Origin of the sequence: Streptomyces sp. NPDC000134 (assembly GCF_042899225.1) — a bacterium.
Taxonomy (GTDB): domain Bacteria; phylum Actinomycetota; class Actinomycetes; order Streptomycetales; family Streptomycetaceae; genus Streptomyces.
This window is the reverse complement of the sequence record NZ_JBIAZN010000009.1, coordinates 171185-281242: the sequence shown is the minus strand read 5'-3', so window position 1 is coordinate 281242 and position 110058 is coordinate 171185. Positions and strand designations below refer to the sequence as shown.

At 74.0% G+C, this 110058-nt stretch carries 110 protein-coding genes and 1 pseudogene (1 of these 111 running past the window's edge); 58 read left to right on the top strand and 53 right to left on the bottom strand.

Translation table 11 applies throughout. The annotated features are described in order from the left end of the window. Nucleotides 1-8: 8 nt before the first annotated feature. On the top strand, nucleotides 9-407 hold the full coding sequence (locus ACFY32_RS16250) for a response regulator transcription factor (RefSeq protein WP_390674504.1): 399 nt from the start codon (nucleotides 9-11) through the stop codon (nucleotides 405-407). Nucleotides 408-463: 56 nt separating this feature from the next. On the opposite strand, the gene ACFY32_RS16245 is transcribed toward ACFY32_RS16250, so the two are convergent. The 5 genes from ACFY32_RS16245 to ACFY32_RS16225 all read right to left on the bottom strand — a co-directional run bounded on the left by ACFY32_RS16245 (nucleotide 464) and on the right by ACFY32_RS16225 (nucleotide 6120). After that, nucleotides 464-1693, bottom strand: coding sequence for a beta-ketoacyl-[acyl-carrier-protein] synthase family protein (locus ACFY32_RS16245; RefSeq protein ID WP_390674503.1), 1230 nt, complete (start codon nucleotides 1691-1693; stop codon nucleotides 464-466). Beyond that, nucleotides 1690-1929: an acyl carrier protein gene (locus tag ACFY32_RS16240; protein WP_359199083.1), complete on the bottom strand. Its 240-nt coding sequence runs from the start codon at nucleotides 1927-1929 to the stop codon at nucleotides 1690-1692. Before ACFY32_RS16240 ends, ACFY32_RS16245 begins: the two co-directional genes overlap by 4 nt. After that, nucleotides 1922-3013: a beta-ketoacyl-ACP synthase III gene (locus ACFY32_RS16235; protein WP_390674502.1), complete on the bottom strand. Its 1092-nt coding sequence runs from the start codon at nucleotides 3011-3013 to the stop codon at nucleotides 1922-1924. Before ACFY32_RS16235 ends, ACFY32_RS16240 begins: the two co-directional genes overlap by 8 nt. 75 nt (nucleotides 3014-3088) lie before the next feature. After that, complete coding sequence (locus ACFY32_RS16230; RefSeq protein WP_390674501.1) at nucleotides 3089-4120, bottom strand: 3-oxoacyl-ACP synthase III family protein; 1032 nt, start codon at nucleotides 4118-4120, stop codon at nucleotides 3089-3091. Nucleotides 4121-4164: 44 nt separating this feature from the next. Beyond that, nucleotides 4165-6120: an acyl-CoA dehydrogenase gene (locus ACFY32_RS16225; protein ID WP_390674500.1), complete on the bottom strand. Its 1956-nt coding sequence runs from the start codon at nucleotides 6118-6120 to the stop codon at nucleotides 4165-4167. Between the two features lie 242 nt (nucleotides 6121-6362). On the opposite strand from ACFY32_RS16225, the gene ACFY32_RS16220 reads away from it, so the two are divergent. The 16 genes and pseudogenes from ACFY32_RS16220 to ACFY32_RS16145 all read left to right on the top strand — a co-directional run bounded on the left by ACFY32_RS16220 (nucleotide 6363) and on the right by ACFY32_RS16145 (nucleotide 23196). Beyond that, complete coding sequence (locus tag ACFY32_RS16220; RefSeq protein ID WP_390674499.1) at nucleotides 6363-7211, top strand: AfsA-related hotdog domain-containing protein; 849 nt, start codon at nucleotides 6363-6365, stop codon at nucleotides 7209-7211. Then, complete coding sequence (locus ACFY32_RS16215; protein ID WP_390674498.1) at nucleotides 7154-8026, top strand: SDR family NAD(P)-dependent oxidoreductase; 873 nt, start codon at nucleotides 7154-7156, stop codon at nucleotides 8024-8026. The genes ACFY32_RS16220 and ACFY32_RS16215 overlap by 58 nt, the downstream gene beginning before the upstream one ends. A gap of 220 nt (nucleotides 8027-8246) precedes the next feature. Further along, nucleotides 8247-9635, top strand: a complete 1389-nt coding sequence (locus ACFY32_RS16210; protein WP_359199100.1) for a SpoIIE family protein phosphatase — start codon at nucleotides 8247-8249, stop codon at nucleotides 9633-9635. Next, on the top strand, nucleotides 9632-10000 hold the full coding sequence (locus ACFY32_RS16205) for an STAS domain-containing protein (protein ID WP_359199103.1): 369 nt from the start codon (nucleotides 9632-9634) through the stop codon (nucleotides 9998-10000). Before ACFY32_RS16210 ends, ACFY32_RS16205 begins: the two co-directional genes overlap by 4 nt. 256 nt (nucleotides 10001-10256) lie before the next feature. Further along, nucleotides 10257-10444: pseudogene (locus ACFY32_RS16200) on the top strand (IS701 family transposase); the annotation flags it as partial. A gap of 312 nt (nucleotides 10445-10756) precedes the next feature. Continuing rightward, nucleotides 10757-10903 (top strand): hypothetical protein, encoded by a 147-nt coding sequence (locus tag ACFY32_RS16195; RefSeq protein ID WP_359199105.1) that lies wholly within the window; start codon nucleotides 10757-10759, stop codon nucleotides 10901-10903. A gap of 79 nt (nucleotides 10904-10982) precedes the next feature. After that, complete coding sequence (locus tag ACFY32_RS16190) at nucleotides 10983-11399, top strand: Dabb family protein (RefSeq protein ID WP_390674497.1); 417 nt, start codon at nucleotides 10983-10985, stop codon at nucleotides 11397-11399. Between the two features lie 266 nt (nucleotides 11400-11665). Continuing rightward, nucleotides 11666-13339, top strand: coding sequence for an FAD-dependent oxidoreductase (locus ACFY32_RS16185; protein ID WP_390674496.1), 1674 nt, complete (start codon nucleotides 11666-11668; stop codon nucleotides 13337-13339). 11 nt (nucleotides 13340-13350) lie between these two features. After that, nucleotides 13351-14799, top strand: coding sequence for an ATP-binding protein (locus tag ACFY32_RS16180; RefSeq protein ID WP_390674526.1), 1449 nt, complete (start codon nucleotides 13351-13353; stop codon nucleotides 14797-14799). After that, nucleotides 14796-15149, top strand: coding sequence for a UBP-type zinc finger domain-containing protein (locus ACFY32_RS16175; RefSeq protein WP_359199114.1), 354 nt, complete (start codon nucleotides 14796-14798; stop codon nucleotides 15147-15149). The genes ACFY32_RS16180 and ACFY32_RS16175 overlap by 4 nt, the downstream gene beginning before the upstream one ends. 50 nt (nucleotides 15150-15199) lie before the next feature. Beyond that, nucleotides 15200-18148, top strand: a complete 2949-nt coding sequence (locus ACFY32_RS16170; RefSeq protein ID WP_390674495.1) for an AAA family ATPase — start codon at nucleotides 15200-15202, stop codon at nucleotides 18146-18148. A gap of 199 nt (nucleotides 18149-18347) precedes the next feature. Next, entirely contained in the window at nucleotides 18348-19799 is a 1452-nt protein-coding gene (locus ACFY32_RS16165; protein ID WP_390674494.1) for a CAP domain-containing protein, read from the top strand. 54 nt (nucleotides 19800-19853) lie between these two features. Continuing rightward, the gene (locus ACFY32_RS16160) at nucleotides 19854-20531 is read left to right on the top strand and encodes an AIM24 family protein (RefSeq protein WP_359199123.1); all 678 of its coding nucleotides are present in this window, start codon (nucleotides 19854-19856) and stop codon (nucleotides 20529-20531) included. Nucleotides 20532-20543: 12 nt separating this feature from the next. Further along, nucleotides 20544-21503 (top strand): threonine/serine dehydratase, encoded by a 960-nt coding sequence (locus ACFY32_RS16155; protein ID WP_390674493.1) that lies wholly within the window; start codon nucleotides 20544-20546, stop codon nucleotides 21501-21503. Nucleotides 21504-21675: 172 nt separating this feature from the next. After that, nucleotides 21676-22653, top strand: coding sequence for an LLM class F420-dependent oxidoreductase (locus ACFY32_RS16150; RefSeq protein ID WP_359199129.1), 978 nt, complete (start codon nucleotides 21676-21678; stop codon nucleotides 22651-22653). Between the two features lie 114 nt (nucleotides 22654-22767). Beyond that, nucleotides 22768-23196 (top strand): SsgA family sporulation/cell division regulator, encoded by a 429-nt coding sequence (locus ACFY32_RS16145; protein ID WP_359199132.1) that lies wholly within the window; start codon nucleotides 22768-22770, stop codon nucleotides 23194-23196. A 7-nt stretch (nucleotides 23197-23203) separates the two neighbouring features. On the opposite strand, the gene ACFY32_RS16140 is transcribed toward ACFY32_RS16145, so the two are convergent. After that, on the bottom strand, nucleotides 23204-23629 hold the full coding sequence (locus tag ACFY32_RS16140) for a DUF6328 family protein (protein ID WP_359199384.1): 426 nt from the start codon (nucleotides 23627-23629) through the stop codon (nucleotides 23204-23206). Nucleotides 23630-23862: 233 nt separating this feature from the next. On the opposite strand from ACFY32_RS16140, the gene ACFY32_RS16135 reads away from it, so the two are divergent. Further along, a complete protein-coding gene (locus ACFY32_RS16135; RefSeq protein WP_390674492.1) occupies nucleotides 23863-24204 on the top strand; it encodes a hypothetical protein in 342 nt (113 codons plus the stop codon). A 15-nt stretch (nucleotides 24205-24219) separates the two neighbouring features. Here ACFY32_RS16135 and ACFY32_RS16130 read toward each other — a convergent pair whose 3' ends face one another. Together ACFY32_RS16130 and ACFY32_RS16125 are read right to left on the bottom strand one after the other, a co-directional pair. Continuing rightward, a complete protein-coding gene (locus ACFY32_RS16130) occupies nucleotides 24220-25203 on the bottom strand; it encodes an aldo/keto reductase (RefSeq protein WP_390674491.1) in 984 nt (327 codons plus the stop codon). Nucleotides 25204-25231: 28 nt separating this feature from the next. After that, nucleotides 25232-26443: an FAD-dependent monooxygenase gene (locus ACFY32_RS16125; protein ID WP_390674490.1), complete on the bottom strand. Its 1212-nt coding sequence runs from the start codon at nucleotides 26441-26443 to the stop codon at nucleotides 25232-25234. A 148-nt stretch (nucleotides 26444-26591) separates the two neighbouring features. Here ACFY32_RS16125 and ACFY32_RS16120 point away from each other — a divergent pair, with 148 nt between their 5' ends. Beyond that, on the top strand, nucleotides 26592-27041 hold the full coding sequence (locus tag ACFY32_RS16120) for an SRPBCC family protein (protein WP_359199143.1): 450 nt from the start codon (nucleotides 26592-26594) through the stop codon (nucleotides 27039-27041). A 34-nt stretch (nucleotides 27042-27075) separates the two neighbouring features. Here ACFY32_RS16120 and ACFY32_RS16115 read toward each other — a convergent pair whose 3' ends face one another. The 3 genes from ACFY32_RS16115 to ACFY32_RS16105 form a co-directional block, all read right to left on the bottom strand. Beyond that, on the bottom strand, nucleotides 27076-27774 hold the full coding sequence (locus tag ACFY32_RS16115; protein WP_390674489.1) for a ribonuclease H: 699 nt from the start codon (nucleotides 27772-27774) through the stop codon (nucleotides 27076-27078). 31 nt (nucleotides 27775-27805) lie between these two features. After that, nucleotides 27806-28603, bottom strand: coding sequence for a VOC family protein (locus ACFY32_RS16110; RefSeq protein WP_390674488.1), 798 nt, complete (start codon nucleotides 28601-28603; stop codon nucleotides 27806-27808). A gap of 154 nt (nucleotides 28604-28757) precedes the next feature. Beyond that, on the bottom strand, nucleotides 28758-29240 hold the full coding sequence (locus tag ACFY32_RS16105; protein WP_359199151.1) for a VOC family protein: 483 nt from the start codon (nucleotides 29238-29240) through the stop codon (nucleotides 28758-28760). A 199-nt stretch (nucleotides 29241-29439) separates the two neighbouring features. Here ACFY32_RS16105 and ACFY32_RS16100 point away from each other — a divergent pair, with 199 nt between their 5' ends. After that, the gene (locus tag ACFY32_RS16100) at nucleotides 29440-30093 is read left to right on the top strand and encodes an ATP-dependent Clp protease proteolytic subunit (RefSeq protein ID WP_390674487.1); all 654 of its coding nucleotides are present in this window, start codon (nucleotides 29440-29442) and stop codon (nucleotides 30091-30093) included. Between the two features lie 2 nt (nucleotides 30094-30095). Next, nucleotides 30096-30698, top strand: coding sequence for an ATP-dependent Clp protease proteolytic subunit (locus ACFY32_RS16095; protein WP_359199156.1), 603 nt, complete (start codon nucleotides 30096-30098; stop codon nucleotides 30696-30698). 49 nt (nucleotides 30699-30747) lie between these two features. Here the strand turns inward: ACFY32_RS16095 and ACFY32_RS16090 are convergent, their stop codons facing one another. After that, nucleotides 30748-31158 (bottom strand): helix-turn-helix transcriptional regulator, encoded by a 411-nt coding sequence (locus ACFY32_RS16090; protein ID WP_359199159.1) that lies wholly within the window; start codon nucleotides 31156-31158, stop codon nucleotides 30748-30750. Nucleotides 31159-31422: 264 nt separating this feature from the next. Between ACFY32_RS16090 and ACFY32_RS16085 the strand changes: the two genes are divergently transcribed. Next, the gene (locus ACFY32_RS16085) at nucleotides 31423-32310 is read left to right on the top strand and encodes an RNA polymerase sigma factor SigF (RefSeq protein WP_359199387.1); all 888 of its coding nucleotides are present in this window, start codon (nucleotides 31423-31425) and stop codon (nucleotides 32308-32310) included. 102 nt (nucleotides 32311-32412) lie between these two features. On the opposite strand, the gene ACFY32_RS16080 is transcribed toward ACFY32_RS16085, so the two are convergent. Further along, complete coding sequence (locus ACFY32_RS16080) at nucleotides 32413-32868, bottom strand: ATP-binding protein (RefSeq protein ID WP_390674486.1); 456 nt, start codon at nucleotides 32866-32868, stop codon at nucleotides 32413-32415. 178 nt (nucleotides 32869-33046) lie between these two features. On the opposite strand from ACFY32_RS16080, the gene ACFY32_RS16075 reads away from it, so the two are divergent. Genes ACFY32_RS16075 through ACFY32_RS16065 form a run of 3 tightly spaced genes read left to right on the top strand, consistent with a single transcriptional unit; the run spans nucleotide 33047 to nucleotide 35349 of the window. Then, the gene (locus ACFY32_RS16075; RefSeq protein WP_359199164.1) at nucleotides 33047-33613 is read left to right on the top strand and encodes a PRC-barrel domain-containing protein; all 567 of its coding nucleotides are present in this window, start codon (nucleotides 33047-33049) and stop codon (nucleotides 33611-33613) included. Further along, the gene (locus ACFY32_RS16070) at nucleotides 33613-34029 is read left to right on the top strand and encodes a PRC-barrel domain-containing protein (RefSeq protein ID WP_390674525.1); all 417 of its coding nucleotides are present in this window, start codon (nucleotides 33613-33615) and stop codon (nucleotides 34027-34029) included. Before ACFY32_RS16075 ends, ACFY32_RS16070 begins: the two co-directional genes overlap by 1 nt. A 60-nt stretch (nucleotides 34030-34089) precedes the next feature. After that, nucleotides 34090-35349, top strand: coding sequence for a streptophobe family protein (locus tag ACFY32_RS16065; protein WP_390674485.1), 1260 nt, complete (start codon nucleotides 34090-34092; stop codon nucleotides 35347-35349). A 20-nt stretch (nucleotides 35350-35369) separates the two neighbouring features. Here the strand turns inward: ACFY32_RS16065 and ACFY32_RS16060 are convergent, their stop codons facing one another. Together ACFY32_RS16060 and mgrA are read right to left on the bottom strand one after the other, a co-directional pair. Next, nucleotides 35370-35780, bottom strand: a complete 411-nt coding sequence (locus tag ACFY32_RS16060) for a hypothetical protein (RefSeq protein WP_359199170.1) — start codon at nucleotides 35778-35780, stop codon at nucleotides 35370-35372. A gap of 250 nt (nucleotides 35781-36030) precedes the next feature. After that, nucleotides 36031-37023, bottom strand: coding sequence for an L-glyceraldehyde 3-phosphate reductase (mgrA, locus tag ACFY32_RS16055; RefSeq protein WP_390674484.1), 993 nt, complete (start codon nucleotides 37021-37023; stop codon nucleotides 36031-36033). Between the two features lie 111 nt (nucleotides 37024-37134). Here mgrA and ACFY32_RS16050 point away from each other — a divergent pair, with 111 nt between their 5' ends. Both ACFY32_RS16050 and ACFY32_RS16045 read left to right on the top strand, forming a co-directional pair. Continuing rightward, the gene (locus ACFY32_RS16050) at nucleotides 37135-38019 is read left to right on the top strand and encodes a LysR family transcriptional regulator (RefSeq protein ID WP_359199175.1); all 885 of its coding nucleotides are present in this window, start codon (nucleotides 37135-37137) and stop codon (nucleotides 38017-38019) included. 25 nt (nucleotides 38020-38044) lie between these two features. Next, nucleotides 38045-38560 (top strand): DUF664 domain-containing protein, encoded by a 516-nt coding sequence (locus ACFY32_RS16045; RefSeq protein WP_359199178.1) that lies wholly within the window; start codon nucleotides 38045-38047, stop codon nucleotides 38558-38560. On the opposite strand, the gene ACFY32_RS16040 is transcribed toward ACFY32_RS16045, so the two are convergent. The 7 genes from ACFY32_RS16040 to ACFY32_RS16010 all read right to left on the bottom strand — a co-directional run bounded on the left by ACFY32_RS16040 (nucleotide 38542) and on the right by ACFY32_RS16010 (nucleotide 43735). Further along, complete coding sequence (locus ACFY32_RS16040; protein ID WP_390674483.1) at nucleotides 38542-39615, bottom strand: adenosine deaminase; 1074 nt, start codon at nucleotides 39613-39615, stop codon at nucleotides 38542-38544. The two genes, ACFY32_RS16045 and ACFY32_RS16040, sit on opposite strands and share 19 nt — an antisense overlap. Next, nucleotides 39612-40025, bottom strand: a complete 414-nt coding sequence (locus ACFY32_RS16035; protein ID WP_390674482.1) for a VOC family protein — start codon at nucleotides 40023-40025, stop codon at nucleotides 39612-39614. Before ACFY32_RS16035 ends, ACFY32_RS16040 begins: the two co-directional genes overlap by 4 nt. Nucleotides 40026-40133: 108 nt before the next feature. Continuing rightward, entirely contained in the window at nucleotides 40134-41021 is an 888-nt protein-coding gene (locus ACFY32_RS16030) for a glycoside hydrolase family 19 protein (protein WP_390674481.1), read from the bottom strand. Nucleotides 41022-41198: 177 nt separating this feature from the next. Beyond that, nucleotides 41199-42356, bottom strand: coding sequence for an LLM class flavin-dependent oxidoreductase (locus ACFY32_RS16025; RefSeq protein ID WP_359199188.1), 1158 nt, complete (start codon nucleotides 42354-42356; stop codon nucleotides 41199-41201). A 3-nt stretch (nucleotides 42357-42359) separates the two neighbouring features. Then, complete coding sequence (gene ssuE / locus ACFY32_RS16020) at nucleotides 42360-42917, bottom strand: NADPH-dependent FMN reductase (RefSeq protein ID WP_359199190.1); 558 nt, start codon at nucleotides 42915-42917, stop codon at nucleotides 42360-42362. 242 nt (nucleotides 42918-43159) lie between these two features. Then, nucleotides 43160-43243, bottom strand: coding sequence for a putative leader peptide (locus tag ACFY32_RS16015; RefSeq protein WP_359199393.1), 84 nt, complete (start codon nucleotides 43241-43243; stop codon nucleotides 43160-43162). A 195-nt stretch (nucleotides 43244-43438) separates the two neighbouring features. After that, on the bottom strand, nucleotides 43439-43735 hold the full coding sequence (locus ACFY32_RS16010; protein ID WP_359199414.1) for a hypothetical protein: 297 nt from the start codon (nucleotides 43733-43735) through the stop codon (nucleotides 43439-43441). 33 nt (nucleotides 43736-43768) lie between these two features. Between ACFY32_RS16010 and ACFY32_RS16005 the strand changes: the two genes are divergently transcribed. The 4 genes from ACFY32_RS16005 to ACFY32_RS15990 all read left to right on the top strand — a co-directional run bounded on the left by ACFY32_RS16005 (nucleotide 43769) and on the right by ACFY32_RS15990 (nucleotide 46880). Beyond that, entirely contained in the window at nucleotides 43769-45274 is a 1506-nt protein-coding gene (locus ACFY32_RS16005) for an SDR family oxidoreductase (RefSeq protein ID WP_359199193.1), read from the top strand. Nucleotides 45275-45373: 99 nt separating this feature from the next. Beyond that, nucleotides 45374-45814: an SPW repeat protein gene (locus ACFY32_RS16000; RefSeq protein WP_359199196.1), complete on the top strand. Its 441-nt coding sequence runs from the start codon at nucleotides 45374-45376 to the stop codon at nucleotides 45812-45814. Between the two features lie 164 nt (nucleotides 45815-45978). After that, nucleotides 45979-46242 (top strand): GlsB/YeaQ/YmgE family stress response membrane protein, encoded by a 264-nt coding sequence (locus ACFY32_RS15995; protein WP_359199199.1) that lies wholly within the window; start codon nucleotides 45979-45981, stop codon nucleotides 46240-46242. Between the two features lie 146 nt (nucleotides 46243-46388). After that, nucleotides 46389-46880, top strand: a complete 492-nt coding sequence (locus ACFY32_RS15990; RefSeq protein WP_359199202.1) for a nucleoside deaminase — start codon at nucleotides 46389-46391, stop codon at nucleotides 46878-46880. Nucleotides 46881-47014: 134 nt separating this feature from the next. Here the strand turns inward: ACFY32_RS15990 and ACFY32_RS15985 are convergent, their stop codons facing one another. Then, entirely contained in the window at nucleotides 47015-47479 is a 465-nt protein-coding gene (locus ACFY32_RS15985) for a hypothetical protein (protein WP_390674480.1), read from the bottom strand. A 277-nt stretch (nucleotides 47480-47756) separates the two neighbouring features. Here ACFY32_RS15985 and ACFY32_RS15980 point away from each other — a divergent pair, with 277 nt between their 5' ends. Next, on the top strand, nucleotides 47757-49346 hold the full coding sequence (locus ACFY32_RS15980; RefSeq protein ID WP_359199208.1) for an alpha/beta hydrolase: 1590 nt from the start codon (nucleotides 47757-47759) through the stop codon (nucleotides 49344-49346). 5 nt (nucleotides 49347-49351) lie between these two features. Here the strand turns inward: ACFY32_RS15980 and asnB are convergent, their stop codons facing one another. Beyond that, a complete protein-coding gene (gene asnB, locus ACFY32_RS15975) occupies nucleotides 49352-51193 on the bottom strand; it encodes an asparagine synthase (glutamine-hydrolyzing) (RefSeq protein ID WP_359199211.1) in 1842 nt (613 codons plus the stop codon). Between the two features lie 321 nt (nucleotides 51194-51514). Between asnB and ACFY32_RS15970 the strand changes: the two genes are divergently transcribed. The 3 genes from ACFY32_RS15970 (at nucleotide 51515) to ACFY32_RS15960 (ending at nucleotide 55330) form a co-directional block, all read left to right on the top strand. Continuing rightward, nucleotides 51515-52609, top strand: a complete 1095-nt coding sequence (locus ACFY32_RS15970) for a chemotaxis protein (RefSeq protein ID WP_359199214.1) — start codon at nucleotides 51515-51517, stop codon at nucleotides 52607-52609. Between the two features lie 118 nt (nucleotides 52610-52727). Further along, a complete protein-coding gene (locus ACFY32_RS15965; RefSeq protein ID WP_359199217.1) occupies nucleotides 52728-53750 on the top strand; it encodes a Gfo/Idh/MocA family oxidoreductase in 1023 nt (340 codons plus the stop codon). A 248-nt stretch (nucleotides 53751-53998) separates the two neighbouring features. Next, nucleotides 53999-55330 carry a PAS domain-containing protein gene (locus ACFY32_RS15960; RefSeq protein WP_390674479.1) on the top strand — a complete coding sequence of 444 codons (1332 nt, stop codon included), beginning with the start codon at nucleotides 53999-54001 and terminating at the stop codon, nucleotides 55328-55330. A gap of 17 nt (nucleotides 55331-55347) precedes the next feature. On the opposite strand, the gene ACFY32_RS15955 is transcribed toward ACFY32_RS15960, so the two are convergent. After that, nucleotides 55348-56844 carry a hypothetical protein gene (locus ACFY32_RS15955; RefSeq protein ID WP_359199223.1) on the bottom strand — a complete coding sequence of 499 codons (1497 nt, stop codon included), beginning with the start codon at nucleotides 56842-56844 and terminating at the stop codon, nucleotides 55348-55350. Nucleotides 56845-57102: 258 nt separating this feature from the next. Between ACFY32_RS15955 and ACFY32_RS15950 the strand changes: the two genes are divergently transcribed. Beyond that, on the top strand, nucleotides 57103-58242 hold the full coding sequence (locus ACFY32_RS15950) for an aminoglycoside phosphotransferase family protein (protein WP_359199226.1): 1140 nt from the start codon (nucleotides 57103-57105) through the stop codon (nucleotides 58240-58242). A 207-nt stretch (nucleotides 58243-58449) separates the two neighbouring features. After that, entirely contained in the window at nucleotides 58450-60450 is a 2001-nt protein-coding gene (locus tag ACFY32_RS15945; RefSeq protein WP_390674478.1) for an N-acetylmuramoyl-L-alanine amidase, read from the top strand. A gap of 10 nt (nucleotides 60451-60460) precedes the next feature. Here ACFY32_RS15945 and ACFY32_RS15940 read toward each other — a convergent pair whose 3' ends face one another. From ACFY32_RS15940 to ACFY32_RS15925, 4 genes are all read right to left on the bottom strand, one after another. Continuing rightward, complete coding sequence (locus ACFY32_RS15940) at nucleotides 60461-60958, bottom strand: hypothetical protein (RefSeq protein ID WP_359199229.1); 498 nt, start codon at nucleotides 60956-60958, stop codon at nucleotides 60461-60463. Nucleotides 60959-61008: 50 nt separating this feature from the next. Next, complete coding sequence (locus ACFY32_RS15935) at nucleotides 61009-61914, bottom strand: universal stress protein (protein ID WP_390674477.1); 906 nt, start codon at nucleotides 61912-61914, stop codon at nucleotides 61009-61011. Nucleotides 61915-62062: 148 nt separating this feature from the next. Next, entirely contained in the window at nucleotides 62063-62305 is a 243-nt protein-coding gene (locus ACFY32_RS15930) for a DUF397 domain-containing protein (RefSeq protein WP_390674476.1), read from the bottom strand. 84 nt (nucleotides 62306-62389) lie between these two features. Further along, nucleotides 62390-63889: an acyl-CoA synthetase gene (locus ACFY32_RS15925; protein ID WP_390674475.1), complete on the bottom strand. Its 1500-nt coding sequence runs from the start codon at nucleotides 63887-63889 to the stop codon at nucleotides 62390-62392. A 233-nt stretch (nucleotides 63890-64122) separates the two neighbouring features. On the opposite strand from ACFY32_RS15925, the gene ACFY32_RS15920 reads away from it, so the two are divergent. Next, a complete protein-coding gene (locus tag ACFY32_RS15920; RefSeq protein ID WP_390674474.1) occupies nucleotides 64123-65904 on the top strand; it encodes a serine hydrolase in 1782 nt (593 codons plus the stop codon). A gap of 12 nt (nucleotides 65905-65916) precedes the next feature. Here ACFY32_RS15920 and ACFY32_RS15915 read toward each other — a convergent pair whose 3' ends face one another. The 4 genes from ACFY32_RS15915 to ACFY32_RS15900 all read right to left on the bottom strand — a co-directional run bounded on the left by ACFY32_RS15915 (nucleotide 65917) and on the right by ACFY32_RS15900 (nucleotide 69138). Continuing rightward, nucleotides 65917-66108: a DUF2795 domain-containing protein gene (locus ACFY32_RS15915; RefSeq protein WP_359199244.1), complete on the bottom strand. Its 192-nt coding sequence runs from the start codon at nucleotides 66106-66108 to the stop codon at nucleotides 65917-65919. A gap of 73 nt (nucleotides 66109-66181) precedes the next feature. Further along, nucleotides 66182-67795: an NAD(P)/FAD-dependent oxidoreductase gene (locus tag ACFY32_RS15910; protein ID WP_359199247.1), complete on the bottom strand. Its 1614-nt coding sequence runs from the start codon at nucleotides 67793-67795 to the stop codon at nucleotides 66182-66184. 40 nt (nucleotides 67796-67835) lie between these two features. Continuing rightward, nucleotides 67836-68732 carry an oxygenase MpaB family protein gene (locus ACFY32_RS15905; RefSeq protein WP_359199250.1) on the bottom strand — a complete coding sequence of 299 codons (897 nt, stop codon included), beginning with the start codon at nucleotides 68730-68732 and terminating at the stop codon, nucleotides 67836-67838. Nucleotides 68733-68763: 31 nt separating this feature from the next. Beyond that, the gene (locus ACFY32_RS15900) at nucleotides 68764-69138 is read right to left on the bottom strand and encodes a ferredoxin (RefSeq protein ID WP_359199253.1); all 375 of its coding nucleotides are present in this window, start codon (nucleotides 69136-69138) and stop codon (nucleotides 68764-68766) included. Nucleotides 69139-69406: 268 nt separating this feature from the next. On the opposite strand from ACFY32_RS15900, the gene ACFY32_RS15895 reads away from it, so the two are divergent. Continuing rightward, nucleotides 69407-69766: a DUF6479 family protein gene (locus ACFY32_RS15895; RefSeq protein ID WP_359199256.1), complete on the top strand. Its 360-nt coding sequence runs from the start codon at nucleotides 69407-69409 to the stop codon at nucleotides 69764-69766. Nucleotides 69767-69981: 215 nt separating this feature from the next. Beyond that, a complete protein-coding gene (locus tag ACFY32_RS15890; RefSeq protein ID WP_359199259.1) occupies nucleotides 69982-71547 on the top strand; it encodes an MFS transporter in 1566 nt (521 codons plus the stop codon). Here ACFY32_RS15890 and ACFY32_RS15885 read toward each other — a convergent pair. From ACFY32_RS15885 to ACFY32_RS15860, 6 genes are all read right to left on the bottom strand, one after another. Beyond that, nucleotides 71534-72703 carry a zinc-dependent alcohol dehydrogenase gene (locus ACFY32_RS15885; protein WP_390674473.1) on the bottom strand — a complete coding sequence of 390 codons (1170 nt, stop codon included), beginning with the start codon at nucleotides 72701-72703 and terminating at the stop codon, nucleotides 71534-71536. The two genes, ACFY32_RS15890 and ACFY32_RS15885, sit on opposite strands and share 14 nt — an antisense overlap. Beyond that, entirely contained in the window at nucleotides 72700-73161 is a 462-nt protein-coding gene (locus tag ACFY32_RS15880; protein WP_359199264.1) for a hypothetical protein, read from the bottom strand. Before ACFY32_RS15880 ends, ACFY32_RS15885 begins: the two co-directional genes overlap by 4 nt. Before the next feature lie 136 nt (nucleotides 73162-73297). After that, nucleotides 73298-73888 (bottom strand): hemerythrin domain-containing protein, encoded by a 591-nt coding sequence (locus ACFY32_RS15875; RefSeq protein ID WP_359199267.1) that lies wholly within the window; start codon nucleotides 73886-73888, stop codon nucleotides 73298-73300. 11 nt (nucleotides 73889-73899) lie between these two features. Next, a complete protein-coding gene (locus ACFY32_RS15870; RefSeq protein WP_359199270.1) occupies nucleotides 73900-75099 on the bottom strand; it encodes a hypothetical protein in 1200 nt (399 codons plus the stop codon). 192 nt (nucleotides 75100-75291) lie between these two features. After that, nucleotides 75292-76443, bottom strand: a complete 1152-nt coding sequence (locus ACFY32_RS15865) for a DUF3500 domain-containing protein (protein WP_390674472.1) — start codon at nucleotides 76441-76443, stop codon at nucleotides 75292-75294. Between the two features lie 189 nt (nucleotides 76444-76632). Further along, entirely contained in the window at nucleotides 76633-78648 is a 2016-nt protein-coding gene (locus ACFY32_RS15860; RefSeq protein WP_390674471.1) for an NPCBM/NEW2 domain-containing protein, read from the bottom strand. Nucleotides 78649-78848: 200 nt separating this feature from the next. Here ACFY32_RS15860 and dhaK point away from each other — a divergent pair, with 200 nt between their 5' ends. Genes dhaK through ACFY32_RS15845 form a run of 3 tightly spaced genes read left to right on the top strand, consistent with a single transcriptional unit; the run spans nucleotide 78849 to nucleotide 80899 of the window. Continuing rightward, on the top strand, nucleotides 78849-79841 hold the full coding sequence (gene dhaK / locus ACFY32_RS15855) for a dihydroxyacetone kinase subunit DhaK (RefSeq protein WP_359199277.1): 993 nt from the start codon (nucleotides 78849-78851) through the stop codon (nucleotides 79839-79841). A gap of 55 nt (nucleotides 79842-79896) precedes the next feature. Then, on the top strand, nucleotides 79897-80496 hold the full coding sequence (gene dhaL / locus ACFY32_RS15850; protein WP_359199280.1) for a dihydroxyacetone kinase subunit DhaL: 600 nt from the start codon (nucleotides 79897-79899) through the stop codon (nucleotides 80494-80496). Then, a complete protein-coding gene (locus ACFY32_RS15845; RefSeq protein WP_359199283.1) occupies nucleotides 80489-80899 on the top strand; it encodes a PTS fructose transporter subunit IIA in 411 nt (136 codons plus the stop codon). The genes dhaL and ACFY32_RS15845 overlap by 8 nt, the downstream gene beginning before the upstream one ends. Nucleotides 80900-80926: 27 nt before the next feature. Here ACFY32_RS15845 and ACFY32_RS15840 read toward each other — a convergent pair whose 3' ends face one another. Next, nucleotides 80927-81565, bottom strand: coding sequence for a TetR family transcriptional regulator (locus ACFY32_RS15840; RefSeq protein WP_359199285.1), 639 nt, complete (start codon nucleotides 81563-81565; stop codon nucleotides 80927-80929). 148 nt (nucleotides 81566-81713) lie between these two features. Between ACFY32_RS15840 and ACFY32_RS15835 the strand changes: the two genes are divergently transcribed. Then, the gene (locus ACFY32_RS15835) at nucleotides 81714-82466 is read left to right on the top strand and encodes an SDR family NAD(P)-dependent oxidoreductase (RefSeq protein WP_390674470.1); all 753 of its coding nucleotides are present in this window, start codon (nucleotides 81714-81716) and stop codon (nucleotides 82464-82466) included. A 152-nt stretch (nucleotides 82467-82618) separates the two neighbouring features. Here ACFY32_RS15835 and ACFY32_RS15830 read toward each other — a convergent pair whose 3' ends face one another. Then, on the bottom strand, nucleotides 82619-83368 hold the full coding sequence (locus ACFY32_RS15830) for a glycoside hydrolase family 75 protein (RefSeq protein WP_359199399.1): 750 nt from the start codon (nucleotides 83366-83368) through the stop codon (nucleotides 82619-82621). 356 nt (nucleotides 83369-83724) lie between these two features. Between ACFY32_RS15830 and ACFY32_RS15825 the strand changes: the two genes are divergently transcribed. Together ACFY32_RS15825 and ACFY32_RS15820 are read left to right on the top strand one after the other, a co-directional pair. Beyond that, the gene (locus ACFY32_RS15825) at nucleotides 83725-84708 is read left to right on the top strand and encodes a fibronectin type III domain-containing protein (RefSeq protein WP_390674469.1); all 984 of its coding nucleotides are present in this window, start codon (nucleotides 83725-83727) and stop codon (nucleotides 84706-84708) included. A gap of 157 nt (nucleotides 84709-84865) precedes the next feature. Next, nucleotides 84866-85411: a hypothetical protein gene (locus ACFY32_RS15820; RefSeq protein ID WP_359199290.1), complete on the top strand. Its 546-nt coding sequence runs from the start codon at nucleotides 84866-84868 to the stop codon at nucleotides 85409-85411. 46 nt (nucleotides 85412-85457) lie between these two features. Here the strand turns inward: ACFY32_RS15820 and ACFY32_RS15815 are convergent, their stop codons facing one another. The 4 genes from ACFY32_RS15815 to ACFY32_RS15800 all read right to left on the bottom strand — a co-directional run bounded on the left by ACFY32_RS15815 (nucleotide 85458) and on the right by ACFY32_RS15800 (nucleotide 89555). After that, nucleotides 85458-86030, bottom strand: a complete 573-nt coding sequence (locus ACFY32_RS15815; protein WP_359199293.1) for a PadR family transcriptional regulator — start codon at nucleotides 86028-86030, stop codon at nucleotides 85458-85460. 28 nt (nucleotides 86031-86058) lie between these two features. Beyond that, a complete protein-coding gene (locus ACFY32_RS15810) occupies nucleotides 86059-88074 on the bottom strand; it encodes an NADPH-dependent 2,4-dienoyl-CoA reductase (protein ID WP_359199296.1) in 2016 nt (671 codons plus the stop codon). Between the two features lie 119 nt (nucleotides 88075-88193). Next, a complete protein-coding gene (locus tag ACFY32_RS15805) occupies nucleotides 88194-88565 on the bottom strand; it encodes a hypothetical protein (protein WP_359199299.1) in 372 nt (123 codons plus the stop codon). Between the two features lie 102 nt (nucleotides 88566-88667). Continuing rightward, nucleotides 88668-89555, bottom strand: coding sequence for a hypothetical protein (locus ACFY32_RS15800; RefSeq protein ID WP_390674468.1), 888 nt, complete (start codon nucleotides 89553-89555; stop codon nucleotides 88668-88670). Between the two features lie 253 nt (nucleotides 89556-89808). On the opposite strand from ACFY32_RS15800, the gene ACFY32_RS15795 reads away from it, so the two are divergent. Beyond that, nucleotides 89809-91890, top strand: coding sequence for a SpoIIE family protein phosphatase (locus ACFY32_RS15795; protein ID WP_390674467.1), 2082 nt, complete (start codon nucleotides 89809-89811; stop codon nucleotides 91888-91890). A 1-nt stretch (nucleotide 91891) separates the two neighbouring features. Here ACFY32_RS15795 and ACFY32_RS15790 read toward each other — a convergent pair whose 3' ends face one another. Further along, nucleotides 91892-92716 carry a putative protein N(5)-glutamine methyltransferase gene (locus ACFY32_RS15790; protein WP_359199307.1) on the bottom strand — a complete coding sequence of 275 codons (825 nt, stop codon included), beginning with the start codon at nucleotides 92714-92716 and terminating at the stop codon, nucleotides 91892-91894. Between the two features lie 169 nt (nucleotides 92717-92885). Then, a complete protein-coding gene (locus ACFY32_RS15785) occupies nucleotides 92886-93974 on the bottom strand; it encodes a hypothetical protein (RefSeq protein ID WP_390674466.1) in 1089 nt (362 codons plus the stop codon). A gap of 167 nt (nucleotides 93975-94141) precedes the next feature. Here ACFY32_RS15785 and ACFY32_RS15780 point away from each other — a divergent pair, with 167 nt between their 5' ends. From ACFY32_RS15780 to ACFY32_RS15760, 5 genes are all read left to right on the top strand, one after another. Further along, nucleotides 94142-94546, top strand: coding sequence for a MarR family winged helix-turn-helix transcriptional regulator (locus ACFY32_RS15780; protein ID WP_359199405.1), 405 nt, complete (start codon nucleotides 94142-94144; stop codon nucleotides 94544-94546). 57 nt (nucleotides 94547-94603) lie between these two features. Continuing rightward, nucleotides 94604-95209 carry a sulfite oxidase-like oxidoreductase gene (locus ACFY32_RS15775; RefSeq protein WP_359199313.1) on the top strand — a complete coding sequence of 202 codons (606 nt, stop codon included), beginning with the start codon at nucleotides 94604-94606 and terminating at the stop codon, nucleotides 95207-95209. Between the two features lie 31 nt (nucleotides 95210-95240). Beyond that, nucleotides 95241-95960, top strand: coding sequence for a ferredoxin reductase (locus ACFY32_RS15770; protein ID WP_359199408.1), 720 nt, complete (start codon nucleotides 95241-95243; stop codon nucleotides 95958-95960). 196 nt (nucleotides 95961-96156) lie between these two features. Then, nucleotides 96157-96741 carry a hypothetical protein gene (locus tag ACFY32_RS15765; RefSeq protein ID WP_359199316.1) on the top strand — a complete coding sequence of 195 codons (585 nt, stop codon included), beginning with the start codon at nucleotides 96157-96159 and terminating at the stop codon, nucleotides 96739-96741. A gap of 178 nt (nucleotides 96742-96919) precedes the next feature. Further along, complete coding sequence (locus ACFY32_RS15760; protein ID WP_359199319.1) at nucleotides 96920-97888, top strand: acetylxylan esterase; 969 nt, start codon at nucleotides 96920-96922, stop codon at nucleotides 97886-97888. A gap of 4 nt (nucleotides 97889-97892) precedes the next feature. Here ACFY32_RS15760 and ACFY32_RS15755 read toward each other — a convergent pair whose 3' ends face one another. Then, a complete protein-coding gene (locus ACFY32_RS15755) occupies nucleotides 97893-98612 on the bottom strand; it encodes a class I SAM-dependent methyltransferase (protein ID WP_390674465.1) in 720 nt (239 codons plus the stop codon). 375 nt (nucleotides 98613-98987) lie between these two features. On the opposite strand from ACFY32_RS15755, the gene rho reads away from it, so the two are divergent. Together rho and ACFY32_RS15745 are read left to right on the top strand one after the other, a co-directional pair. Further along, nucleotides 98988-100127 (top strand): transcription termination factor Rho, encoded by a 1140-nt coding sequence (gene rho, locus ACFY32_RS15750; RefSeq protein WP_390674464.1) that lies wholly within the window; start codon nucleotides 98988-98990, stop codon nucleotides 100125-100127. Nucleotides 100128-100210: 83 nt separating this feature from the next. After that, entirely contained in the window at nucleotides 100211-101410 is a 1200-nt protein-coding gene (locus ACFY32_RS15745; protein WP_390674463.1) for a D-alanyl-D-alanine carboxypeptidase family protein, read from the top strand. 316 nt (nucleotides 101411-101726) lie between these two features. Here the strand turns inward: ACFY32_RS15745 and ACFY32_RS15740 are convergent, their stop codons facing one another. Together ACFY32_RS15740 and ACFY32_RS15735 are read right to left on the bottom strand one after the other, a co-directional pair. Further along, nucleotides 101727-102749 carry an asparaginase gene (locus ACFY32_RS15740; RefSeq protein ID WP_390674524.1) on the bottom strand — a complete coding sequence of 341 codons (1023 nt, stop codon included), beginning with the start codon at nucleotides 102747-102749 and terminating at the stop codon, nucleotides 101727-101729. 32 nt (nucleotides 102750-102781) lie between these two features. After that, entirely contained in the window at nucleotides 102782-103543 is a 762-nt protein-coding gene (locus ACFY32_RS15735; protein ID WP_359199334.1) for a FadR/GntR family transcriptional regulator, read from the bottom strand. Nucleotides 103544-103701: 158 nt separating this feature from the next. Here ACFY32_RS15735 and ACFY32_RS15730 point away from each other — a divergent pair, with 158 nt between their 5' ends. Further along, nucleotides 103702-104745, top strand: coding sequence for a fatty acid desaturase family protein (locus tag ACFY32_RS15730; protein ID WP_390674462.1), 1044 nt, complete (start codon nucleotides 103702-103704; stop codon nucleotides 104743-104745). A 55-nt stretch (nucleotides 104746-104800) separates the two neighbouring features. On the opposite strand, the gene crcB (ACFY32_RS15725) is transcribed toward ACFY32_RS15730, so the two are convergent. Both crcB (ACFY32_RS15725) and crcB (ACFY32_RS15720) read right to left on the bottom strand, forming a co-directional pair. Continuing rightward, nucleotides 104801-105169 carry a fluoride efflux transporter CrcB gene (crcB, locus tag ACFY32_RS15725; protein ID WP_390674461.1) on the bottom strand — a complete coding sequence of 123 codons (369 nt, stop codon included), beginning with the start codon at nucleotides 105167-105169 and terminating at the stop codon, nucleotides 104801-104803. Further along, entirely contained in the window at nucleotides 105166-105636 is a 471-nt protein-coding gene (gene crcB, locus ACFY32_RS15720; protein WP_359199343.1) for a fluoride efflux transporter CrcB, read from the bottom strand. Before crcB (ACFY32_RS15720) ends, crcB (ACFY32_RS15725) begins: the two co-directional genes overlap by 4 nt. Nucleotides 105637-105881: 245 nt before the next feature. On the opposite strand from crcB (ACFY32_RS15720), the gene ACFY32_RS15715 reads away from it, so the two are divergent. Then, nucleotides 105882-106274: a MarR family transcriptional regulator gene (locus tag ACFY32_RS15715; RefSeq protein WP_359199346.1), complete on the top strand. Its 393-nt coding sequence runs from the start codon at nucleotides 105882-105884 to the stop codon at nucleotides 106272-106274. Between the two features lie 17 nt (nucleotides 106275-106291). Here the strand turns inward: ACFY32_RS15715 and ACFY32_RS15710 are convergent, their stop codons facing one another. Next, on the bottom strand, nucleotides 106292-106693 hold the full coding sequence (locus tag ACFY32_RS15710) for an SseB family protein (RefSeq protein ID WP_359199349.1): 402 nt from the start codon (nucleotides 106691-106693) through the stop codon (nucleotides 106292-106294). Between the two features lie 350 nt (nucleotides 106694-107043). On the opposite strand from ACFY32_RS15710, the gene ACFY32_RS15705 reads away from it, so the two are divergent. Together ACFY32_RS15705 and ACFY32_RS15700 are read left to right on the top strand one after the other, a co-directional pair. Then, the gene (locus ACFY32_RS15705) at nucleotides 107044-108804 is read left to right on the top strand and encodes a beta-galactosidase family protein (protein ID WP_359199352.1); all 1761 of its coding nucleotides are present in this window, start codon (nucleotides 107044-107046) and stop codon (nucleotides 108802-108804) included. 361 nt (nucleotides 108805-109165) lie between these two features. Next, nucleotides 109166-110058, top strand: partial view of a LacI family DNA-binding transcriptional regulator gene (locus tag ACFY32_RS15700; protein ID WP_359199354.1) — the 5' portion only. Its footprint extends 166 nt past the window's final position; only the first 893 of its 1059 coding nucleotides appear in the window; its start codon is at nucleotides 109166-109168; the stop codon falls past the right edge of the window.

The following is a 110058-nucleotide window of genomic DNA, read 5'->3' as shown; positions in this document are numbered from 1 at the left end:
CTGCCGATATGGATGTGAGGCCGGAGCGTGACGCCGGGAGCCAGAACAACGAGGTCCTCCTGATCCTGGCCTCCTTCGAGGACGAGCTCAAGGAGATACGGAAGAGCCTTGCCCAGTTGTGCCGTCGCCTTGAAGGGAGTCCGGGACTCGCCCTTCAGGTGTCGGACGGGAGACTCACACCGCAAGAGACGCGGGTCGCCCGCTTGCTGGCGGAGGGGCACTCCAACCGGGTCATCGCCAGGCGGCTGTCACTCTCCGAGAACACCATCAAGGCCCATCTGCGATCGATCTATCGCAAACTGAGCGTCGACACCCGTGTCAACGCGGCAGTGGCTGTCGTCCTGCGGCTCTCCGGCTCGGGCACCGCGCCGACATGGACCACGGGCCAGGACGATGCGGGGTGCTGAGGCGTGATCGGGCGTTCGCAGCCGTGACGGCCGCTTGAGTGACCTGCCAGAACGCTTCACGCCTGCCGCAGGACGAGCGCGGTGTTGTGCCCGCCGAATCCAAGTGACGTGCTGACCGCGACACGCAGAGCCACGTTCCGGGCGCTTCGGCGGACGATGTCGTTGGCGATGCCCGGCTGGATGGTCCGCAGATTCGCCGTCGGCGGGATCATCTGGTGACTCAGGGAGAGGGCGGTGATCGCGGCTTCGACGGCGCCCGCGGCTCCCATCAGATGGCCGGTCACGCCCTTGGTGGACGTCACGGCGCTGCGAGGGCCCAGAACGCGCCCCAGCGCCTGAGCTTCGGTGATGTCGTTCAGGGGGGTGCTGGTCCCGTGGGCATTGACATGGTCGACCTCTTCGGGCCGGATGCCGGCATCGGTCAGCGCGCTGCGCAGGGCGCGGACGACGCCCGCCCCGGAGGGGTCGGGCCTCACCAGGTGATGCGCGTCCGCAGAGGCGCCGTGGCCCACCAGCATGGCATGCGCCCTGGCCCCGCGACGGCGGGCGTCTTCCTGCCGTTCCAGGATGAGCACCCCGGCCCCTTCCCCGAGTACGAAGCCGTCCCGGTCGACATCGAAGGGCCGCGAGGCCGACCGGGGGTCGTCCGTGCGGCGGGACAGGGCTCCCAGTCGGTGGAACGCGACGGCGCAGAGCGGGGTGATCATGGCATCCGAGCCTCCGGCGATCGCGATGTCGCAGGTGCCTGCCCGGAGCAGGTCCGTGGCCACCGCGATCGCGGTGGCGCCCGAGGAACAGGCCGTACCGGTGTGGACGACGGGGCCGTGGACGTTCAGGTCGATCGCGAGACAACCGGCTGCCATATTGGGCAGGAACAGGGGGAGCGTGAGCGGCGAGACGCGGCCCGGACCATGCGCGAGCAGGCGGGCGTGCTGCTGCTCCAGGGCCGTGATCCCGCCTGCGGCACTGCCGAGCACCACCGCGATACGGCCGCTGCCCCAGGACCCGGGGTCGAGTCCGGCGTCGGCGACCGCCTCCCGAGCGGCCGCGAGAGCGAATTGGCTGTACCGGTCGAGGCGGCGCGCGGTGACGCCGGACAAGTGGAGGGTCGGCTCGAAGCCGGTGACGCGGCATGAGATGTCGACGGGCAGTCCGGCGAGGGCGGGGTCGTGGTCGGCGGTCGGCTCGCCCGCGCACACCTTCTGCCAGGTGGCGTCGCGGCCGATCCCGGCCGGGGTGACCAGTCCGATGCCGGTCACCGCCAACGTGGCGCGGGCCGCGCTCATGAGTCGGCCCGGTGCCCGGCCATGAGTTCGGTGACACCCGCGACGGTGAGATCGTGCCCGTTGACGCTGTCGTCGAGGGCGACTCCCCAACGCTCTTCGAGAGCGACGAGCAGCTCCGCTACGGCGAGGGAATCGAGTCCGAGTTCGGTGAGGGTGGCGTCGGGGCGAATGGTTTCGGTGTCCGCCCCGAACTCGCTGCTGAGCAGAGATACGAGGTGATCGTAGACGTCACTCATGGTGATCTCCTTGGGGTGGCCGGCGTTCGGGCAGCAGGTAGGTGGTGGCGGCGGCGGGCCAGGTCATGGCGGCGGAGGCCCAGGTGAGACCGCCACCGAAGGCGGTGAGCAGAGTGCGCGCACCGGGCTCCACCACATGTCGGGCGGCCGCGTCGGCCATCGCGAGGGGGATGGAGGCGGCGGCGGTGTTGCCGACGTGCCGCAGGTTGCCATGGCACCGCTCCGGTGGCACGCGCAGGCGCTGGGCGACAGCGTCGAGGATGCGCTGGTTCGCCTGGTGTCCTATGAACGCCTCCACGGCCGGGAGGGGCCACTCGGCGAGCGCGAGGACGGTTCGCGCGGAGGAGGTCATCCGCAGCACCGCCTGTTTGTAGACCTCGGGTCCCCGCATGCGGAAGAAACGGTCCGCCGGCGGCGGTTCCCCGCGGTGGGGGCTGCGCGAACCGCCGTCGGCGATCGCGATGAGGTCACTGCGGGCACCGTCACTGCCGAGGTCGAACCGGAGGAACGCGCCGGGATCGGCGGCGCTGCCCCGTTCCAGGCATACGGCGCCCGCCCCGTCGCCGAAGATGACGGCGGTGTTGCGATCACGCGGGTCGATGATGGTGGAGTAGGTCTCCGCACCGATGACCAGGGCGCTGTCGAAGGCACCGGAGGTCAGCAGCGCCGAGGCGACATTCGCCGCGTAGAGGAAGCCCGAGCAGACCGCGGAGATGTCGAACGCGGGTGTGCCGGTGAGGCCCAGGCGAGTGGCGACCTCCGGCCCGGTGGCCGGGCAGAGCCGGTCGGGGGTGGTGGTCGCCACCAGGACGATACCGGTCTGCGTGCGGCTCGCCGAATGCAGCGCGGCACGTCCGGCGGCGACGGCGAGGTCGGCGGTGCTCACACCAGGTCCCGCGCGGTGGCGGGTGCGGATACCGGTGCGCGTGCGTATCCACTCGTCGGAGGTGTCCAGGCCCTCGCGGACGAGTTGGCCATTGGTGATCTTCGTCGGTGGCAAGCAGCCACCCAGGCCGGTGATCACCGCTGCGGTGCTTGCCGGGCCGGGCGGCTCGGCCCGGCAGGGTGGTGCGGGCAGTGTCATGGGGTCGGTCCTTCGTACTCGGGCCCTGCCCCGCAAACGCCGAGGGCAGAGCGAACCACTCACGCTGCGGTGCGGTCAGGCACCTGGCGGGATTCCCGGCAGGTCGGCGGGCGCTGCCCAGGTGAGGACGGTGCTGCCCCAGGTGAGACCGGCACCGAAAGCGAGAGCGAGAATCCGCGTCCCTGGTGCGAAAGGGCCCCTTTCGGTCGCGTGGACCAGCGCGAACGGCATGGAGGCGGCCCCGATGTTTCCCACGTCACGGCCGGCGACCACGAGCTGACCGGGCGGTATCCGGCATCGCTGAGCCACTTCCCGTAGCAGCGCGGGATTGGGCTGGTGCGCCACCACCAGGTCGATGTCGGACAAGGTGAGGTCGGCGTCCTCGAGCGCCATGCTGATGAGCCGGGGAATCACATCGCCGACGAAGGACGCCAGTTGACGTCCCTGCATTCGGATGCGGTGGTCCTTGCCCGCCACAGTCTGCTCAGTCGCCGGGATGCGGCTGCCTCCCGCCGGAATCAGCACCTGGTCGGCACGGGTGCCATCGGACCCCAGCCTGATCCGGCCGAACCCGCCGTCGCGGACCGGGCCGAGCACGGTCGCGGCAGCGCCGTCGCCGAACAGAACGGCGGTCGCCCGGTCGGACGGATCGATGAACGGGGAGTATGCCTCGACCCCGACCACGGCCGCGTACCGGACACCCGTCTCGGCGCGCAGCCAGTCCACGGCCACGCGGGCCGCGAACAGCCAGCCCGAGCACGCGGCCGACACATCGAAAGCCACCGCCTGGACCGCGCCGAGCAGGGCCTGGACCCGGCAGGCCGTGGATGGTCCGAGTTCATCGGGGGTGGATGTGGCCAGCACGATCAGGTCCAGGTCCGCCACGTCCAGGCCCGCCTGCGCCACGGCGGCCCGGATCGCCTCGGCTGCCAGGTCCGAAGAGGCCTGTCCCGGGAGGACCCGGTGTCGTCGCCTCACTCCGGTGCGCTCCTCGATCCACCGGGCACTGGTACCCGCGGACGCGGCGATCTCCTCGTTCGTGACGACGACCGGTGGAAGATGAGCGCCGGTGCCCAGGACACCGATGGGAACGGGCTGCGTTGCCACAGGGGTGATCTCCTTACGCATTCAGGGGACGACCGGCCCGCGTTTCAGAACGCGATGGTGAAACAGATGTGCCCCGCTGGCTCCTGGGGCTGCTCGCAGTCGGGGCAGGGCGGGAGCATGTCGCCGGTCCCCCCGCGGAGGCCGGGCCCGCTGAGGGCTTCCACATAGCCAGGTGCCGACATCGGAGCCCCGAGGATGGTCTGCGGAATGGCAAAGGCCTCGACCAGAGCCGGCAGTGCGGGGAGGATCAGGTCATACAGTTCGTTGAGCCGGCCGGCAAGGTGGTCCAGGTCGGCCGGCGTCAGCCAGCGCCGTGCCACGTACCAGCCAGCGTGCTCCCGGACGGAACGCAGCGCGTAGAGCGCGCAGAGCGGTGTGACAGCCGCGCGGGCTCGCTCATCGGACAGGTCACTGATCGCGTTCGCGAAAGCCTCCAGGGTCAGGCGGTGGGTATGCGCCGACGTCAGTTCGAGGCCCGCTGGAATACGGTCGTTCCAGAACGCGAAGTACTCAGGCGCACCGGGTGCGGGACCCCTGGCCAGTTCGCCGTGCAGAGCTTGTTGCAAGGCGTTCTCCCTGGCCCTGGCCAGCGACGCCCAGCCCCGCACGTCGAGCAGATCCGCCGGCGGGCACGTCGGCACGACGCCGGAGATCACCGGTCGGCAATCCACGGACGCCAGCGCCCGCGCCGCGTCGACGGCGATGAGACCGCTGTCGCCGCCTCCGGCGTTGAACAGACGCGCCAGAGCGGAGTACGAGGTGAGACGATTGGCTATGAGCTGCGCATGGGCGCCGCCCACTCGCACACAGTCGTCGATGGCCCCGGCGCCCTCCCAGCAGACGGATGCCTTGATGAGGGAAAGCCTGCGGTCGACCGCGACCCAAGGGGAAGCGGACACCTCCGCCGGGGGCGCGGGCGGCACAGCTCGGACATCTTCTCCACCGGGCAGTTCCCGGTCTCGGGCGGCGACGGTCTCGTTCGCCAGGACGGTAACCGCGTAGGCTGTCGCGAGGGCCTCCAGCAGCGCCTGCTGCTGATTGCGGTACTCCAGTACCAGAGCACCCGGGGCAAGCCGCCCTGACGTCCGCCGCTGCCCCGCGTACGTCAGGGAAACGGCCACAGCGGCCCGGGTGGCGGCGGCCACCATGGTGGCCGCCGAGCTCCACGCCCCGGGCGCGGTGTGCATCGACCGCACCAGCCGTTCCTGGCTGTCGCCCAGCGGGTCCACCAGTTCGCCGTCGGGCGCCAGCGACAAGTCCTCGGTCAGAACACTGGCGAACGGCAGTACCACCTGGTCGAACGCCACCAGTGAGTAGTCCAGCGGCGCACCCAGCACCTCAGGCAGCGCCGTCACGCGGACCCCGGGCTTGAGGCCCTCTCTGTCACGGAGCGGCACCAGGAATGGGAAGACTCCGTGATCTCTGCCCTCCGTGAGAACGCGTGCGTACACCACACCCGTTTTGGCGACGCCCGCCGCCGACACGGCCGCCATGAACTTCTGTGCGGAATCGTCGGGGGTGTTCAATCGGAAACAACGCTGCGACCGGTCCCAGACCGCCTCGGTGCGCAGCGCAGCATGACTGCTGCCGTGCCCCACCTCGGTGATCAGGATCAGGCCGACAGTCTCCAGACGGTCGAGCCGGCCCAACTCCTCCTCCACGAAGCTGCGGCCGGACCTGCGCAGCGGTGCGACCGCCCCGACAGCCATGCAATAGTGCACAAACATCGGGACCGCCAGCGCGGGGTCGGCCATCGCGGCCCACGCCTCGGCGGCGAACAGCCGCTGCGGCTGCGACAGCAGCGCACTGCCGGGTCCCAGTACGGCACCGGCCGAGCGCAGGTCCGCGTACACCTTGCGGTGCCGGACCGGACCGGTCGCGCGGCCGGCCTGGGTGTTCCGCTCCGCGAGCGAGGCGAATAACCGCGTCAACTCGTCGTGGAGCCCGGCGTCGTACCCGCCGAAGACGAAATCACGCAACGCGGAAACGTCTGAGGACACGTCATAGTCCCTTGTTCTGAGTCAAGTTGCCGGATTCGACCCAGTGTCTGCCGGGACTTTCGTGAGTGCCACCCGCCCATGGGGGTTAACCCGAGGAGGTGATGGCGCGCTCGTCCCCAGGAGGCGACCATGGAGGTCCCGTGACGGTGATGAGCACCGCACGGCAGCAGACGGCGCACCAGCCTGCGCGCGTCCTCGTGCTCCCGTCCGGCATCTGCTTCGCATGACACTAGGACAGGTCCATGGGTGAACACACATCAGATGCGGCACGTGATCCGGCACTTCCGCCGGTGCTGTGGGTCGTCGGGCCGGACTTCGCCGCCTCGCGCTCGCATGCGACGACCGTGACCGTCGAGCGACTGCTCAGCGGTCGGACCACTGCGGCGCGGGTACGGCCCGGCTTCGGCATCTCACCCCAGCAGTGGCAGGACCTCGCCACCTCGATCGCGCACTCGCCCCGCGCCGCCCTGCTCCACCTGGAGGGAGCACCGGAAGCGGGTGTCGACGCCGCCCGTGTGCTCAAACACGATCCCCGCAACGTACTCATCACCGACCCGCTGCGCGCAGACGGCCGAGATCATCAGACGTCAACCGGCACCATGGCCTTCGACGCCGGGCTTGCTGTTCCCGACGGCACCGAAATGATCCTGGACCACACCATCGGGCAACGTCACGTCCCGGGCATGCTGATCATCGAGGCGATGATTCAACTGGTCACCGCAGCCGTCCCGCGGTGCTTGCCCGCCGACGGGGCTGACGACTGGATCGGCGTCATGCACGGCTGCAGCTTCTCCTTCAGCCACTTCACCTTCCCCATCACCGCTCGTCTGCACGCCGCACTGCGGGTCACCGGCGGCGCCTCGACGCACCGCGTACCGATGACGGCCGAGGTGACGCTGTGCCAGGCCCACCGGGAGACGGCTGTCGGGCTCTTTGCGCTCAACGCGTTCTCCTCCGCCCGGATCTCCGAGATCGAGCGCTCGCAGGAAGCCGGAGCTCTTGACCGCGCGGCCGGCGTCGAGGGCGCCACCCCATGTCCGGGCCCGGCCCGGCAGCCAACCACAGCATCGGAACGGACGGCATCACCATGACGAACAGCTTCGACCTCACGGGCAGGGTCGCCCTGGTGACAGGAGCATCGCGTGGCATCGGACGGGCCGTGGCGCTCGGTCTCACCGCTGCAGGCGCCCGCACCGCCATCACCGCGCGGAGCGGCAGGGACCTTGCCGCACTCGCGCGGGAGATCACAGCGCTGGGCACACAGGCGCTGGTACTCGAGGCCGACATCACCTCCCCGGGCACACCGGAGCGGATCGTCGCCGAAACGGTCGCCTGGGGGGGCGGTCTCGACATCGTGGTCAACAACGCTGGAGCCATCGGCGCGGCCGGCCCCTTCCTCGCACTCACACAGGAGGACTGGCAGGAGACAGTCGATCTCAACTTTCATGCCACCGCGGCCGTCTGCAGGGCAGCGGGACCCGTCCTGTCCGCCCAGGGCAAGGGATCGGTCATCAACATGGCCTCCGTCGCCGGGATCAACGGTGTCCCGATGATTTCCCACTACGCCGTGTCCAAGGCAGCCATGATCTCCCTCACCCGGACCCTCGCCACCGAATGGGCCACCGATGGTGTACGGGTGAACGCCCTCGCGCCGGGTTGGATCACCACCGACCTCACCGAACCGTTCACGGTGGTGGAAGGACTCGCCGACACCCTCACCCACAGCGTGCCCGCCCGCCGCTGGGGCACTGTGGAGGACGTGACGGGCCCGGCGGTCTTCCTGGCCTGCGACGCCTCCCAGTTCATCACCGGTCAGGTGCTCGTCGTCGACGGCGGACTGTCCGCGTACGAAGGCGGCCCCGGCCTCGTCGACCTCGTTCCGGTCGGCCGGATCAGCCTGCGCTGAGAGGCATTGCACCGCCCCATGGGGAGCTTTCCGTGTCTCCGGCTTCGTCGGGTCGGGCGCGTTGAGGCACTTCGGTACAGTGCCTGGGTGCCGACTGTCTGGTAGGCACCTCCCGGGGGGGATGAACGAGACGAGGGTTATGCCGGAGCAAGCGAGTCCGCCTGCGATAACACCGAAGGAACCTCTGGCCGCGTCGGCCGAGGCGGCACGGCTGGCGGCGGTGCGCCGTTACGACATTCTCGACACCCCTCCGGACGGCGCCTACGACCGAGTCGCAGCGCTGGCGGCACGCCTGTTCGAGGTGCCGGTGGCAACGGTGACGATCGTGGACGAGGACCGGATCTGGTTCAAGGCCACACACGGCCTGGAAGGCGTCACCGAGATCGGCCGCGATCCGGGGCTGTGCGCCTCGGCGGTCCTGACCGATGACACCACGATCATCCCCGACACCCTGCTGGACCCGGTCGCCTGTTCCAACCCGCTGGTCGCCGGCCCGATGGGGGTGCGGTTCTACGCGGCCGCTCCGATCATCACCGCCGACGGGTACCGGCTGGGCACGGTCAACGTCCTCGACACCCGCCCCCGCGAGATCAGCGAGGAGGATTCGGCCACGCTCGCGGACCTGGCGGCGGTGGTGCGCGACCAGCTTGAGCTGCGGCTGTCCGCGTTGCACGTGGTGCGCGCCGAGCAGGAGCGCCGCAAGGTCGAGCAGGACAAGCGCCAGGCGGAGGAAGAGGCGCGGCAGCGCGCGGAGCGGGACAAGGCGGCCATCGCCGCGTTCGCCTCCACCCTGCAGCGCACTCTGGTGCCTCCCGCGCTGCCTGCGGTACCCGGGCTGGAGCTGGCCTGCCACTACAAGACCGCCTCCCCGCAGGAGGTGGGCGGCGACTTCTACGACGTCTTCCCCGTCGGTGGTGACCGGTGGGCGTTCTTCCTGGGCGATGTGTGCGGCAAGGGCGCCGAAGCTGCCTCGGTCACCTCACTGATCCGCTACACGCTGCGGGCCGCGGCTCTCGTCGACGCGGACCCGACGGCCGCGCTGAATGCCCTGAACACGGCGCTGCTGCTGGACGCGGCGGTGGGGACGCGCTTCTGCACCGCCATCTTCGGTCTGCTCGATCCCGCCCCGGACGGCGGTTTCACGGTCACGCTGGCCACCGGCGGCCATCCGCCCGCCTACCACCTGAGCCCCGCCGAGGAAGGCGGTGTACGAGTGGAGGCGGCCCGCGCCAAGGGCGGCATGCTGGTCGGCGCGATCGCCGAAGCCGCCTTCGCCTCACGCACCCTGCACCTGGCACCCGGCGAGGGACTGCTGCTCTACACCGACGGCCTGACCGAGGCACGCACCGCCGATGGCCACATGCTCGCCGACACGGGCCTGCTCGACTTCCTGGCCCACCGGCCGACGCCGGTCAGGGCCGGTTCCCTGATCGACGACACCGTCGCGCTCCTGGACACCCTCCCCGACACCGAACGCGACGACGTGGCACTGCTGGCCCTGTCGGTCCCCACGCTCGATGCCGCTCCCGCAGGTATCACCACCACCGCTCACAGCGCCGCCGCCCCGACCGCCGACGTCTCCGTCGGGCAGGAGAACCGACGCCCATGACCGACGCATTCCACATCGATGTCCCGCACACCGACGGCGCCCTCGCCGTGATCGCACTGTCCGGGGAATTCGACATCACCACCGTACCCGCCGTGCGGGCCCGCGCCCTGGAACTCATCGCGGCCGGACACCCGGACCTGGTCGCCGACCTGGCGGGCGTCACCTTCTGCGACTCCTCAGGGCTGGGTGCCCTCGTCGGCATCTGGCGCTGCGCCAAGGACGCCGACGGCTCGCTGACCCTGGCGGCCATCCCCGACCGGCTGAACCGCCTGCTCAGCGTCACCGGGATGGACACCTTCCTGCCCACCTTCCCCAGCGCCCACGCCGCGCTTGCCGCACGCCCGAGCAACCGCACCACCACCTGAAACCCCGCACTCGCCAGGGCGGCGCCACCATCTGGCTGGCACTGCACGGCCCGGCCTTCCCTCCCGCGGGGCACGGAGACGTGGCCAAGCGCGCGTCGCGACCAACGTACCGGTCGCGACGCGCGCTCATCCGCTCCGCCGGGCGCTGCACGTCGGGCCGCGGCGTACAGCACACCTGATGCCGCCTTTCCCCGCCGGGTTCGTACTGCGACGGTGCTTGTGGTGGCTGGTGGCCAGCTCGGTCGTTGGTGCGGCCGTGGGTGGGGACCTTGCTGATGTCAGGTTGTGGGCGGGCGAACTGGAAGCGCTGCGTGGGCCGTTCGTGCACCGCTTCAGCAGGTCGGAGCCGCGGGAGTCCGCATCGGCTCATAGGCGGGGCCCGATCGCTCCGCCGCAACGGAAGAACGGCTGGACGCTGGCGGAGGAGCCGACCACGCGGGCCCTCTTTCGAAAGTCCTGGCGTCGATGTCGGGGTCGGGTCAGGACCGGAGCCCGCATCCTGATCATGGGCGGCGACGGCAGCACCTTCCCGGTCGCCGGCCACCTCGTCGCCTCCGTCGGCCTTGCCCCAGCGACCCGGAGCTCAGGCAGCAACTGGTAGACCCCCGGCAGGACATGGCCCGCGGACCACAACTTCAGCCGCTTCGCCGTCGTGAGGAGCCCCAGCGCCTGGCGTGATCAGGGGTGCTTGACAAGCATAAGTGCGAGTGGTCTATTACTCACATGATGACTTAGTCAACCGCACCGTTCACGGCGGTGGTGGAACACTGCTCCGCCCTCGTCCACGACAGCTTCAACGACGGTGCGGCCGCGGCCCGTGTCCAGCTCGGCGGCGCCGTTCGCTGGGCCGCTCTCGCGCCGCTGGCCGCCTCGGACGTAGTGCTGTTCCTGCCGTGTCACTGAGCAGCGGACGGCACCAATCGCGGTGGCCGATTTTTCGATCTGAAGAGTGAGTGATTAACCACAGAGAAGGGAAAGACCGATGATTCACCACGGCATCCGCTTCACCGTCAAGCCAGGCGTCGCCCCCGAGCAGCTCAAGGAGGCCCTGGAGAGCTTGCGCAACCAGGGCCGGGTCATCCCGTCCGTGGAGTCTTTCGTCGTCGGCCGTGACTTCGGCGGCGAGTACGAGTGGGGAGCCACCTACGCCATCAAGGACATCGACGGCTACTGGGACTACCTCATCCACCCCGCCCACCTCCACACCGACCGGATCGGGCTGCCGCTCGTCGACAAGTTCGCCTCGTTCGACATCACCGACGACGCCGACCCGGAGATCGGCACGAAGATCGCCGACCTGCACCAGCGCCGCTACGACGAGATCCCCGACGTGGCCGACCTCGTCTCCGACCTCCCGGAGTACCTCGGCAGCGCCGCCCCCGGCCCGCACGGCGCCTGACCGCCACCCACCCCGACCACCGGAAGGAGCCCGCACTCCGCGGGCGCCTTCCCCCGGCACCGATCAGTGCACGGGTGCGGGGCACCTCATCCGGTGCCCGGGAGAGGCAGTCCAGCGCCACGTCGTAGGCAGCCTGCTTCGAACGGCACGCCGTCGCGGCTGACGATGCCGCGCTTCGACGGGGCCGGCCTCCCGCGAGACCGGGCGCGCGCGGCCGTCGATCAGCTCGTACGGCCTGCCCATCTCTACGCCGTTAGGGTCGTCGTATGGCGCCTTCCAGAGCTAGCGTAGATGTAATCATGACCGTGGACGACGACCCCGGGGTGTCCCGGGCCGTCGCCCGCGACCTGCGACGGCGCTACGGCGCCGCGTACCGGATCGTGCGCGCGGAATCCGGCGAGTCCGCGCTCCAGGCGCTGCGCGAACTGAAGCTGCGCGGCGACCAAGTGGCGGTGATCCTCGCCGACTACCGGATGCCCCGGATGAACGGCATCGAGTTCCTCGAACAGGCCATGGACGTCTACCCGGGCGCCCGCCGGGTGCTGCTGACCGCGTACGCGGACACCGACGCGGCCATCGACGCGATCAATGTGGTCGACCTCGACCACTACCTGCTCAAGCCGTGGGACCCGCCGGAGGAGAAGCTCTACCCGGTCCTGGACGACCTGCTGGCGGCGTGGCGGGCCGGCGACCACAGGCCGGTGCCCAGCACCAAGGTGGTCGGGCACCGCTTCTCGGCGCGCTCCTCGTGGGTACGGGAGTTCCTCGCCCGCAACCAGGTGCCCTACCGCTGGTACTCGTCCGACGAACCGGAGGGCGGGCGGCTGCTGGCCGCCGCCGGGCAGGACGGGCAACGGCTGCCGGTGGTGATCACCGCCGACGGGACGCCGCTGGTCGAGCCCGAGGCCCCCGACCTGGCAGCGCACGTCGGCCTGGCGACGACCCCGGCGGCCGACTTCTACGACCTGGTGGTGATCGGCGGCGGCCCGGCCGGGCTGGGCGCGGCCGTGTACGGGGCGTCGGAGGGGCTGCGGACGGTCCTGGTGGAGCGGTCGGCGACCGGCGGGCAGGCCGGGCAGAGCAGCCGGATCGAGAACTACCTCGGCTTCCCCGACGGCGTGTCCGGCGCCCAGCTCACCGACCGGGCCCGGCGGCAGGCGGCGAAGTTCGGCGCCGAGATCCTCACCGCGCGGGAGGTGACCGGCCTGGAGGTCAACGGGGCGGCGCGCACGGTCCGTTTCTCCGACGGTTCGGCGATCGCCGCGCACAGCGTGCTGCTGGCGACCGGCGTGTCCTACCGGCAGCTCGACGCGCCCGGCTGCGGGGACCTCACCGGCTGCGGCGTGTTCTACGGCTCCGCGCTCACCGAGGCGGCGTCCTGCCAGGGCCACGACGTGTACATCGTGGGCGGCGCCAACTCCGCCGGACAGGCGGCGATGTACCTGGCGCGGGGCGCGAAGACGGTGACGCTGCTGGTACGCGGAGCGTCGCTGGCCGCGTCGATGTCGCACTACCTGATCCAGCAGATCGAGGACACCCCCAACATCGTGGTGCGCTGCGGCACCGTCGTGGAGGCCGCGCACGGCGACGGCCGCCTGGAGCAGCTCACCCTGCGCGACATCGGGAGCGGGCACAGCGAACTGGTCGACGCCCAGTGGCTGTTCGTGTTCATCGGCGCGGCCCCGCTGACCGACTGGCTGGACGGCACGGTGGCGCGGGACGAGCGCGGGTTCATCCTGGCCGGGCCCGACCTGACGACCGACGGGCGGCCGCCGGCGGGCTGGGACCTCGACCGGCCGCCGTACCACCTGGAGACCAGCGTCCCGGGCGTGTTCGTGGCGGGCGACGCCCGCGCGGAGTCCGCCAAGCGGGTCGCGTCCGCCGTAGGAGAGGGTGCCATGGCCGTCATGCTCGTCCACCGGTATCTGGAGCAGTCGTGAGCGGCCGTCCGATGCCGTGCAGCCCCGGCGAGATCGGGGCGCTGTTCCTGTTCGAGAAGCTCAGCACGGAGCAGTTGGGACGGCTGTGCGCCGAGGGGCGGGTGGAGCTGTTCGAGCCCGGCCCGGTCTACACCGAGGGCGAGCCCGCCACCTGCTTCTACGTGATGCTGGACGGCACGGTCGTGCTCTCCCGCCGGGTCGGCGGGGACGACGTCGAGGTCAACCGCACCTCGCAGCGCGGGGTGTACGCGGGGGCGATGCAGGCGTACCTCGGGGAGCGGGTGCCGCAGCGGTACAACAACTCGATGCGGGTGACCGAGCCGACGCGGTTCTTCGTACTGCCCGCGGACACCTTCGCCGGCATCATGCAGGAGTGGTTCCCGATGGCGGTGCACCTGCTGGAGGGGCTGTTCTTCGGGTCGAAGAACACCCAGCGGGCCGTCGGGCAGCGGGAGCGGCTGCTGGCCCTCGGCTCGCTCAGCGCCGGGCTGACGCACGAGCTGAACAACCCGGCCGCCGCCGCCGTCCGGGCCACCGCGAGCCTGCGGGAGCGGGTGGCGAAGATGCGGCACAAGCTCGCCGTGATCGCCGAGGGGCCGTTCTCCCGGGACGCGCTGGCCGGGCTGATCGAGATACAGGAGCGCACGGCCGAACGGGTCGCCAAGGCGCCCTCGCTCAGCCCGCTCCAGGCCGCCGACCGCGAGGACGCGCTCGCCGACTGGCTGGCGGACCACGGCATCGAGCAGGGCTGGCAGCTCGCCCCGACCTTCGTGCAGGCGGGCCTGGACACCGAGTGGCTGGACCAGGTCGCGGCGGCGGTGGACGAGGAGATCCTGCCCGGCGCGGTCGGCTGGCTCAACTACACGGTCGAGACCGAGCTGCTGATGGACGAGATCGCCGACTCCACCGCCCGCGTCTCGCACCTGGTGAACGCCGCCAAGCAGTACTCCCAGCTCGACCGCGCGCCCTACCGGCTCGCCGACGTCCACGAACTCCTCGACAGCACCCTGCTGATGCTGTCCGGGAAGATCGGCCCCCGGATCAAGGTCGTCAAGGAGTACGACCGCACGCTCCCGGGCGTCCCGGCGTACCCGGCGGAGCTGAACCAGGTGTGGACCAACCTGATCGACAACGCGGTCGCGGCGGTGAACGCGGCCGGCGGGGAGGGGACGCTGACCGTGCGGACCGCCCGGGACCACGACCGGCTGCTGGTGGAGTTCCGCGACACCGGCACCGGGGTGCCGCCGGAGATCCGGGACCGTATCTTCGACCCGTTCTTCACCACCAAGCCGGTGGGCGAGGGCACCGGGCTCGGCTTGGACATCTCCTGGCGGATCGTGGTCCACAAGCACCACGGCACGCTCCGGGTGGAATCCGAGCCCGGCGACACCCGCTTCCAGGTCCTGCTGCCGCTCACCGCGGCGGCCCCCGACACCGAACCGACCGAGGAGTCCGCATGACCGACGACACCGGAATCGACCCCGCCGTCCCGCCGAGCGGCGCGGGCTGCGCCGAGTGCGAGGCGGGCGGCGGCTGGTGGTTCCATCTGCGGCGCTGCGCGGCCTGCGGGCACGTGGGCTGCTGCGACAGCTCGCCCGGCCGGCACGCCACCGGGCACTACCGGGCCACCGGGCACCCCGTGGTGCAGAGTTACGAACCCGGCGAGGACTGGTTCTGGGACTACGCGACGGACACGCTCCGCGAGTCGGGCCCCGGCCTGGCCCCGCCCGCCAGCCACCCCGCGGACCAGCCGGCGCCCGGACCGGCCGGGCGGGTACCGGCGGACTGGGCGCGCTCGCTGCACCGCTGACGGGCCGTTGTCCCCGGGGGACTGTCGGTGCCCCGTGCCAGGATGGGGGCGTGTCGCAGACCTCGTTCGCCGCTCCGCTCGTCGGCCGGGAAGCCGAACTCGCCCGGCTCACCGGCGTGCTCGCCCCCGCCCGCGCCGGGGCGGCCCGCGCCGTGCTGATCGCCGGGGACGCCGGGGTCGGCAAGACCCGGCTGCTGGACGAGGCCGCGGCCCGCGCCGCCGGGGCGGGCCGGACGGTGCTGACCGGGCACTGCGTCGACCTCGGCGACGTGGGCCTGCCGTACCTGCCGTTCACCGAGATCCTCGGCGTGCTCGCCGCGGACGAGCGGTTCGCTCCCCTCCTCGCCGCCCATCCGGCGGCCGACAGGCTGCTGGGCGCCGGGCCGGACGCGGCCCGGGACCCCGACGGCCGGCTGCGGCTGTTCGAGGGCGTCGCCAGGCTGCTCACCGAGCTGGCCGGGGCCGCGCCGCTGCTGCTGGTCCTGGAGGACCTGCACTGGGCCGACCAGTCCTCCCGGGACCTGCTGCGCTTCCTGCTCGGCCGGGGCGTGCTCCAGCGCTCCGGGGACCGGCTCGCGGTGTTCGCCTCCTACCGCGCCGACGACCTGCACCGCCGCCACCCCCTGCGGCCCCTGCTGGCCGAGCTGGTCCGACTGCCCGGCGTGGAGCGGCTGGAGCTGCGGCCGCTGCCCGACGCCGACGTGGCCCGGCTGGTGCGCACCCTGCCGGACCGCCCGCTGCCGGAGGCCACGGTCCGCCGGATCGTCGAGCGCGCCGAGGGCAACGCCTTCTACGCGGAGGAACTGGTCGCCGCCACCGGCCCCGGCGACGACGGCGTGCCCAGCGCGCTGGCCGACGTCCTGCTGATCCGGTTCGAGCAGCTCACCGACACCGCCCAGCAGGTGCTGCGGACCGCCGCCGTCGCCGGGCGGCGCGTCGGTCACGACCTGCTCCGGGACGCCGTCGGGCTGCCCGAGGAGGAGCTGGAGGCCGCGCTGCGCGAGGCCGTGGGCCGGCAACTCCTGGTCGCTGGCGACGGCGACACGTACGCCTTCCGGCACGCGCTGGCCCGGGAGGCGGTCTACGCCGATCTCCTCCCCGGGGAACGGGTCCGGCTGCACGGCGCGTTCGCCCGGTTGCTGGCCGCCCGCGACCACCGTCCGGAGAGCGCCGCCGAACGCGCCCACCACCACCGGGAGAGCCACGACCTCGCCGCGGCCCTCGCCGCCTCCCTGGAGGCCGCCGACCACGCCGAGCGGGTCGGCGCGCCCGCCGAGGAGCTGCGCCACCTGGAGACCGCGCTCGACCTGTGGTCGGCGGTGGACCCGGACCGGCGGCCGAGGGGCACCGCGCTGGTGCCGCTCACCCTGCGCGCCTCCGCCGCCGCGGCCCACGCCGGGCAACTGCACCGCGCGGTCTCCCTCACCCGGTCCGCGCTGGCCGGCCTCGACCGGGACGCCGACCTGGAGCTGGCCGCCCGGGTGCGGTTCACCCTCGCGGGGAACCTGCTGGACGTCGACAGCCTGACCGCCGCCTTCGCCCACAGCAGCGAGGCGCTCGCCCTGATCTCCGCCGACCCGCCGTCGGCGACCTGGGTGTGGGCGGCGGCCACCCATGTGCTGGCCGCCCGGCAGGTCGGCCGGAACGGCGTCGCCCTGGAGGTGGCCCACCGGGCTCTCGCCGCCGCCGAGGCGCTGGGCATCGACGACGCCCGCGCCGACCTGCTGATATCCCTGGCCGGCATGGACGGCGGCGGCCGGCGCTCCCGGCTCGGGCAGCAGCGGCTGAAGCTGGCCCGGGACCTGGCGCGGCGGTCCTGCAACACCCCAGTGGAGCTGCGCGCCCTGTACAACCTGGCCAGCGGCTCGTTCGAGGCGGGCGACCTGCGGACCTGCCTGGACTGGGTGACGGAGGGCCTCGACCGGGCCGGCCGCTCCGGGCTGCTGCAGGCGCCGTACGCGGGCGAGCTGCGCTACCTCCAGCGGCTGGCGCGGTACACGCTCGGCCACTGGGACGACTTCGGGCCGAGCGAGCCGGACGAGGGCCCCGGCACCCGGCTGTTCGTCGCGACCGGGCCCCTGCTGTACGCGGCGCTGGCCCGTGGCGACCTCAGCGCCGTCGACCGCGCCGAGGCGATGCTCCAGGGCCCGTTCGACTGGCTGGGCACCCTGGTCGCGGGCGTGGTGCTGACCGACGCCGCCGCGCTGCGCGGCGACCCGGAGGAGGCGGTGCGCCGGATGCGGTCGACCGTCGAGGCGCTCACCGACGACGCGGGCACCCCGCCCGACGTCACGGTCCGGCTCGCCGCCCTCGCGCTGGCCGCCGTCGCCGACGCGGCCGTGGAGGCGCGCCGGAGCGGCGCCGCGGCCGGGGCCCGGCGCTGGGCGGACACCGCGACCGAACTGGTGCGCCGGGCGCGGGAGTCGGCCGTCCGGGGCCGGAGCGCGGTACCGCAGGGACCGGAGGGGCAGGCGTGGCTGGCGCGGGCCGAGGCCGAGTGGACCCGGGCGGTGTCCGGGCCCGACCCGGCGGTCTGGGAGAAGGCGGTCGCCGCGTTCGCCTACGGGGACGTCTACGAGCGGGCGCGGTGCCGGCTGCGACTGGCCGAGGCCCTGCTCGGCGCCGGCCGGCGCGCCGAGGCGGCGGCCGAGGCGGCGGCCGTGCGGCGCGACGCCGAGCAACTGGGCGCGGTGCCGCTGCGCGAGCGAGTGGACGCGCTGGTGCGCCGCGGCCGGCTCGCCGACGCGCCGGCCGCCGGGGAGCGTGCCTCGGCGCTGACGCCCCGGGAGCGGGACGTCCTGAAGCTGCTGGCACTCGGGCGCAGCAACCGGCAGATCGGCGCGGAGCTGTTCATCAGCGCCAAGACGGCCAGCGTCCATGTCTCCAACATCCTCGCCAAGCTGGACGCGGCCAGCCGCACGGAGGCGGCGGCCATCGCGCACCGCGACGGGCTGCTGGTGCCGGAACCGCGCACGGCGGAGGGGACGTCCACGACGTAGGCGGTGCGCCGCAGGGGGCCTGCTTCGTCGGGGCGGTCGCGGTTCGGGGTGACGGATCGCGCGGTTCCCCGCGCTCCCGTCCGGGGCGCGCGTGCGGGCGTGCGCCGAGGCGGGGCGCCGGGGCGGGGAACCCCGTCGTGCCGCCGGGCGTTGTGCAGTCAGCCCCAGCGGTGCGGGACCACGACGACAGGGCGGCAGGATGAGCGAGTTGGTTCCCGGCGGCAATGTGCCGCTGCCCGGCGGTCCCGTGGGCGTGCGGGTGGCGGGTGCCTTCGATCTGTCCGCGCTGATCACCGACGACGGGGGCAAGGTGGCCGGCGACGGCGACTTCGTCTTCTACAACCAGCCGGACGCCCCCGGGGCCCGCCTGCGGGACGGCGTCCTCACCGTCGACCCGGCGCGGCTGCGCACCGGCACCACCCGGGTCACCGTCGCCGTCAGCCCCGCCGAGCCCGGCACCGCGCTGAGCGACCTGCCCCCGCCCGCCCTGCGGGTCACGGACGCGGCCGGCCGCGTCCTCGCCCGGTTCACTCCCCCGCGTCCGGGGCGCGAGACGGTGCTGCTGCTCGCGGAGTTCTACCGGCGCGGCGACCGGTGGAAGCTGCGCGCCCTCGGCCAGGGTTACGCGGACGGCCTGGCCGGCCTGGCCCGCGACTTCGGCGTGGAGGTCGACGACGACCTCCCGACGACCACCCCCGGGACCGCTCCGAACCCACCCGGCGTGCCTCCGCGCCCGCCCGGCCTCCCCTCGAACCCGACCGGCGTACCGCCGCGCCCGCCCGGCCTGCCCTCGAACCCGTCCGGCGTACCTCCGCGCCCGCCCGGCCTCCCCTCGAACCCGGCCGACACCCCGTCGAGCCCGCCCGGTGTCCCCGACCCCGGCGCCTTCCTCGACGTGGTCAACTCCGCGCGGGCCGACGCCGGTTCCCCGCCCGTGCGGTTCGACCCGCGGCTCACCGCCGCCGCCCGGGACCACGCCGCCGCGATGGCCGGGGCCGGCGCGCTGAGCGTGCAGACCAGGGACGGGGTTTCCGTCTACCAGCGGATCATCGCCGCCGGATACCCCTACCTCACCGTCGGCGAACACCTGGTCTCCGGGCCGTGCACGGCACGCGAGTTGGCGGCGTACTGCCTGGAGACGGACGGCGCCCGGCGCACCCTGTGCGACGCCTCGTACGTCCATGTCGGGCTGGCCCGCAGCACCGGCGCGCCGGCGGGCGGCGGCTACTGGACGGCGCTGTGGGCCGGTCCGTTCACCCCGGACGGCCTGGCCCGCACGGTCGCGGAGGTCGTCGGCCTCACCAACCGGCGGCGGACCGGCGCGGGGCTGCCGCCGCTGGCCGCCGATCCCCGGCTCACCGCCGCCGCCCAGGCGCACAGCGCCGACATGGTGGCCCGCGACTTCTACGCGCACACCGACCCCGACGGCGGCCGGCCCTGGGACCGGACGAGCGCCGCCGGCGCCCCGCACCGCACGGTCGGCGAGAACATCGCCTGCGGCCAGCGCTCCCCGGCCGACGTCGTGGAGGGCTGGATGAACAGTCCGGGGCACCGCGCCAACATCCTCAAGCCCGACTTCACCCACATCGGCGTCGGTCTGGCCGGCGGCGGCCGCGCCGGCACGTACTGGACGCAGGTCTTCGGTGGTTGACCCACCGCGCACGCGATCTTGGCGGAACGACGGGGTCCGGGGAAGGATGCCCTCATGAAGGGTGACCTCTTTTCCCACGAGCACATGGTGCAGCCCGCGCGGGCGCCGGGCATGACCGTCGAGAACTCCAAGTGCATCCGCTACGCCGTCGACGGCGAGATGCTGGCCCGGCAGGGCGCCATGGTCGCCTACCGCGGCAACCTCCAGTTCGAGCGCAAGGGCCAGGGCGTGGGCGGCATGCTCAAGCGCGCGGTCACCGGCGAGGGGCTGCCCCTGATGGCGGTGCGCGGACAGGGCGAGGCGTGGTTCGCGCACGAGGCGCAGAGCGTCTTCGTCGTCCAGGTCGACCCGGGCGACGAGTTCACCGTCAACGGGCGCAACGTGCTCTGCTTCGACGCCTCGCTGTCGTACCGCATCGCCACCGTCAAGGGCGCCGGCATCAGCGGCGGCGGCCTGTTCAACAGCGTCTTCACCGGCCAGGGCAGCCTGGGCCTGGTCTGCGAGGGCACCCCGCTGGTCATCCCGGTGTCCCCGCAGTACCCGGTGTACGTCGACACCGACGCGATCGTCGGCTGGACCGCCGGGCTGGACACCTCCCTGCACCGCTCGCAGTCCATCGGCTCGATGCTGCGCGGCGGTTCCGGGGAGGCCGTGCAGCTCATGCTCCAGGGGCAGGGATACGTGGTGGTGCGGCCGAGCGAGGCCACGCCGCAGAAGACACAGCAGCACTGAGAGGCCACGCTCTTGATCGGGATCACGGAGATCGAAGCCGCCGCCGAGCGCATCGCCGGCCATGTCGTGCGCACCCCCACGGTGCCCAGCCCCGGGCTGTCGGCACTGCTCGGGGTGCCGGTGACGGCGAAACTGGAACTGCTGCAGCGCACCGGCTCGTTCAAGGCGCGCGGCGCGGTCGCCAAGCTGCTGTCGCTGAGCGAGGCCGAGCGGGCCGCCGGGGTGGTCGCGGTCAGCGGCGGCAACCACGGGATCGCCCTGGCGGTCATGGCCGCCGCCCTCGATGTGAAGGCCACGGTGGTGATGCCGCAGGCGGCGCCCGCCCGTTCGGTGCGGATCGCCGAGGACGCCGGGGCGTCGGTGCGGCTGACCGACGACATGGACAGCGCGTTCGCGCTCGCCGCCCGGCTCGGGGAGGAGGGGCTGACGCCCGTGCACCCCTTCGACGACCCGGTGGTCATCGCCGCCCAGGGCACCGTGGGACGGGAGTTCGCCGCCGACGCGGGCGAACTCACCGACGTGCTGGTGAGCATCGGGGGCGGCGGGTTGATCGCCGGGGTGGCGGCGGCGCTGCGGGCGCTGCGGCCGGAGGTACGGGTCTGGGGCGTGGAGACCGAGGGCGCCGAGTCGATGTCGCGGGCGCTGGCGGCGGGCGGGCCGGTGCCGGTGGAGGTGTCGTCGATCGTCACCACGCTCACCGCCCCGACCGTCTCGGCGCTGACGTACGAGCATGCGGCGGCGCTGGTCACCGAGGTGCTGGTGGTGCCGGACCGGGAGGCCGTCCGGGGGTCGCTGGAGCTGGCCGAGCACGCGAAGGTGTGGACCGAGCCGGCCGCGGGCTGCCTGCTCCCCGCCGCCCGGCGGGTGGCCGAGCGGGTGGGCCCCGGGGCCCGGCTCGGCCTGGTGGTCTGCGGGGGCAACGCGTCGGCCGCGGACGTGGCGGCCTGGACGGCCCGGTTCGGACTGGGCTGACGGCCGTACGCCGCGTACGGGCCGTACGGGGGCGTACAGGGCCGTACCGGGGGGCGGCGGGCGGGGCCGCTGCCCCGCCGGAGCGCACTCCCCCGGTGTGCGCCCGCTCGCGGGAGGGCCGCGCCCTGCCGTTGGGCCGTTTTCCCCCGGTCAGGGCGGGGACCCGTCCGTTATGGTGCGAATCGGATACACGATGATGACCGAGCAGGCCGGCCCCCGTGAACTGGTCGGCCATGTGGTGCGGGCCGAGGAGGTCGGCTTCGACTTCTCGGTGACCTCCGACCACTACTTCCCGTGGCTGCGCGAGCAGGGCCACTCCCCGTACGCGTGGAGCGTGCTGGGCGCGGCGGCCCAGGCGACGTCACGCATCCCGCTGATGACGTACGTGACGTGCCCGACGTTCCGGTACCACCCGGCGGTGGTGGCGCAGAAGGCGGCGACCATGCAGTTGCTGTCCGAGGGCCGGTTCCGGCTGGGGCTGGGTTCGGGCGAGAACCTCAACGAGCACGTGGTGGGCGGCGGCTGGCCGTCCGTGGACGTGCGGCACGAGATGTTCCGGGAGGCCGTGGAGATCATCCGGGCGCTGTTCGACGGCGGTCACGTCACTCACCACGGCACCCACTTCGACGTGGAGTCGGCCCGTCTGTGGGACCTGCCGGACAGCCCGCCGCCCATCGGGATCGCCGTCTCCGGCGAGCGGTCCGCGAAGCTCGCGGGCGAACTGGGCGACCTGGTGATCGCCACCGAGCCGAAGCCGGGGCTGCTGGAGTCCTTCGACCGGCACGGCGGCAGCGGCAAGCCCCGCGTCGGACAGCTCCCGGTCTCGTACGACCCGGACCGCGAGACGGCGATCGAGCGGGCCCACGCCCAGTTCCGCTGGTTCGGCAGCGGCTGGAAGGTCAACTCCGAGCTGCCGCACCCGGACTCGTTCGCGGCGGCCACCCAGTTCGTCACGCCGGACGACGTGGCCGGGGCGATCCCGTGCGGCGACGACCCGCAGGCGTTCGTCGAGGCGGTGCGGCCGTACGCGGAGGCCGGATTCACCGAGGTCGCCCTGGTGCAGATCGGCGGCGACTCCCAGCACGCCTTCCTGGACTGGTCCGAGAAGACCCTGCTGCCGGCGCTGCGCGAGGCGCTGGGCGGCTCCTGACGCCGGGCCCGCTCGATAACGTTCCGGGAATGTCACCCGGCCGACGGAGCATCCTCCGGGAGGTCGGGGTACTCGGAGAAGGCTACGCAGGTTCGTCGTCCCGGAGGCCTTCACGTGAACTCGCTCGTGCACAAGACGCTTGTCGTACAGCTCCAGGCGGGCGACACGGACCGCTGTTCCGTCCTCGCCCACCTGGGGTACGACGCCGCGGACCCGTTCGCGCTCGGCATCGTCTTCAGCCACGACGGGCGGGTCCTGGCGCGCTGGACGCTGGACCGGGAGATGGTGGCCGAGGGTCTGCTGCGCCCGGTCGGCGTCGGCGACGTGCGGCTGCGCCCGGTGTCCCGGGGCGTCTGGGACGAGCTGCGCATGGAGTTTTTGGGCGACCCCCGGGCCGACGGCGACCGCCACCGCGCGGTGGTGTACGCGTGGGCCCCGGCGGTCGCCGCCTTCCTGCGCGACACCCACCAGGTGGTCCCGCCCGGCCAGGAGAAGGCCGGCGTCGACGACTTCCTCGCGGAGGTCATCGCCGGCGCCGAGTGAGGCCCCTCTACCGGGAGGTGTACCGGTGGCGCGTCCACAGGGGCAGCGCGAACCAGCACAGCAGGTACCAGCCGACGACACCCGCGACCAGCCAGGGCACGAACCCGTCGTGGGTGGCGACCCGCAGGATCAGCAGCAGCGAGGCGGTGGTGGTGGCGAGCAGCAGCACCAGTCCGAGCACGGTGAGCCGCGACGCCCACCGCACCGCCTGCGGTTTGACGCGCCGCCCGGATACCAGGCGGTGCAGGGAGACCGGGCCTATCAGCGCGCCGGTCGCGCAGGCCCCGAGGACCACCGTGACCAGGTAGATCCGCTGGTCGGTGTCGGACAGTTGCTCGTACTTCGGCTGGAAGACCACGGTCAGCAGGAAGCCGAAAAGGATCTGTACGCCCATCTGGGCGACGCGGACCTCCTGGATCAGCTCCGTCCACATCCGGTCGGCGCGCTCCTCCTCGGTCTCGTTGCGCCCCCGGCGCCTGACCGTCGTCTCCTGCGTGCCGCTGTCCGCCACCGTGTCCTCCTGGTTGCCGTGGCCTCACCTTGGCCTTTCCTGTTGCCCGGGTTCCCAGGAGTCAGGCGCTGTGACGGGTGAGGCGTTGTTTGGACCACCGGCGGAGGGTTACACGGACCGCGGTTTCGACACAGATTTCGAGGAGGTCGTGAGGAATGTCCGACACCCAGCTCACCGTGACACTCGACGGTGGCGGCATCGAGGACGCGCGGGCCGTGGTGCGCGCGCTCCAGGACGTGTTCGGCGAGCCGGACGAGGTGCCGGGCGACGAGCGGGCCACCATCCGTACGGCCACCTTCAGCTCCGCGACCGGCCCGGAGCCGTCCGGCACGGCCCGCGGCGGGCAACTGTCCGCGCCGGTGACCGTCACGGTGCAGGGCAGCCCGCAGGCGGTGGCGGCGGCGAGCGAGACGCTCACCCATGCCTTCTCCACCCGTGACGAGGGCGCCGCCTCCGGCGACCAGGAGCAGGAACGGCAACTGCTCCTGGTGCCGTGACCAGCGGGTTCCCCGTTACCAGCGGCCCTCGACCTGGTCCTTGATCCGCCGGTCGTACAGATCGGCGACGGCCGCGAGGGTCGCGTCGGACAGTTCGGGCAGCTCGGCGGCCTCGGCGTTGGCGCGGGCCTGCTCGGGCGAGCGGGCTCCGGGGATGACCGTGGTGACGCCGGGCTGCTGGACGATCCAGCGCAGCGCCAACTGGGCCGGGGTGTATCCCTCGGGGGCGAGCGCCGCGAACTCGGCGGCGGCCTCGACGCCCGTGGCGAAGTCGACACCGGAGAAGGTCTCGCCCTGGTCGAACGCCTCGCCGTGCCGGTTGAAGGTGCGGTGGTCGTTGGCGGCGAAGACGGTGTCGCGGGTGTACTTGCCGGAGAGCAGGCCGGAGGCGAGCGGGACCCGGGCGATGATGCCGACGCCCGCCTCCCGGGCGGCGGGGAGGACCTCGCGCAGCGGCTTCATCCGGAACGGGTTGAGGATGATCTGCACGCTGGCCACGCCCGGCCGGGCGATCGCGGTGAGCGCCTCGGCGCAGGTCTCGACGCTGACGCCGTACGCCTTGATCCGCTCCTCGGCCACCAGGGTGTCCAGGGCGTCGAAGACCTCGTCCGTGGAGTAGACGGGGGTGGGCGGGCAGTGGAGCTGGACCAGGTCGATGACGTCGACGCCGAGGTTGCGCCGGGAGCGGTCGTTCCAGGCTCGGAAGTTGTCCAGGACGTAGTTCTCCGGGAGCTGGTCGACCCGGCGGCCCATCTTGGTGGCGACCATGACGTGCAGGTCGGGCCGGCCGCGCAGGAACGTGGCGATGGTCTCCTCGCTGCGGCCGTCGCCGTAGACGTCGGCGGTGTCGAAGAAGGTGACCCCGGCCTCGGCGGCCGCCTCCAGTACGGCCAGGGCCGCCTTGTCGTCGATGTCTCCCCAGTCGGCGCCGAGCTGCCATGTGCCCAGGCCGATCACGGAGGCGTGCCGGCCGGACCTGTCGAATGCGCGTTCTTCCATGGCCTCAGTCTGTCATCCGCCGGGCCCCTCAGGCGCGGGCGGCCAGCTCCCTGGCCTGCAGGGCGCGGGCCAGGCGCGGGCCCAGCCTGCGTTTGAGGCGGCGCAGCGGCTCCAGATGCCCGGCGGCCCGGTCGAGGCGGTAGTACAGGTCCGGCGGGAGGTACGGCAGCAGGGGCGAGTGGCGCTGCCCGAGCAGGGCGAACATCCGCTCGGGCGGCAGGGCGAGGTAGCGCGGCAGGTCCTCGTACCAGCGGGCGCTGTAGCGGGCCGCGCTCTGGACCGGCAGCAGGGCCGCCTTGCGCCGGTGTTCGTAGCGGGCGAGGGCGTCCGGCAGGGCGGCGGGTTCGCGCAGGGCGTCGGCCAGGGTCATGGCGTCCTCCAGCGCGAGGGTGGTGCCGGCGCCGATGGAGTAGTGCGTGGTGTGGGCGGCGTCGCCGAGCAGCACCAGGTTGCCGCGGGACCAGGTGCGGTTGGTCAGGGTGCGGAAGGCGGTCCAGGAAGCGCCGCCCTCGGCCGCGGGGCGCCCGGTGAGCCCGTGGCCGTCGAGCAGGTCGGCGAAGTATTCCTCCAGCAGGGCGAGTTGCCGGTCCGGGGCGGTCCGGTCCAGGCCGAGTCCGGTCCAGGTCCCGGGTGCGCACTCCACGACGACGGTGCTGCCCCGGGGGCCGAATCCGTAGCCGTAGGCCCAGATCCAGCCGTGCGCGGTCTCCACGAAGGCGAAAGTGAAGGCGTCGAAGACCTTGGTGGTGCCGAGCCACACATAGCGGTTGCGGCCGGTCCGGACCTCGGTGCCGAAGTGGCCGGCGTGCCGGGCGCGCAGCGCGCTGCCGGCGCCGTCGGCGGCGACGACGAGATCGGCGTCGGGCAACCGCGCGCCGCCGGCCTCGCTCGCGTACTCCAGGCGGACGCCGAGCGTGCGGGCCCGGTCGGCGAGGATCTCCAGCAGCTTGTGCCGGCCGATGCCGAAGCCCTCGTCGCCGCGGTGACGGACCGTCAGGTCCCGTACCCGGGCGACACCGTCCCGCCAGCGCACGGAGGCGTCCTCGACGGCGCGGGCGGATTCGGGGTCGTGGGCGCGCAGCCGGTCGAGCAGCGGGCGCCAGTACGTGACGCCCCAACCGTAGGTCGAGCCCTCGGGGTTGCGTTCGCGGACGGTGATGGCATGGGCGGGGTCCTGCCGTTTGAGCAGGATCGCGAGGTAGAGACCGGCGGGCCCGCCACCGACGCAGACGACCTTCACACACTCTCCTGTACATGGGCAAAGCGGTCATAGGTCCTGCGCAGATTAGCAGCAAGAACACCGAATTCAGGGCTGATTCACCCCGGCGGCCATGGGTACTCGCGTCCTCTCAGCCGAGAAAGACACGAACCGAAGGAGGCAGTACCTCATGTCGAAGGTCGAGGAGTCCGTCGAGGTCGGCGTCCCCGTCCACACCGCGTACAACCAGTGGACCCAGTTCGAGTCGTTCCCCGAGTTCATGAGCGGCGTCGAGCGGATCGAGCAGCGCACCGACACGCTCACCCACTGGGTGACGAAGGTGGACGGTGTGCGCCGCGAGTTCGACGCGGAGATCACGGAGCAGATCCCGGACGAGCGGGTCGCCTGGACCACGGTCGGCGGTGAGGCCAAGCAGGCGGGTGTCGTCACCTTCCACCGCCTGGACGACGAGCACACCAAGGTGATGCTCCAGATGGACTTCCACCCGGACACCCTCGCCGAGAAGGCGGGTGACAAGCTCGGGGTCGTGCAGCGTCAGACCAAGGGCGACCTGAAGCGCTTCAAGGAGTTCATCGAGCAGCGCGGCCGCGAGACCGGTAGCTGGCGCGGGGCCGTCTGACCCGCCCCCCCTCCCCCGGGCCCCCGGCCTCCGGCTATCCGGCCTCGGCCGTACGGCACTCCGGATGGCCCCAGCCCTGGGCGTTCTTGGCGATGGACTCGCCGGCCGCGTAGGCGCGGCCGCACAGACAGCGCCCGGGGAACTTGGCCTTGATCGTCCGCGCCGAGCCGCCGCCGCCCTTCCGGGCGGCGGCGGTCTTGTGCCGCGGTGCCCTGGCCTTCGGGGTGTCCGGCGCGGGCGGCGGCTCCGGGGAGCCGAGGCCGCTGCCCGCCGGTTCCTGGGCGGTGGCCGCCTGGCTGGCGGCCCGGTCCGCGAAGTCGTTGAGCCGGTCGCCGCCGACCTGGTGGGCGGGTACGTAGCGGAACTCCACCGAGCGGCCGTCGAGCAGGGCGTCGATGCGCACGACCAGCTCCTGGTTGGCGACCGGCTTGCCCGCGGACGTCTTCCAGTTGTTGCGCTTCCAGCCCGGCAGCCAGGTGGTGACGGCCTTCATGGCGTACTGGGAGTCCATGCGGATCTCCAGCGGCACGTCGGGGTCGACGGCCGTGAGCAGCTTCTCCAGCGCCGTCAGTTCGGCGACGTTGTTGGTGGTACGGCCCAGCGGCCCGGCCTCCCAGCGGGCCGGGCTCTCGCTGTCGTCGGCGACGACCCAGGCCCAGCCGGCCGGTCCGGGGTTGCCCTTCGAGGCCCCGTCGCACGCGGCCACAACACGTTCACGCATGGGCCCGATCATGCCATGGCCGCGCCGGCCGTCCGGGCGGGGCTCAGGAGACGTCGGCGAACACCGGCGGCTCGCCCCGCGTGGTGGTGACGTCGATCACCGAGAAGCTCGCGCCCTGCGGATCGCCGAGCGCCGCGAACCGGCCGAACGGCGTGTCCACCGGGCCGAAGCGGAGCACCCCGCCGAGCCCGGTGGCGCGGGAGACGGCCTCGTCGCAGTCGGCGACGGTGAAGTAGACGTTGATGTACGGCCCCACCTCGGGCGGGAAGTCGTCCGTCATCGCCATCCTGCCGATGACGGGCTGCCCGCCGAGGCCGAAGACGCGGAAGTCGACCGCGTCGTCCCGCATCTGCTCGCCCCGGTAGCCGAAGACCGCCGGGAAGAACGCGTCCGACGCCGCGGGGTCGCGGGTGAAGATCTCCGCCCAGCAGTACGCGCCGGGCTCGCCCGTCACCTCGAACCCCTCGTGGGTGTCGCCCTGCCACAGGCCGAAGAGGACCCCGCCGGGGTCGCGGGCCAGGCACATCGTGCCGAAGTCGCCGACCCGCATCGGCGCCAGCACCACCTCGCCGCCCGCTTCCCGGACCCGCGCGGCGGTCGCCTCGGCGTCCGGCGTGGCGAAGTACAGGCCCCACTGGGCCGCCTCCTCCTGCCCCGGCATCGGCGGGACGACCGCGGCGACCGCCCTGCCGTCCAGGTAGGCGGTCGTGTAGTCGCCGAACTCCGGCGAGGACCCGCCGAAGGTCCAGCCGAGGACCTCCCCGTAGAAACGCTTGGCTCCCTCCAGGTCGCCGAACATCGCGTCGGCCCAGCAAGGGGTTCCTTCAGGTCGTACGGCCATGACCGCCGCCTCCCGGACAGATGAGTGGGTGAATGAGGAAGGATGTCCGTTTCCTCACGCTAGTCACCGGCACCCGGGCCCGCGCGGCGGACGTCCCCCCGTGTCCGGCGGCCCGATCCGCCGGACACGGCCCCGCCGCCCGGGAGCCCGGCGCTCACTCCCCGGCGAACGCCTTCTCCAGCTCGGCGATGTCCAGCTTGCGCATCGTCAGCATCGCCTTGTTGGCGCGCGCCGCCTTCGCGGGGTCAGGGTCGGTGAACATCTCGTTGATCCGGGTCGGGACGATCTGCCAGGACAGCCCGTAGCGGTCCTTGAGCCAGCCGCAGGGGCCCTCCTCGCCGCCGCCCTCCCGCAGCGCGGCCCAGTAGTGGTCGACCTCCTCCTGGGTGTCGCACATCACCTGGAAGGAGACCGCCTCGGTGAAGGTGAACTGCGGCCCGCCGTTGAGCGCGACGAACTTCTGGCCGTTGGCGGTGAACTCGACGGTCATCACGGTCCCGGCGGGGCGCATCGAGCCCTCCGGGTAGCGGCTGATCCCGCCGATGCCGGAGTTCTCGAAGACGGAGACGTAGAAGCGGGCCGCCTCCTCTGCCTGGTCGTCGAACCACAGACAGGTGGTGAAGCCGGCGGTGTCCATGTGCGTTCCTCCTGGGTCGTCCAGCACGGTCGTAGGGGTAGACCGCCGCGCGCCCCGGAACTCATCGGCCCGGCGCCCGGCGGTCCCGCTCTGCCCGTGGCGAATCTGCCGCGGGCAGAGAAAGGGCCGGCGGGGTCCGGTCCCGGCCGACAGTGGGGACAGCGGCACTTCCGCCGCGTACGAGGACGAAGGAGCGTCGATGTCCCCACTGACCACCGGCCCGGTGCCGGCCACGCTGCCCCGGGCGGAGGAGGGCGACACCCCCGCGACCCGGTTCGACGACCATCTGGCCGCCCAGTTGCTCGCCCAGCGCGTCATCCTGCTGGGCACCCAGGTCGACGAGGTCTCCGCCAACCGGATCTGCGCCCAGTTGCTGATCCTGTCCGCCGAGGACCCGCGCACCGACATCACCCTGTGTATCAACTCCCCCGGCGGCTCGGTCCACGCGGGCCTCGCGATCTACGACACGATGCGGCTGATCCCCAACGACGTCGCCACGCTCGCCATGGGATTCGCCGCCAGCATGGGCCAGTTCCTGCTCAGTGTCGGTGCCGAGGGCAAGCGGTACGCCCTGCCGAACGCGCGGATCATGATGCACCAGCCGTCGGCGGGCATCGGCGGCACCACGGCCGACATCGAGATCCAGGCGGACAACCTGGAGTTCACCAAGCGGACCATCGAGCGGATCACCGCCGAGCACACCGGCCAGTCGCCGGAGACGATCTCCCGGGACGGCGACCGGGACCGCTGGTTCACGGCCGAGGAGGCCAGGGAGTACGGCATGGTGGACCGGGTGGTGCACGCCCTCGCGGACGTCCGCCCGACCGCCCCGAAGCGGCGGATGGGGCTGTGACCATGGGGACGTACACGATTCCGAACGTCGTCGAGCGCACCCCGCACGGCGAGCGGTCCTACGACGTGTTCAGCCGGCTGCTGTCCGAGCGGATCATCTTCCTCGGCACCGAGATCGACGACGGCGTGGCCAACGTGGTCATCGCGCAGCTCCTGCACCTGGAGTCGGCGGCCCCGGAGAGCGAGATCTCGATCTACATCAACTCGCCCGGCGGCTCGTTCACCTCGCTGATGGCGATCTACGACACGATGACGTTCGTCCGGGCCCCGATCTCGACGTTCTGCGTCGGCCAGGCGGCGTCCACGGCGGCGGTGCTGCTGGCGGGCGGGGACCCCGGGCGGCGGTTCGCGCTGGAGCACGCGCGGGTGCTGCTCGGCCAGCCCGCCAGCGGGGGCCGGCAGGGCACGGTCTCCGACCTGGCGCTCCAGGCCAAGGAGATGGTCCGCATCCGCTCCCAGGTCGAGGAGGTGCTGGCCCGCCACACTCACCACGACGTGCGGACCCTGCGCGCCGACATGGACCGCGACAAGGTGTTCACGGCCGCGGAGGCGGTGGCGTACGGGCTGGCCGACGAGGTGCTGAGCCGGCGCCTGGTGACGGTCTGAACCGCCGGGCCGGCGCCCCGGGTCTCCCCCGGGCGCCGGCCGCGTGCCGTCAGGCGGCCAGGCACAGCCCGTCGTGCCGCGCGCCGGAGGCGCCCCGGCCGGGGACGCCGGGCCGGGCGGCGGTGGTCCGGGCGGCGGTGGTCCGGATCAGTTGGCCGTGGGCGCGGGCGAGCAGGTCGCCCAGGTTGAGGCCGAGGGCGCGGGCGGCGGCGGCGAGCACCTCGGAGGACGCCTCCTTGCGGCCCCGCTCCACCTCCGACAGGTACGGCATGGAGATCCGCGCCGCCTCGGCGACCTCCTTCAGCGTGCGTTCCTGGGCGAGGCGTTCGCGGCGCAGGACATCGCCGACCAGGTCGCGCCAGAGCGGTTCCCGGGGCGCGGCGGCGGGCGGTCCGGAGCGCCCGGGGGCGGGCGGACGCAAGGGGATGACGCGGGCTTCGTTCGGCGCTTGGCTGCTCACCCTGCTCAGCCTAGGAGCGGCCGCGCGGAAGGAAAAAGGGGACGGCGTTCCGCCCTGAGGGAAATCCCGTGGGGTTTCGGTGCGGCCCCCCGGGTGTGTCCGGACCATCGCCCCTATACCCTGGCAGAGCGGGCGTCTGACGGCCCCGCGGTCACTGTTTTCGCGTCATGCGGCGACGAAGGGCATGTGCGGGCGTGACCTGGGTATCCGCAGGCGCGGAAGGACTTAGGGAGACGTCGGACCGTGACTTTCGTGGGAGAGGTAATGAAGACCGCCGTGATCCGGCCGAAGACGCCTCGCGTCGAGGGCACCACCGGGACCAGCGCGGAGAACGGGTCGCTTCCCGAAGCCGTGGACGGCCGGTCCGTGGCCCCGCGCGACGCGCGTGAGCTGTCCCGCCAGTTCTTCCGGCGCCTGGCCGAACTCGAAGAGGGCACGCACGAGTACCAGTACGCGCGCAACACCCTGATCGAGATGAACATGTCGCTGGTGCGGTTCGCCGCCGGCCGGTTCCGCGGCCGGGGCAACGACATGGAGGACATCGTCCAGACCGGCATGATCGGCCTGATCAAGGCCATCGACCGGTTCGAACTCTCCCGCGAGGTGGAGTTCACCTCGTTCGCGCTGCCGTACATCGTCGGCGAGATCAAGCGCTTCTTCCGGGACACCACGTGGGCCGTGCACGTGCCGCGGCGGCTTCAGGAGCTGCGGGTGGAGCTGGTCAAGGCCCGCGAGGAGCTGTCCAGCCGGCTGGACCGCGAGCCGACCGTCGCGGAGCTGGCCACGCTGATGAACCTCAGCGAGAGCGAGGTCGTCGAGGGCCAGATCGCCGCCAACGGGTACAACTCCTCGTCCCTGGACGCCGCGCTCACCGGCGACGGCCCCGAGGGCGGCGAGGCGGTGCTCGCCGACTTCATCGGCGTGGAGGAGCACGGGCTGCGGCTCGTCGAGGACTTCCACTCCCTCGCCCCGCTGATGGCGGAGCTGAGCGAGCGCGACCGGCAGATCATCCACCTGCGGTTCGTGGAGGAGGCCACCCAGGCGGAGATCGGCGAACGGCTCGGCTGCTCGCAGATGCACGTCTCCCGGCTGATCAAGCGGATTCTGGCCAAGCTGCGCGAGGGCATGCTCGGCGACCTGGACCGCGTCTGACACCGGAGCGCACGACGAGGCGGTGGCCGTCTCTCCTTCGGGAGGGGCGGCCACCGTGTGGTTTGCCACCGTGTGGTTTGTGGGGGCGTACCGCCGGTCCGGTCAGTGCTGGGTGAGCCGGACCACCGCGCGGATGCGCTTGCCGACGGGGACCCGCTCGACATGCAGTTCCTCGGCCACCGCGTGCACGATCTCCAGGCCGTGCCGACCGATGCGCTCCGGATCGCGGGGGAAACGCCGCGGCACCGCCGCGCTGCTGTCGTACACGGACACCGTCACCGTGGTGTCCGTGCCTTCCAGCTCCAGGATGTACGGACCACTGCTGTGCCGGTCGGCGTTGGTGACGAGTTCGCTCACCACCAGGAGCACGTCGCCGTCCTCGCGGTCGCCGATGGTGGCGCACCACTCCGTGCGGAGCTGCTCCATGAAGAGGGACGCGAAGGCGCGCGCCTCGGCAATGCATCCCGGCTCGCCAGTGTAGTGTGCCGCCCGCCGAAGCGGTTCCACGGGCACGTCGAAACCAGTCGGTATCACTGCCCCGTCCAGATGATCGATCATGCGTTTCTCTCTCGAAGCCGGACTGGCCGGACGCTGCTGCACCAGTCCTCGTACCCCGGTATCGGCGGAGCAGTCCCCCCTCACCGGTACCGCGTGCATCGTCACGCTCCGGCGGGGAACCCGGAGGCATCCGGAGCCGGTCGCGGCGCGGACGCCGGCCCGGCGGGAAGGGCGTGCGATGGACGAGCTGATGACCGCGCGGAGCCTCACCACCCGGCCGGTGGTCACCCTGGGGGGCGACGCCGTCGCCCAGGTCAAGGACACCGTATTCGACGCGGCGGCCGGCCGGATCACGGGGTTCACGCTCAGCGGACGCGGGTTGCTGTCGGGCTCGCTGGGACACCGTCTGCCGTGGTCGGCGGTGCACTGTCTGGGCCATGACGCGGTGATGGTCCGCGCCCTGCGGGGCCCGGCGGGCGCGTCGGCCGGGGCGGGCGGCGAGGTGATGCGGGACCGGCTGCTGGGCGCGAAGCTGCTGACGGACGCGGGCACGGAGGTCGGCACGGTGCTGGACGTGGTGGTGGAGGGCGGCGGCAGCGGCCGCGTCGTGGGCTTCAAGGTGGACGCCGGCAAGGCGCTGGTGCCGGGCCCCAGACGGCACCGGCGCGGCGTGTACGTGCCGCGCGGCGAGGACCTCACCGTCACCGGCCGGACCCTGGTCCTGCCCGGGGGGACCGTCCGGGTCACCGGCGACCTGTGCGGGCTCGGCGATCTGGCCGCCGGCCGGCCGGGGCGTACGCCGTGATGCTGTTCACGCGGGTGCGCGGCCTGCCGGTGGTGGCGCCCGACGCGACGGAGACCGGCGTCGTGACCTCCCTGGCCGTCGACGTCGACGCCGGGACGGTCACGCATCTGCGGCTGCGCGGCCGGCACCGCCGGGAGACGGCGCTGCCCTGGGCGGCGGTGCACGCCGTCGAGCCGGACGCCGTACTGGTCCGGGCGCACCGCCCCGGCCCCGGGGACGCCGCCGCGCCGCCGCACGACCTGCTGGGCAGCCGCGTCCTGACCGACACCGGCGAGGAGCTGGGCACGGTGCTGGACGCCGCCTTCGACCCGGACACCGGCCGGGTCCTCGCGGTCTTCACCACGCTCGGCACCCTCTCGGCGGACCTGCTCCTGGGGCTCGGCGGCTACGCCCTGGTGGTGCGGGCCGCCGGCTGAGCGGGACGCGGACGGCCGCGTCGGCGGGCGGGCCGGGCGGGGCCTGCTTAGCGTGGCCCCGTGAGCGCGCGCACCTCTCCCGGCCGTCCCCCGGTCCACCCGTACGGCTGGGTCCGGGCCCTCGGCACCGTGCTGGCCGGGCTGCTCGCGATGGGCGCGGTGGCCGCGCTCGGCCTGTGGGCGGCCGGGGCCGGGGAGCTGCCCGGCGGGGCCTTCCCGCGCGTCGTCGCCGCGACGGCGGTGACGGCGGTGGGCGGTTCGGTCGACCTGTCCGGGGCGGCCGGGGAGCTCGTCGGCGCCGAGGCGGACCTGACCGTGATGCCGCTGTCGGTGACGCTGGCCGGCGCCCTGGTGATCGGCCGGGGCTTCCTGCGTCCGCTGCGGCAGCGGGCGGTGGCCGGTCTCCCGGAGCTGGCGGGGTGGGCGGGCCGGATCGCCGCGCTGTGGCTGTGCGCCCTGCTGGGCCTGGCCTTCGCCGCGCGCCACACCTTCGAGGTGTCCCTGGGCGAGGGGCTGCTCGCCGACCTCGGTGACCTGTTCGGCCTCTCCCCCACCGTCGGCTTCGCCGCCGACGTCCCGCTGACCGTGCTGTTCGGCCTGCTCTGGCTGGCGGGCGTGCTGCTGCTCGCCGTCCTGGTGGCGGGCGGGGTCCCGCTGCCGGGCAGGTGGGCGCGCCTCGGCACCTCGGTGCGGCCGGCGGCGTCCGCGACGCTCCTGCTGCTGCTCGCCTGCGTGGCCGTCGGCGCCGTCGCCGCCCTGGCCGTCGCGGCGACCCACGGACACCCGGCGCGGACCCTGGCCGTGCTGCTGCTGGGACTGCCCAACCTGGTGTGGCCGGCGCTGACCATCGCGCTGGGCGCCACCTGGGACGGCCAGGTGGACGGCCCGTTCGGACTGCCGATGCCGCACCTCCTGGACGAGGTGCTGCGCACTGCGGACGTCACCGCGCTGAACCTGGGCACGCTCGCCGAGCGGGACGGCCGGGTGTGGTGGCTGCCGGTCGCCGCAGCGGTGCTGCTGCTCGCGGCGGGGTGGCTGACGGCGGCGCGGTCACCGGCCCGGACACCCGCCTGGCGCAACGCCGTGCGACTGGCCGCCGCCCTCGCCCTGGCGTCGCTCATGGTCTGCCTGGTCGCCAGGGTTCACGCGCACGGCCTGTCGGTGCTCGGCATCGGCGACCTGGGCGCCGGGCTGTCCGGCCGGCTGTTCCTGCGGCCCCGGCTGTGGAGCACCGTCGGCCTGGCGGCGCTGTGGGGACTGCTCGCGGGCCTCCTCGGCACCCCGCTCGCCCGCCGGACCGGCCGCCGGACGGCCCGCTGACCGGTCTTCGTCGGCCGGTCTCAGCCGACCGGAATCATCTGCGGGGCCACCGTGCGCTGCATCCGCAGGGCGTCCACGGACTCGGCGAGCAGTTCGTACTCGGTGGTCTCGTCGCTGGTGGCGATCCGCACCAGCCGTCCGGCGGCCAGTTCGTCGGCGACCAGATCCTGCCGGGTGCCGTCGGCGCACCAGGCGCGCAGCACCCGGGGGACGTCCGGCGCGTCGTCGGCCACCGGGGTCAGGGCGCCGCGCGGCAGGTGCGGGTCGTGCGGCTGGGGGTCGAGGCGCTCGGCGATCCAGGAGGCGCGGTCGCGCAGCCACCACAGGGCGAGGGCGAGGGTGGGGGCCCGGTAGGTGCCGAGGGGGACGCCGACCCTTCGGCCACCGCAGACTCCGTACGCGGTGACATGGCACAGGAACTCGTCGTGCACGTCTACCACCCCCAGTCGCATGGCCCGCCTGCCGGTGCGGGTCACCCGTGCGGCGCGTGTGCTCTGCGTGAGGACGCTGTCGCGTGACGTGACGCGTCCTAGGAGTCGAGTATGTTCACGGACGAATCACTGTCACCATGCCTTTCCGGCCAGTCTCCTGGCATATTCATGGCGATCCCTGGCCAAATCCGTACGGGCGTACGGACGGCGCGTACGGCGTTCACCGGACGCGCCGTTCCGCGCGGGCGCACTACGCGGCGAGCACCTCGTCGATGCGGGTCAGCTCCCCGGCGTCGAAGCTCAGGTTGCCGGTGGCGGCGACGCTGTCCGCCAACTGCCGAGGGCTGCTCGCGCCGACCAGGGCGGAGGTCACCCGGCCCTCGCGCAGGACCCAGGACAGGGCCATCTGCGCCAGGGTCTGGCCGCGGTCCTTGGCGATCGCGTCGAGGGCGCGCAGCTTGCCGACCAGTTCCCCGGTGACGGCGTCGGAGCTGAGGAAGGGGCTGTCGCTCGCGGCCCGCGAGTCCTCCGGGATGCCGTCGAGGTAACGGGCCGTCAGCAGGCCCTGCTCCAGCGGGGAGTAGGCGATGGAACCGACCGCCAGCTCCTCCAGCGTGTCCAGCAGGCCCTCGGTCTCCGGGCGGCGGTCGAGCATCGAGTAGCGGGGCTGGTGGATCAGCAGCGGGGTGCCGAGCCCGGCGAGGATGCGGGCGGCCTCGCGGGTCTGCTCCGGGGAGTAGTTGGAGACGCCGACGTAGAGGGCCTTGCCCTGCACCACCGCGGAGTGCAGCGCGCCCATCGTCTCCTCCAGCGGAGTCTCCGGGTCGGGGCGGTGGGAGTAGAAGACGTCGACGTACTCCAGGCTCATCCGCCGCAGACTCTGGTCGAGCGAGGAGAGCAGGTACTTGCGGGAGCCCCACTCGCCGTACGGGCCGGGCCACATCAGGTACCCGGCCTTGGTGGAGATGACCAGCTCGTCGCGGTACGGCGCGAAGTCGGCCTTCAGTGCCTCGCCGAGCGCGGACTCGGCGGCGCCGGGCGGCGGGCCGTAGTTGTTGGCCAGGTCGAAGTGGGTGACGCCGAGGTCGAAGGCGCGGCGCAGGATGGCCCGCTGGGTCCCGACGGGCCGGTCCGGGCCGAAGTTGTGCCACAGGCCGAGCGAGAGGGCGGGCAGCTTCAGACCGCTGCGGCCGGTGCGCCGGTAGGGCATGTCCGCGTAGCGGTCGGGGTGTGCGGTGTACAACGCGACTCCTGGAGGGATTGGCCCACGAATACCGGTCTCACTCTGGCGTGACCTGCGGGCAGTGGTCCAACAGAAGAATCCGATGGGATTGTGCGGTTACGCTTCTCAATCATGGAACTGCGCCATCTCCAGCACTTCGTCGCGGTCGCCGAGGACCAGCACTTCACCCGGGCGGCGGAACGGCTGCTGGTCTCCCAGTCCGGCCTGTCGGCGTCCATCCGGGCGCTGGAGCGGGAGCTGGGCACGCCGCTGTTCGTGCGGACCACCCGCCGGGTGACGCTGACCGAGGCCGGGCGGGCGCTGCTGGACGAGGCGCGCCGGGTGCTGGCGCAGGTGCGGTCGGCGTACGAGGCGGTGGCGGCGGTGCAGGGGGTGCTGCGCGGGACGCTGTCGCTGGGCACCGAGCAGTGCATCGCCGGGGTGAACGTGGCGGGGCTGCTGGCGGGGTTCCGGCGGCGGCATCCGGACGTGGAGATCAGGCTGCGGCAGGCGGGCTCGGGCGAGCTGGCGGAGGAGGTGGCGGCGGGACGCCTGGACCTGGCGTTCGCCTACCGGACGCAGGCGGACACCGACCAGTTGCGCTCGGCGTCGCTGGCCAGTGAGCCGATGACGGTGCTGTGCCATCCGGGCCACCCGCTGGCGGCGCGGGGCGCGGTGCTCACGCCCGGTGACCTGGCCGGCGAGGTCTTCGTCGACTTCCACCCGGACTGGGGGCCGCGCCGGATCACCGACACGGCGTTCGCGGCGGCGGGGGTGCGGCGCACGGTCGCGCTGGAGGTGAACGACGTGCACGGGCTGCTGGACCTGATCGACGAGGACCTCGGGGTGGCCGTCGTCCCCCGGCACTTCCGGCGCAAGCGGGCCTCGCTGACCTCGCTGCCGCTGGAGGACACCGGCGAGGCGGCGTACGAGACGATCGCCCTGCTGCCGCCGGCCGGGGCCACCAGCCCGGCGGCGCGGGCGCTGCTGGCGCTGCTGGAAACGGGGGGCGGCTGAGGGGCCGGTGCGTCATGGTGGACCCATGCATGCCAAGGACATCCTCATCGAGGGCTACAGCCGCATCCGGGAAGAGGTCCACGCCGCCGTCGACGGTCTCGGGCCCGACCTGCTCAACACCCGGCCGTCCGACGACGCCAACTCCATGAGCTGGCTGCTCTGGCACCTCACCCGGGTCCAGGACGACCATGTCGCCGACGCCTTCGGGCTGGAGCAGGTCTGGCTCGCCCAGGACTGGGAGAAGCGGTTCGGTCTCGGCCTGCCCCGCCACGACACGGGGTACGGCCACAGCCCGGCGAAGGCCGCCCAGGTGCGGGTCGACTCCGCCGGCCTGCTGACCGGCTACTACGACGCCGTGCACGAGCAGACCCTCGGCGCCCTGCGCGCGCTGGCCGCCGGGGAGCTGGAGCGGGTCGTGGACGACAATTGGGACCCGCCGGTCACCCTCGCCGTGCGGCTGGTCAGCGTCCTGTCCGACGATCTCCAGCACGCCGGACAGGCCGCCTACGTCCGCGGGCTCCTTCAGAGCACCGGGGCGTAGCCCGGCAGGACGACGTCGGCGATGAGGGCCTCGCGCTCGTCGAACGGGACGAAGGCGCTCTTGAGGGCGTTGACCGTGACCGTGCGCAGGTCCTCGGCCGTCCAGCCCGCCTCCTCGACCAGCAGGGACATCTCGCGGGTCATCGTGGTGCCCGACACCAGCCGGTTGTCGGTGTTGAGGGTGACCCGGAAGCCGAGGTCCTTCAGCGCGGTGATCGGGTGCCCGGCGATGGAGGTCGCGGCGCCGGTCTGGAGGTTGGAGGTCGGGCACATCTCCAGCGCGATCCGGCGGTCGCGCACCCAGGCGGCGAGCCGGCCGAGCTTGCCGGCCGCGAGGTCCGGGATGTCGTCGGTGATCCGCACGCCGTGCCCGATGCGCTGGGCGCCGCAGACCTGGAGCGCCTGGTGGATGCTGGGCAGGCCGTGCGCCTCGCCGGCGTGGATGGTGAACGGCATGTTCTCGCCGCGCAGGTAGGTGAAGGCGGCCAGGTGGTCGGCGGGCGGGAAGCCGTCCTCGGCGCCGGCGATGTCGAAGCCGACGACCCCGGCGTCCCGGTGGGCGACGGCGAGTTCGGCGATGGCCCTCGTCCGGTCGAACATCCGCATCCCGCACAGCAGGGTGCCGACCCGGACCGGTGTCCCGGCCGCCGCGGCCTTCGCCCGGCCGGCCGCGAGACCCTCCTGCACGGTCCCGACGACCTCCTCCGGGGTCAGGCCGCCGGCCAGCATCAGCTCGGGGGCGTAGCGGACCTCGGCGTAGACGACACCGTCGGCGGCGAGGTCGAGGACGTACTCCTCGGCGGCGCGCAGCAGGCCCTCGCGGGTCTGCAGCACGGCGAGGGTGTGCTCGAAGGTGGCTATGTAGCGCACCAGGTCACCGGAGTTCGCGGCCTCGTAGAACCAGGCGGCCAGGGCGTCCGGGCCGGCGGCGGGCAGGGTGTGTCCGGCGGCGCGGGCCAGTTCCACCACGGTGGCGGGGCGCAGGCCGCCGTCGAGGTGGTCGTGCAGCACCGCCTTGGGCAGGCGGCGCAGGGTGTCGGTGTCGAGCCTGGTCATGCGGGGGCGTCCTCGGTGGGGGTGGGCTGGAGCAGGTCCCAGCGGTTGCCGTACAGGTCCTGGAAGACGGCGACCGTGCCGTAGGGCTCGTGCCGGGGCTGCTCCAGGAAGGTCACGCCCGCGGCGCGCATGCGCGCGTGGTCGCGGGCGAAGTCGTCGGTGTGCAGGAAGAAGCCGACCCGCCCGCCGGTCTGGTCGCCGACCCGGGCGCGCTGCGCCCCGCCCTTGGCGCGGGCCAGCAGCAGCGCGGTGCCGGCGGTCCCGGCGCCGGGCTCGACGACGACCCAGCGGGAGCCGTCGGGCCGGGGCGTGTCCTCGGCGAGCCGGAAGCCGAGGGCGTCGGTGCAGAAGCGGATCGCCTCGTCGTAGTCGTCGACGACGAGGGCGACCAGGGCGATGCGGCGGGTCATCGTGGCCTTTCGGAGCGGTCGGCTGACGGGAGAGGTTATACGTAAAACTGGCGGAGGCCAAAACCGCCCGCCCACCGCGCGGGCGCGGTGGGCGGGCGGGTGCGCCGGTCAGCAGTACAGGTTGCCGCCGGGGTCGACACCGAGGATCTGGGCGAAGCGCTGGTAGGCGCTCACCCGGCTCTGCACCTGGGCCGGGTTCTTGCCGTCGCACTCCAGGGAACCGTTGATGGAGCGGATGGTCTGGCCGAAGCCGGCGCCGTTGACCATGGCGTTGTGGGGGGTCATGGTGCCGGGGCCGGACTGGGTGTTCCAGTACCACAGGCCGGTCTTCCAGGCGACGGCCGCGTCGTTCTGCACCAGCCAGGGGTTGTTCAGCAGGTCGATGCCGAGGGCGTCACCGGCCGCCTTGTAGTTGAAGTTCCAACTGAGCTGGATGGGGCCGCGCCCGTAGTAGGCGGACTGGCCGGCCGGGCAGCCGTAGGGCTGGCTCGTGTCGCAGTAGTGCGGGTAGTTGGCGGTGTTCTGCTCGACGATGTACACCAGGCCGCCGGTCTCGTGGCTGACGTTGGCGAGGAAGGCGGCGGCCTCCCGCTTCTTGGTGGTGTCGCTGCCGGTGTTCGCGAAGCCGGGGTAGGCGCTGAGCGCGGCGGTCAGCCCGCGGTAGGTGTAGAAGCTGTTCCGGTTCGGGAACATCTGGTTGAACTGGGCCTCGCTGACCACGAAGGTGCCGACCGGGGTCTGCCCGCTGTCGCAGGCGTAGGGCTCCCAGTACCAGGTGCTGATGGTGGGGTCGTAGCCCGGGTTGGCGTGCTCGGCGATGTACGCCTTGCCGTCGGTGTAGCGCACGATGTCACCGGCGTTGTACGCCTTGCCGGCCACCCAGCTCGGATAGCTGGAACACGCGGCGGCGGCGGCCGGCGTGGCCGGCAGCAGCGCCGGCACGGCGCCCGCGAGGGCCAGGACGGTCACGGCGGCGGAGATACGGCGTCTCGACACGGGATCAACTCCTTCGCGGAGCACGGCCGCTCCCGCACAAGGGCAGCGCTGAGCCGGCCAGGTGCGCACGGGCCGGCGGGGGCCGGCCACGGCGGCGGGGGCGGCCGTGGTGGGGGGTGTGTGCGGGCCATACTCAACCGCGTTGGTCTGTACCAGTCAAGGGTGTAGACCACTCAACTACTCCGGAGCGCCCCCGAGTCGGGGGCGCTCCGGGTGGAACCGGCGCCAGGGAAGGGCCGTCGGGCGCCGCCACAGACCCCGGGCGGCCAGTCTCGGCAGGACGCCCTCGCCGAACCAGTACGCCTCTTCCAGGTGCGGGTAGCCGGAGAGCACGAACTCGTCGACGCCCAGGGCGTGGTACTCCGCGATCCGGTCGGCCACCTCGTCGTGGTCGCCGACCAGGGCGGTGCCGGCGCCGCCGCGCACCAGGCCGATGCCGGCCCACAGGTTGGGGTGGATCTCCAGGCCGTCCCGCCGGCCGCCGTGCAGGGCGAGCATCCGCCGCTGCCCCTCGGACTCGCTGCGGGCGAGCCCGGCCTGCACCGACCGCACGGTCTCCGGGTCGAAGCCGGCCAGCAGCCGGTCGGCCTCGGCCCAGGCCGCCTGCGCGGTGTCGCGGGTGATGACGTGCAGCCGGACGCCGAAGCGCAGGGTGCGGCCCCGCGCCGCGGCCAGCTCCCGCAGCCGGGCGACCTTCTCGGCGACCTGCGCGGGCGGTTCGCCCCAGGTGAGGTACACGTCGGCGTGCCGGGCGGCGACCTCGGCGGCGGCGGGCGAGGAACCTCCGAAGTACACCCGTGGCACCGGATCGGGCAGCCTGGCCAGTTCCGCCCCTTCGACCCGGAGGTGCTCGCCGTGCAGGTCGACGGTCTTGCCCTCCCACAACTGCCGTACGACGGTGAGGAATTCGCCGGTACGGCGGTAGCGGGCGTCCTTGTCGAGGAAGTCGCCGTAGGCCCGCTGCTCCCGGCTCTCGCCGCCCGTGACGACGTTGAGCAGCAACCGGCCGCCGCTCAGCCGCTGGAAGGTGGAGGCCATCTGCGCGGCGAGCGTCGGCGAGACGAAGCCGGGCCGGAAGGCGACGAGGAACTTCAGCCGCTCGGTGTGCCGGCTGACCATGGCGGTGGTCAGCCACGCGTCCTCGCACCACGCCCCGGTGGGGGTGAGCGCGCCCGCGAAGCCCAGGTCCTCGGCGGCGCGGGCGATCTGGCCGAGGTAGGCCACCGTCGGCGGCCGGTCCCGTCCGGAGTCGGTGACCGGGCTGCCGTGGCCGCCGCCGACGACATCGCGGCTGTCGCCGTTGGTGGGCAGGAACCAGTGGAAGGTCAGGGTCACCGCTCAGCCCGCCGCCGCCAGCACCGGCACCTGGGCGCCGAGCGCCGCCGAGAACCGGTCGACGACCTGGGCGAGGGCCTCGGCGGCGGCCGGGGCGACGGTGACCGTGCCGTCCTCGCGCACGGTGATGTCCTTGTCGAGGGTGAACCAGCCCTGCACTATGTGCCCGGCGCCCATGGAGTTCAGCACCGGGCGGAGCGCGTAGTCGATGGCGAGGACATGGGCGGTGGTCCCGCCGGTGGCCAGTGGCAGCACGGTCTTGCCGGTGAGCGCGTACTGCGGGAGCAGATCGAGGAGCGCCTTGAGGACACCGGAGTAGGACGCCTTGTAGACGGGGGTGGCGACGACCACGCCGTCCGCGCGGGCGAACAGTTCGGTGGCCGCCACGATCGCCGGGTGCCGGAAGTCCGCGCCGAGCAGCGCCTCGGCGGGGACGGTGCGGATGTCGAGCGGGATCACCTGGTGGCCCTGGGCGGTCAGCCGCCGGTCGAGGTGGCGCAGCAGGCGGTCGGTGCGGGAGGAGGCGGACGGGCTGCCGGAGACGGACAGGACGGTGGCCATGGGTCCTCATTTCGGGCGGAGCGAGGGCGCGCCGGGGCGGTCCGGGCACGGCCGCGCGCCGGGCAGGGCAGCGCGCCGCGGCCGGACGGGGCGGGCGGCGCGGTGCTGCTGACCGTGGTCGCGGTTCTACGGCGGCACGGACCCGGGCGGCGGCGCGGCCGGCGGGGCAGACGCGGTGCGAAGAGACGTGACGCACGCGCGTCACGGGGAAGGCGGCGGACCGGGGAAGTGGTCGACAGCGATCAGGCCGCGAAACGACAACAGGCGCTGGAGACCCGCGCGAGGTCGACATGGCGTCGCCGCGTGAGGTCCAGTCGTGTCGTCATGCGATCGATCGTGACAGCCACCGTCGACCACCGTCAAGGAAAAGCCGGTCGTTCTCGCATCCCGGACCGCATCCCGGACATCCCGCTCCCCATGGCACCCGGCGGGACGGACCGGGCGCAGCCAGGGGCCCGTCCGGCGATTCCCGCCCGTCGCGCGACGCGAATCGCCGGACGGGCCCTCGCGGCCCGGCCGGGTCACTCCTCCTCGGAGCGCTTCACCACCACCAGGAACGCGTCCGACTTGATGTCCATCACCACGGTCGCGGGCTCACCCGCGGCACGCCGCTCGGCCGCGTACTCCTCGGCCGGCCACGAACCACGCGGCGACCCCGCCGGAAATCGCTCCAACACCTTCGCGCCCATAGCGGCAGACACCTCCAGGTCGACCTTCGGATTGCGTACCTCGCGTGTCTTGCGCCTGCCCCCGTTCGGACCCCGTATGTCCTCCTCGCCGAGCATCCGGTGGAACCCGGCCAGGTGAGGTGCTCCCATGGAAGGGGGCACCGACCTGGAGGGCCGAGCACCATGCCGAACGACGACACCGGTCCGGGACCGCGCTGCCTGGTGACCGGCGCCACGGGGTACATCGGGGGCCGGCTGGTCCCGGAACTCCTGGCCGCGGGCCACCGGGTGCGCTGTCTGGCCCGCTCCCCCGGCAAGCTGCGCGACCACCCCTGGGCGGGCGACGCGGAGGTGGTGCGCGGGGACGTCACCGACCCGGACTCCACGGCCGCGGCGCTGCGGGACATCGACGTCGCCTACTACCTGGTGCACGCGCTCGGCGCGGGCGACGCCTTCGAGGACACCGACCGCCGGGCCGCCCGCCTCTTCGGGGAGCGGGCACGGGCCGCCGGGGTGCGGCGCATCGTCTACCTGGGCGGCCTCACCCCGGCCGGGGTGCCCGAGCGGTCCCTGTCGCCGCATCTGCGCTCGCGCGCCGAGGTGGGCCGGATTCTGCTGGACTGCGGGGTGCCGGCCACCGTCCTGCGGGCCGCGGTCATCATCGGCTCCGGCTCGGCCTCGTTCGAGATGCTGCGCTACCTGACCGAGCGGCTGCCGGTGATGGTCACCCCGAGCTGGGTGCACACCCGCATCCAGCCCATCGCGGTCCGGGACGTGCTGCGCACCCTCGTCGGCAGCGCGCGGATGCCGGACGACGTCAGCCGGGCCTTCGACATCGGCGGCCCCGACGTGCTGACGTACCGTCAGATGATGGACCGGTACACGGCCGTCGCCGCGCTGCCGCACCGGTTCGTCGTGCCCGTGCCGATCCTCACCCCGCGCCTGTCCGGCTACTGGGTGGGGCTGGTGACGCCCGTGCCCGCGTCCATCGCCCGGCCGCTCACCGAGTCGCTGCGGCACGAGGTGGTGTGCCGGGAACACGACATCGCGCGGTACGTGCCCGACCCGCCGGGCGGCCTCGTCGGCTTCGACGAGTCGCTCCGGCTCGCCCTCCAGCGGGTCCGGGAGGCGCGGGTGACCACCCGCTGGTCCTCCGCCTCGGTCCCCGGCGCCCCCAGCGACCCGCTGCCCACCGACCCCGACTGGGCGGGCGGCAGCCTCTACACCGACCACCGGACCATGCCGGTCGCCGCCTCGCGGGAACGGCTGTGGCGGGTCATCGAGAGCATCGGCGGGGAGAACGGCTGGTACTCCTTCCCGCTCGCCTGGGCCGTGCGCGGGTGGCTGGACAAGCTGGCCGGCGGGGTGGGCCTGCGGCGGGGGCGCCGGGACTCGACGAGGCTGCGGTCCGGGGACTCGCTGGATTTCTGGCGGGTCGAGGAGATCGAGCCGGGGCGTCTGCTGCGGCTGCGCGCGGAGATGCGGCTGCCGGGACTGGCCTGGCTGGAGATGTACGCCGAGGCGGACGGGGCCGGCCGCACCCGGTACCGCCAGCGGGCCCTGTTCCACCCGCACGGCCTCCTGGGGCACCTGTACTGGTGGGCGGTCTCGCCCTTCCACGCCGTGGTCTTCGGCGGCATGGCCCGCAACATCGCCCGAGCGGCGGCCGGGGACGACCGCCGTCCATGACTACACATAAGGGCTGAATAAGAGCATCATGGACATACGCGGCCCTTACCGCACACCGTATCGGCCGCGGTCGGCCCCGTCACTCGAAGGAGACGACTCATGGCCAACGTCTCGCACACCAGAGGTGACATAACGAGTCACCCCGACGCCCCGGAGATGCGGGCCCGGTACGCCCGTATGCTCGGCGGTCGTGACGTGGCACTCGTAGACGGACCGGTGTTCCTGCTCGGTCTGTACTGCGCCGTGTCCCCGTGGATTCTCCACTTCACGACGAGCCAGCCGTCGCTCGTCGCCCACAACCTGATCATCGGCATCGCGATCGGTCTGCTGGCGCTCGGGTTCACCCGGGCACCGGAGCGCATGTACGGCCTGAGCTGGGCCATGTGCGCGATGGGCGCATGGATGATCATCTCGCCCTGGATCGTGGGCACCCGCCCGGACGCGGGGGTCATCTGGAACAACGTGATCATCGGCGCCCTCGCCCTGGTCCTCGGCGCGTTCTGCGCCGCCACGGCGGTCAAGAACGCCCCCAGGCCGTAGAGGCCGGACCCGGAGGAGGGAACACCGGCGGCGGGCCGGTCCGGATGTCCCGGTCCCGGCCCGCCCGCACGCCCGCGTCCCGCCGCCCGCCGGCCCCGGACTGACCCCGCGCCCAGCGGGCAGACGCGGTATGCGGGGGTCCCGCAGGAGGAGAAGGGGCGGAGATGGAGATCGACGGAATCATCAGCGCCATCGTCATCGGCATCGTCATCGGCGTCCTGGGCCGGCTCGTGGTCCCGGGCCGCCAGCGGATCGGCGTCCTGTGGACGATCCTGGTCGGCATCGTGGCCGCGCTGATCGGCACCGCGATCGCGGGCGCGTTCGACGTGGCCGACACCGACGGTCCGGACTGGATCGAGTGGCTCATCCAGATCGGCCTGGCCGCGGTCGGCGTGGTCGCCCTGGACCGGGCCAAGTCCCGCCGCTGACGGCGGCGGCACCGGCGTGAGGCCGGTCACCGCACGAGACGACGGCACCGCACGCGCGGGCGGGGCGGCCGGGGCACCGGCGCACACGCCGAGTCGTGCCCGTAGGGTGATCTTCCGTCGATCACTCGTGAGGAGGGCCGTGCACGATGGCCGTGAAGGATGCCGAACTGCCGTACCTGCGCCGCTGCGTGGAGCTGGCCGCCCAGGCGCTGGAGGCCGGGGACGAGCCGTTCGGCTCGGTGCTGGTCGGCGCCGACGGCACGGTACTGGCCGAGGACCACAACCACGTGGCGTCCGGTGACCGCACCCAGCACCCCGAGTTCGCGCTCGCCCGCTGGTCCGCCACCCACCTGACGCCGGACGAGCGGGCCGCCGCGACGGTCTACACCTCGGGCGAGCACTGCCCCATGTGCGCCGCCGCGCACGCCTGGGTGGGCCTCGGCCGCATCGTGTACGTCGCCTCCTCGCGGCAGCTCATGACCTGGCTCACCGAACTCGGCGTCCCCGAGCCGCCGGTGCGGACGCTGTCCGTCCAGGAGGTCGCGCCCGGCGTGACGGTGGACGGGCCGGTGCCGGAACTGACGGAGGAGATCCGGGCGCTGCACGTCCGCTTCCACGGCGGCGGCGACCGGGGCTGAGCAGCCGGCTAGGCGCGCGGCCGGGCGTCCGTACGGTCCGTCGTAGAGCCCGTCGCACGGCCTGTCGTACGGCCGTCGCAGCCCTATCGTGCGGCCGTCGCACCGCCTGTCGTGCGTCCTGTCGTGCGGCCTTCTCAGGTGTCGGCGGGCGGTCGGAAGCGTCGGTAGAGGGCCGAGCCGCCGAAGACGAGCGCGGCGCTGCCCGCGATCGCGGCCAGGGCCTGGTCCGCTCCGGTGTGCGCCAGCTCGGACGTGACCTCCCGCGGCGGGGCCTGGTGCGGGGCGTGCCCCGGGGGCGCGGGCTCCTCGGCGGGCCCGGCGGGTTCCGGCGCGGACGGCTCGGGTGCCGTCGGCTTCGGTGCGGTCGGCTTCGGTGCGGTCGGCTTCGGTGCGGTCGGCTTCGGTGCGGTCGGATTCGCGGGGCCGTGCGGTGGTGCGGGGCGGTCCCCCGAGCCCTTGCCCGACTCGTTGCCGGTGGCCGGGTCGCCGATGCCGGTCACGTCGGTCGTGTTGCCGGCCGCGGTGGCGCCATCGGCCGCGAAGGCCGAGTACGCCGGGATCGTCACGGCCATCGCGCCGGAGGCGGTGAGGGCGAGCACACCGTTTCGGGTAGCCCTTCGCATACGGTTCCCTACCTTCCCAACATGGACGCGGGCGCTCGCCCGCACCGATTAAAACGCGGGCGGACCATAGGGGTTATGGCTTATCCGTCTTTCACCCCACCGAGTGGCGGGTACGTCGAACTGGCGGCGAAGGCGCGGATGATAAGCCGTCCTCCGCCCTCCCGCCCTCCCGGAGGCGGGGGTTCCGGGTGCCGCTTATGGTGATCCGAGGGCGCCGTTCTGCGGTCCCCCACGGGGCGCCCGGGAGGCATCGATGCTGGCCAAGCTGTCGACTCGGCCCTCGGTCCGGCGCTGGGCGGTCCCCGGCGCGCTGGGCCTGGCCCTGCTGGGCGCGGGGCTGCCCGCCGCCGGGGCGGACGCGGACACCGGACGCGGACTCGCCCGGTTCTACCACCAGCGGGTCAAGTGGTCGGCGTGCCAGGGCATGGACGTACCCGAGGACCTCCAGTGCGGCAAGGTCACCGTCCCGCTCGACTACGGCCGGCCTGCGGCGGGCTCCCTCGACCTGGCCCTGGCCCGCTACCGGGCGACGGGGAGGTCGAGGGGTTCGGTGCTGCTGAACTTCGGCGGTCCGGGCGGTTCCGGCGTCGACGAACTCTCCGCCGGCGGCAAGGACTTCCTGCACCTGACCAACGGCTACGACGTGGTGACCTTCGATCCGCGCGGTGTCGGCCGGTCCTCGCCGGTGAGCTGCGGCCCCGGTTCGGTGGAGATCATGGAGGCGACCGACGGGGACGAGGGGATGAAGGACCCCCGGCAGGCGCTGCGGCAACTGCGCCGGGCCGCCGCGCAGTGCGCCGAGCACTCCGGGCGGGTCCTGCCCCACATAGGCACCGTGAACGCCGCCCGGGACCTGGATGTGATGCGCGCGGCGCTCGGCGACGGCAAGCTGAACTACCTGGGGTTCTCCTACGGCACCCGGCTCGGCGCGGTGTACGCCGCGCAGTTCCCCCGCCGGGTGGGCCGGCTGGTGCTGGACGGCGTGGACACGCTGACCGAGCCGCTGGCCGAGCAGGGCGCGGCCGGTGCCCGGGGGCAGCAGACCGCGCTGGAGAACTTCCTCGACTGGTGCGTCCAGGACATCGCCTGCCCCTTCGGCCAGGACGCCCGGGAGGCCCGGCGGCGGGTCGTCCGGCTCGTCGGTTCGCTGGACGAGGACCCGGTGCCGTCCGCGTTCGGCGAGCCCTTCACCGGGCAGGACCTGGTCGGCGCCCTCGGCCAGGGGCTCTACAGCCGGCTCATGTGGCCCGCGCTGGAGCGGGCCGTCGCGCAACTGGTGGAGAGCGGCGACAGCGGCGGTCTGCAGGGCTTCGTCTCCGGCGGGGTCGGCTTCCCCGTCCGGCGGGCCGCCGACGGCGGTCTGACCGACGCGGAGGACGTGCCGCTGGACAACCTCCCGGCGGCGCTGATGGCGATCAACTGCGCCGACGACCCCGACCGCCCGAGCGCCGAGCAGGTCACCCGGTCCCTGGGCCGACTGCGCGAGCGGTACGAGGAGGCGTCGCCGGTGTTCGGCCGGTACCGGCTCACCCAGGTGCTGATGTGCTACGGCCGGCCCCGGGGGACCGACTACATCCGCGACGAGGTGAAGGGCGTCGACACCCCGAAGATGCTGCTCGTCGGCACCCGGGGCGACCCGGCGACGCCGTACCGGTGGACGCAGGAGACGGCCGAGCGGCTCGGGCCGTCGGCCGTGGTCCTGGACAACAAGGGCGAGGGGCACACCGGGTACGCGTCCTCGGAGTGCGTGCACCGCAAGGTCGACGACTTCCTGCTCTACGGCTCGCTGCCGCCCTCCGGCTCCTCCTGCGGTGCGGAGCGGGCCCGGGAGGGCGGCGGCTGATCCCGTCAGTCCAGCGCGATCTCGGGCCGGTACAGGTCCAGCCAGAGCGCGAGGTCGAGGGCGCGTTCCAGGCCGCGCCGGCCGGCCTGGGTGCTGACCGGCGTCTCCCGGCCGGCCGCGGTGCGCAGCCGGTCGCGGTCGACGAGGTCGAAGACCGGGTGGCCGGGGCGGGCCAGCAGGTCGCGGGCCTGGTCCTGGAGGGCCGCCGCGTACTTGGGGTCCTGGGTCGACGGGTAGGGGCTCTTGACCCGGTCGTACACGGACCTGGGCAGGACGTCGGCGGTGGCCTCGCGCAGCAGGGTCTTCTCCCGGCCGTCGAAGGACTTCAGCGCCCAGGGCGCGTTGTAGACGTACTCGACGAGCCGGTGGTCGCAGAACGGGACGCGGACCTCCAGGCCGACGGCCATGCTGGCGCGGTCCTTGCGGTCGAGCAGGATGCGGACGAAGCGGGTGAGGTGGAGGTAGGACATCCGCCGCATCCGGTACTCGGCGTCGCTCTCGCCCTCGGGCCGCTCCAGGCCCGCGACGGCGTCGCGGTAGCCGTCGGCGACGTACCCGGGCAGGTCCAGGGCGCGGGTGAGGTCGGGGCGCAGCACGTCGGTGTCCTCGCCGAGGTGGCGGCCCATGGTGACCAGCCAGGGGAAGGCGTCGGCGGTGCGGGCCTCCTCGTCGAAGAACTGGAGGTAGCCGCCGAAGACCTCGTCGGCGGACTCGCCGGACAGGGCGACGGTGGAGTGCTCGCGGACGGCCCGGAAGAGCAGGTAGAGGGAGCTGTCCATGTCGCCGAGGCCGGCGGGCAGGTCGCGGGCCCGGATGACCCTGGCGCGGATCTCGGGGTCGGCGAGGGCCTGGGCGTCCAGCACGATGTCCTGGTGGTCGGTGCCGGCGGTGCGGGCCACGTCGTGCACGAAGGGCGTGTCGGGGGTGCCGCGCAGTTCGTCGGCGACGAAGTTCTCCGTCTGCCCGGCGAAGTCCACGGCGAAGCTGCGCACCTTCTCGCCCCGCTCGGCCAGTTGCCGGGCGGCCAGCGCGGTCATCGCGGAGGAGTCGAGGCCGCCGGAGAGCAGGGTGCAGCGGGGCACGTCGGCGACCAACTGGCGGCGCACGATGTCGTCGAGGAGCGAGCGGACCCGGGCGACGGTGGTGTCGCGGTCGTCGGTGTGCGGCCGGGCCGGCAGCTCCCAGTAGCGGCGCACCCGCAGCCCGGAGCGGTCGACGGTGACGACGGTGCCCGGCTCGACCTCGCGCATGCCGTCCCAGACGGCGTGGCCCGGCGTCTTGATCATGGTGAAGAGTTCGCGCAGCCCGTCGAGCCGGACCCGGCGGCGGGCGAGCGGGTTGGCGAGGATCGCCTTGGGCTCGGAGCCGAAGAGGACGCCGTCGGCGGTCGGGTAGTGGTAGAAGGGCTTGATGCCCATGCGGTCGCGGACCATCACGAGCCGGTCCGCGCGGCCGTCCCAGACGGCGAAGGCGTACATGCCGTTGAGACGTTCGGCGAGCGCGTCGCCCCACTCCAGGTAGCCGCGCAGGACGACCTCGGTGTCGGAGCCGGTGGTGAACCGGTGGCCGCGGCCGGTGAGTTCGCGGCGCAGCTCGGTGAAGTTGTAGGTCTCGCCGGAGTAGACGAGCGCGACCGTGCCCTCGGGGGTGTCGGCGGTCATCGGCTGCCGGCCGCCGGGCAGGTCGATGATGGCGAGCCTGCGGTGGCCGAGCGCGGCGGGGCCCTCGGCCCAGACGCCGCGGTCGTCCGGTCCGCGGCAGGCCATCGTCTCGGTCATCGCATCCAACGCCGCCTTCTCACCGCGCAGATCGCGGTCGAAGGAGACCCAGCCGGTGATTCCGCACATGCCTACCTCCTGCGTGCGGTTCCGCCGGGGCGCCCGTGCCGAGCTGCGCTTTTGCTGGTGCGAGCGACCGACCGGCCGAACAAGTTGCAATAGCCATCTACATCTTGAGCGTGCGCGACGACAGCCCAGAAGGTCAATGCGGCCGTAACCTGGCGGACACAAGGACCCTCACCGTTTCGGCCACTCTTTGCGCTCGCGATACCCACACGGCCCGCCGGAAGCGCTCTCGGGCGCGAGGTTCCGGCCACGGGCAAAAACTCCTCCAACCCCGTCCGGGATATTCGGAATGCCCGATACGTGTATCCGGCCTATCGTGCTGGCATGGAGCACGACCTGAGCCCCGACGCCCTCGCCGACCTCCGGCGCCCCCGCCCCTATCCGGCCGTGTCGGTGCTGACGCCGACCCACCGCCGCGGACCCGCCAGCACCCAGGACCCGGTGCGGCTGCGCAACGCGGTCGCCGAGGCCCGCAGACGGCTCGCGGACGACCCCGCGGTCGCCCGGGACCGGCGCGCCGACGTGCTCGACCAGTTGGACCGGGCCGTCGCCGAGGTCGACCTGACGTACGCGGAGGACGGGCTGGCGATCTTCGCCGCCCCCGGCGAGCACCAAGTGTGGACCCTGGCGCGGACCGTGCCCGAGCGGGTGGTGCTCTCGGACACCTTCCTCACCCGCAATCTGGTCGCCGCGTACACCGCCGAGCAGCCCTTCTGGGTGCTGTCGGTCGCCGCCGACCGCGTCACCCTGTGGAACGGCGGCGCCGGCCGGGTCACCGAGGCGCACACCGGCGGCTTCCCGCTGCTGCGGCCCCCCGTGGACTTCGACCCCGAGCGCCAGGAGCGCGTCGGCGACACGCCGAGCGCCTTCCGGGACGAGGGGACCCGGCAGTTCCTGCGCGAGGCCGACGCGGCGATGGTCCGGGTCCTGCGCGCGGCGCCGCGCCCGCTCTACGTCACCGGGCACAAGGCCGCCCTGTCCCTGCTGCGGCAGGCCGGGGACGCCGCCCGGGGCGCGGTGCACGTGCCGCACGGCGGCCTGGCGCAGGGCACGCCCGAGGCGGTGTGGCAGGCGGTCCAGCCGCTGCTCGCCGCCGAGGCGCGGCGCGCCGCCGACGCGGTGACCGGCGAACTGGAGGCGGCGCGCGGACGCCGGGAGTACGCGGCCGGCGTCGACGAACTCTGGCAGGGCGCCCGAGCGGGCCGGGTCCGGCTGCTGGCCGTCGAGGAGAACTACCGGGTGACGGTGGTGGACGCCGGCGACCACCTGGAACCGGCGGTCAGCGGCGACCTCGACGCCCGCGAGGACATCGTCGACGAGATCGTGGAGCGGTGCCTGGAGACCGGCGCCGAGGTCCGCTTCGTACCGGACGGCACGCTGCGGGACGCCGACGGCATCGCGGGAGTGCTGCGGTACTGACCGGGGCGCCCGGCGGGCCCCTCGACGGCCGGGCGCCCCACGTGCCCCTTGACGGCCGTGGAACGCTGTTCCCGGTGTCCGCGCACGCACGGCGGGCCGGGGAAGGAGCCGACGGAACGTGAGTCAGTTGCTGGGCGTGGCGGTCCTCGGCGCGGGGCACATGGGCGCCGATCACATACGACGGCTGGACCGGGTGGTGAGCGGCGCCAGGGTGATCGCCGTCGCCGACCCCGACGCCGCGCGGGCCGAGGAGGCCGTCGCCGGGCGCGCGGGCGTGACGGTCCGTACCGACGCCGAGGCCGCGCTCGCCGTGCCCGGCGTCGAGGCGGTGCTGATCGCCTCGCCCGGCGAGGCGCACGAGGAGGCGCTGCTCGCCGCGTTCGCGCGGGGGCTGCCGGTGCTGTGCGAGAAGCCGATGGTGCCCGACCCGGCGGGCGCGCTGCGGGTGGTGGAGGCCGAGGCGGGGCTGGGCCGGCGGCTGACCCAGGTCGGGTTCATGCGGCGCTACGACACCGAGTACGGGCGGCTGAAGTCGTTGCTGGACGGCGGGCGCCTGGGCCGGCCGCTGCTGCTGCACTGCACCCACCGCAACGTCTCCTCTCCCCCGCACTTCACCTCCGCGATGCTGATCGACAGCTCCGTGTCGCACGAGATCGACGCGGCCCGCTGGCTGCTCGGGCACGAGATCGAGGCGGTGACCGTGCACCGGCCGCGGCCGTCCGCCGGCGCGCCCGCGGGCCTGGCCGACCCGCAGTTCGTGGTCTTCGAGACCGACCGGGGCGCCCTGGTCGACGTGGAGGTCTTCGTCAACTGCGGCTTCGGCTACCAGGTCCGCTGCGAGGCCGTCTGCGAGGCGGGCAGCGCCCGGATCGGCGAGGACCACACCATGGTCGTGACGGCGGCGGGCGGCGCCCGCGAGGAGGTGCCGGGGGACTACCTGCTGCGGTTCGCGGACGCCTACGACCGCGAGGTGCGGGCGTGGGTCGAGGCCGCCCGCGGCGGCCGGGTCACCGGACCGAGCGCCTGGGACGGCTACGCGGCCTCCGCGGTCGCCGAGGCGGGGGTGCGCGCCCTGGAGTCCGGCGCCCGCACGGCGGTCGACCTGGCCCCGCGTCCGGCGCTGTACTCCGAGCCGCACTAGAACATCTGCACGATGAACACACGACCCGTTCCGGGACATATGTTCGCCTCAGCCAACTCCCGCATCCTTCCGTTGACTCGTGACCTCGCGAGACATCCTTCGGGGACTGTGGCATATGCCGGAGGCACCGCCCGATCGGGTGTTGCCGAATCGCTTACAGGGCCTCGCGGGCTGTGCCACAGTCATAGCGGTCCTCCCGTCCGCCGCGGTCCCGTCCCGGTCCAACCGTCTGCACACCGGAGCGCGTCATGCCGTCCCCCCTCTCCGCGGACCACCCCGCCGTGCCGCCGTCCGGCCGCCGCGCGGTCGAGTCTCTGATCACGCAGGCGCGGCGGCTCAAGGGGGATGTGGACGCCGTACGACGGGGCACCCCGCGCGACGCGGCGGGCCCGCACGGACGCTGGCAGCGCGCCCTGTACGACCTGGCGTTGCATCAACTGGACGACCTGGACGGGCACCTCGCGCAGTTACGGGAGGGTCCGCCGCCGGGTGCCGGGTGCGCGCGCCCGTCCGGACCGCTGCTCAGCCGGGTCGGCAGCGCCGAGTGGAACCTGCTGACGGACGCCGCCGACTGGTCCGAGGAGCTGTACCGGATTCTCGGCCGCGATCCCGGCGCCCCGCCGCTCACCCTCGACGAACTCCCCTCCCTGGTGCTGGACGAGGACCGGCCGAAGCTGACCGCGATGGTCACCGGCTGTCTCGTCGACGCTCGGCCGATCGACGACGAGTTCCGCGTCGTCCACCCCGACGGCACCGTACGCACGGTGCACATGATGGGCGAACCCGTGCTCGACGCCGACGGCAGCACCGCCTCGATGTGGGCGGTCCTGCGCGATGTCAGCGAACTGCGCCGCAGCCAGCGGGCGGTGGCCGCGACCCGGGAGGCGATCCGCGCCCGCCCCCGGGCGACCGGGCCGGAGCCGACGCCGCTCCCCCGTACGGCCGGCCTGGACCTGGCCGCCGCCCGCTTCCCCGGCCCGGCCTTCCCCGACCGCCCCGGCACGGTCTGGTACGACGCCTGCGAGACCGCCCGCGGCGAGGTCCTCCTCGGCGCCGGGTCCCGCCCCGGCGGACCGCCGGAGACCGCGCTGCTCATCGGCACCCTGCGCGGCCTGGCCATGGCGGGCACCCGGCCCGGGGCGATGCTCGGCCGGCTCGCCCTCGCCGACACCGTGTGCTGCACCTACCGGGCCGGCACCCGCGCCCTGGCCTGGGCGCACACCGGACACCCCGCCCCGCTGCTGTTCCGCGACGGGACGGGGCGCCGGCTCGGCACCCGGACACGCGACGCCCAGGCACTCGACACCCGGACACTCGACGCCCAGGCACTCGACACCCAGGCACTCGACACCCAGGCACTCGACACCCAGGCACTCGACACCCGGGCCGAGGAGACCCTCCGGCCCGGCGATCTGCTGCTGCTGCACACCGGCGCACCGGCCGCCACGCACCGGCTCCTCGCCCTGGCCCCGCACCTGGCCGGGGCGCGCTCGGCGCAGGAGGCAGTGCGGATGGTGACGCGGGAGTGCGCCGGGCTCGGGGACGACACCTGTGTGCTGGCCGCCCGGGTGCTGCCGTGATCGAGGCGGGCCGGGCGCTACGCCTGGGCACTGCCGGCGGACTTCCCCCTTCCCTTCGGCAGCGCCAGCTCGATCTCCTCCCGCAGCTCCTGGATCTTCGGACAGCCCGCGTACCGCGTGGTCAGCCGGTACATCTGGCGCAGCCGGTCCCAGGTGCGGTGGGAGGAGTTCGAGCCCATCGACCTCAGGGCCAGCCGCGCGTACCGGTCCGCCTGTTCGGGATCGTCGGCGATGAAGCAGGCCGAGGCCATGGAGAGATGGTCGAAGATCTTCGACCGTTCCCGGGCGTCGGTCCGCAGGTCCAGTGCCTTGCCGGCGTAGTACTGGGCGTGCGTCGCCGCGCCCGGGTCGAACTCGGCCAGCGTGCGGTAGGCGAGGGCCGTCATGCCGTACAGGTCCTCGTCGGTGAAGAGCTGCATCCAGTCCGGCGGTTCCGTGTCGTCGCGGTCGGAGACGAACAGGTCCTCGGCCTGTCCGAGGGTGCGGCGCATGGCCTGGCCCTTGCCCATGGCGGCCAGGGCCCATGCCTCGATGGTGTGGAACATCGCCTGGGTGCGCGGCAGCAGTCGGTCGCCCGCGCCTGAGGTGGCCAGCTTCATCAGGTCCAGCGCGTCGTCGGGCCGCCCGAGGTGCACCATCTGCCGGGCCGCCCGGGAGAGCGCCTCGCCGGCCCGGGGCCGGTCACCGCCCTCGCGGGCGGCGTGGGCGGCGATGAGGAAGTACTTCTGGGCCGTGGGTTCCAAACCCACGTCGTGGGACATCCAGCCCGCGAGGACCGCGAGGTTGGCGGCGACGCCCCACAGGCGCTGCTGGATATGGGGAGGGTGGCGGTAGGCGAGCATGCCGCCCACCTCGTTGAGCTGGCCCACCACGGCCTTGCGCTGGAGCCCGCCGCCGCGGGCGGCGTCCCAGGCGCGGAACACCCCGACCGAGCGCTCCAGTGCCTCGATCTCCTGCCACCCGATGGGGGCGGCCTCGTAGCGGTCGAACCCGGCCGGGTCGGCGACGCGCAGGGGATCGTGGAGGTCGGGAGCGTCGGCGGCCAGCACCGGGTCGGTGTGCAGCCAGTCATGCATGGCGTTGCTGAGGGCGGAGCCCGCGGCGAGCGCGGCGCCCGCGCCCACCAAGCCGCGTCGGTTGAGCATAAGGTCCATTCCCGTGAATTCGGTGAGGACCTCGGCGGTCCGCTCGGGCGCCCACGGCACGCCGTCGGGATGTTCCTGACTCCCGTCGCGTGTCTTCTTCCCCGGGCGCCCGTGCCGGACCAGACCGAGGTCCTCCATGGTCACGACACGGCCGAGACGCTCGGTGAACAGGGCCGCCAGCACCCGCGGCACCGGATCGCGCGGGATCTCTCCCATGTCGATCCACCGCCGCACCCGGGAGGTGTCGGTCGACAGTTGGGGATGGCCCATGGCCGCCGCCTGCCGGTTGACCAGCCTCGCGAGTTCGCCCTTGGACCAGTTGGCCAAACCGAACAGGTCCGCGAGCCGGGTGTTGGGTCGTCCGCTCACGTCAAGCCCCCAGGTTCTCGGCTGAGTTGACAGTAGTCCCGCCGGGCATGCCGAGCGACTATTCGCCAGGGTCCGCCAGGGTGCGCCAGATGGTGTGCCAGGGCCGGACGGGTGTCGAGTAGGAACGCGCCACCCCGACCCGGTCACCGTGAGGGCACTCCCCAGGGTGGTCCGCGGCGGCCGGGCGGGCGGCGCGATCGCTGACCGACCGACGGCTCAGGCAGGCACAGCAGGTACGCGAAGGGATTTGTCTCGCCCATGTACGCAGCATCGACCTCCGTGTCCGTCCCCACCCGCACGCCGTACCCCCGCCCCGCGGGGAGCGGACCCTACCTCGCCCCCGCGCGTCCGGCGTCTCCCGTGCTCGGGGCGGGCAGGACACGGCGCGTTCCGGCGCCGGGCGGCCCACCGCTGAGCGGGAGGATCGACGTGTCCGGCCCGCAGGGCACCCAGTTGCGTACGGCGATCGCCGCGGTGCACCGGATCTGCCCGGAGTTCGCTCCGGTGCAGGTGCTGCGCCGCACCGGGCGGTCGGTGCTGCTGGTCGGGACGACCGGGCGCGCCACCGCCGTGGCCAAGTGCCTGCTGGACCACTCCCCCGCGTGGGCGGAGCGCAGTCGGCACGAGATAGCGGCCTACCGCTCGTTCGTCCGGCAGCGCCCGCCGGTGCGGGTGCCGAGGCTGATCGCGGCGGACCCGGACCACTGCACACTCGTCATCGAGCGGATGCCGGGGCGGGTGGCGGCCCTGCTGCGCCACCCCCTCCAGACGCCGCCGCACGCGGACATCAGGGCCGCGCTCGGCGCCATCTGCCGGCTCAACGCCTGGCGGCCCCCGGCGGGCACCTTCGACGCCCCGCTGGACTACGCGGCGCGCATCTCCCGCTACCACGAGCTGGGCCTGCTCACCGACCGGGACCTGGGCGACCTGCAGAAGCTGCTGCACGGCATCGCCCACGCGGCCGGACGCCAGGGCATGGGCCAGTTCTGCCACGGCGACGCCCTGCTGTCCAACATCCTGATGTCACCGGCCGGACCGGTGCTGGTCGACTGGGAGCACGCGGGCTGGTACCTGCCGGGGTACGACCTGGCGACGCTCTGGACGGTGCTCGGGGACGCGCCCGGGGCCCGGCGCCAGATCAGCCAGCTCGCCCAGTCGGCGGGCCCGGCCTCGCGGGACGCGTTCCTGGTGAACCTGATGCTGGTCCTGACCCGCGAGATCCGTACGTACGAGACGGCCGTGCAGCGTTCGATGCGCGACACGGCCCCGACGGCACCGGGTCCGGCCCAACCGGGTGCCGCGCCGTCCGGCGAGGAGCAGCGGCTGCTGCTGCGGCGGCTGCACGACGACTGCCAGTTGGCCCGCCGGGCGGTGCGCGCGGCGGTCGGCACCCGCTGAGGGGGACGGAGGTCCGCGGAGCGCCCGGCGTGGCGCGCCGCGGACCTCTGCCGCGTGCCCGCGTCCCCCTCGCACCATTGGCGTACGCCACTGGCGTCATCCCCGCATCCCGGCTGGATGATTGACGGAACGTCGGACCGGCGGGTACCACTGACGGACACCCGGCCCCGGCCGCCCCGACACACCCCGTCGTCCCAGGAGGCCGCATTGCGAGGTTCCGTCCCCGGCCCACCGTCCGCCACCGACTCCTCATCCGCCACCGGCTCCCCCGGCGGCATACGCCCGCGTGCCACGGCCACCGCCGTCGCCGCGGCGGCGCTGCTGCTGCCGCTGCTCGGCGCCGCCCCCTCCCCCGCGCGGCCCGCCGGCGCCGCGCCCGCCCCCGACCGGCTCCAGCGGGCCTTCGCCGCGGCGGCGGCCGAGTACCACGTCCCGCGCAGCGTGCTGCTGGGCGTCTCCTACCTCCAGTCCCGCTGGGACACGCACGGCGGCGCGCCGAGCGTGACCGGCGGCTACGGCCCGATGCACCTCACCGACGCCCGCACCGCCCTGGCCCGCGCGTCCTCGCACCACGACGAGGGCGCCGAGGACCCGCGCGGCGACGACGCCCGCCCCGCGCCGCGCCCGGAGCCCCGGCCGGCGGAGCCCGCCGCCGTACCGGCCCGGCTGTCGACGCTGCCGAGGGCGGCCGAACTGACCGGGCTGAGCCCCGAGGCGCTGCGCACCGACCCGGCCGCCAACGTGGCCGGCGGCGCCGCGCTGCTCGCCGACGCGCAGCGGCGACTGGGCGGGCCGGCGAGCACCGACCCGGCGGACTGGTACGGGGCGGTGGCCCGGTTCTCCGGCGCCGACGACACCGCGACGGCGGCGGCCTACGCCGACGACGTGTACGCCGTGATCCGCGCCGGTGAGCGGCGCACCACGGACGGCGGGCAGCGCGTCACCCTGCCCGCGAGCCCCGAAGTGGCGCCCGAGAGAGACCTGTTGGCGCGGACGGGGCTCCGGTCCGCCGAGGCGGCCGGCACCGAGTGCCCGCCGACGGTGTCCTGCGAGTGGGTGCCGGCGCCGTACGAGGAGTTCGGGGACGGCGACTACGGCAACCACGACCGGGCCGACCGGCCCGCCTCCCAGCCCGTCCGGTACATCGTCGTGCACGACACGGAGGGCACCTGGGACGGTGTCCTGAACCTGGTCCAGGACCCCACCTACGTGTCCTGGAACTACTCCCTGCGCTCCACCGACGGCCACATCGCCCAGCACGTGAAGACCAAGGACGTGGCCTGGCACGCGGGCAACTGGTACGTCAACGCGGGCTCGGTCGGCCTGGAGCACGAGGGCTTCCTCGCCGATCCGGACGCCTGGTACACGGAGGCGATGTACCGCTCGTCGGCGAGGCTGGTGAAGTACCTGGCGAAGAAGTACGGCATCCCGCTGGACCGGCAGCACATCCTGGGCCACGACAACGTGCCCGGACCGACCGCGTCCGCCGTCCCCGGCATGCACACCGACCCGGGCCCGTACTGGGACTGGGCGCACTACTTCCGGCTGCTGGGCCGCCCCTTCCACCCGACCGCCGGGAAGCACGCGGACGTGGTCACCATCCGCCCCGATTACGCGTCGAACCGGCCGGTCTACACCGGGTGCGCGAGCGCCGGCGTGCCGTGCCCGGCGCACGGTTCCGGCGAGGTGCGGCTGTACTCCGACCACGACGAGGAGGCGCCGCTGATCCGGGACACCGGCCTGGGCACGACTCCCGGTACCGGCGTCAACGACCTGTCGTCCCGGGTCTCCACCGGCCAGCAGTTCGCGGTCGCCGACCGGTGGGGCGAGTGGACGGCCATCTGGTACCTGGGGCAGAAGGCGTGGTTCCGCGACCCGCCCGAGCGGCCGGCGGCCGTGCCCGCCAAGGGCAGGCTGGTGACGCCCCGGGACGGTCTGGCGAGCGCCCCGGTGTACGGGAGGGCGTACCCGGAGGCGGCGGCCTATCCGGCCGGGGTGCCCGTCCAGTCGGTGTCCCCGCTGCCGTACCGGCTGCCCGCGGGTCAGGCGTACGTGGTGGGTGACGAGGTCCCCGGCGAGTACTACTACGCGGTGACCTACGACGAGGAGTCGCACCGGGTGGTCAGGGGCCGGGACCGGTACTACGAGATCCAGTACGGGCACCGCGTGGCGTTCGTCCGCGCCGCCGACGTGGAGACCGTCGGCTGAGGGCCTGTCGTCAGCCCTGCTGGAAAAGCTCCGCCGGGAGCGGCTTCAGCAGGGCGTACAGGTCGTCGGTGATGGGGCGGTCCCAGGCGGCGATGGTGACCAGGACCTGGTCGCTGCGGTCGAACTGCACACAGGAGATGCGGCTCTCGGAGAGCTTGAGGCGGCGCACGATCAGCAGGTTGTCGCCCTGCATCACCGGGGTGTCCTCGGTGCCGACGACGGTGACCTCCTCGTCGTTCTCCAGGGCCAGCAGCAGTTGGGCGACCTCGAAGGGGACCTGTCCCTCGGGCACCTCGCGGGCCGGGGAGCCCACGGGCAGGTTCCCGATGATCATGGCGGGGCCGCGCCCGCCGAACAGGTCGTACCGCAGGAAGACGCCCTGGCAGGTGCCGTCGGGGGCGGGCAGCAGGCCGGCGCCCAGATTGCCGGGCCAGTCGCCCGGGTCCATGGCCAGTACGTCGAAGTCGGGCCCGGCGGGGGTGGCACTGCGGCGGCGGAGGAACGACATGCCGCCCATGGTACGTGGCCGCGCCCCCCGGACGGTGTGCGACCGGTGTCTCACTCCCGCGGCGGGGACGGCGGGACGACCGCGACGGGGGCCGCCGCGTGCAGCAGTACCGCGTGGGTGACCGAGCCCAGCATGCGGGCCGGTGCCAGCAGGCGCCGCCGGTGCCGGCCGACGACCACGAGGTCGGCGTCGCGGGAGGCGGCGACCAGGTTGCCGGCGGCGTCGCCGGGGACCACGTGCGGCTCGGCCCGGACGCCGGGGTGCCGTTCGCGGTACGGGGCGAGGAAGCCCTCGGCGAGGACCCGGGTCTCGCTCTCCACGGCGGCCTCGTCGATCACCGGCGGCACGACCTGGCCGGGGGCGGTCCAGGCCGGCACCGGCCACGGGTAGGCGGCGACGGCCTGGACGCGGGCGCCACGCGGCTCGGCCTCGGCGAAGGCGAAGGCGAGGGTGGCGTCGTCGGGGCTGTCGACGTGCAGGCCGACGACCACGCGGGGGCCGGGCTCGGGCGGAACCGCCCCGCCGGGCACCTCGCGTCCGGGACGCGGTACGACGACGACGGGGCACTCGGCGTCGCGGGCGGCGGCCAGGGAGGTGGAGCCGAGCACCAGGGTGGCGAAGCCGCCGCGGCCCCGGGAGCCGAGGACCAGGAGCTGGGCGTCGGCGGAGAGTTCGGGCAGGACCGCGCCGGGGAAGCCCTCGACGGTCAGGTACTCGGTGCCGGGCGGTTCGCCGCCGGCCCGGAGGTGGGCGCGGGCGGCGTCGAGGACCGGGTCCTCGTCCGGGTCGGGCGGGGCGACGGCGATGATGTCGGGCCGGCCCCACACGGCGTACTGCCGTACGTGCGCCACCCGCAGGGGTGCCGCGCGCCCGAGGGCGGCGTCCCGCGCCCGGTCCAGGGCGCGCAGGCTGTCGTCCGAACCGTCCACCGCGGCGACGACCGGCAGGGTGCTCATGGGTTCTCACCTTCCGGAGTGCGTCCCCCCTCCGGGCGCCAGCCTCGCTCAGGCGCCGGCCCCGGGCGGGTGCCCGGGGCCGCGTGTCCGGAAAATCGCCGGGGAACTCCGCCGGTTCGGCCGGTCCGCCGCGGGCGGCGGGCCGCGGTCAGGTGAGGTCGAACTCGCCGCCGCGCGCTCCCGAGACGAAGGCGCCCCATTCGGCGGGGGTGAAGATCAGGGAAGGGCTCTCCGGGCGGGTTCCGTTGCGCATGGCGATGAAGCCCTCGACGAAGGCGATCTGCACATCCCCCAGACCTCCGCTGCTGGACTGCCAGTGCGCGTCGCTCAGATCCAACTCCGGCTTGTCCCAGCCCCTCGGCGGGCGCTGGTGGGTGGTGGTCTCGGCCACGTCCGTGCTCCTCCCGATCGCGTCGTCCGCGGGCCAGCCTAGCGATCGGCCCGGGGCGCGGACAGGCCGCGCGGCGCGGACCTTTCAGGCGGTGGCGAAGCGGTTCCGCAGCTCCCGCTTGAGGATCTTGCCGCTGGCGTTGCGGGGCAGCGCGTCGGCGAACAGGACGCGCTTGGGCGCCTTGAAGGCGGGGAGCCGTTCGCGGGCGTGCGCGAGCAGTTCGGCCTCCGTCACCTCGCCGCGCCGGACGACGACGGCGGTGACCGCCTCGATCCAGCGTGGGTCGGGCAGCCCGATCACGGCGGCCTCGGCGACGCCGGGATGGGTGTAGAGGGCGTCCTCGACCTGGCGGGAGGCGACCAGGACGCCGCCGGAGTTGATGACGTCCTTGACCCGGTCGACGATCGTGAAGTAGCCGTCCGGGTCGCGCACCGCGAGGTCGCCGGAGCGGAACCAGCCGTCGCGGAAGGCCGCGGCGGTCTCCTCGGGCTTGTCCCAGTAGCCCTCGCACAGTTGCGGGGAGCGGTAGACGATCTCGCCGGGGGTGCCGTCGGGCACGTCCTGGCCGTCCTCGTCGACCACCCGGGCGTCGACGAAGAGCACGGGCCGGCCGCAGGAGTCCAGCCGGCCCTCGTGCTCGTCGGGGCCGAGGACGGTGGCGAGGGGGCCGATCTCGCTCTGTCCGAAGCAGTTGTAGAAGGCGAGCCCGGGGAGGCGGGCGCGCAGCTTCTCCAGGACGGGCACGGGCATCACCGACGCCCCGTAGTACGCCTTGCGCAGGCCGCCGAGGTCCCTGGTGGCGAAGTCGGGGCGGCCCGCGAGGCCGATCCACACGGTGGGCGGCGCGAACAGGCTGTCCACCCGGCCGGCCTCGATCAGATCCAGGAGGCGGTCGGCGTCGGGAGCCTCCAGGAGGACGTTGGTGGCGCCGACGGCGAGGTAGGGCAGCAGGAAGACGTGCGTCTGCGCGGAGTGGTAGAGCGGCAGCGCGTGCGCGGGGCGGTCCCCGGCGCGCAGGTCGAGGGCGGTGATGGCGCTGAGGTACTCGTGCACCAGGGCCCGGTGGGTCATCATCGCGCCCTTGGGCAGCGCGGTGGTGCCGGAGGTGTAGAGGAGCTGCACCAGGTCCTCGGAGCCGGGTTCCGGGCCGTCGAAGGCGGGCGCGGTGGCCAGCCGGTCCAGGAGGCAGCCGTCGGCGTCGCGCAGCGGCAGGGCGGGTACGCCGGCCGGGAGCCGGCCGGCGAGGGCGGGGTCGGTGAGGACCAGCGCGCTGCCGGACTGGCCGACCAGGTACGCGAGGTCGTCGCCGGTGAGGTTCTGGTTGACCGGGACATGGACCAGGCCGGCGCGGGCGCAGGCGAGGAAGGCGATCAGGTAGGCGTCGGAGTTGTGGCCGTAGGCGCCGACCCGGTCGCCGGGGGCGAGTCCCTCGGCGCGCAGCACGCCCGCCGCGCGGGAGACGGCGGTGTCGAGTTCCTGGTACGTCCAGGTGCGGTCGCCGAATTTCAGGGCGGTCCGCGCGGGGGTCCGGCGGGCGCTGCGGCGCAGCACTCCGTCGACGGTGCTGCCGTGTCCGGGCGTCATGACGGTGATCCTCGGCCGGGGACGGCGGCGGGTCAAGACGCGTACGGTGCCGGTCACGGCGGGTCAAGGCGCGCACGGCCCGGGTCGCGGCCGGTCAGGACGCGTACGGTCCCGGTCACGGCGGTCACGACGTGTCCGGTCCCTTGACGACCGGTCAGGAACGGTCGGTGTCATGGCACTGACACGGCTGATACCGGTTGGTACGCTCGACCGCTCCCGAAGGAGGCTCCTCGATGGCGACGGGCGAACAGCACACGGGCGGACTCACCCGGCGGCAACTGGGCGCGGGCGCGCTGGCGTTGGGCGGGGCGCTGACGATCGGCCCGTTCGCGGCCGGGCCCGCCGCGGCCGTCGCCCCAGGGGTCCGGCGGACCACCCTGCGGCACGGCCCGGCCGAGCGGGCCGGGCTGCTCCCGGAGCATCTGCGGCGCCTGGTCACCGACGCCGAGGCGTTCCTCGGGCCGTCCCCCCGGCACTCGTGGTACGCGGGGGCGGTGCTGCTCGCCGGGCGGGGCGGCACGGTCGCGCTGCACGAGCCGATCGGCATGGCGGTGCGCTACCGGGCGTACGACGAGACGACGGACACCGGTGTCGAGTTCCCGGCGGCCGAGCAGATCCCGATGACCAGGGGGACGGTGTTCGACCTGGCGTCGGTGTCCAAGCTGTTCACCTCGCTCCTCGCCGTCCAGCAGATCGAGCGGGGCAGGCTGGACCTGGAGGCGGCGGTCGCCTCGTACCTGCCGGAGTTCGGGCGGGCGGGCAAACAGGAAGTGACGATCCGTCAGCTCCTGACGCACACCTCGGGGTTCCGGGCCTGGGTCCCGCTCTACACCTCGCCGACGTACGAGGAGAAGGTGCGGCGGATCTACGACGAGGCCCCGGTCAGTCCGCCGGGCACCGCCTACCTCTACTCCGACCTGAACCTGATCTCGCTCCAGTTGGTCCTGGAGCACCTCACCGGCCGCGCCCTGGACACCCTGCTGCGCGAGGAGATCACCGGCCCGCTCGGGCTGCGCCGCACCCGCTACAACCCGCCCGCCTCCTGGCGGCCGTCGATCGCGGCCACCGAGGACGCCCGCGCCCCCTGGTCCGGGCTGGACCGGGGCCTGGTGTGGGGCGAGGTGCACGACGAGAACGCCTTCAGCCTGGGCGGGGTGGCGGGGCACGCGGGGGTGTTCTCCGACGCCTGGGACCTCGCGGTCCTCGGCCGCACCCTGCTCAACGGCGGCCGGTACGGCCGGGCGCGGGTCCTGCGGCCGGAGTCGGTGGAGCTGATGTTCACCGACTTCAACACCGCCTTCCCCGGCGACGAGCACGGCCTCGGCTTCGAGCTGTACCAGCACTGGTACATGGGCGCGATGGCCACCCCGCGCACCGCCGGGCACACCGGCTTCACGGGCACCTCGCTGGTGCTCGACCCGACCACCGACTCGTTCCTGGTGGTGCTGGGCAACTCCGTGCATCCGGTGCGCACCTGGCGGTCCGGTTCGGCGCCCCGGGTGGCGGCGGCCAACGATCTGGCGCGGGCGGTGCCGGTCCGGCCCGCACGCGGACGCACCGCGTGGTTCTCGGGGATGGCGAGCGCGGCGACGGCGACGCTCACCCTGCCCGCGCTGGACACCTCGGCGGGCGGTGCCCAACTGCGCTGCGCGCTGTGGTGGGACACCGAGCCGGGCGCGGACGCCCTGGTCCTGGAGGCCACCGGCGACGGCGGCGCGACCTGGCAGCCGGTGCCGTTCACGGTCTCCCGGCCGGGAGCGGCGCCCCAGGAGCGTCCGGCGGGTTCGGTCAGCGGCTTCTCCGGCCGCCTCTGGCACCGGCTGACCGCCGCCCTCCCGGCCGCCCGGGGGCTCGCCCTGCGCTGGCGGTACACGACCGACCGGCTGTACGTGGGCCGCGGGGCGTACGTGGACGCGCTGCGCGCCGAGTCGGCCGACGGCGTCCTGTTCGACGAGGCCCGCCGCGCGGACGCGGCCCGGATCGAGGCGGTGGGGTGGACGCGGTCGGCCGACTGAGGCGGGGCCGTCCTACTGGTTGAAGACGGCCTTCTGGACCTCGTTGGGCCCGTCGAAGTTGTCCTGCTTCAGGCCGTCGAGGCGGCTGACGACCTTGTCGTCGGCCTTGTTCTTGCGGGCGCGGTCGACGAGCGACTTCTTGTCCGCCGGGTAGTCCATGCCGCTGAGGGCCTTCTGCAGGTCGATGGGGCTGAGGTCGGCCATGACGGCCTCCTTGTCGTACGGGTCGGTGGTCCGGGGTCCGACGGGGCGCACCCTCGGACGTACGGAATGTCCGCTATGTCGCGGTACCCCGCCCGGCGCGGCGCATGCGCCCCGGCCCTCGGTCCCCCGCGTCCGCCAGCACCGCCATGGCCGCGTTGTGCCCCGGTACGCCGCTGACCCCGCCCCCGCGCACCGCCCCCGCGCCGCACAGGAACACATTGGGGTGACCGGTCTCCACGCCCCAGCGGCCGGTGCCCTCCTGGGCGTAGGGCCAGGACAGCTCGCGGTGGAAGATGTTGCCGCCGGGCAGCCCCAGCTCGCGCTCCAGGTCCAGCGGCGTCTTCACCTCCACGCAGGGCCGCCCGTCCGCGTCGGTCGCCAGGCAGTCGGCGAGCGGCTCGGCGAGCCGGTCGTCGAGCTGGGCCAGGGTCGCCTCCAGCAGAGCGGCGCGGACGGTGTCGTGGTCGCCGGTGAACAGCCGGGCCGGGGTGTGCAGGCCGAACAGGGTGAGGGTGTGGTGGCCCCGCGCGGCCAGGTCCGGGCCGAGGATCGTGGGGTCGGTGAGCGAGTGGCAGTAGATCTCCGAGGGCGGGGCGGCGGGCAGCTCACCCGCGGCGGCGCGGGCGTGGGCGGCGGCGAGCTGGGCGTAGCCCTCCGCCACGTGGAAGGTGCCGGCGAACGCCTCCCGGGGGTGCACTTCGGGGTCGCGCAGCGCGGGCAGCCTGGTCAGCAGCATGTTGACCTTGAGCTGGGCGCCCTCGGCGGGCGCGGGCGCCGGGCCGCCGGTCAGTTCCGCCAGCGCCCGCGGGGAGGCGCCGACCAGGACGTGCCGGGCGGCGACGGTGCCCTCGCCGTCGGCGGTGCGGTAGGCGACCTCGGCGGTCCGCCCGTCGGTGTCGACGCGGACCGCCTGGTGGCCGGTGGCGAGCACGGCTCCGGCCGACCGGGCGGCGGCGGCCAGCGCGTCGGTGAGCGCGCCCATCCCGCCGACCGGCACGTCCCAGGCGCCGGTGCCGCCGCCGATGACGTGGTAGAGGAAGCAGCGGTTCTGTTTCAGCGTCGGGTCGTGGGCGTCGGCGAAGGTGCCGATCAGGGCGTCGGTGAGGACCACTCCCCGGACCAGGTCGTCGGCGAAGTACTCCTCGATCGCGGCCCCGACCGGCTCCTCGAACAGGGCCCGCCAGGCGTCCGCGTCGTCGACCCGGCGGCGCAGCTCCTCCCGGGTGGGCAGCGGTTCGGTGAGCGTCGGGAAGACCCGCCGGGCGACGCGGCCGGTCATGCCGTAGAACCGCCGCCAGGCCGCGTACTCGCGCTCGCCGCCGGTGAGCCGGGCGAAGGACTCCCGGGTGCGCCGCTCGTCCCCGCCGACCAGCAGCCCCGTCGGCCGGCCGGCCCGTTCCACGGGGGTGTACGAGGAGATGTCCCGGGTGCGGACGCGGAAGTCCAGGCCGAGGTCCCGGACGATCTTCCGCGGCAGCAGGCTGACCAGGTAGGAGTAGCGGGACAGCCGGGCGTCGACGCCGGGGAAGGGCCGGGTGGACACGGCCGCGCCGCCGGTGCGGTCCAGGCGTTCGAGGACCAGGACGGAGCGTCCGGCGCGGGCCAGGTAGGCGGCGGCGACCAGGCCGTTGTGGCCGCCGCCGACCACGACGGCGTCGTAGGCGCGGGTTCCCCGGTGCGTGGTCATGGCTCTTGGTAGCACGCGGTGATCGCCCCCGCCAGGGGGTCTACGGCCGGAGCCGGTGCGGCGCCGGACGGGTGTCCGGGCCGAGCCGCGCGACGGCGGTCAGGATGTGCCGGGGCGGCAGTTGCCAGCGCACCCGGGCGGGGATCGCGCGCAGCGCGGCGCCGGTGCGGCGCAGATGGCGGGTGACGGTCCCCGGGTCGGGCGCGGGCCTGCCGTACAGCGCGTGGGCGTACGGCGGCAGGGAGCCGTAGGCCAGGTCCGCGGCCCGCCGCCACAGCAGCTCGCGGGCCGGGACCAGCGCGCGGGGCACGGGCGGGCGGCGCAGGAAGGCGTCCACCTCGCGGGCCTCGGGCCCGGCGGCGAGTTCGGGCCGCACCCGCTCGAAGTAGGCGGCCAGGGCGGCGCGGCTCGCCGGGACCCCGGCGGGGTCGAGGCCGACCAGGCGGGCACCGGCGCGGTGTTCGGCGAGATAGCGGTCGGCCTGGGCGTCCGTGAGCGGGAACCCGGAGCGGCGCAGCACGTGCAGGTAGGAGCCGACCTCGGCGCAGTGCACCCAGAGCAGCAGCGCGGGTTCGTCCACGCCGTACCGCTCGCCGGTGCCGGGGTCGACGGCGCTCAGCGCGCGGTGAATCCGGCGGACCCGGGCGCCCGCCTCCTGAGCCGCCCGGGTGGTGCCGTACGTGGTGGTGCCGACGAAGCGCGCGGTGCGCAGCAGCCGGCCCCAGGCGTCCCGCCGGAAGTCGCTGTTCTGCATGACGCCGCGCACCGCACGCGGGTGCAGGGCCTGGAGGTACAGCGCGCGGACCCCGGCGATCCACATCATCGGGTCGGCGTGCGCCTGCCAGGTCACCGATCCGGGGCCGAACAGCCCGGGATCGCCCCGCTCGCCCGCGCCGTCGCCGGCCGGGCCCGTACCACCGGTCAGGGAGGCTGCCATGCCGTGAGGTTAGCCCCGCCGCGCGGGCGGGTCAGCGCAGGGTGGCCAGGAAGTCCCCGCAGGCGCGGGCGCAGTCCCGGCACGCCGCCGCGCTGTCCTCGGCGCCCGGCTGCCGGTCGAAGACCTGGGCGCTCTCCAGGCACACCTGCCGGCACCACTCCACCTGGGCGCGGATCGCCGCCTCGTCCACCTGGGTCTGCTCCGACAGCACCCGGCAGGTGGCGTCGCACACCTCGGCGCACATGATGCCCTTGCGCCGCACCTGTTCCTGGTTCTCGCCCCCGTCCGGGTCCACGAGGCTCGCCCGCAGCGCACAGGCCCGCGCACACTCCGTGCACGCCTGCGCGCAGGCGAAGCGATCCTCGAGAAACTGGAAAAGCTCCGCTTGAGAAGTCGTCGTAGTCACACGGCGCGGGTAGCCGCCGTACCGGCCGCCAAACCCGCCGAGCCCAGTGATGCCAAGGGGTGTGGACCGCTTTCCGGTTCCCTCGCCGGGCATCCGGGGTGCTCCTGTCGTCCCGGCGTGTCCACCGCCTTTCCGTTTGTGCCGGGCCGTTCGCGGACGACCAGGCGGGAGCCGCTCGGCGCGGTCCGCGGGGCCGACCGTTCGCGGACCCGGTCCGCCCGGCCGGGCCGAGCAGGTTGACGGCCCCGGCCCGGGGTACCCGCGGGTCATGAGTAGCGCATGGATGAACCAGGCCGCGACCACCGGCGCCATGGGCGTCGGGCTGGTCGTGGCGGCCGTCGTGGTCGTGGCCCTGCTGATCGGCGCCTTCGCGGTCGGCATCCGCGTGAAGCGCCGGGAGGCGCCGCCGCCCCGCCCCGAGGAGCAGCCGCATCTGCCCGAAGGGGGCCCGGTCCGGGAGATCCGCGAGATGCGGGAGCCCGAGGAGGTGCCGCGCAGCGACGAGCGGCTGCTCCCGCACGAGCTGAAGCGGCAGGGCAGCCGGTCCGCCTCCGGGCAGGAGCGGCGCCGCTGGGACGAGGGCAGCAGCGGTTCGTTCGGCAGCGGCGGCCCCGGCGGCGGCCGCTGACACGACGTCACCGCGCCGACGTGGGCCGGTGACGCGTCCGGCGGTCGGTCGCACGGGTGTCGCCCGCGATCGCATGTGAGCTGCCGCTGAGGGAACCGAAGACAGGGTGAGGGCCCGCGCCACGCGCGGGCCCTCACCCTTATTTGCACACTCCTGGGCAACAAACTAGCCTGCACATCGATGGGCAAGTAACTGTCTTCCTAGGAGCCCCCGCGATGCCGCTTCTCACCGGCACACCCGTCGACCGGCAGGCCGGGCCGTACGCCCGGCGCTGGTGGGCGCTGGGCGTGCTGTGCCTCAGCCTGCTGATCGTCGTCATGGCCAACACGTCCCTGATCGTCGCCGCCCCGGACATGACCCGGGACCTGGACCTCAGCAGCAGCGACCTGCAATGGGTCATCGACGGCTACACCGTCCCCTACGCCGCGCTGATGCTGGTGCTCGGCGCGATCGGCGACAAGTACAGCCGCCGCGGCGCCCTGGTCGCCGGACTCCTCCTCTTCGCCGCCGGGTCGGTCGCCGGCAGCCTCGTGGACCGGACCGGACTGGTCGTCGCCGCCCGCGCGGTGATGGGCGTCGGCGCCGCCGTCGTCATGCCGGCCACGCTCTCGCTGCTGGTCGCCACCTTCCCCCGGGCCGAGCGGGCCCGCGCGATCACCGCCTGGACCGCCACCTCCGGACTCGCCATAGCCGTCGGCCCGCTGGTCGCCGGCTGGCTCCTGGAGGACCACTCCTGGGGGTCCACCTTCCTGATCAACGTGCCGGTCGCGGTGGTCGCCGTCGTCGGCGCGCTGACCCTGGTGCCGCCGTCCAGGGCGGCGGAGTCGGGCCGGATCGACTACGTCGGCGGCCTGCTGTCGATCGTCTCCGTGGGCTGCCTGGTCTACGCCGTCATCGAGGGCCCGCACTTCGGCTGGGGCACCGGCCCGGTCGCCGCGGCCGTCGTCGCGGGCGCCGGACTGATCGCCTTCACGCTCTGGGAGCTGCGGCACCCGCACCCGATGCTGGACGTCCGCCGGTTCGCGCTGCGCCCGTTCAGCGGCTCGATGATCGCGGTGCTGTTCTTCTTCTTCGGCGCCTTCGGCTCGATCTACTACGCCACGCAGTACCTCCAGTTCGTCCTCGGCTACGGCCCGCTGCAGACCGGCGTCCGGCTGCTGCCGCTGGCCGGCGCGGTGTTCGCCGGGGCCGCGGTGACCGGCCGGCTCGCGCCGCGGGCCGGGGTACGCATCACCGTGGTCTGCGGCATGGCCGTCGGCACCGCCGCCGTGCTGCTGCTCGCCCTGATCGACAAGGGCGCCGCCTACGGCGACTTCCTGCCGTCGCTGCTGCTGCTCGGCTTCGCCATCGGGCTCAGCGTCTCCCCGGCCACCGACACCATCATGGGCTCCTTCCCCGAGTCCCAGCTCGGCGTCGGCGGCGGCGCCAACGACACCTCGCTGGAGCTGGGCGGCTCGCTCGGCATCGCCGTCCTGGGCTCCCTGCTCGGCACCGCCTACGCGGACGAGCTGGCCCGCCTGGTGGGCGGCAGGCTGCCGGGCGGCGCGCTGGACGCGGCGAAGGAGTCGGTGGGCGGCGGGCTCGCGGTCGCCGAGCAGGTCGCCCGGGACCCGTCGGCGGGGCCCGCCCAGGGCCAGGCGCTGGCCGACGCCGTGCACGAGTCCTTCGCCCACGGCGTCGCCCGGACCAGCCTGGTCGGCGGCATCGTGATGGCCGTCGGCACGCTGATCGTCCTGCTGGTGCTGCCCGGTCGGAAGAAGACCGCCCTCAGGGACGGATGACGGCGCGGACGCAGCCGTCCGTCTTCTCCTTGAACAGCTCGTACGCCTTGGGCGCCTCGTCCAGGGAGAGGGTGTGGGTCGCCAGGTGGGCCGTCTCCAGCTCACCGGCGGCCAGCTTCTCCAGCAGCGTCGGGATGTAGCGCTGGCCGTGCATCTGGGCACCGCGCACGGTGAGCCCCTTGTTGATGACGGCGCCGAGCGGGAACTTGTCGACGGCGCCCGCGAACACGCCGAGGATGAACACCGTGCCGGCCTTGCGGCAGGCGTGGATGGCCTGGCGTACCGCGGTGGGCCGGTCGGTCTGCAGCCGGAGCTGCTGCTTGGCCTGGTCGTACAGGTGCGCGGGGCCGTCGCTGTGGGCCTCCATGCCGACCGCCTCGATGCATACGTCCGGGCCCCGGCCGCCGGTGCGTTCGCGCAGCTCGGCGGCGATGTCCGTGCGGGTGTAGTCGAGGGTCTCGGCGCCCGCGTACCGCTCGGCCATCGCCAGTCGTTCGGGGATGCGGTCGATGGAGACGACCCGTTCGGCGCCCTTCAGTATCGCGGCCCTGGCGGCCATCTGGCCGACCGCGCCGCAGCCCCAGACCGCGACGACGTCGCCCGGTTTGACGCCGGCGAGGTCGGCGCCCATCCAGCCGGTGGGCACCGAGTCGGAGACGAACAGCGCGCTGATGTCGTCGACGCCCTCGGGGACCTTGAAGGCGCCGTAGTCGGCGAAGGGCACCCGGACGTACTCGGCGTGGCTGCCGCGCAGGCCGCCCATGGCGTGCGAGTAGCCGAAGATCCCGGCGGTCTCGTAGCCGAACAGGGCCTGGCCGATGCCGGGGTTGGTGTTGCTGTTGTCGCACAGGGACCACAGGTCGTTGGCGCAGTACCAGCAGCGTCCGCAGCCGATGAACGAGCAGACCACGACCCGGTCCCCCACCTGGTGGCGGCGCACCCCGGGCCCGGTCTCCACGACCTCGCCGAGGAACTCGTGGCCGATGACGTCACCGGCCCGCATCGCCGGGATGTAGCCGCCGATCAGATGCAGGTCGGAGCCGCAGGTGGTGCCCGCGATCAGCCGTACGATCATGTCCTGGTCGTTGCGGAGTCCAGGGTCCGGGACGTTCTCCACGGACAGTTTGTTCACGCCTTCCCAGCACAGCGCCTTCACAGCACTCCCTCCCCTCCGGCTCGGCGGGTGAACATCTCGACCAGCTTGCCGCCCGGGGTCGGGCGGGTGGTCGGCGGCGCGTCGGGGAGCAGGATCTCCCCGGCCTCCAGCAGGGCCTTGGTCCGGCGCAGCGCGAGCCGCAGGTCCTGCCGCGGGTCCTCGCCCGCGAGCCGGGCCGGCAGCGAGGTCGCCGGGGCCGGGGGCGGCTCCGTCAGCCGTGCGGCCAGTTCGGTGCCGCGGTCGCCCGGGGCCGGGCGGACCCGTACCTCGATCTCGCCGGGGAACCGGGCCAGCGGTTCGGGCAGGTCGTCCGGCCTCACCTCGGCGGGCGGCCGGTTGACCGTCACCGTGAGCCACCTGTCGCCCGCCCGGTCGTCGGCCGTCCGCCCGGACCGTGCCTTGCGCACCGCCGCGACCGAGGCGGCGGCGACCGGAATCGTCCACCACACCTTCTTCATGGGCTGTCCTTCGCTCGGCACCTGTCCGTCACCGTCCCGCGGCGGGTTTCCCGGCCCGGGGAGACGAAACGGCACCCGCCGCCCCGGCCGGGGGCGGGCCGGGGCGGGGCGGCGGGTGCCCGTGGTGGCGGGGGACTCAGCGGTCTCCCATGGCCTTGCGGACGGCGTCCTTGGTGCGGTCCATCAGGGCGGCGACCGGGCCGAGTGCCATGTTCTTGGCGCCGGACTCCACGCCCGGGTGCGGGCGGGTGGGCGCCATGGCCTCGGCGGCCTTCAGCGCGCGGGCCATCGCGGCCAGGTTGGCGGTGTCGGCGCTGCGCCGGATGTGGGTGAACTCGTAGCGTTCCTCCGCTCGGGCGTGCCGCTGCACATCGCTGCGCAGCGCCATGAGCCGGGGCATGAACTTGGGGTCGTCGGTGTCCATCTCGTCCAGCGCGGCCAGGGTCTCCTTCGCCGCGCGTTCCTCGGCGAGCCGGTCCTCGACGACCGCTTCGCCGCCCGGCAGGGCCCGCCGGGCGAAGGGGTGGACGACCTCTTCCTCGGCCGTCTCGTGGACGGCGAGCAGCCGCACCAGACGGCGGAAGGCGTCCTGGCGCTCCTCGCCCGAGGCGGCCTCGACCTCGTCGAAGAGGTTGCGGATGTCGCCGTGCTGCCGCATGAGCAGGGAGACGACGTCGTCGTCCGCGGCGTGGTCGTCCCCGGCGTGCGGGGTGTGCAGCTCGCTCATGTCGTCCCCCCTCACTTCTCGCGCATCGCGGGGTCGGGGTGCGCGCCCTCGGACTGCACCCGGTACTCCCGCCCGAACATCTGGTCGTGCTCGGCCATCACCCGGTCGCTCGGCGGGGCCTCGCCGCCGTGGATCTGCTCCTGCATCCGCTCGAACCGCTCGTGCGCCTCACGGACGTATCCCGCGCCGAGCGTGGTCAGGTCCATCTGAGTGTCGAGGAGTTCGCGCAGGTACTGCTTGTTCGGCTCGAAAGTGAGCACGTTGGGCAGCTCCGGTGCCAGGACCTGCTGGGGGTCGCGGCCGTCGTGGCGGCGCATCAGGTCGCAGGCGATGTGCAGGTGCTCCAGCTCCATGTTCAGGTGCAGCTCCCAGATCGCCTTGACCTTGGGGTCGCTCTCCTGCTCCATGAAGGAGTAGTACAGGTAGCACTCGTTGTACTCGTGGTTGACGAGCTGCTCCCACCAGGTCTCCCCCGGGTCCACCAGGGATTCGTAGTGGGTGACGTGCTCCTCCTCGATCAGCCCGATCTCCTGGTACAACTGGCGGGCGATCGGCTCCATGTAGGTGGGGCCGGTGTTCATGTAGAAGTTCATGGTCTGCTGCTCGGTCGACATGATCGTCAGCGCGTGCAGCTTGGACAGCGGGTTCGTCGTGTCCTTGTCGTACGGGTCACGGACGTTGTCGACCGGGTCGCGGTGGTGGAACCGGGTGGGCCGGCCGGGCATGACCTCGGTGAGGTTGTCGACGATCGCCTCCGCCTTGCGGTGTTCGATCATCTCGTACAGGTTGGCGTACCGGTACAGGTGGTCGAAGTCCTCCAGCACGCCGAACTGGTACGCCTGCTTCAGGTACGGGTCCGGCTCCATCCGGGCCACCCAGGCCGTCAGGTCCACCGCGACCTGCTCGTAGGCGATGGTGGTCTCCAGCACCGAGGAGACGCCGGGCAGCAGCCAGTTCACGGCCTTCTGCTGCTGGGCCTCGATGTACCGGGTGCGGGCCAACTGCCGTTTGATGTCGGGGTCGGGACAGTGCCGGGCGAACTGGTGGCTGAAGAGGATCGCCTCCACCTCGATGCCGTTCATGGTGATGATCCGGCACCGGGTGTACGGGTCGCACCGGTCGGGGTCGACGGGTTCCACGTTCAGCTCACGCCAACTGCGCGTCTGGCGGTCGAGCGGGATGCCCCGCTGCTCCAGTGGGTTGAAGGTCATGGGGGGATGCCTCCTGGCAACGAGAGGGAGGTCGCGCTCGGGGCGGGGGGGTACCCCGTTGCGGACGGACGGCACGGACCTTTCTTCGCAGTCTGTCCGCTGTGGACCGGTTCGGGCCATCCCGGACACCCATGGGTGGCGGGGTTCCCTCTGCTGGGTCAACCGGCGCGACGACCCGCTCGCGCGGCGGCCTCAGCCGCCGGTCGCCAGGTGCGCCCCGGGCGGGCGGGCCCCGGCGGGAGTGCCGGCGGCGGGGCCCGCGGCGCCGGCCGGGGTGGCGCCGTCCGGCCTACGGTGGTACGCGAGGGGGAACGCGGCGTCGTAGGCGATGCGGACGACCGGGCTCTGGACGCGGTAGGTGAACGCCGAACCGTCCCCGTACGTACCGGCGCAGTGGAAGTACGTGTCGTCCAGGTGCCGCTCGATCTCCCGCATCCGTGCCCGGCCGGACCCCTCGCCCCGGCCGCCGAGGTGCGCCTCGGCCAGGTCGAGCAGGAGCCGCCGCTGCCGGTGGTCCAGGTCGGCGCCCCGCACGCCCGGGATGGCGTCCGGCCCGGCCCCGGCGATCGGGCCGGTGCCGCCCTTGCCCCCAGTGCGGAGCGCGGCGGCGAGCTGGGCGGTGTCCAGGGAGCGCAGCAGCCGCAGACCGGCCGTCTCCTCGCGGCGGAGGGGGCGGCGGTCGCCGTCGTACGGGGTGTCCGGGGCTCCGGGGTCCTGGACGGCGGGGGTCATGACGACCTGGTCGCCGAGGACGGAGTAGCCGAGGACGAGGCGGCGTCCCGTCAGCCGGAAGCCCCACGCCTCCGCCGTCGACGGGGTGCCGAGGATCGTGAGCCGGTAGGCGTCCTCGGCGAGGGCCCGGCCGGTGCGGCCGAGGAGCCGGTCGAGCCCGGGGACGCCGGTGGCCCGTTCCAGGCCGGGTGCCGTCAGCGCCGCCTTGAGCAGTGTCGCGCCGAGCGCGTACTGCTGACCGGTCAGGTCGCGCAGGGCGAGGCCGTGGCCATCGTCCGGGCCGGCGCCGGCCCGGACGCGCCGCCGGCGGGCGTCGGCGTCGAGGAGGGCGGCGGCCCTGTCGCCGGGGGCGAGCGAGTCGAGGAAGGCCAGCGCGGCGCGGACCACGGCAGTGGTGGCGACGCCGCTGGAATGGAGCGCGTACCGCTCACCGGGGGCGGTGCCGTCCGTGCCGCCGCCGACGGCGCCGTCGCGGGCCGTGGTCTGTCCGTGGCCGCCGCCGGCCGGCAGGACCGAGGGGCCGGTGCTCGCGGCCGGGGCGGCCGGGAACCGCCGACGGGAACGGTGGACCGCCCGGGTGCGCGGCATGTGTCCGTGCGTTGTGTTCACCATGCCGTACACGGTGCCGCCGGCACCTGGGAATCGGCTGGCAACCACCCTGCAAATCCCTGAGAATTCCCGCCGGTTCGGCGCTGCGGGGTGCCCGGGGTGGTGTGGCCGGATGTCGTCAGGTGCCGGTGGTGACGTACTGCGCCATCGTCCTGCTCGGCTCCCTGGGCGCGGCGGCCTGATGACGGCGGGTCAGCAGGTCAGGCGTGCGTCCGCCCAGTCGGCGTGGTCGGAGTCGACGCCGTCGCCGCCGTCGGTGACGACGAGCCGGACCACCTGGGCACCGGTGACGTCGGCGGTGAGCGACTGGGCGGGCATCGCGTTGGTGAGGACGCCGGTGGAGGCGACCTTGGTGCCGTCCGCCCAGATCTCGAAGGCGGCGGTGCCCGCCGTGCCCTTCTCGTCGTCCACGCCGACGTCCGCGGTGACCCGCTCGCAGGACTCGCCGGTGTAGAAGGAGACGTCGCTGGGCGCGTGGACGCCGAGGCCCTTGGCGTACGCGGTGCCGCCGAGGGTGATCGGGTTCCCGTCGCCGGCCGCCTGCTCGCCGTTGCTGGCGTCGCGCTCCACCGGCCCCCAGCCGTTGGTGGCCGACAGCCACGGCCGGTCGCTGAGGTACGACGTGCCCGAGGGCGGCGGTACGACGACGGTCGCGGTCAGCGGGACCTCGGTGGCGACCGGCGTCCCGGACGGCGAGCGGTAGCTCGCGCGCAGGGTGAGGCCGTAGGTGCCGGCCGGTGTCCCGGCCGGCGCGGTCACCCGCCACTTGGCGCGCAGCGACTTCCCCGGGGCGAGGACGGGGGCGGTGGTCGCGGAGACGGGCCGTACGGTCCAGCCCTCGGGGCCGGTCAGCGACACGGACACCCGGCGCGCGGCGGTGCGGCCGAGGTCGGTGACGGTGCCGGTCAGTGTGGCCGGGGTGGCCGCCTGGAGGAACGGGTCGCCGTCCAGGCCGAGTTCGACGGCCGGCGGGTACGCGGCCCAGCGTCCGTCGGCCGCGATCCGCAGCAGGACCGTGCCGTGCGCGGGGACGGTGGCGGCGATGGTGCCGGCGGTGTGGGTCGTGCGGTGCCGCCACAGGTCGCGCTGCGTGTAGGCGGCGGCGTCCGGCAGGCCGACGGCACCGGCGGTGGTGGCGATGCGCTGCGCGGTGTCGGACTCGTTGAAGAGGGCCACCGCGACGCTGCCGTCCGCCATCTCCTTGGCGACGACCCAGCGTCCGCCGCCGGAGGAGACCACCTCGCCCTGCTTGCCGAGCGGGTCCTGGTCGACGGCGATGACCTCCTTGTTGCCCAGGATGTCGAAGGTCTCCTGGGAGGCGGTGCGCAGGTCGGCGCCAATCAGCAGCGGGGCGGCCATGATCGACCACATCGAGAAGTGCGAGCGGTACTCGGTGTCCGTCATGCCGCCGTTGCCGACCTCCAGCATGTCGGGGTCGTTCCAGTGGCCGGGTCCCGCGTACGGGGCGAGCGGGAGGTTGCGCTTGAGGATCTGCAGCATCGAGCCCCAGTTGTCGCTGATGTCCCCGGTGGTCCGCCACAGGTGACCGACGTCCGCGGCCCACTCCCAGGGCCGGTTCTGGCCCCATTCGCAGATGCTGTAGACGATGGGCCGCCCGGTCGCCTTCAGGGCGTCGCGCATCGTCTCGTAGCGCTGTCTGGCGTCCACGCCCTGGTTGTTGCAGTTGTCGTACTTCAGGTAGTCCACGCCCCAGTCGGCGAACTGCCGGGCGTCGCTGTACTCGTGGCCCAGGGCGCCCGGGAAGCCCGCGGTGTTGCAGGTCTTGGTGCCGGCGCTGGTGTAGATGCCGAACTTCAGCCCCTTGGCGTGGACGTAGTCGGCCACCGCCGCGATGCCGTTGGGGAAGCGCGCGGGGTCGGGCACCAGCTTGCCGTCGGCGTCGCGCTGCGGCAGGGCCCAGCAGTCGTCCAGGTTGACGTACTGGTACCCCGCGTCCTTCAGGCCCTTCTCGACGAAGAGGTCCGCGATGCCCTTGACCATCGCCTCGTCGAAATCGGCGCGGCAGTGGGTGGAGTTCCAGTTGTTGAAACCCATCGGCGGGGTGAGGGCGAGGCCGTCGGCCAGGGCCGGCGCGTCGTCGGCGGGGGCCGCCAGGGCCGGGGTCGCGAGGCCCGCCGCGCACAGCATGCCCGCGGTGAGCGCTCCGGCCACGGTGCGGCGGATGGTGCGGGTGTGAGAGTCACGCATCGTCGTCGTTCCTCCGACTCGCAAGGAGATCTGATGACATTTACGCGTCATCGGTGTGCGTTCACGGTAGGAGCTGTCCGACTGTGTTGGGAAGGGAGCCGACAGGCATGGGGATGTGTGGGTTTTCGCCGCGCGTGACCTTCGCGGCGCGAGGGCCGATACTTCCCGGAGCAGCCCCGCACGCTCATCAGGAGGTACCCGTGAAGATGCTGATCAACGTTCCGGAGACCGTGGTCGCCGACGCGCTGCGGGGGATGGCGGCGGCCCATCCCGAGCTGACCGTGGACGTCGAGAACCGGGTGATCGTACGGCGGGACGCCCCCGTGGCCGGGAAGGTCGCGCTGGTCTCCGGCGGCGGCTCGGGGCACGAGCCCCTGCACGGCGGCTTCGTGGGGCCGGGGATGCTGTCGGCGGCCTGTCCGGGCGAGGTGTTCACCTCCCCGGTGCCGGACCAGATGGTGCGCGCGGCGGCGGCCGTGGACAGCGGCGCCGGGGTGCTGTTCGTGGTGAAGAACTACACCGGCGACGTCCTCAACTTCGACATGGCCGCCGAACTCGCCGAGGACGAGGGCATCCAGGTCGCCAAGGTGCTCGTCGACGACGACGTGGCGGTGAGCGACAGCCTCTACACGGCCGGGCGGCGCGGCACCGGTGCCACCCTGTTCGTGGAGAAGATCGCGGGCGCGGCGGCCGAGGAGGGGCAGCCGCTGGAGCGGGTGGAGGCGGTCGCCCGGCAGGTCAACGACAGCTCCCGCAGCTTCGGCGTCGCGCTGGGCGCCTGCACCACGCCCGCCAAGGGCAGCCCCACCTTCGACCTGCCCGCCGGGGAGCTGGAACTGGGCATCGGCATCCACGGCGAGCCCGGCCGCGAGCGGCGCCCGATGATGACCGCCGGGGAGATCGCCGAGGCCGCCGTCGACGCGATCCTCGCCGACGTCCGACCGCGCAATCCGGTCCTGCTCCTGGTCAACGGCATGGGCGCCACCCCGCTGCTGGAGCTGTACGGCTTCCACGCCGAGGTGCAGCGGGTGCTGGCCCGGCGGGGCGTCGCCGTCGCCCGGGTGCTGGTCGGCAACTACGTCACCTCCCTGGACATGGCGGGCGCCTCGGTGACCCTGTGCCAGGCCGACGAGGAGCTGCTGCGGCTGTGGGACGCGCCGGTGAGCACGCCGGGCCTGCGGTGGGGCAGGTGACGGGGGCGACGGACGGGGAAGGGACCGGGACGTACCTACCAGGCAAGGAGATCCAGTGCTCGACGCCGACTTCTTCCGCCGTTGGATGACGGCGACCGCCGCGATGATCGACCGCGAGGCGGACCGGCTGACCGACCTCGACTCGCCGATCGGCGACGCCGACCACGGCAGCAACCTCCAGCGCGGGTTCACCGCCGTGCGGGCCACGCTGGAGCAGGAGGGCCCCGGCACGCCGGGGGCGGTACTGACGCTGGCCGGGCGCCGGTTGATCTCCACGGTCGGCGGCGCCTCGGGGCCGCTGTACGGGACGCTGCTGCGGCGGACCGGCAAGGCGCTCGGGGACGCCCCCGAGGTGAGCGAGGAGCAGTTGGCCGAGGCGCTGCGTACCGGGGTGGAGGCGGTGCGGACGCTCGGCGGGGCCGCGCCGGGCGACAAGACGATGATCGACGCGCTGGTGCCGGCGGTGGACGCCCTGGGAAAGTCCTTCGGCGCGGCACGGGAGGCCGCGCGGGCCGGGGCGGAGGCGACGACGCCGCTGCGGGCCCGCAAGGGACGGGCCAGTTATCTCGGGGAGCGCAGCGTCGGGCACCAGGACCCCGGTGCCACCTCGGCCGCGCTGCTGATCGCCGCACTGGGGGAGGCCGCCGGTGAGTGACGCTCGCACCGTGGGGATCGTGCTGGTCTCGCACAGCGCCGAGGTGGCCGCGTCGGTGGCCGAACTGGCCAAGGGGCTCGCGGGCGGTGGCACCCTGGTGCCCGTCGCCGCGGCGGGCGGCACCGAGGGCGGCGGGTTCGGCACCAGCGCGGACCTGGTGGCGGCGGCCGCCGCCACCGTGGACCGGGGCGCCGGGGTCGCCGTCCTCACCGACCTCGGCAGCGCGGTCCTCACCGTCAAGGCGCTGCTCGCCGAGGGCGACGAACTCCCGCCGGACACCCGCCTGGTGGACGCCCCGTTCATAGAGGGGGCGGTGGCCGCGGTGGTCACGGCGGCCACCGGCGCGAACCTCGACGCCGTGGAAGCGGCGGCGTCGGAGGCGTACGACTACCGCAAGAGGTGAGGCCGGGCGGGACCGGGGTGGGGGCCTTCACTCCAGTCCTGCCGCCGCCGCGGTGAGTGCCTCGCGCAGGGTCGCCGACAGGTCCGCGCGGGCACCGTCGGCGGGCGGGGTCGCGCCGTGCCAGGCGTGGTGCTCGACCGCCACCCGCAGGGCCGCGTTGAGCATCGCCGCCTGGACGGCCGGACGCAGATCGCCGGGGGGCAGCCCGGCGCGTTCGGCGAGGGCGCGGGCGAAGGCGGGCTCGGCCTCGTCGTGGGTCTGGAGCCAGACCGCCCGCAGTCCCGGTTCGGTACGTGTCAGCCGGACCAGGGCGCCGACCGTGGCGGGGTCGGGGCCGAGCAGCGGACGGTCGCCGTCCGTGCCGTCCCGGCCGAAGTCGATCGCCTCGCCCAGGGGCTGCCCCGGACGCCAGTGCCGCAGCGCGGCGGCGATCACCTCGACGCCGGCCGTCAGCAGCGGCCGTACACAGCTCTCCTTGCTCGGGAAGTAGCGCCACACCGTCCGCGCCGAGACGCCGACCGCGCGCCCGATCTGCTCGCCCGTGGTCGCGGCGACCCCCTGGGTCACGAACAGGTCCACGGCGGCGCGGGCGATCTCCAGCCGGATCTCCGCCTTGCGCCCCTCGGTCAGGGGTGGTCGTCCCGTGCGTCCGCGCGCTGCGGTCATGTCGTTCGTCGCCCCTCGGTGCGGTCGGCCACTCGGTCGGTCACTGTGGCGCGATTCTCCCCCATGACTTTTTGTCGCTGCGTGACACAAAGACGTAGGGTGCGGGAGGCAGGGCGCGGCGCCCTGCCCCGGAGCGAAGGAGCACCACATGACCGGCGGACGCAGTGTGATCGTGACGGGGGCGGGTTCGGGGATCGGGCGGGCCGCCGCGCTGGCCTTCGCGGCACAGGGCGACCGGGTGGTCGTGGCGGACCTGGACGCGGACGGCGCGGACGCGGTGGTCGAGCGGATCGGACAGGCGGGCGGCACCGCGGTCGCCGTCGCCGGCGACCTCGGTGAGCAGGAGGTCGTCGACCGGGTGACGGCGACGGCGGTGGAACGGTTCGGCGGGGTGGACGTCCTGGTGAACAACGCCGGGATCATGGACCGCATGTCGGCACTGGCGGACGTGTCCGACGCGGAGTGGGAGCGGGTGCTGCGGGTGAATCTGACCGCCCCGTTCCTGCTCACCCGCGCCGTGCTGCCGCACATGCTGGCGGCGGGCGGCGGCGCGATCGTGAACACCGCCTCCGAGGCCGGCCTGCGGGGCAGCGCGGCGGGCGCGGCGTACACCGCCTCCAAGCACGGTGTGGTGGGGCTGACGAAGAACCTCGCGGTCATGTACCGCAAGCAGGGCATCCGGGCCAACGCCATCTGCCCCGGCGGCACGGCGACCGCCATCTCCGTCGACGCCGAACAGGGCGCACACGGTCCGGCGACAATCGGCGCGCACTTCGTCAACCTCGGGCGGGTCTCGCAGCCGGAGGAGCAGGCGGCGGCGATCGTGTTCCTCGCCTCGGACGCGGCGAGCAACATCAACGGCGCGATCCTGCCGGTGGACGACGGCTGGTCGGCGGTCTGACGGGGCGTCGGCACCCGGTCGCCGCCCGGCGGTGAGCCGCCGCCGCCCGGCCGCCGCTCCACCGGCCGGCCGCCGCTCCACCGGCCGGCCGGCGCCCGGCCCTCTCCGACGAGCGGTCACCGTCCGGCCCGCGCCCGGCGGCCGGCCCGTGCTCAGTTCCCCCCGATCAGGCGGCGGGCCAGTCGCTCGCCCGTGCGGGACGCGGCCCGTCGGTCCTCGATGGGCTCGACGCGGCTGTTCTCGAAGACGATGTACGTCACCCCGGAGGGCACCCCGCCGCCGCGCGGGTCGGCCGGGATGCCGAGGGAGGCCGCCAGGGCGTACGAGCCCTCGCCGATGACGCCGCGCGGCCCGACGTCCCCGACGACCGCGTACCGCACCCGGTCCCGGTACACCACGGCGGCGGCCGAGCCCCCGCGGACGCCGTGCGCCCGGTGGTCCCAGCGGCCGTCGGGCGCGGGTACGACGATGTACGGCAGGCTTTCGGCGTCCAGCGGGCGGCCGTCGGACCCCGGGTAGGCCGTGGCGGCGGTGAAGTGCGGGTCGGTACGGCCGTTGCAGCGGGCGCCGGCCCGGCCGTCGCAGTCGATGTCCAGGTCCGCCGTCCAGAACACCGCCCCGGAGGTCCCGCAGACCGGGACGTCGGCGGGCGCCCCGGCGTCGGTGCGGAACCGGCCGCGGGAGACCGGCCGGCAGTCGCGCACCGCGGCCAGCAGGTCGGCGGCGCGGACCGGTCTCTCGTCGGCGACCGGGGCACGGACCACGGGCCGGGGCTGCGCGCGGGCGGGCGGCGGGGCGTGCGCCGGGGTCCGGGGCTGGGTCGGCGGCGGGGCGGCCGGAAGCGTCGTGGGGGCGAGCAGGGCCGCGCTGGCCGCGACGAGCGTCAGCGACTGGACACGCACCATGGATCTCTCCTGGGGACGTCGGCGGGGAACGGACGGGCACTGCGCCTCATCTGTTGCCGCATCGCCCGCGCCCGCATCCCGGGAGGGGCCGGACGGCCCAAGGGCCCGCCCCGCGAGGGGCGGGCGACCCGAGCCTCGCGGCTCCGGCCGCCCGCGCCGGCGCGGGAACAGCGACGACAGCGGCCCGCGCCACCGGCCGAACTCCCCCAGCGACCCGGGGACTTGACCGTCGGACGAGTCAGCATACGTAACCCCGCCGGGCGCCCACCAATCACCACCCCTTGATGTGATCGCGTCAGTGACGCATATTGGTCCGGACCATTGCCGCCGTGAGCCGTCCGGGGAGGCCCTCCGTGCCAGGTGCATCCGTCGCCGCCGCCCTGCGCCGCTGCGCCCTGTTCTGTGCCGCCGCCGCGCTGGTCGCCTCGTGCGGCCGGGGCGCGGCCGACGACGCCGGGGACGGGCCGCTGCCCGGGGCGCCGACCGGGGTCACCGCCGAGGCGGGCAGCGCGCACAGCGTGCACGTGATGTGGAACGCGATCGCGAGCGCCGAGACGTACGAGGTCTACCGGGGGCGCGAGAAGGTGAAGGACGTGCCCGGTTCCGAGCGCATGGTCGACGTCACCCGGCTGCGCCCGTCGACCACGTACGTCTTCACCGTGCGGGCCCGGGACGGCGAGGGACGGCTGGGGCCGCACAGCCGTCCGGTCCGGGCGAGGACGCCCGCGGCCGCGGCGGCCGACGGCACCGCCCCCACCCGGCCGGCCGGCCTGCGGGGCCGGGCGGCCGGCGGACGGGCGGTGCAGCTCTCCTGGTCGGCGGCGAAGGACGACCGGGGCGTGGTGTCGTACGACATACAGCAGGGCGGCACGAAGATCCACAGTGTGGGCGGCAACCAGACGGCGGCCGTGGTGACGGGGCTGCGGCCCGGCACCCGGTACACCTTCACGGTCCGGGCCCGGGACGCGGCCGGCAATGTCTCGCCGGCCGGGGCCGCCGTCCGGATCACCACGCCGGGCAGCGACGACGGGCGGTCCACCGCCCCGACCGGGCTGCGCGCGGGCACCCACCGGGCCGACGGGGCGTACCACATCGACCTGAGCTGGGTCCCGCCGCGTACCGACGGGGTGGTGACCGAGTACCAGATCCAGTTGGACGGGCGCCCGGCCACCTCCCTGGTCTACGGCGGCGACGCGCCGCGCGGCAGGGCGGAGTACAGCTTCTACGCGGGCCAGGAGGCCGGCGTCACCCACCGGGTGAGGCTGCGGGCCAAGCTGCCCGACGGCACCTGGGGCGGCTTCTCGGCGGAACGGACGGTCACGACGGGCGAGGGCTGAGGCGGCGCGGCCGGGGCGGCGCGTCACCTGGGCGGCTGCGCTCCGCATGCGGGACGGGGCCGGGGCCGGTTGGCTGCCCGTGAGGCAGCACGGGCGTCCCCCGATCCGGCGGCGCAAGGGATGTACCGCCGACCGTGTCGCCGAAGGGGCAGTCGACATGCGCATCCATCAGCCGCTTCTCCGCTCCGGCCCGGTCGTGGCAGCTTCCGCGCTGCCCCTCGTCCTGGCCGCCGGGCAGGCCGCCGCCGGGACCGGGATCTCCGTGAGCACCTCCGGGTCCACGGTGTCCGTCACCACGAGCGCCTGCTCGCAGATCAACGGCAGTTGGGGCACCGCCTCGCTGCTGGGCAGCGGCCAGGCCAACTTCGCGCAGGGCCGCCAGGTGGCCCTGTCGGGGACCGCCGCCAATCAATCGGCCGCCTGGTCGAACATCAGCCCGGGTACGTACACGGTCATCGTCGTGTGCTCCAACAACAGCACCGCGGGCACCCAGACCGTCATCGTCTCCCGCGCGGCCGTACCGTCCGCGACGGCCCGGCCGAGCGCGACGGCCGCGCCGTCCCGGGGCGTCATGGGCGGCGTCGGCGGGGCGGTGCGGGACTACGGCACGGTCACGCTGGTGGCGGGCGGCGCCCTGGTCGGGGCGGGCGTCATCGGAGCCGCCTGGTTCCTGCGCCGCCGCTCCAAGCCGTACCGCTTCTGATCCGGGGCTCAGGATCTGATCCGGGGCTCAGGTTCCGGTCCGGGGCTCAGGTTCCGAACCGGGGCTCAGGTTCCGGTCCGGGGCCGGGCAGTTCGGGGAAGTCGGTCAGGACGTGGCGCAGCCACTGGGTCCAGAAGGTCTCCAGGTCGATGCCGGCGCGCAGCACGAGGTGCCGCAGCCGGTCCTCGGGACCGTCCTTCCCGGGCGGGAAGTCCCGGCGTTCGATCTCCCGGTACTCGGCCAACTGCCGCTCGTGCAGCTCAAGATGGCGGCGGAGGTCCGCTTCGAGGCCGGCGGTGCCGACGACGGCCGCGGCGCGCAACCGCAGCAGCGTCACGTCCCGCATCGGCTTGGGGTCCTGCGCGGCGGCGGTCCAGCGGGCCAGTGCGGCGCGGCCGGCGGGCAGGACCTCGTACGCCTTCTTCTGCCCGCGGGCCGGCTGCTCGGCGGGCAGGGCCCGGATGAACCCCTCGGCCTCCAGCTTTCCCAGCTCGCGATAGATCTGCTGGTGCGTCGCCGACCAGAAGTAGCCGATCGACCGGTCGAACCGGCGGGTCAGCTCCAGGCCCGACGACGGCTTCTCCATCAGGGCGGTGAGGATCGCGTGCGGGAGTGACATGGGCTCATCCTAGGGACGGCACCGGGGCCTACAGCGCCGCCGCCAGTTCGGTGCCCTGCTGGACGGCGCGCTTGGCGTCGAGTTCGGCGGCCACGTCGGCGCCGCCGATCAGGTGCGCGCCGCGGCCCGCGGCGACCAGGGCGTCGTACAGATCCCGGCGGGGCTCCTGGCCGGTGCAGAGCACGATGGTGTCGACCTCCAGGACGGTGGGCTCCCCGTCGACGGTGAAGTGCAGTCCGGCGTCGTCGATCCGGTCGTAGCGGGCGCCCGGGACCATGGTGACGCCGCGGTGCTTCAGCTCGGCGCGGTGAATCCACCCGGTGGTCTTCCCGAGCCCGGCGCCGACCTTGGTGGGCTTGCGCTGGAGCAGGTGGACGGTGCGCGGCGGGGCGGGCCGCTCGGGGGCGGCCAGACCGCCGGGGGCGCCGTAGGCCGGGTCGACGCCCCAGTGGCGGAAGTACGTCTCCGGGTCCTCGTGGGCCTTGTCGCCGCTGTCGGTGAGGTACTCGGCGACGTCGAAGCCGATGCCGCCGGCGCCGAGGATCGCGACGCGGTCGCCGACGGGGGCGCCGTCGCGCAGCACGTCGAGGTAGCCGAGGACGCTCGGGTGGTCGACGCCGGGGATGTCGGGGACGCGGGGGGTGACGCCGGTGGCGACCACCGTCTCGTCGTAGCCGTCGAGGTCGGCGGCGGTGACGGGGGTGTTCAGGCGGACGTCCACGCCGAGGTCGGCGAGGCGGGTGCGGAAGTAGCGCAGCGTCTCGTCGAACTCCTGCTTGCCGGGGACCCTGCGGGCCACGTCGAGCTGGCCGCCGATCCGGCTCGCGGCGTCGAAGAGGGTGACGTCGTGGCCGCGTTCGGCGGCGCTCACCGCGCAGGCCAGGCCGGCCGGTCCGGCGCCGACCACGGCGACGCGCTTGCGCCGCCGGGTGGGAGTGAGGACGAGTTCGGTCTCGTGGCAGGCGCGGGGGTTGACCAGGCAGGAGGTGATCTTCCCGCCGAAGGTGTGGTCCAGGCACGCCTGGTTGCAGCCGATGCAGGTGTTGATGGCCTCGGGCCGGCCGGCCGCGGCCTTGGCCACGAAGTCGGGGTCGGCGAGCATCGGGCGGGCCATGGACACCAGGTCGGCGGTGCCCTCGGCGAGCAGTTGCTCGGCCAGCTCGGGGGTGTTGATGCGGTTGGTGGTGACGAGCGGGACGGACACCTCGCCCATCAGCCGCCGGGTGACCCAGGTGTAGGCGCCGCGCGGCACGGAGGTGGCGATGGTGGGGACGCGGGCCTCGTGCCAGCCGATGCCGGTGTTGATGATGGTGGCGCCGGCCCGCTCGACGGCCTTGGCGAGGGCGATCACCTCGTCGAGGGTGGAGCCGCCGGGCACCAGGTCCAGCATGGACAGGCGGTAGACGATGATGAAGTCCTCGCCGACCGCCTCGCGCACCCGGCGGACGATCTCGACGGGGAAGCGCGTCCGGTTCTCGTGACTGCCGCCCCAGCGGTCGGTGCGGTGGTTGGTGCGCGCGACGGTGAACTCGTTGATGAGGTAGCCCTCGGAGCCCATGATCTCCACGCCGTCATACCCGGCGGCGCGGGCGAGGCGGGCGGCGCGGACGTAGTCGTCGATCGTGCGCTCGACCTCCGCGTCGGTCAGCTCGCGGGGCACGTGGGGGCTGATCGGCGCCCGCAGCGGGCTGGGCGCGACCAGGTCCGGGTGGTAGGCGTACCGGCCGAAGTGCAGGATCTGCAGGGCGATCCGGCCGCCCTCGCGGTGCACGGCGTCGGTGACGACCCGGTGCCGCTCGGCCTCCGCCTCGGTGGTGAGCCTGGCGCCGCCCTCGTAGGGCCGGCCCTCGTCGTTGGGGGCGATGCCGCCGGTGACGATCAGGCCCACTCCCCCGCGTGCGCGGGCGGCGTAGAACGCGGCCATGCGCTCGAAGCCGCGCTCGGCCTCCTCCAGGCCGACGTGCATCGAACCCATCAGGACCCGGTTGGGCAGCGTGGTGAAGCCCAGGTCCAGCGGGCTCAGCAGGTGGGGGTAGCGGCTCATGGGGCCCTCCGTGCGCGGTGTCGTGCCTCTGTTGTAGAGGACACCCGCCACCTTTTGCAACTAGTTGCATAAAGCGGCGTCGCACACGGAGGGCCCGGCGGGGCCGGAGGGTCCGTCGCTCAGCGGGCCTCCAGTTGGACGTGCAGTTCCCGTTCCTGGTCCCCGGAGGCCGTGCTCAGGTCCCGCACGGTGAACAGGGAGTCCAGGGTGGTGCGGAACCGCTCGATCGCCCAGTAGCCGCCCTGTACGTCGGCGTCCACCGAGGCGGCGAGCCGCACCGGGTCGCACTCGCCGCGCGGGTCGCCGGTGACGTCGTAGGTGCCCAGCCACACCGTGGGGCGGACCTCGTGGCACTCCCGCGGGACGTCCTCCGCGCACCGGTCGGACGAGTAGCAGGCGCACAGGGCGTCGAAGACGGTCCGGGCGTCTTCCTTGCTGCATCCGCTCAGTTCCACCGAGACGGATTCCGGCTGCGGTCGCTCGGCGTCCATGTGATCGCTCCTCTCGGGCCGCGCTGCGGCACCGCGGACGCTCCGCGGCACCGCGTCCCCCTCTCCCAGAAAAACACCGCTCGGGGCGGAGCACTACCGGGCTCAGCTCCGGGTGAGGCGGTACGTCCTGCTGTCGGTCAGCACGCAGAAGCCCGGGGAGACGACGATGACGCGCAGGGTGCCGGTACGCCGGTCGTAGTCGACGCCCTCCGCCTCGAAGGCGCCGGAGCAGGCGCTGCGCAGCGGCAGTTGGCGCAGGGCCGTGACCCGGCCGGTGACGTCGGCCGTGCCGTCCGGCGCGGCCGGCAGGTCGATCTGGAGGAGGGGCTTGGTGAGGCCGAAGAGGGTGCCCTCGGGGTCGTCGGAGGAGCACAGCAGCCGGGTGGCGGTGACGAAGTCGCAGCCCTGGACGTCGCGCACCGGGCGGTCCAGGCGCACGGTGGCGGCCTGCGGCAGGTTCGCCGAGGGCGAGGTGGCGGGGTTGACGCCCGGGGTCGGCAGGACCAGCAGCCGGTCCATGGTCCCCCACTCGCCGGACAGCATCCACTGCCCGTCCGGGGAGATCGCGACCCAGGAGTTGTTCCGCGCCTCGCCGGGGCCGAGCGCATGCGTGTACTCCGCCCAGGTCCCGTCCGGCGCCTGCACCCGGTACAGCTTCGCGGCCCCGTCGTCGCGCTGGTACGGCTCGACGTAGTGGCCGTCGTAGGAGGCGTCGGGGTCGCCGACGTGGTTCCAGCCCCGCACCGAGAGGCCGAGCGGGACGGTGCCGATGCCGGTGTACCGGTTGGGGCTGCCGGCCGGGACCTCCACGGACGCCAGCCCCTGGCTCTCGGTCAGCGGGTCGGCCCGGTCCGAGCCCGCCTCGGTCCACACGTCGGCCGCCGGGGCGGCGGAGGCGGGCGGCGCGGCGGCCAGGGCGAGCGCCGCGAGGGCGAGGACGCCGGTGAAGAGGGCGTGACAACGTTGCCGGACGGAGGTGTGCGGGGGCATGGGGGTGCTCCTCGGTGGGGGCGGCCGGGACGGGACGGGCGGGACGCGCTCGGCGCACAGTGTCGCGGTTTCCGGCAGTCATGTACAGACCAATCTCGGGTGTCGGGGGGCGTGGGAGCCGAGATGCGGAGATGGTGGAAGGAGACGGCGGCGGCCCCGGTGGAACGGCCCTCCGCGCGGTGGAACGCGGGAGGACGGAAGTGGCCGGCGCCGGGGAAGGGTGCCGCGTGGAACGGTCGAAGGCGGGCGTGGGATGAGTGCAGCCGGGTCGGCGTCCGGTGGGCCCCGGGACGACGGGCCGCCCCGGGTGCCGGTGCGGCCGACGGGGCTGCTGGACGTGCTCGGCGTGGCCTCGGTGGTGCTCGACGCCAAGGGCCGGATCGTGCTGTGGAGCCCGCAGGCCGAGGAGCTGTTCGGCTACCGCGCGCAGGAGGCGCTGGGCCGGTACGCCGCCCGGCTGATGGTGCACGAGCGGCACTTCGACCAGGTCGCCGGGTTGTTCGCCGACGTGATGGAGAACGGGCGGAGCTGGGCGGGGGCCTTCCCCGTCCGGGTCAAGGGCGGGGGGACCCGGCTGGTGGAGTTCCGCAACATGCGGCTGCTGGACGACCGGGGCGCGGTGTACGCCCTCGGCCTCGCCGCCGACCACTCGACCGTGCGCCGACTGGAGCGGGACGTGGCGCTGTCCGCGCGGGTGATCGAGCAGTCGCCGACCGGTCTGGCGGTGCTGGACACCGAGCTGCGGTACGTGTCGGTCAACCCGGCACTGGAGCGGATCGTCGGCCGCCGGGCCGCGGACCACCTCGGGCGGACCGTCCGCGAGGTGCTGCCCGGGTCCGGTTCCGCCGACGTCGAGGCCGCGGCGCGCCGGGTGCTGGAGAGCGGCCGGCCGGTCGTCGACCTGCCCGCGGTCGGGCGGACGCCGCTGGAACCGGAGGAGCACGCCTGGTCGGTGTCGCTGTACCGGCTGGAGGACGCCATCGGCACGGTGCTGGGCGTGGCCCTGTCGGTGGCGGACATCACCGAGCAGTACCGCGCGGGCGTGGCGGCCGAGGCCGCGCGGCGGAGGCTGGCGGTCGTCGCCGACGCCTCCGCGCGCATCGGCACCACCCTGGAACTGGACCGCACCGCGCGGGAGCTGGCCGACGTGGCGGTGCCGGAACTCGCCGACGTGGCCGCCGTGGACCTGCTGGAGGCGGTGGTCCAGGGCCGCCGCAGCACCCTGGGCCCGGCCGAGGCAGCGGTGATCCGGGCCCTGGCCGTGCGGGCCGACGAGGTGCCCGAGGCGCTGCGGGCCGCCGACCCGCCCGGACAGGTCGCCGGTTACGGGCCCGAACGGCTGGTCACCGAGTGCGTGCGCACCGGGCGGCCGGTGCTGCTGCGGCACGTACGGGAACGGGACCTGCCCCGGATCGCCCGCTCCGCCGAGGCCGCCGGGCTGCTGCGCCGGGCCGGGGTGCACTCGTACCTGGCGGTGCCGCTGATCGCGCGGGGCGAGGTGCTGGGCGCGCTGGACCTGAAACGGACCCGCAATCCGCAGCCGTTCGGCGAGGACGACGTGCTGCTGGCCCGGGAGCTGGCCGCGCGGGCGGCGGTGCAGATCGACAACGCCCGCTGGTACCGGCACGCCCGGGACAGCGCGCTCACCCTGCAGCGCAGTCTGCTGCCGAGCGTGCCGTCGGTGACCGGCGGCCTGGAGGTGGCCTCCCGCTACCAGCCGGCCGAGGCCACCAGCGAGGTCGGCGGCGACTGGTTCGACGTGATCCCGCTGGAGGGCGGCAAGACCGCGCTGGTCGTCGGTGACGTCATGGGCAGCGGCGTCACCGCGGCGGCGTCCATGGGCCAACTGCGCACCGCGACGAACACCCTGGCCGCCCTGGACCTGGACCCGGCGCTGCTCCTGGAGCACCTCGACCGCACCACCGCCGGCCTCGAACGGTCCATCGCGACCTGCGTGTACGCCGTCCACGACCCGCATCTGCGGCAGTGCCGGATCGCCAACGCCGGGCACCTGCCGCCGGTCCGGGTGCGGCCGGGGCGGGCGCCGGAGCTGCTGGATCTGCCGACCGGGGTGCCGCTCGGGGTGGGCGGGGTGCCCTTCGCGACCACGACCGTGGACCTGGACCCCGGCGACCGGCTGGTGCTCTACACCGACGGGCTGGTGGAGACCCGCCGGCAGCCCCTGGACGAACGGCTGGACATGCTGCTGAACCTCCTGAAGGGACCGGACCGGCCCCTTCAGGAGGTCTGCGACCTGCTGCTGCGCGCCCTGCACGAACCGGGGAACGCCGACGACGTGGCCCTGCTGATCGCCCGCGCCACCTTGCCGTCCTGACTCACCGCCGTACGCCGATCACCACGTGCGCGGAGAGTTCCTCCGAGACCGCGAGCCTGGGTTCGAGGCCCCCCCGGGCGAAGGCGTCCAGGGCCGCGGGGGCCTGGCGTTCGCCGGTCTCGGAGAGCAGGCAGCCGCCGGGGGCGAGCCAGCCCGCCGCGTCGGCGGCGACCCGGCGGAGCACGTCCAGGCCGTCGGCCCCGCCGTCGAGGGCGAGGACCGGCTCGTGGTCGCGGGCCTCGGGCGGCAGCAGGGCGACCTCGCCGGTGGGGACGTAGGGCACGTTGGCCGCGAGGACGTCGACCCGGCCGCGCAGCCCGTCGGGGAGGGCGGCGTACAGGTCACCGGCGTACACCCGGCCGCCGGCGGGGGCGAGGTTGCGGCGGGCGCAGCGCACGGCGGCCGGGTCGAGGTCGGCGGCGTGCACCTCGGGCCGGCCGAGCGCGGCGGCCAGCGCGGCGCCCACGGCGCCGGAGCCGCAGCACAGGTCGACGACGACGGCCGCGCCGGGCACCTGGGCGAGGGCCTGCTCCACGAGGAACTCGGTGCGGCGGCGGGGGACGAAGACGCCGGGTTCGACGGCGATCCGCAGGCCCCGGAACCCGGCCCAGCCGAGGACGACTTCGAGGGGCAGGCCGGTGGCCCGGCGGTCCACCAGCGCGGTGGCCTCGGCGGGGGTGCGGGCGGTGGCGAGGATCAGTTCCGCCTCCTCCTCGGCGAAGACACAGCCGGCGGCGCGCAGCGCGGCGGCCAGCGCCTCGGGCGAGGAGGCGGGGGAACCGGGAGAAGCGGGGGAACCGGGAGAAGCGGCGGAGGGTGAGGACATGCGGGAGAGCCTTCCGGGAACCGAAGGGCGCTCTCGCGGTCACCCGTGGCGGGCGATCCGCGTGCCGTGCGAAGAGAGCGCCCGGACCGACACAGCGGTGATGGGACCCACCTCCTCGCATCCGACGGCCGGGACGATCCACGGCCGTCGGTCACCCTACCCCAGCCGGTCAGACCCCGACGGCCTCCTCGGCCTCCTCCTCGGCCTCCGCGGCCTCCTCCCGGGCCGCCGCCCCGGCGTCGGTCCCGGCCTCCCCGGCGGGCCGCGTACGGTGTCCGGTCCCGGGGGTGGGCGCGGGGGCGGCGGCGCGCTCGCGGACGGCGGCGACCGCGACGGCGATCAGGCCGAGCACCAGCCAGCCCGCCAGCGTCCAGACGTTCCCGGCCAGTCCGTCGCCGTCGAAGTAGAGCAGGGCGCGCAGGCCCTCCACGAACCCGGCGCCGTTCCAGAAGGCGTGCAGGGAGCCGAAGAAGCCGTTCTGCAGTTCGGGGCGGTACAGGCCGCCGGAGGTGGTGAAGTTGAGCATCACGAACAGCACCATCATGGCGAGCGTGGTCCACCGCTTGAGGAAGGTGTGCAGCCCGACGCCGAGGAACAGGATGCCCGCCGAGTACAGCCAGGCCATGCCGAACAGCGCGCCCAGCGAGTGGTGCGCGAGGTGGAACACCGGCCCGGCGAGCAGCGCGCCGATGCCGCCGACGACGGCCGAGACGCCGAGCGTCAGCAGGGCCCGGACGCGCATCGGCAGGGCGGCGCCCGCGGCGCCGAGCGCGGCCACCGAGGCGTAGGAGCCGATGCTGACGGCGACCAGCAGGAAGAACAGGCCCTGGCCAGTGGGGTCGTCGCCGACCGGGGCGGCCACGTCGGTCACCTTCAGCGGGACGCCCTGCCGCTCGGCGAGCGGCGTGAACACCTTCTCCACCGCCATCGCGCCCATGTCGGAGCCGGCCGTGGCCACCATGACCTCCGGCGCCCGCCCGCCGGGGACGTAGGCGCCGGTGATGTCCCGGGACTTCAGCAGGCCGGCCGCCGCCGCCCGGGTGGGCACGGTGCGGACGTCGAGGGCGGTACCGGCCCGGTCCTGGACCGACCGGGCGAGCGCCTCGGACCCGGGGCCGGAGCCGACGACGGCGACCGGCACATGGTGGGGCTCGGGGGTGACGAACGCCCCCATGTAGGCGAGTCCCATACCGAGACACATCAGCAGGGGGGTGATCAGGTGCGTGAGCACATGACGCAGAGCGGTCTGGGACCTCATGGTCCGAAAGCCTCCGGGGATCGGCGTGATGGGCGAGGCCGTTATGGTTGGTAATTACAACTACCTCTTCAAGTTGTACTATACAACCAGAACCCGAGGGAGGTCCCGTGACAGCAGCCGACCGGTCCCGGTCCGAGGAGACGGCCGTGGAGACGATCCAGCGCGAGATGACGGTCTTCGCCCGCCGCGCCCGCGCCTCGGCGGGCCGCATGCACCCCGAGCTGTCGCTGGTGTCGTACACGCTGCTCGGGCACCTGGAGGAGCGGGGCGGCTGCCGGGCCACCGACCTGGCCGCCCACTACGCGCTGGACAAGTCCACCGTCAGCCGCCAGGTCGCCGGGCTGGAGCGGGCCGGGCTGGTCGAGCGGCGGCCCGACCCGGACGACGCCCGGGTGCAGGTGCTGGACCTGACGGAGGCCGGACGGAGCATCCTGGCGCAGGTCACGGTCAGCCGCCGGGCGGCGTTCCGGGAGCGGCTCGCCGACTGGCCGGAGGAGGACCTGCTGCGCTTCGCCGCGTACCTGGAGCGGTACAACGCGTGGCCGCAGCGGCCACCCGGCGACGAGCGCTGACCGCGGGCACGTACCGTTGACGGCGTACACATCGACGACACCCCTGGGCACCACCGCATGAACATCACCCGAGGCTTCACCGGGCGCCCCCGCGCCGCCCGCGAGGGCCTGCCGCCCGGCCAGTACGACGCGGGCGACGACTGGCCCGTGCTCTCCGCCGAGGTCACCCCCGACCTCTCCCCCGCCGACTGGTCCTTCCGCGTCGGCGGCCTGGTGGCCACGCCGCGCGTGTGGAGCTGGCAGGAGGCGCACCGGCTGCCCGCCTCCGCGTACGAGGGCGACATCCACTGCGTGACCGGCTGGTCGAAGTTCGGGGTGCGGTTCGGGGGCGTGTCGCTGGACGCCTTCCTCGACGCGGCGGGCCCGCTGCCCTCCGCCACCCACGCCGTGGCCCGCTCCCGCACCGGCTACACGGCGAACCTCCCGCTCGCCGACCTCACCGGCGGGCGCGCCTGGATCGTCTGGGAGTACGACGGCCGCCCGCTCGCCCCCGAGCACGGCGGCCCGGCACGGCTGGTGGTGCCGCACCTGTACTTCTGGAAGAGCGTCAAGTGGGTCGCGGGCCTGGAACTCCTCGACCACGACGAGCCGGGCTTCTGGGAGCGCAACGGCTACCACGCCCGCGGCAACCCCTGGCAGGAACAGCGGTACTCCGGTGACTGACCCGGCCCTCCGCTCCCCCGCCCGGTTCGCGGTGCCCGGCCGGATCGCCGTGGACGAGCGGGTCGCCGCCCGCTGGCAGACCGCCACCATCACCGAGATCCGCCGCGAGACCCCGCGCGCCGCCACCTTCCGGTTCGCGGTGCCCGGGTGGGCCGGCCATCTGCCCGGCCAGCACCTGATGCTGCGGCTGACCGCCGAGGACGGCTACACCGCCCAGCGGCACTACTCGCTGGCCTCGGCGCCCGACGACCGCGGGCACATCGAGCTGACCCTGGACCGGGTGGCCGACGGCGAGGTCTCCGGCTGGTTCCACACCGTGGCCCGGCCCGGCGACCGGGTCGAGGTGCGCGGCCCGCTGAGCGGCTTCTTCGCCTGGCCGGGCGACCGGCCCGCGCTGCTGCTCGGCGCCGGTTCCGGCGTCGTCCCGCTGATGTCGATGGTGCGGCACCACCGGGCGCGGGCGCTGACCGTCCCGCTGCGGCTGCTGGTGTCCGCGCGCAGCCCCGAGGAACTGATCTACGCCCGGGAGTACGGCGCCGAGACCACGCCCGTGTTCACCCGGAGCGCGCCGCGGGGCACGCCGGTGGGGCGGCTGTCGGCCGCGCACCTCGCGCCGCTGCTGGCCGACCGGCCGCCGCAGGGCTGGGAGGCGTACGTGTGCGGCTCCAACTCCTTCGCCGAGCACGCCTCGAAGCTGCTGGTCGCGGCCGGCCAGCCGGTGGACCGCATCCGCATCGAGCGCTTCGGCTGAGCCGCCGGGCGGCACCGGTTTCCGCCGTGCGCGCCGGGGCACCTGCCCGGCGGGGCGGTGCGCGAGGCGGCCCGGACGGGTACCAGAAGCCGTAGGGGCACGCGCGGGCGTGCCGCGCCGCGGAGGGTACGGCGGTCCCCGGTCCCGTACGGCCGCCCGGCGGGCCCCCGGCCGCGGCGACGGCGAGGAGGTCGAGATGCGAACCCGGGTGCGCTACTGGCGGTGGCGGCGCAATCCGCTGCGGCGCCGGTCGGACGTGGTGGAGGCGTGGACGGTGCTGGTCGTCGCCGTCCTGCTGTGCGTGGGGGCGCCCGCGCTGGGCGTCCTGTCGGCCCGGTGGGCGCACGACCAGGCCCGGTCGGTGGCGGCGGAGCAGCGGGCGGAGCGCCGGCAGGTGCGGGCCGAGGTGACCGGGCAGACCCCCGGGACGCTGCCGTCGGCGCAGGCGGGCGGCGAGCACTTCTACCGGGCCACCGTGCGCTGGACGGAGCCGGACGGCTCCTCCCGGACGGCGGCGGCCCGGGTCCCGGCGGACACGCGGCGCGGCGAGTGGGTCGACGTGTGGTTCGACGCCCGCGGCCGCGAGGTGCCGGCCCCGGCGGACGACTCCCTGGTCCGGCAGCACGCGGTCGCCGTCGGCGCGTGCGCCACGGCCGGCGCGGCGGTCACCGTCCTGTTCGGGCACACCGTCGTACGCCGGGTCGCCCTGCGGCACCGGATGGCCGAGTGGGACCGGGCCTGGGCCCGCACCGAGCCCCGGTGGACCCATCGCCGGGCCTGACCCCGCCCCCGACGGTGACCCGACCACCCGGACCGCCCCCGGTCCCCCGCACCCGCCCCACCAGGGAAGTACGTCCGCCGCGAGGAAGTGAGCCGGGTCAGGATCTGGCGAGTCCTCCGACCACTCACGTACGGTGTGATCGCTCTCGCGCCGGTCCCTACCCGAAGGCGGTTCCTCGATGGCCCTGTTCGACCTCCCGCTCGACGAACTGAGCGCGTACCGCAGCGCGTCCACCGAACCCGAGGACTTCGACGCGTTCTGGGCCAAGACCCTTCAGGAGTCCCGGGAGTACGACCTGGACGCCCGGTTCGAGCCGGTCGACACCGGTCTCACCGAGATACGGGTGTACGACGTGACCTTCGCCGGGTTCGGCGGCCACCCGGTGAAGGGCTGGCTGCTGCTGCCCGCCGCCGCCGAGGAACCGCTGCCGCTGGTCGTGGAGTTCGTCGGCTACGGCGGCGGACGCGGCCTGCCGCACGAGCACCTGCTGTGGGCCGCCACCGGCCGGGCGCACTTCGTGATGGACACCCGCGGCCAGGGCAGCGTCTGGGGCGGCGGGGGCGGCACGGCCGACCCGGTCGGCGGCGCGCCCGCGTACCCGGGGTTCATGACCCGGGGCATCGACGCCCCGGAGAACTACTACTACCGCCGGGTCTTCACCGACGCCGTCCGCGCGGTCGAGGCGGCCCGCTCGCACCCGCTGGCCGACCCGGCGCGCACGGTCGCCCTCGGCGGCAGCCAGGGCGGCGGCATCACCCTCGCGGTCGGCGGGCTGGTGCCGGACCTGACGGCGGTGGCGCCGGACGTGCCGTTCCTCTGCGACTTCCCGCGCGCCACCACCCTCACCGACCGGCACCCGTACCGGGAGGTCGGCCTGTACCTGAAGACGCACCGGGGCCGGACGGAGCAGACGCTGCGCACCCTGTCGTACTTCGACGGCGTGCACTTCGCGGCCCGCGGCCGGGCGCCCGCGCTGTTCTCGGCGGCCCTGGAGGACCAGACCTGCCCGCCCTCGACGGTCTTCGCCGCCTTCAACGCCTGGGCGCACGAGGACAAGGCGATCGAGGTGTACGAGTTCAACGACCACGAGGGCGGCGGCCCGTACCAGGAGGCGGCGAAGGTCCGCTGGCTGGGCGCCCGGCTCTGAGCCGTCAGCGGCGGGCGGCGACCAGCCGGGCGCGGGGGCTGCCGTCGGGCCGGTGCCCGAACTCCGGCAGGGGGTGGAGGTCCACCTCGAAGCCGGCCCGGGTCAGCTCCCGCCGCACGTCCCCGAGCCGGAAGGTGCGGTAGTACATGACGAACGGGGGCCGCCACAGGGCGTTGCGCACCCGCATCGCCGCGTCGAAGCCCAGCAGCGACCAGTAGCCCGGGGAGCCGGGGCGCGGCGGTGCCGCCAGCGGGAAGGCGAACAGGCCGCCCGGCCGCAGTACGGAGCGCACCTGGGCGAACAGGCCCGGCAGTTCGCGGGGCAGGAAGTGGCCGAACGCCCCGAAGCTCACCACGAGGTCGAAGGCCGGGGCGAACGGCAGGGCGCGGGCATCCGCGCGGACCCAGGACACCGGCACGCCGGCGGGCCGGACACGGTCCCGGGCGACCGCCAGCATGCCCGCGCTGAAGTCGACGCCCGTCACCCCGTGCCGGCAGAGCCGGGCCAGGGCACCGGCCCCGGCGCCGGTGCCGCAGCACAGGTCGAGGCCGGTGCCGAAGGGGCCGAGCGGCGTGAGGGCGGTGGCGACGGCGTCCAGGACCCGGTCCGGCGTCCGGTACGGGGTGTGGTCGAACTTCGGGGCGAGCAGGTCGTAGCCGTGCTCGACCGACGACAGTGCCTGGACGGCGAGTTCGCGCAGCGTGGGGCCTTCGGGGCTGAACATCCGGTCAGCGTAGAAGACCGCCGCCGGGAGCGGCGGAACAACCGCCGGGCCGCCCTGGCCGACGTCCGTGAGCGCTCGATCCCGGTGCCGTCCGGGCCATCCGGGTGATATAATGCCATCAGCACTCGTGCACGCCCCTTCTTCTTGGGCGCCGGTGCGGTTTTCTCTCCGAGGGTTTCTCCTCCGGAATTCCTTCTTGGTTCGCCGAATCCGTCCGTCCTTCCCGGTCGGCCGCGTCGGTTTTCCCCTCACCTCCCTGGCGGGTCCGTTCTTCCCCGCCCTCGCCGAGGTGCTGTTCCTTCCTTCCGCCGCTGACAGGCGATCTCCCCCCTTCCGTAGCACCCCCGAGCACTCGTCCGTGAAAGGACCACCAGCATGACCACCACACTCGACCACCCCCCGGTACGGCAGACCCCCGCCGAGACCGTCAGCGGCGTCCTCGACATCGACGCGGGCGGCAAGGGCCGGCTGCGCCCACCGCACCTGCTGCCCACCCCCGCCGACCCGCACCTCTCCCCCGCGCTGATCCGCCGGTACGGCCTGCGCAAGGGCGACCTGGTGGAAGGCACCCGCGGCGACAAGCAGGCCCTCACCGGCGTCGCCCGGGTCGACGGCCGCGTCCCGGACCGGCCCGGCGACCGGCCGGGCTTCGCCGACCTCACCCCGCTCCACCCGCACCGGAAGCTGCGCCTGGAACACCCGGCGGCCGGTGCCGCCGGCCGCCTCATCGACCTGCTCGCCCCCGTCGGCAAGGGCCAGCGCGGCCTGATCGTGGCACCGCCCAAGACCGGCAAGACCGTACTGCTCCAGCAGATCGCCGCCGCCGTCGCCGGCAACCACCCGGAGTGCCGGCTGATGGTGCTGCTGCTCGACGAACGGCCCGAGGAGGTCACCGACATGCGGCGCTCGGTCCGGGGCGAGGTGTACGCCTCCACCTTCGACCGCACACCCAAGCAGCACATCGCGCTGGCCGACCTGGTGATCGAACGGGCCAAGCGGCTCGTCGAGGCCGGCGAGGACGTCGTCGTCCTGCTCGACTCCCTCACCCGGCTCTGCCGGGCCCACAACAACGCCGCCGCGGCGGGCGGCCGGACGCTGAGCGGCGGTGTGGACGCCGGGGCGCTGACCGGGCCGAAGCGGTTCTTCGGCGCCGCCCGGCAGACCGAGGAGGGCGGCTCGCTCACCATCCTCGCCACCGCGCTGGTGGAGACCGGCTCCCGGGCCGACGACTTCTTCTTCGAGGAACTCAAGAGCACCGGCAACATGGAGCTCCGGCTCAGCCGCGAACCCGCCTCCCGCCGGATCTTCCCCGCCGTCGACATCGACGCCTCCGGCACCCGCCGCGAGGAACTCCTGCTTCCCCCCGCCGAGTTGAACGCCGTCACCGGACTGCGGCGGGCCCTGCGCGGCCGGGACGGACACCCCGGCCTGGAGACGCTGCTGGAGCGGATGCGGCAGACCCCGGACAACGCCGCCTTCCTGCGGCGCGTCCAGCCCACCCTGCCGACCGCCTGACGCGGTGCGGCATCCGGGTGCCCGGGTGGTCCGTCCGGCCCGGCCCGCGTGGCGTTCGGCGCCCCCATTCCTACGTTTGCGGTATGACTATCGAATTCTCCTTTCGCGGTTCCCGGACGGTCGTGTCGGGATGCGTGCTCTGCGCGGCGGGACTGCTGGCGCTCGCGCCCGCCGCCGTGGCCGTGCGCACCAGACCACCCGACCCCGGCCCGGCCGCCGGACCACGGGCCGTCGCCCCCCAGCCCGACCTGCTCTACCGGTCCGGCACCCAGGTCCGGCCGCGCCCCGGGGCCCCGCGCATCCCCGAGGTCTCCGCGCTCGCCTGGGTGGTCGCCGACGCCGGCACCGGCGAGGTGCTCGCCGCCCACGACGCCCACCGTCCGCTGCCCCCGGCCAGCACCCTGAAGACCCTGTTCGCGCTCACCGTGCTGCCCGCGCTGCCGGGCGGCGTGCGGCACCAGGTGGGGCACGGGGAACTGGCAGCCGTCGGTCCGGGCAGCAGCATGGTCGGCGTCGCCGAGGGCGGTACCTACCGGGTCTCCGACCTGTGGAACGGGGTCTTCCTCAACTCCGGCAACGACGCCGTCCACGTGCTGGCCGCGCTCAGCGGAAGCTGGCAGGGCACGGCCGCCCGGATGCAGGCCCAGGCCCGAGCCCTGGGCGCCCATGACACCCACGTACGGTCGCCGGACGGGTACGACACGCCGGGTCAGGTGTCGTCGGCGTTCGACCTCGCCGTGTTCGGGCGGGCGGGGCTGCACAATCCCGACTTCGCGCGGTACTGCGCCCGGGTCGAGGCCCAGTTCCCCGGCGCCGACGGCGGCACCTACGGCATCGTCAACACCAACCGGCTGCTGACCGGGGCGGACGGGGTGCCGCCGTACCCCGGGGCGATCGGCGTCAAGAACGGGTACACCAGCCGCGCCGGGCACACCCTGGTGGCCGCCGCCCGGCGGGACGGACGGACCCTGGTGGTGACGGTGATGAACCCGCAGCAGGGCGGCGCCCTCGCCGTGTACGAGGAGGCCCGCGCCCTGCTGGACTGGGGGTTCGCCTCGGCGGGCCACGTCGATCCGGTGGGGTCGCTGGACGCCCTGCGGGACCGCGCCCACGCCGTCCCCGAGCCCGAGCCCGCGGCCACGCCGGTCGCGGCGCGGGCCGAGGACGGGCCGGGCTGGCCGGAGACGGGGATGATCGCGGGCGCCGCCGGGCTCGGCGCGGGCGCGACGGCACTGGTGCTGCGGCTGCGACTGGTACGGCCCGCGACCGGGCCGGCGGAGTGACGTGCGGGACGACGACCTCGGGACCGGGGACGACGACCGCAGGGGCCGAAGACGACGACCGCAGGGGCTGAGGGACGACGGCCTCGGGATCGGGGACGACAACCGCAGGGGCCGAAGACGACGACCGCGCAGTCGAGGACGACGACCGCAGGGCCGACGGGAAGGTGACCCTCACCGCCGGCTTCGGCGAGTGGTCCCGCCGATCAGGTGTGCCGCACGCGGCCGGTGCCCCGGGGGGACCGGACGTGTCCCCGCCGTCGGGCGGGGCCCCACACGCCCCCTGTCCCGGCGGGGCCCGGCGTGATCACGCCGCCCGTCAGGCGGCGTCGCACACGGCCCCGGTGGAGCCGAGGGCGGGGACCGGGCGGACGCCGCCGACCGGGCGGCCGCCGCCGAGCAGGGTCTCGCCCGCGAACGCGGTGAGCGCCGCGGGGTCCACCCCGGCGTGCGCGAGGGCCGCCGCGGCGACCGGGACGCGGGCCCGGTTCGCCCCGTCGGCGATCTTCACGGCGACGGCGCGGCCGTCGGGCAGCGCGGCGACCTGGACGCCCTCGAAGCCGTCCTTGGCGAGCAGTCCGGGCACGGCCCGCATCAGCGCGGCGACGTCCCGCCCCGAGCCGGAGGCCAGCTCGGCGTGGGTGCGCATCGCGTCGGCGACCCGGGCGCCGGGGGTGCCGGGCGCGGCGGTGGTGAGGCGGGCGGCGGCGCGGGCCAGGCCCCGCAGGGAGACGGAGAACAGGGGGGCGCCGCAGCCGTCGACGGTGACCCGGGCGACGCGCTGGCCGGTCAGCTCCTCGACGGTCTCGGCGATCGCCCGCTGGAGGGGGTGGCCGGGGTCGAGGTAGTCGTCGAGGGACCAGCCGTTGACCTGGCAGGTGTAGAGCATGGCGGCGTGCTTGCCGGAGCAGTTCTGGGCGAGCCGGGAGGCCGGGCGGCCCGCGCGCACCCAGGCGTCCCGGACGACCGGGTCGTACGGCAGGTCGGGCACGTTGCGCAGGTGCTCCTCGCCCAGGCCGGCCAGGCCGAGGATGCGGCGGGCGCCGTCGAGGTGGCGTTCCTCGCCGGAGTGGCTGGCGGCGGCGAGGGAGAGCAGCTCGCCGTCGAGCGGCAAGCCGGCCCGGACCATGGCGGTGGCCTGGAGGGGCTTGAGCGCGGAGCGCGGGTAGAACGCGGCCTCGATGTCGCCGAGCCGGAGGGTGACCTCGCCGTCGGGGCCGAGGACGACGACGGAGCCGTAGTGGACGCCTTCGGTGACCCCGCCGCGTACGAGGTGGGCGACGGGGGCGTGCTGGGGTTCGCGGATCGGGGGTGCGTCCGCGGGAGAGGTGCTGTAGTACATCACTGCCTGCTGATCGTGGGCCGGTACGCGGGTCACGCGTCGGGCCCGGTGGTGGTGGCCGGGCGGACGGCGCGGGTGGGCGCCGGGGACCCGTCCGTGCGCGGGGTGCGCACGAGGTCGGTGAGGGTGGTCTCGACGCGGTCGAGGTGGTGGGCCATGGCCCGTTCCGCGTCGGGGGCGGAAGCGTCGGCCAGCGCCCGGAGCACGGCGCGGTGCTCGGTGTCGGCCTGCTCGCGGCGCCCGCCGCGTTCGTTGAGGAAGGCGGACTGGCGGGCCAGGGCGTCGCGGATCTCCTCGATGACCCGGCGGAAGACCGGGTTCTGGGCGGCCTCAGCCAGCCCGAGGTGGAAGCCGGTGTCCAGCGCGGCCCAGGCGGCGGGGTCGGTCTCCCGTTCCATGCGGTCCAGCAGACCGGTCAGACGGGCGAGGTCCTGCGGGGTGCGGCGCCGGGCGGCGTACCCCGCGACCGGGATCTCGACGTGCCGGCGGACCTCCATCAGGTGGCCGGCCGTGTAGTCGCCGAAGGTGGGGCCCTGTACGGCGTCGGCGACCACGAAGGTGCCCCTGCCGGTGCGCGAGACGGTCAGGCCCATGGTCTGCAGCGCCCGCAGCGCCTCGCGCAGCACCGGACGGGAGACCTCCAGGGTGCGGCACAGCTCGGCCTCGGAGGGCAGCTTGTCGCCGATGCCGTACGTGCCGCGCTCGATGGCGCCGCGGAGGTGGCCGAGCACCGCCTCCATGGCGCTGACCCGGCGCGGGCCCGGCACGGCTGTCTGGCTGTCTGACAGGTTCACGGAGCGATGGTCCGGCGGGCGGGCCGGAAGTGTCAAGCCGGGACCGCTCCGGGGTCCGCTGGTGGTGCTGGCCACACCCCGGTGCGGGGGTCAGCTCCCCCGGGGTCCGGGTGCCAACATCATTTCGCGCCGGGCCATCCGTTCCCATACTGAGACGCATGGCCCCTTCCATAACACTCACCGAGAAATCCTCCACCCGCGAACGGGAAAGGGGGAGCGATTTCTCCGAACTCTCCCGCCGCATCACCGAGGCGGGACTGCTGCGCCGCCGCCCGCTGTATTACACCGTGCGCTTCGGCGCGGTGGCGCTCGCCCTGGCGGGGAGTGTGGCGGCGTTCTTCGCGCTGGGCGACAGTTGGGGCCAGTTGTTCGTCGCCCTGGCGCTGGCGGTGGTCTTCGGCCAGCTCGGGCTGGCCGCCCACGACCTGGCGCACCGGCAGGTGTTCTCCCGGCGCCGGCCCAGTGAGATCGGCGGCCTGTTCACGGCCGACCTGCTGCTGGGCATGAGCTACGGCTGGTGGATGAACAAGCACACCCGGCACCACGCCAACCCCAACCACGAGGAGAAGGACCCGGACGTCGCCCCGGACCTCCTGGTCTGGTCGAAGCGGCAGGCCCGTGAAGCGGTGGGAATCCCACGGTTCATCGGAAAGCACCAGGCGGCGTTGTTCTTTCCGCTGCTGACCCTTGAGGGCCTGAATCTGAGTTTCAACAGCTTCAAGGCGCTGCGCGGTACGGCGGTGAAACGTCCGGTGCTGGAGGGGACGTTGCTCGTCGCCCATTTCGCGCTGTATTTCGGCGGTCTTTTCACGGTCCTCTCCCCCGGCAAGGCGCTGGCGTTCATCGCCGTCCACCAGGGCCTGTTCGGGATCTACCTCGGTTCGGTCTTCGCCCCCAACCACAAGGGGATGCCGATGATCGAGGAGGGCACGCGGCTGGACTTCCTGCGCCGCCAGGTCCTCACCTCCCGCAACGTGCGCGGCGGCGCGCTGGTCGACGCGTTCATGGGCGGCCTCAACTACCAGATCGAGCACCACCTCTTCCCGAGCATGCCGACCCCCGCCCTCGGCCGGGCCCAGGCCATCACCGAGCGGTACTGCGCCGAGCTGGGCGTCCCGTACCACCAGACCGGGCTGCTGGCCTCGCACCGGGAGGCGCTGCGTCACATGCGCGGCGTCGGGGAGCCGCTGCGCCGGGCGTGAGGCAGGCGCCGCCCGCTGCCCGGCGACCCGTACCGCCGGGCGGGGCGGGCCCGGCTCACAGCAGGCCGCCCAGCGCCCACCCCGCGCACGCCGCCCCGAGCCCGGCCGCCACGCTCGCCGTCACGTTGACCGCGGCCCGCGCCTCGGCTCCGCTCTCCGCGAGCCGCAGCGTCTCGTAGGAGAACGTCGAGTAGGTGGTGAGGGCGCCGCACAGGCCGGTGCCGATGAGCAACTGCAGGCGCGACCCGGCGGCGCCGCCGACCGCGGCCCCGGTCAGCAGCCCGAGCACCAGGGAGCCGGCGACGTTGACCGTGAAGGTGCCCCAGGGGAAGGCCGGGCCGAACCGGGCCTGGACGGCACGGTCGGTGAGGTAGCGCAGCGGGGCGCCGACCATGGCCCCCACGACGACGAGCAGCCAGTTCACGCGCGGGTTCCGCCCTTCGGTCCGGTCGTCGGCGCCGGCCGCCCGCGCAGCGCCCGGCGGGCCGCCGCCGTGCCGAGCCATACGGCGGCGAGCGCCGCGAGGGGCGTCGCGGCGAGGTAGGCCAGCGCGGTGCCGGTGCGGCCGGTGCCGAGCAGGTGCCGGATGTCGACGGCGTAGGTCGAGAAGGTGGTGAAACCGCCGAGCACGCCGGTGCCGAAGAAGGGCCGCACCAGGCGGTGCGGGGACCACACCTCGGTGACGGCCACCATGAACACGCCGATCACGGCACAGCCGACGACGTTGACCAGCAGGACCGTCCAGGGGAAGCCGCCGGTCGCCGTGGGCCACCACACGGTGGCCGCGTACCGGGCGGCGGCGCCGAGGCCGCCGCCGAGCGCCACGGCCGCCACGACCGGCGCCTGGCCGTCACGGACCGGCCGGGCCTCGGCGCGGTGGGGGGCTGTCATCGCGGTGTGTCGTCTCCTGCTCGCCGGGCATGGTCGTGCCCCGTTCACGAGCAGGGACCGCCGGCGGACGGGGTACGGCGAGGCCCCCGCCGCCGCGCCGCGCGCACCGGGCACGGCGCCGCTCAGCGTAACTCCGCCGCCGTGCCCGGGTCACGCCGAGGGGCCGTGCTGTCCGGCGAACCGTTGCGCCGGGCGCGGGCGTTCGGCCTGTCGGCGGCGGGCCGGGGCGGTGTTACCGTGCACGTATGGCAGCCAGTACGGCCGAGGCGGGGCTCGCGCGGCGGTGGCGGGAGATGCTCTCGTTGCACGCCCGTACGACGTGCGAGATCGACCGGGTCCTGCACCCGTACGGTCTCGGCGCGAGCGACTTCGAGGTACTCGACCTGCTCGCCTCCGACGTGCCCGACGCGGGCGGCCGGTGCCGGGTGCACAGCCTGGCGGGCCGGGTCCACCTCACCCAGAGCGCCCTGTCCCGGCTGATCGCCCGGCTGGAGAAGGACGGCCTGGTCGAGCGGTCCGTCTGCGCGGAGGACCGCCGCGGCGTCCGGGTCGGCCTCACTGCCCGGGGCCGCGATCTGCACGCCCGGACCCTGCCGCTCCAGCGGGCGGTACTGGCCCGGATGCTCGGCGGGTCCTGAGTCCTGGGGGCGGGTGCCTACGGGCGCGCGAGCAGGGTGCGGACGCCCTCCGAGGTGAGGGTCAGGCGGTGCTCGGAGCCGGCGTCGATGGACAGGGAGAGGTCCTCGGCGGGCCACTGCGAGGCGAGGGCGCCCAGCGGGACCAGCCGGTAGCGGGAGACGAACGGCAGCAGGCCGGCCATCTCCACCTCCGAGGTGAACACGGGCACGACGTGCCGGCCGCCGGGCTGCTCCAGCACGGGCAGCGCGACCGTCGCCGGGTTGCCGGCCTCCTCGTCGTCGGTGTCGTCGGGCACCGGTACGAGCACGTCGCTGCTCGCCAGCGTGTCCAGCGCCACCGTGTCCTGGGCGTTCTCGGTGAGCGTGTCCAGTGCCCGCTGGGCGGGCGTGGCGGAGTAGTTGTTCGCGGGTGTGTCCATGATGGCTTTCCCTGCTAGCGACCGGATTGCGGACCGCCCGAGACGTGGTCGGCACGGGCGCGGTTCCGGCTCGCGTACCCGGTGGCGACCGGCGCAATCCTCTTCGGGCGCCGGGGCGCACCGGCGGACGCGGTACGACGGCGGGCGCCGGGGCGGTACCGGCCGGGGTGTCCCTGACCCGCGTATCGACGCCCCGGCGACCCCTGGACGGCCTTCCGGGCCGCGGAGCGCGCGCAGCGGGCGGACGGGGACCGGGGGTTGACCGGGGTGCCGCGCGTCCGCTCTGATGTTACCGGTAACACAACTTCTCGGAGCCGCGCGGCGCCCCGCCCCTTCGAAGGGAACCCCCGATGCCCGCCCTGACGACGACGTCCGACGGATTCCTCCTGCACGGCGAGCCGTTCCGCATCATCTCCGGCGCGCTGCACTACTTCCGGGTCCACCCCGGCCACTGGGCCGACCGGCTCCGCAAGGCCCGCCTGATGGGGCTCAACACGGTGGAGACGTACGTCCCCTGGAACCTCCACCAGCCCTCCCCCGGCGCCCCGCTGGACCTCGACGGCATCCTCGACCTGCCGCGCTTCCTGCGGTTGGCCGGCGAGGAGGGCCTGAAGGTGCTGCTGCGCCCGGGGCCGTACATCTGCGCCGAGTGGGACGGCGGCGGGCTGCCCTGGTGGCTCACCGCCGACCGGGACATCGGGCTGCGCAGCGGCGACCCCCGCTTCACCGCCGCCGTCGACCGCTATCTCGACCTGCTGCTGCCCCCGCTGCTCCCGCACCTCGCCGCCTCCGGCGGGCCGGTCGTCGCGGTGCAGGTGGAGAACGAGTACGGGGCGTACGGCGACGACACGGCGTATCTGAAGCATCTGGCGGAGGCGTTCCGGGCGCGCGGCGTCGAGGAGTTGCTGTTCACCTGCGACCAGGCCGACCCGGCGCACCTGGCCGCCGGGAGCCTGCCGGGCGTGCTCGCCACGGGGACGTTCGGCAGCCGGGTCGAGGAGTCGCTGCGGACGCTCCGCGTCCACCGGGGCGAGGGGCCGCTGATGTGCACGGAGTTCTGGGTCGGCTGGTTCGACCACTGGGGCGGGCCGCACCACACCCGGGACGCCGCCGACGCCGCCGCCGAGCTGGACCGGCTGCTGACCGCCGGGGCCTCGGTCAACCTGTACATGTTCCACGGCGGCACCAACTTCGGCCTCACCAACGGCGCCAACCACCACCACGCCTACGCGCCCACCGTCACCTCCTACGACTACGACGCCCCGCTCACCGAGTGCGGCGACCCGGGCCCGAAGTACCACGCCCTGCGCGAGGTCATCGCCCGCCACGCCCCCGTGCCGGACCAGCCGGTCCCCGCGCCGTCGCCCAAACTGCCGCCCACGGCGGTCGAGCTGGGGCGGCGGGCGCCGCTGCTGCCGTACGCCGTGGCGTCGGTGCCGGCGGTGCGCGGCGCGGACCCGCTGCCGATGCACGCCCTCGGGCAGGCGTCCGGTCTGGTCCTGTACCGCACCTCCGTGCCGGCCGGCGGCGACGGGCTGCTGCGTTTCGCGGGCGGGGTCGGCGACCGGGCCCAGGTGTTCGTCGACGGCGCCCCCGTGGGCGTACTGGAGCGCGAGCGCGGCGAGGAGACCCTGCCCGTGCGCCTCCACCCCGGCGCCACGCTGGACGTCCTCGTCGAGAACCTGGGCGGCGTCAACTACGGGCCGCGCATCGGGGACCCCAAGGGCCTCCTCGGCCCGGTCACCTTCGACGGCACGGCCCTGCGCGACTGGGAGTGCCGGCCGCTGCCGCTGAGCGGACCGGACGAGGTGCCGTTCACCGCGTCGGGGACGGGTCCGGCGGCCGGGCCGGCGTTCCACCACGGGACGTTCGAGGTCGGGACACCGGCCGACGCCTTCCTGGCGCTGCCGGGCTGGACCAAGGGGCTGGCCTGGGTCAACGGCTTCGCCCTCGGCCGCTACTGGAACCGGGGCCCGCAGCGCGCGCTGTACGTCCCGGCGCCGGTGCTGCGGCCGGGCGTGAACGACCTGGTCCTGCTGGAACTGCACGGCACGACCGCCGCACGGGCCGCGTTCACCGGCGAACCGGACCTGGGACCGGCGAAGGTCTGACCCGGTCCGACCGCCCGACCGTCCGACCCGACGGCCGGTACGGCTCCGCCGGCCGGGTCCTGGCCCGGGACGCCGGGACGCGGTCCGACCGTCCGGCCGGGCGGCCGGTACGGCTCGCGCCGCACGGGCCCCGGCCCGGAACACCGGGACCCGGTCCGACCGTCCGACCCGGCGGCCGGCCCGGCCCCGGCCCGGAACGGCCGGGACGCGCCGCCCCGGCGGCCAGTACCGCTCACGCTCGCCCCGTCCCGGGCGGACGAGGCAGCCGGCCCCGGCAGCCCGCACGGCTCGGCCTATGCTGGCGTCCTCCGGGCGGTGCGGGGTGGCCGTGCCGCCGTGCCGACGTCGAGGAACCGGTCGTATGAGCCAAGGCGCCGCCGAGGGCCGTGCGCGGCGCAGCCGGCGCAGTTTCGCCGGGGCGCGCCCCGTGATGGCGGACGTGGCCCGCCGGGCCGGTGTCTCCAAGCAGACCGTCTCCCGGGTGCTGAACGACCATCCGGCGGTCCGCGCGGAGACCCGGGCGGCGGTGCTCGACGCGATGCGGGCGCTGGGCTACCGGCCCAGCCGCAGCGCCCGGTCGCTGGCCAGCGGGCGGACCCGGACGGTGGGCGTGCTCTCCTTCGACGCGGCGCGGTACGGGCCGGCGGCGATGCTGACCGCGATCGACGGCGCGGCGCGCGAGGCCGGGTACCTGGTGAGTTCCATCGCGCTGGGCACCGCCGACCGGGACACGGTGGCGGAGGCGGTGGACCGGCTGTCCGCCGAGGGCGCGGACGGGGTGATCGCCATCGCGCCGCAGCGGTGGGTGGGCCGGGCCCTCGCGGAGTCCGCCCTGGGGACGCCGGTGGTGGTGCTGGACGACGCCCCGGCGGACGGCGCGCCGCTGGTCACCGGCGATTCCGCCGGCGGCGCCCGGCAGGCCACCGAGCATCTCCTGGCCCTCGGGCACCGCACGGTCCGGCATGTGGCGGGGCCGGCCGGCTGGACCTCCGCCGACCGGCGGCTGGCCGCCTGGCGGGGCGCCCTGGAGGCGGCCGGCGCGCGGGTGCCCGAGCCGCTCTTCGGTGACTGGAGCGCGGAGTCCGGGTACGAACTGGGCCGCCGCCTGGCCGGGTCCGGCGAGGTGACGGCGGTGTTCGCCGCCAACGACCAGATGGCGCTCGGGGTGCTGCACGCCCTGCACGAGGCGGGGCGGCCGGTCCCGGACGAGGTCAGCGTGGTCGGCTACGACGACATCCCGGAGGCGGCGCACTT

Excerpts from the sequence above, each read along its gene's own strand:
- ACFY32_RS15755 (WP_390674465.1), bottom strand. The coding sequence starts at position 98,612 with ATGTTCAGCCCCGAAGGCCCCACGCTGCGCGAACTCGCCGTCCAGGCA.
- ACFY32_RS15805 (WP_359199299.1), bottom strand. The coding sequence starts at position 88,565 with ATGGACGCCGAGCGACCGCAGCCGGAATCCGTCTCGGTGGAACTGAGC.
- ACFY32_RS16000 (WP_359199196.1), top strand. The coding sequence starts at position 45,374 with ATGGCCAACGTCTCGCACACCAGAGGTGACATAACGAGTCACCCCGAC.
- ACFY32_RS15940 (WP_359199229.1), bottom strand. The coding sequence starts at position 60,958 with ATGTCGTTCCTCCGCCGCCGCAGTGCCACCCCCGCCGGGCCCGACTTC.
- ACFY32_RS15905 (WP_359199250.1), bottom strand. The coding sequence starts at position 68,732 with ATGGCAGCCTCCCTGACCGGTGGTACGGGCCCGGCCGGCGACGGCGCG.
- ACFY32_RS16175 (WP_359199114.1), top strand. The coding sequence starts at position 14,796 with ATGACCGACGACACCGGAATCGACCCCGCCGTCCCGCCGAGCGGCGCG.
- ACFY32_RS15730 (WP_390674462.1), top strand. The coding sequence starts at position 103,702 with ATGGCCCCTTCCATAACACTCACCGAGAAATCCTCCACCCGCGAACGG.
- ACFY32_RS16215 (WP_390674498.1), top strand. The coding sequence starts at position 7,154 with ATGTCCGGGCCCGGCCCGGCAGCCAACCACAGCATCGGAACGGACGGC.
- ACFY32_RS16190 (WP_390674497.1), top strand. The coding sequence starts at position 10,983 with ATGATTCACCACGGCATCCGCTTCACCGTCAAGCCAGGCGTCGCCCCC.
- ACFY32_RS15995 (WP_359199199.1), top strand. The coding sequence starts at position 45,979 with ATGGAGATCGACGGAATCATCAGCGCCATCGTCATCGGCATCGTCATC.
- ACFY32_RS15705 (WP_359199352.1), top strand. The coding sequence starts at position 107,044 with ATGCCCGCCCTGACGACGACGTCCGACGGATTCCTCCTGCACGGCGAG.
- ACFY32_RS16140 (WP_359199384.1), bottom strand. The coding sequence starts at position 23,629 with ATGTGGACGGAGCTGATCCAGGAGGTCCGCGTCGCCCAGATGGGCGTA.
- ACFY32_RS15880 (WP_359199264.1), bottom strand. The coding sequence starts at position 73,161 with ATGAAGAAGGTGTGGTGGACGATTCCGGTCGCCGCCGCCTCGGTCGCG.
- ACFY32_RS16040 (WP_390674483.1), bottom strand. The coding sequence starts at position 39,615 with ATGACCAGGCTCGACACCGACACCCTGCGCCGCCTGCCCAAGGCGGTG.
- ACFY32_RS15820 (WP_359199290.1), top strand. The coding sequence starts at position 84,866 with ATGCGCATCCATCAGCCGCTTCTCCGCTCCGGCCCGGTCGTGGCAGCT.
- ACFY32_RS15875 (WP_359199267.1), bottom strand. The coding sequence starts at position 73,888 with ATGAGCGAGCTGCACACCCCGCACGCCGGGGACGACCACGCCGCGGAC.
- ACFY32_RS15980 (WP_359199208.1), top strand. The coding sequence starts at position 47,757 with ATGCTGGCCAAGCTGTCGACTCGGCCCTCGGTCCGGCGCTGGGCGGTC.
- ACFY32_RS15915 (WP_359199244.1), bottom strand. The coding sequence starts at position 66,108 with ATGGCCGACCTCAGCCCCATCGACCTGCAGAAGGCCCTCAGCGGCATG.
- ssuE (WP_359199190.1), bottom strand. The coding sequence starts at position 42,917 with ATGGCCACCGTCCTGTCCGTCTCCGGCAGCCCGTCCGCCTCCTCCCGC.
- ACFY32_RS15715 (WP_359199346.1), top strand. The coding sequence starts at position 105,882 with ATGGCAGCCAGTACGGCCGAGGCGGGGCTCGCGCGGCGGTGGCGGGAG.
- ACFY32_RS15810 (WP_359199296.1), bottom strand. The coding sequence starts at position 88,074 with ATGAGCCGCTACCCCCACCTGCTGAGCCCGCTGGACCTGGGCTTCACC.
- ACFY32_RS16015 (WP_359199393.1), bottom strand. The coding sequence starts at position 43,243 with ATGACGACACGACTGGACCTCACGCGGCGACGCCATGTCGACCTCGCG.
- ACFY32_RS16035 (WP_390674482.1), bottom strand. The coding sequence starts at position 40,025 with ATGACCCGCCGCATCGCCCTGGTCGCCCTCGTCGTCGACGACTACGAC.
- ACFY32_RS16120 (WP_359199143.1), top strand. The coding sequence starts at position 26,592 with ATGTCGAAGGTCGAGGAGTCCGTCGAGGTCGGCGTCCCCGTCCACACC.
- ACFY32_RS15990 (WP_359199202.1), top strand. The coding sequence starts at position 46,389 with ATGGCCGTGAAGGATGCCGAACTGCCGTACCTGCGCCGCTGCGTGGAG.
- ACFY32_RS15780 (WP_359199405.1), top strand. The coding sequence starts at position 94,142 with ATGACGGTCTTCGCCCGCCGCGCCCGCGCCTCGGCGGGCCGCATGCAC.
- ACFY32_RS16110 (WP_390674488.1), bottom strand. The coding sequence starts at position 28,603 with ATGGCCGTACGACCTGAAGGAACCCCTTGCTGGGCCGACGCGATGTTC.
- ACFY32_RS15800 (WP_390674468.1), bottom strand. The coding sequence starts at position 89,555 with ATGCCCCCGCACACCTCCGTCCGGCAACGTTGTCACGCCCTCTTCACC.
- ACFY32_RS16115 (WP_390674489.1), bottom strand. The coding sequence starts at position 27,774 with ATGATCGGGCCCATGCGTGAACGTGTTGTGGCCGCGTGCGACGGGGCC.
- ACFY32_RS15910 (WP_359199247.1), bottom strand. The coding sequence starts at position 67,795 with ATGACCACGCACCGGGGAACCCGCGCCTACGACGCCGTCGTGGTCGGC.
- ACFY32_RS16095 (WP_359199156.1), top strand. The coding sequence starts at position 30,096 with ATGGGGACGTACACGATTCCGAACGTCGTCGAGCGCACCCCGCACGGC.
- ACFY32_RS16240 (WP_359199083.1), bottom strand. The coding sequence starts at position 1,929 with ATGAGTGACGTCTACGATCACCTCGTATCTCTGCTCAGCAGCGAGTTC.
- ACFY32_RS15895 (WP_359199256.1), top strand. The coding sequence starts at position 69,407 with ATGAGTAGCGCATGGATGAACCAGGCCGCGACCACCGGCGCCATGGGC.
- ACFY32_RS15740 (WP_390674524.1), bottom strand. The coding sequence starts at position 102,749 with ATGTACTACAGCACCTCTCCCGCGGACGCACCCCCGATCCGCGAACCC.
- ACFY32_RS15870 (WP_359199270.1), bottom strand. The coding sequence starts at position 75,099 with ATGACCTTCAACCCACTGGAGCAGCGGGGCATCCCGCTCGACCGCCAG.
- ACFY32_RS16085 (WP_359199387.1), top strand. The coding sequence starts at position 31,423 with ATGAAGACCGCCGTGATCCGGCCGAAGACGCCTCGCGTCGAGGGCACC.
- ACFY32_RS16075 (WP_359199164.1), top strand. The coding sequence starts at position 33,047 with ATGGACGAGCTGATGACCGCGCGGAGCCTCACCACCCGGCCGGTGGTC.
- ACFY32_RS15710 (WP_359199349.1), bottom strand. The coding sequence starts at position 106,693 with ATGGACACACCCGCGAACAACTACTCCGCCACGCCCGCCCAGCGGGCA.
- ACFY32_RS16050 (WP_359199175.1), top strand. The coding sequence starts at position 37,135 with ATGGAACTGCGCCATCTCCAGCACTTCGTCGCGGTCGCCGAGGACCAG.
- ACFY32_RS16150 (WP_359199129.1), top strand. The coding sequence starts at position 21,676 with ATGGTGCGAATCGGATACACGATGATGACCGAGCAGGCCGGCCCCCGT.
- ACFY32_RS15865 (WP_390674472.1), bottom strand. The coding sequence starts at position 76,443 with ATGGTGAACACAACGCACGGACACATGCCGCGCACCCGGGCGGTCCAC.
- ACFY32_RS16080 (WP_390674486.1), bottom strand. The coding sequence starts at position 32,868 with ATGATCGATCATCTGGACGGGGCAGTGATACCGACTGGTTTCGACGTG.
- ACFY32_RS16010 (WP_359199414.1), bottom strand. The coding sequence starts at position 43,735 with ATGGGAGCACCTCACCTGGCCGGGTTCCACCGGATGCTCGGCGAGGAG.
- ACFY32_RS16185 (WP_390674496.1), top strand. The coding sequence starts at position 11,666 with ATGGCGCCTTCCAGAGCTAGCGTAGATGTAATCATGACCGTGGACGAC.
- ACFY32_RS16180 (WP_390674526.1), top strand. The coding sequence starts at position 13,351 with ATGCCGTGCAGCCCCGGCGAGATCGGGGCGCTGTTCCTGTTCGAGAAG.
- ACFY32_RS15960 (WP_390674479.1), top strand. The coding sequence starts at position 53,999 with ATGCCGTCCCCCCTCTCCGCGGACCACCCCGCCGTGCCGCCGTCCGGC.
- ACFY32_RS16205 (WP_359199103.1), top strand. The coding sequence starts at position 9,632 with ATGACCGACGCATTCCACATCGATGTCCCGCACACCGACGGCGCCCTC.
- ACFY32_RS15860 (WP_390674471.1), bottom strand. The coding sequence starts at position 78,648 with ATGCGTGACTCTCACACCCGCACCATCCGCCGCACCGTGGCCGGAGCG.
- ACFY32_RS15950 (WP_359199226.1), top strand. The coding sequence starts at position 57,103 with ATGTACGCAGCATCGACCTCCGTGTCCGTCCCCACCCGCACGCCGTAC.
- ACFY32_RS16160 (WP_359199123.1), top strand. The coding sequence starts at position 19,854 with ATGAAGGGTGACCTCTTTTCCCACGAGCACATGGTGCAGCCCGCGCGG.
- ACFY32_RS15935 (WP_390674477.1), bottom strand. The coding sequence starts at position 61,914 with ATGAGCACCCTGCCGGTCGTCGCCGCGGTGGACGGTTCGGACGACAGC.
- ACFY32_RS16245 (WP_390674503.1), bottom strand. The coding sequence starts at position 1,693 with ATGAGCGCGGCCCGCGCCACGTTGGCGGTGACCGGCATCGGACTGGTC.
- rho (WP_390674464.1), top strand. The coding sequence starts at position 98,988 with ATGACCACCACACTCGACCACCCCCCGGTACGGCAGACCCCCGCCGAG.
- ACFY32_RS15815 (WP_359199293.1), bottom strand. The coding sequence starts at position 86,030 with ATGTCACTCCCGCACGCGATCCTCACCGCCCTGATGGAGAAGCCGTCG.
- ACFY32_RS16220 (WP_390674499.1), top strand. The coding sequence starts at position 6,363 with ATGGGTGAACACACATCAGATGCGGCACGTGATCCGGCACTTCCGCCG.
- ACFY32_RS15775 (WP_359199313.1), top strand. The coding sequence starts at position 94,604 with ATGAACATCACCCGAGGCTTCACCGGGCGCCCCCGCGCCGCCCGCGAG.
- ACFY32_RS15835 (WP_390674470.1), top strand. The coding sequence starts at position 81,714 with ATGACCGGCGGACGCAGTGTGATCGTGACGGGGGCGGGTTCGGGGATC.
- ACFY32_RS15795 (WP_390674467.1), top strand. The coding sequence starts at position 89,809 with ATGAGTGCAGCCGGGTCGGCGTCCGGTGGGCCCCGGGACGACGGGCCG.
- ACFY32_RS16235 (WP_390674502.1), bottom strand. The coding sequence starts at position 3,013 with ATGACACTGCCCGCACCACCCTGCCGGGCCGAGCCGCCCGGCCCGGCA.
- ACFY32_RS15745 (WP_390674463.1), top strand. The coding sequence starts at position 100,211 with ATGACTATCGAATTCTCCTTTCGCGGTTCCCGGACGGTCGTGTCGGGA.
- ACFY32_RS16005 (WP_359199193.1), top strand. The coding sequence starts at position 43,769 with ATGCCGAACGACGACACCGGTCCGGGACCGCGCTGCCTGGTGACCGGC.
- ACFY32_RS16105 (WP_359199151.1), bottom strand. The coding sequence starts at position 29,240 with ATGGACACCGCCGGCTTCACCACCTGTCTGTGGTTCGACGACCAGGCA.
- ACFY32_RS16250 (WP_390674504.1), top strand. The coding sequence starts at position 9 with ATGGATGTGAGGCCGGAGCGTGACGCCGGGAGCCAGAACAACGAGGTC.
- ACFY32_RS15920 (WP_390674474.1), top strand. The coding sequence starts at position 64,123 with ATGGCGACGGGCGAACAGCACACGGGCGGACTCACCCGGCGGCAACTG.
- ACFY32_RS16130 (WP_390674491.1), bottom strand. The coding sequence starts at position 25,203 with ATGGAAGAACGCGCATTCGACAGGTCCGGCCGGCACGCCTCCGTGATC.
- ACFY32_RS15790 (WP_359199307.1), bottom strand. The coding sequence starts at position 92,716 with ATGTCCTCACCCTCCGCCGCTTCTCCCGGTTCCCCCGCTTCTCCCGGT.
- ACFY32_RS15760 (WP_359199319.1), top strand. The coding sequence starts at position 96,920 with ATGGCCCTGTTCGACCTCCCGCTCGACGAACTGAGCGCGTACCGCAGC.
- ACFY32_RS15785 (WP_390674466.1), bottom strand. The coding sequence starts at position 93,974 with ATGAGGTCCCAGACCGCTCTGCGTCATGTGCTCACGCACCTGATCACC.
- ACFY32_RS15925 (WP_390674475.1), bottom strand. The coding sequence starts at position 63,889 with ATGACGCCCGGACACGGCAGCACCGTCGACGGAGTGCTGCGCCGCAGC.
- ACFY32_RS16165 (WP_390674494.1), top strand. The coding sequence starts at position 18,348 with ATGAGCGAGTTGGTTCCCGGCGGCAATGTGCCGCTGCCCGGCGGTCCC.
- ACFY32_RS15840 (WP_359199285.1), bottom strand. The coding sequence starts at position 81,565 with ATGACCGCAGCGCGCGGACGCACGGGACGACCACCCCTGACCGAGGGG.
- crcB (WP_359199343.1), bottom strand. The coding sequence starts at position 105,636 with ATGACAGCCCCCCACCGCGCCGAGGCCCGGCCGGTCCGTGACGGCCAG.
- ACFY32_RS16100 (WP_390674487.1), top strand. The coding sequence starts at position 29,440 with ATGTCCCCACTGACCACCGGCCCGGTGCCGGCCACGCTGCCCCGGGCG.
- ACFY32_RS16135 (WP_390674492.1), top strand. The coding sequence starts at position 23,863 with ATGTCCGACACCCAGCTCACCGTGACACTCGACGGTGGCGGCATCGAG.
- ACFY32_RS15890 (WP_359199259.1), top strand. The coding sequence starts at position 69,982 with ATGCCGCTTCTCACCGGCACACCCGTCGACCGGCAGGCCGGGCCGTAC.
- ACFY32_RS16070 (WP_390674525.1), top strand. The coding sequence starts at position 33,613 with ATGCTGTTCACGCGGGTGCGCGGCCTGCCGGTGGTGGCGCCCGACGCG.
- ACFY32_RS15970 (WP_359199214.1), top strand. The coding sequence starts at position 51,515 with ATGGAGCACGACCTGAGCCCCGACGCCCTCGCCGACCTCCGGCGCCCC.
- ACFY32_RS15765 (WP_359199316.1), top strand. The coding sequence starts at position 96,157 with ATGCGAACCCGGGTGCGCTACTGGCGGTGGCGGCGCAATCCGCTGCGG.
- asnB (WP_359199211.1), bottom strand. The coding sequence starts at position 51,193 with ATGTGCGGAATCACCGGCTGGGTCTCCTTCGACCGCGATCTGCGCGGT.
- ACFY32_RS16045 (WP_359199178.1), top strand. The coding sequence starts at position 38,045 with ATGCATGCCAAGGACATCCTCATCGAGGGCTACAGCCGCATCCGGGAA.